This is a genomic window from Streptosporangium pseudovulgare (assembly GCF_014648055.1).
GTDB classification, from domain to species: domain Bacteria; phylum Actinomycetota; class Actinomycetes; order Streptosporangiales; family Streptosporangiaceae; genus Streptosporangium; species Streptosporangium pseudovulgare.
Window position 1 is genome coordinate 1 of the sequence record NZ_BMQJ01000012.1, and the last position, 112,748, is coordinate 112,748.

Here is a 112,748-nt window from a genome sequence, read left to right on the forward strand (position 1 = left end):
CCCGAGACCAGGCCGAAGGCCGGTCGGAACCAGACAGCAACCACAGCGCCGGCCGGAACACCCACCCACCGCAGCGCGCACAAACGACCGGCCCGGCAACCACCCACCCACCGCAGCGCGAACCACCGACCAGCCCGGCAACCACCCACCCACCGCAGCGCGCACAAACGACCGGCCCGGCAACCACCCACCCACCGCAGCGCGAACCACCGACCAGCCCGGCAACCACCGACCCACCCAAGAAGGGGAAACGCCCCAACGGGAAAAGCCCCGGCCCGCGCGACCCCAGGGGAAGCACCCACCGCGGCACGCCGGTGGATCCCCTGTGCACCGTGATTCGCCGGACGGACGTGCGTCGTCCCGGGTGGGTGCCCTACTCTGGGGTGGCGAGGGGAGTACTTCCCAAGAGCCGACCCGGTCAGTACGGACGTTCCACGACGTCCCCGGGCGGTCGCCCGCGTAAAGCGGGTGAAGGAGACCTCGAACGACCAAGCGCGTTCGAGGAGGTCCCATGCCCGTCATGTCCGCTGTACTCTCGATGCCCGCCGTTCATCCGCCACCCGTGGCGTTCCCGGCGGCCACCGTCTTCGAGACATCCACCGCACTCCCGGCTCCCGTCTTCGAGGCGTCCGCCGCGCTGCCGGCCGCCGCTCTCGGAGCATCCAGCGAGCCGTCCGGCGCCGGTGCGCTCTCGGCGGGCCTCCAGACGATCGGTTCCCCGCAGCTGTGGGGGATCAGCGTCGCCGTCCTCGTGTTGCTGCTGGCGCTGGATTTCGTGCTGACCCGGCGCCCGCACGAGGTGCGGATGCGTGAGGCCGTCGCCTGGTCCGTCTTCTACCTGGCGCTGCCGCTGCTCTTCGGGGTCTACCTCTGGATGGCTTTCGGCTCCGGACAGGCTGTGGAGTTCTTCACCGGCTACGTGGTGGAGAAGTCGCTGTCGGTGGACAACCTGTTCGTGTTCATGCTGTTGCTGGCCGCCTTCGCGGTCCCGACCGCGCTGGCCCAGCGGGTCCTGCTGTACGGCATCATCGGCGCCCTGGTGCTGCGGGCGATCTTCATCGCGCTCGGGGCCGCCGTCCTGCAGAGCGGCACGTGGGCGTTCCTGCTGTTCGGCGCGATCCTGATCTTCACCGCCGTGAAGATCATCCGGGAGGCGCTGAGCGACGAGGAGCAGCACGTCGACGTGTCGTCGATGCGGACGGTCCGCCTGGTGCGGCGCTTCATGCCGGTCACCGACGACTACCACGGCTCCCGGCTGGTCGTCCACGAGAACGGCCGCCGTGCCCTCACCCCGCTCGCGCTGGCCATCGTGGCCGTCTTCGCCACCGACATCGTCTTCGCCGTCGACTCGGTGCCGGCGGTGTACGGCGTGACCGAGGACCCCTTCATCGTCTTCGCCACGAACGCCTTCGCCCTGCTGGGCCTGCGCGCGCTCTACTTCGTGCTGCTGGGCGTCCTGGCGAAGCTGCGCCACCTCAACCACGGGCTCGGCGTCATCCTGGCCTTCATCGGGGTCAAGCTGGTCCTGCACTGGGCGCACGGCGTCTGGACGTGGGTGCCGGAGGTGCCCACCCCGCTCTCGCTGGGGGTCATCGTCGTGGTCCTGGCCGTCGTCACCCTCACCAGCGTCCACGCCAACCGCCGCGACGCCAGGGCCGCCGCCTCACAGTAGGCGCCGGACACGGAGCCGTACCGGGACCGGAACGACCGGTGCGGGACCGTACACGGGAAGGGACCGTACGGACTGCGGGACCGTACAGAGGAACGCGGCCGTACGGGGCGCGGGACCGTCAGTCGCAGACGTCGGCGAGGCGGTCGAGGACCTGGAGCGGGTCGGGCAGCGGGCGGCCGTCCGGGGAGCGCAGCCAGGAGACGGTCCGGCCGCCCGGGAGGGTGGAGGGCGGAGCGAGGACGTAGCTGTCGCGGCAGTGCCAGCGCAGTCCGGGCATCTCGTCGATCGTCGAGGGGCCGTAGTCGAGCGGGCAGGACCACCACTCGTCCTCGTCCTCGGCGACGTTGCGGGTGGCCACGAAGAAAAGGACCCGGTCGCCGCAGACGGCGACCGGGCCCGGGATGAATCCGCTGGACTCCATGGCGGTGAGGGCCGCGAGGCCCCCGGCGGCGGGTACGTCGAAGACGTCGAAGACACGCCCCGTGGGCAGGATCACGTTCGACTCGGGCTCGTTCCGCCACCAGTGGGACAGCTGGGCCGGGTCGGTGGTCGCCTGGATCTGCCAGGCCCGGGAGAGCGGGTGGGCGCCCGGGTCGGGACAGCCGACGCGGTCACAGGAACACGCGCGGGGGCCGGTGGGCATCGGCCGGGCCCCGGGACAGCTCGCCCAGCCCAGGGAGGCGTACTCCAGCACCGAACTGACCGTCTGCTTCGGATGAGCACGTCGTTTGCCGCGACGAGTCCGTGGTACCCCCACCATTGTGTCCTCCGTCTCCGCCATACTCGCACCCCCCGGATGAGGACATATCCGCATTCTGGTGAGCAAGAGAAGTCAGACAGCCAGGGTCTACACCACCTGGGACACATCCGCACCGGTTCTCGCACTCTAACGCACGCGCCCCACGACGAAGCGACAAACTCCCAGTTCTCACGATGTGCCGCTGGTCTCACCCGGCGTCACACCGGTTCCGCCGACGTCCGCGTGCCGCTCCCACCGGCCTCGCCGGGCGGGTCTCACCGGAGCTTGCGCGCCACTTCCGTCGCCCAGTAGGTGAGGATCGTGTCGGCCCCGGCCCGGCGGATCGCGGTGAGCGACTCCATGATGACGCGGTCGCGATCGATCCAGCCGTTCGCCGCGGCGGCCTCGACCATGGCGTACTCGCCGCTGACCTGATAGGCCGCCACCGGAACGTCCACCGTGTCGCGCACCTGGCGCAGGATGTCGAGGTAGGCGAGCGCGGGCTTGACCATCACGGCGTCGGCGCCCTCGGCGAGGTCGAGCCGCACCTCACGCAGCGCCTCGCCGACCGGACCGGCCGCGTCCTGCTGGTAGGCGCTGCGGTCGCCGAACTGCGGCGCGCACTCGGCCGCGTCGCGGAACGGCCCGTAGAAGGCCGAGGCGTACTTCACCGAGTAGGCCATGATCGGGACCTGCTGGAAGCCCTCGGCGTCGAGGGCCGTGCGGATCGCGGCGACCTGGCCGTCCATCATGCCGCTGGGCGCGATGAACTGCGATCCGGCGCGGGCCTGGGCCACCGCCGCGGCTGCGTAGCGCTCCAGGGTGGCGTCGTTGTCGACCTCGCCGTCGGGGGTCAGGATGCCGCAGTGGCCGTGGTCGGTGAACTCGTCCAGGCAGGTGTCGGTCATCACGACCATCGTGTCGCCGACCTCGGAGACCAGGTCGGCGACGGCCTTCTGGACGATCCCGTCGGGGTCATCGGCCGCCGAGCCCCGGGCGTCCTTCACCGCGGGGATGCCGAAGAGGATGAGGCCGCCGACGCCCGCCTCGGCCGCCTCGTGGACGGCCTTGCGCAGCGAGTCGCGGGTGTGCTGGAACACCCCCGGCATCGAGGCGATCGGGCTCGGCCGATCGATGCCCTCCTTGACGAACAGCGGCAGCACGAGCTCCGCCGGGTGCAGCCTGGTCCCCGCGACCATCCGCCGCATCGCCGGGGTACGGCGGAGCCGGCGGGGACGCGCGACCGGGAACTGGGCGGTCATGGGTCCTCCCTCTCCCCGGCCACAAGGATCGAGGAGCCGGGGGACACGTGTGGTTTCAGCCCGCTGGAAACGCGAAAGCCGCCGCGGACGCCCCGGTCTGCGGGCGGCGTTCGCGGCACGGTTTCCAGTCTATTTGGCGCGGCGCCGGGCTCCCCTCCGGGTCTGGGAGGGCCTGCGGGGGACGTCTCCGGCCCCGACGGCGGCCTGCCGCTGCTTGGCGCCGTACTCGGCCAGCGCGGCCGCCAGGGCCGACGTGGAGGGCCTGTCGGCCATGACGTCGACGCGCAGGCCGAACTCCTCGGCCGTCTTGGCGGTCTGCGGGCCGATCACCGCGATGACCGTGACGTTGTGCGGCTTGCCCGCGATGCCCACCAGGTTGCGCACGGTGCTCGACGAGGTGAACAGCACCGCGTCGAACCCGCCGCCCTTGATGGCCTCCCGGATCGGCGCGGGCGGCGGCGCCGCGCGGACGGTCCGGTAGGCGGTCACGTCGTCGCACTCCCAGCCGAGCTCGGTGAGCCCGGCCACCAGCGACTCGGTGGCGATGTCGGCGCGGGGCAGCAGCACGCGGTTGATCGGGTCGAGCATGGAGTCGTACGGCGGCCACTCGGCGAGCAGGCCCTCCGAGGACTGCTCCCCGGACGGCACCAGGTCGGGCTTGACGCCGAACGCCACGAGCGCCCTGGCGGTGGCCTCGCCGACCGCCGCGACCTTGAGCCCGGCGAACGCGCGGGCGTCCAGGCCGTACTCCTCGAACTTCTCGCGGACCGCCTTGACCGCGTTGGAGCTGGTGAACGCCACCCACTCGTAGCGGCCGGTGACCAGGCCCTTGATCGCCCGGTCCATCTGCTGCGGGGTGCGCGGCGGCTCGACGGAGATCGTGGGGACCTCCTCGGGCACGGCGCCGTAGGAGTGGAGCTGCTCGACCAGGGCGGCCGACTGCTCCTTGGTGCGCGGCACCAGCACCCGCCAGCCGAACAGCGGCTTGGTCTCGAACCACGACAGCCGGTCGCGCATGCCGACGGCCTCGCCGACCACGATCAGGGCCGGTTCGGTCACCCCGGCGTGCTTCAGGTCGGGGCCGATCCGGCCGAGGGTGCTCACCACGGTGTACTGCTCGGTGGTGGTGCCCGCGCCGCTGACGGCGACCGGGGTGGAGTCGGGGCGGCCGGCCGCGATGAGCGCCTTGGCGATCGGGACGGCCTCGGCGACGCCGTTGTAGATCACCAGGGTGCCGGCGCCGGCCGCGTGGGCGGACCAGTCCTCGACCTGGGTGGCGTCCACGACCCGGAACTCCGGCACCGACACCGCCGCGGGGATGCCCGCGTAGGTCAGCACCGCCGTGGCCGGGGGCACGCCCGGCACGATCTCGAAGTCCACCTCCGCCTTCGCGCAGGCCGTGACCTCCTCGGTGATCGAGGAGAAGAACATCGGGTCGCCGGCGCACAGGCGCACGACGCGGCGACCGTCCTTGGCCGCCGTGACGGCCCGCAGCGGGACGGCGCCCTCTTCGGCGGCGTCCACGACCTCGGTCTCCGGGCGGCAGTGACGCAGCAGCGCGCCGTAGGCCTCCCGGTCGAGCACGACGAGGTCGGCCTTCGAGAGCAGGTCGGCGCCGCGGAGCGTGAGCAGGCCCTCGTCACCGGGGCCGGCGCCCACGAAGGCGACGAAGCCCGCGGAACTCTCGAAGGCGGTACTTCCGGAGCTCAATGTGCTTGCTCCCCTATCAACGTGCCGGCCCCTTCGGCGATCATCTCGGAGGCGAGGTCGCGACCGAGGTTCGCGGACGCCGAAGGGTCTCCGGCGGTGGACTTGCGCACCGCGCGGCTGCCGTCCACGGCGACGACAGCGGCGGTAAGAATGAGTTGTTCCCCCTGGTGGGCGGAGTACGCACCGACCGGCGCGGCGCATCCCGCCTCCAGGGTGGCGAGCACGGTCCGCTCGGCGGTCACCGCGGCCCGGGTGGCGGCGTCGTCGAGCACGCCGAGGAACTCGATGAGGTCGGCCCGGTCGGACCGGCACTCCACGGCCAGCGCGCCCTGCCCGGGCGCGGGGAGCATCTCCTCGACCTCGAAGATCTGGGAGATCTCCGACTCGCGGCCCAGCCGGCCGAGCCCGGCGGCGGCCAGCACGACGCCGTGCAGCTCGCCGGAGGTCACCTTGCCGATCCGGGTCTCGGCGTTTCCCCTGATGGGGACGTATTCCAGATCGGGGCGAAGCAGCCGCAGCTGGGCGATCCTGCGGGGGGAGCCGGTGCCGATCTTCGCGCCGGGCGGGAGGTCGGCGAGCTTCGCCGTGCCGACCAGCGCGTCCCTGGGGTCGTCGCGCGGCGGGATGGCGGCGATGGTCACCCGCGGGTCCTGCGTGGTGGGCAGGTCCTTGAGCGAGTGGACCGCGAAGTCGATCTCGCCATCGATCAGCTTGTCGCGCAGCGCGCTGACGAAGACGCCTGTCCCGCCGAGCTGGGTGAGGTTGGCCTTGGACACGTCGCCGAAGGTGGTGACGCCGACGAGCTCGACGGGCCGGCCGGTCAGCGCGGTGAGCCGGTCGGCGACCAGGCCGGACTGGGTCGTCGCCATGAGGCTACGGCGCGTCCCCATCCTGAGCGGGGAGGAAACGTCGCTCACCTGCCCACCTCCTTCTCGACCTCTGCGCATCTCACTGCGGCGGGGACCTTCGGGTCCAGGTTGAACAGCTCGCGCAGCGCTTCGGCATAATGATCTCCCGCCGGGGACTGCGCGAGCTGCTTGACACGCACGGTGGGCTCGTGGAGCAGCTTGTCGACCACACGCCTGATCGTCTGGGTGACCTCGTCCCTGGCCCGCCCGTCGAGCTCCGGGAGCCGGGAGACGAGCCGTCCGAGCTCCGCCTCCACCACGTCGGCGGCCTTGCTGCGCAGCGCGACCACGGTCGGGGTGACCCGCGAGGCCCGCTCGGCCGACAGGTAGGCCGCGACCTCCTCGGCGACGATCTCCCGCACCGCGATGATCGCCTCGGCGCGCCCGCCGTCGTCGGTGTCGGCGTCGGCGGTGCCGTCCTGCATCGACTCCAGGTCGACGAGGGTGACGCCGGGAAGGTCCCGCACCGCGGGATCGACGTCCCGCGGCAGCGCGAGGTCCAGCAGGAACATCTCCCTGGCCGGGACCATGTCGGCGGTGATGACCAGGTCGGTGGCGCCGGTGCACGAGATCACCAGGTCGGCGCGGGCCAGCTCGGCCGCCAGCTCGCCGAACTCGGCGGCCCGGCCGCCGACCGCCTGCGCCAGCCGTACGGCGCGCTCGTGGGTGCGGTTGACCACCACGATGTCGGTGACGCCCGCCCGCTGCAGGGTCGCGGCCGACAGGGAGCTCATCGAGCCGGCTCCGACGACCAGCGCCGCGCGGTCCCCGATCGGGCCGAGCACCCGTCCGGCCAGGGTGAGGCCCACGCCCACCAGGGACGCGCCCGCCCGGTCGATGCCGGTCTCGGCGTGGGACCGCTTGCCCACCCGGAGCGCCTGCTGGACGAGGTCGTTGAGCGTCGTGCCGAGCGTGCCCTCCTCCTGGGCGAGCCGCAGGGCCGAGCGGACCTGCCCGAGGATCTGCCCCTCGCCCAGGACCATCGAGTCGAGCCCGGCGGCGACCGAGAACAGGTGCTCGACGGCACGGTCCTCGTAGTGCACGTACAGGTGGGCCGAGAGCTGGTCGAGCGGGACGCCGGAGTGGACGCCGAGCAGCTCCGACAGCCCGTTGACCGCGGTGTGGAACCGGTCGACGACGGCGTAGACCTCGACCCGGTTGCAGGTGGAGACCACCATCGCCTCGGCCACGGCGGGGTCGCGCTGGACGTCGTGAAGCAGCTTCACCAGCGCGTCACCCGTGACCGACACCCGTTCGAGCAGTGCCACGGGAGCCGTGCGGTGGCTCAGACCGACGACGAGAACACTCACCGGGTCTCGACCTCCCTCACCGGCCGGCGCCGGCCGGCCGCGGTGTCCGCGCCCGCCCGGGCGATGCCGTGCCTCCGGGGCCTTCCTGGTCCGCCGTTCACAAGTCCACCGCCTCGGGCCACTCCTCGGCCATCGCGGGTCCCCCACTCATCCGATCCGTCTTGCGCTGCTCGTGGAACGCGAGGATCTGAAGTTCAATTGATAGATCGACCTTACGGATATCGACGCCCTCGGGCACCGTGAGCACGACGGGGGCGAAGTTCAGGATGCTGGTGACCCCGGCGGCGATGACCCTGTCGGCCACCTGCTGGGCGGCCGCCGCCGGCGTCGCGAGCACCACGATCGACACTCCCCGCCGCCTGATGACGGCCTCCAGATCGTCGATGTGCTCCACATTCAATCCCGCGATGTGGTCGCCCACCACTTCGGGGTCGGCGTCGAAGAGGGCGGCGACCCGGAAGCCACGGGAAACGAACCCGCCGTAGTTGGCGAGCGCACGACCGAGGTTACCCACTCCGACGATGGCCACGGCCCAGTCCTGGGTGAGACCCAGCTCACGGGATATCTGGTAGATGAGGTACTCGACGTCGTATCCGACCCCGCGGGTGCCGTAGGAGCCCAGGTGCGACAGGTCCTTGCGGAGCTTGGCGGAGTTCACCCCGGCCGCCGACGCGAGGTCCTCGGAGCTCACCGTGGCCAGGCCCCTCTCGGACATGCCGTTGAGGGCTCGCAGGTAGAGCGGCAGCCGGGCGACGGTCGCCTCGGGGATGCCGCGTTCGCGAGCGTGGGACGGACGGCGGATCACGTGCCGGAGCTCCAGGGGGACAGGCGACCGGCGCGGCCGGAACGCGGCGGATGACGAGGTGAGGCCACTGTCTTTCAGGTTAGTCCCTTTGTGAAGCGATGCACAAAGTGAAACTTCACGCATCCGCGCTCGTGCGGCCCTGACGTCATCGGCGTCCCGGAAGGTCCCACGGTGTCCTTGCACGTCCTGTGGTATCCGGGTCCGGCGGACATTCCAGGCGTTTCCCCGGGGCGGCGCCTTCGGGTGTCCCGGGCGTTTCCCCGGGGCGGCCGCTCCAGGCATCCCGGGTGTTTCCCGGGAGCGGCCGCTCCAGGCATCCCGGGTGTTTCCCGGGGAGGCGTCTCCGGGCGCGCGGCGGGCGGGGGGGGGCACGCCGATCGCGGCACCGCCGTACGGCTCGGCTACGGTGGCTGCCATGGCACCGCAGGACCACCGCATCACCCTGCTCGGCAAGCCCGGCTGTCATCTGTGCGACGACGCCCGGACGGTGATCGAGCGGGTCGCCACGGAGCTGGGCGTCCCCTGGGAGGAGCGCGACATCACCGCCTCCGCCGAGGACCAGGCGAAGTACTGGGAGATGATCCCGGTCACACTGGTCGACGGCGTGCAGCACGACTTCTGGCGTGTCGACGAGACCAGGCTGCGCGCCGCGCTGACCTCCTGAGGGGCGGGCCGGCCCGCCCGGGCTAGAAGGACGTCGGCAGCGGGAGCACCTTGGCGGCGTTCACCCTGAGGTCGATCACGTTGGTGGCGAGCACCATGTTCTGTCGCTCGCTGACGAACCGTTCGACGTGCGGCTGGCGCTGGTGCTCGGCGTAGGCGACCTCGTCGCGGTAGATCTCGTAGATGATGCGCTGGAGCGGGGCCGACTTCACGGCGTGGCAGGCGTAGATCAGCGTGTCGGGCTCCGCGCCGCGGACGGCCTCGACCGTCTCCTCGGCCAGCCGGTCGAACATCTCGCCGGTGCCGTCGATCAGGGTGAAGACGGTCAGCAGCCCGAAGATGTTCGGCGAGGGCCGTCCGGCCCCGCCCGGCCGCCCTGCCGCCGCCCCGGGGTACATCGCGCCGGTCTCCGGCGGCTCGGGCGTCCGGCCGCGGCCGCCCGGGGCGCCCGGCACGCCCGGAGCACCCGGGACGCCCGGGATGCCCGGGACACCCGGGGACGGCTCGGCGGGGCGCCCGTGCCGGGTCTGCGGGGCGCCGAACGCCTGGTCCGCCGACATGGGCCGCAGCGGCGAGTCGGGGACGGCGAACTCTCCGGTGCTGGGGCCGCCGGAGTGCCTGCCGTACTCGTTCAGCGGCACGTTGTACTCGCCGGTGGAGGCGGACCGGTCGTCGGCCGGGCCGGCCTGCAGGTCGTGCCCGCCCGCGGCGGGCGGCATGCCGTACTCGCCCGCCATGAACATGCCGGTGGCCGGGCCGCCGAACGGGTCGTCCCCGGCGGGCCGGGGCGGCGTGGACCGGTTCCTGCGGCCCGCGTCCTCGAACTCCGGCTCACCCGCACGGTACTCGGCGACGAGGTCGCCGAGGCCGGAGCGGCGCGGGGACTCCTCGGCGAGGGCGCGCCGCCCCGCGACCTGGACGTCCGCGGGGGGCTGCCCGAAGGCCGCGCGGCGGCCCGCCGGCTCGCGCCCGCCGGCGGCGCCGCCCACCGGGGCCTCGTCGTACCCGCCCTCGTCCTCGTCCTCGTCGTCCTCGTACGGCGCGAGCGGGCGAAGCAGGCTGTACCAGACCGCGGCCGCGGCGACGCAGAGCAGCAGCGCGGTGAACATCCCCGGTACGGCGAAGCTCATCGCCCCCACGAGGGCCAGGCCGGTCGGGCCCAGCACGAGGAGGGCGTGCATGTTGTCGGCGTCGTACTCGTCGCCGCCCCTCCACCGCTTCACCGTCAGCGCGACGCCCGCCACCAGGACGAGCGCGGCCACGACGTGCACGGCCAGCAGCACGTAGGTCGGCGGCAGGCCCCAGTGGACGCTTCCGACCGGGAGGGAGCTGCCGAAGCTCTTCTCCTCCTCGACCCGGTCGACCGCCAGGATCACCGCGCCGACGATCGTGAACCCGGCGCCCACGAGCCAGGAGGCGAACCTGAGGCCGGCCCCGCGCACCAGCAGCTGGACGACCCCGACGGCCAGCCACAGCGGGGCCAGCAGGGAGCCGGTCAGCTGGTAGACGCGGAACGTGGCCGCTCCGAATCCCAGCAGGTGACCTGCGCCGATCACTCCGAGTGACACGCACAGCGCCGCCGTCGTGAGGCTCCAGGCGATCGCCCATCCCGTGGGCTCGCTGCGGAACCGGCCGATGAGGGCGGCGGTGGCGACGGCCGCGAGGAGCGATCCGGCGAATGCGATGACAGCGACGAGGACTTCCATGGTGCCCCCATGCTGCCGGACATCGGCCCCCTACCGGTAGCCGGGCGACCGAACGGCCCGATACGGCGGCCGGACCGGCCCCGGGACCGCGACACCGAGTGATTACCGTAAGTCATGAATTGGCGTTTGGATTGTGGAATCACCCGTTTGATTCCTAGAGTGAGCGGGCACGCCGCACCCTCTCCCCCACAGGGATACCGGATGCCAGACACGTGGCCGCTCGCCGGGCACCTCCCCACCGCCGTCGGGACGGCCCCCGCCCGCGGCGACGAGCCCGCCACGCGCACGGACGCCGTGGAGGAGCTCCGCGAGCTCGTCCTGCGGGCCAAGACCGGGGACACGGACGCGTTCGGCGCGCTCTACGACCGCTACCTCGATCTGGTGTACCGCTACGTCTACTTCCGGGTCGGCTCCCATCCGCTGGCCGAGGACCTCACCAGCGAGACCTTCCTCCGCGCGCTGCGCCGGATCGCCGACTTCACCTGGCAGGGCCGCGACTTCGGGGCCTGGCTCGTGACCATCGCCAGGAACCTGATCGCCGACCACTTCAAGTCCGGCAGGTACCGGCTGGAGGTCTCGACCGCCGAGGTCATCGACACCCCGCTCGACGGCCCGCACATCCCGGAGAACGCCGTCGTCACCGCCATGGTCAGCGACCGGGTGCTCAGCGCGGTCCGCGACCTGGGACCCGAGCAGCAGGAGTGCGTGGTCCTGCGGTTCCTGCACGGCATGTCGCTGGCGGAGACCGCACTGATCATGGGGAAGAAGAGCGGGGCCATCAAGGCGCTGCAGTTCCGCGCGATCCGGGCGCTCGCCCGCGCGCTGCCGTCGGACCTCGGCTGAACCGCGTGTGGCGGCGCGAGGCCCGGCGGAGCCCCGCGAGGCCCCCGTGAGGGCGCGCGAAGCCCGGTACGTGCGGCGCGTAACCCGCCGCGCCGGGCCGTCGTTAGGCAGGTGACACGATGCGTCACGGATCTGGGGCGGCAGGGAGCGTTCATGGGTAAGTGGCCGCCGGGCACCTCGCGCGGGTCCCGGGCACGCGCCCGGAGCCACGTCACGAGGCTCGGCACCCGGATGGGCGGGGCCCCCCGGCCGGAGTTCCGCGCGGGGCTGCGCGAGCGCCTGGCGAACGCCGCCCGGGAGGACCTCGCCGGGGCCGACGAGCCCGCGGAACCGGCCGTCCCGGCGCGCCGCGCCCGGCACCGGCGGCGCGGGCGGCGGGGCGTCCGGGTGCGGTGCCCGCGCCCGGGGCCGCTCTACCGGCTCGTGAGCGCGGGGCTGGTGGCGGTGATGCTGGCGGCGGGCCTGGCCACCTACCGGTCGATGCCCGGGGAGACGCTCTACCCGCTCAAGCGGGCCGCCGAGAGCACGCTGTTCCACCTGAGCGCCGGTGAGGCCGAGCGGGCCGACCGCTCCTTCGGCTACGCCGAGACCCGCGCCCACGAGGTCGAGGAGCTCCTCGGCTCCTCCCGGCGGGAGAAGCGCCTGATCCGGCAGACCCTCAAGGATATGGAGGACACCACCCGCTCGGCGGTCTCCTCCCTCACCCGGGTGCGCCGCCGCGACGTCCGCAACTCCCGCCAGCTCAAGCGCTTCGTCCAGAAGCAGCGGAACCAGATCGAGGGCATGCTCCCCAAACTGGACGTCGAGGATCAGCGCCGGGCCAACGGCTATCTCCACTACATCATCCAACTGGCTCCCCCCGGCTGACGGGCCGTCGCGGGACCCGTTCGGAGCCGCCGCGGGGGACGGCCACCGGGCCGCCGGAGGCCCGCCCGCCCGCCGTACGTCGCCTCACGGCCACGCGTTGTATACCGGTTTAACCCGCCTGCTCCGGTTAAGCTGAGGGCTATGAGGCGGCTACTGCGAGACCGGGGTGGGGCGGGGACGGCCGGAGAGGTGGCAGCCGGAGAGGTGGCGGCCGCCGCGGCGGTCGCGCTGCCGATGGTCGAGCCCGACCCGACCGCCGCCGCCTTCTTCGACGTGGACAACACGATGATGCGCGGCGCGTCCATTTACTACTTCGCCCGCGGCCTGGCCTCGCGCGGCCTGTTCACCACCCGCGACCTGCTGAGGTTCGCGTTCGGCCAGACGGTCTTCCGGGTCCGCGGCGGCGAGAACCCCGAGCACATCGCCGAGGCCAGGGAGGCCGCGCTGGCGTTCGTGGCGGGCAACAAGGTCGAGGACATCGTCCGGCTGGGCGAGGAGATCTACGACGAGGTGATGGCCGACCGCATCTGGGCCGGCACCCGCGCCCTGGCCCAGAGCCACCTCGACGCCGGCCAGCGGGTCTGGCTGGTCACCGCGACCCCGGTGGAGCTCGCCCGGGTGATCGCCCAGCGCCTCGGCCTGACCGGCGCCCTCGGCACCGTGGCGGAGACCAGCGACGGCGTCTACACCGGCCGCCTGGTCGGCGACCTGCTCCACGGCCCCGCCAAGGCGGAGGCCGTGCGCGCGCTGGCCCGCCGGGAGGGCCTCGACCTAAGCCGCTGCTCGGCCTACAGCGACTCGGCCAACGACCTGCCGCTGCTGTCCATCGTCGGCAACGCCACCGCGATCAACCCCGACGCCGAGCTGCGCGACCACGCCCGGCAGAACCAGTGGGCGATCAAGGACTTCCGCACCGGCCGCAAGGCCACCATGATCGGCCTGCCCATCGCCGCGGGCGTGGGGGCGCTGGCCGGGGGCGTGGCGGCCGCCATCGCGCTGCGCCGCCTCCACCGCGCCCGCTGACCTCCGTACGGCCGCGGCCCGCCCCGCCGGACGGCTCGCCGGGAGGCCGGGTCAGAAGAACGGCGGGAAGGCGTGGCCCCGCCGCAGCCGCAGCTCGTTGAGCTGCTGCTGGATGATCTCGCGGATCTGGTCGGTGAGGTGGAAGACCACCATGGGGTCGTCGGCGTCGGCGGGGTCGAACTCGTCGGTCCTGACCGGCTCGCCGAACCCGATCACCCACTTGGACGGCAGCGGCACCGCGCCGAGCGGTCCCAGCCAGGGGAACAGCGGGGTGACGGGGAGGTACGGCAGGCCGAGCGCCCTGGCCAGCAGGCGCAGATCACCGATCTTGGGGTAGATCTCCTCCGCCCCCACGATGGCGCAGGGCACGATCGGCGTCTGGGCGCGGATCGCCGAGGCGACGAACCCGCCGCGGCCGAACCGCTGCAACCGGTACCGCTCGGAGAACGGCTTGCCGACGCCCTTGAACCCCTCGGGGAAGACCCCGACCAGCTCGCCCTTGCGCAGCAGGCGGTCGGCGTCCTCCCGGCAGGCCAGGGTGTGACCGGACTTGCGGGCCAGGTGGCCCAGCAGCGGGAGCCGGTAGACCAGGTCGGCGCCGAGGAGCCGGAGCGCACGGCGCGCGGGGTGGTGGTCGTGCAGGGCCACCTGGAGCATGAGCCCGTCCAGCGGGATGGTGCCCGAGTGGTTGGCCACGACAAGGGCGCCGGAGTCGGCCGGCACGTGCTCCATGCCGGTGGTCTCGACGCGGAACCAGTCGCGGTACAGCGGGCGGACCAGCTCCAGCAGCACCTTGTCGGTGAGCTCGGGGTCGAAGCCGAACTCGTCGACCTCGTACTCGCCCGTGACGCGGCGGCGCAGGAGGGCCAGCAGCTCGGCGACACGCCGGTCGACGTCGCTCATCGGGTCACCGTCCGGGTCAGCAGGTCCATCACGGCCACGGGCAGGCCGCCGGCGATGTCCCGGGCCCGGAGGAAGTCGTCGAAGGCCGCGGCGGTCGAGAACGCCGGCCGCCGGCCGAGGGCCGCGGCCAGCGCGGTGGTGTCGACGACCCGGCCGTGGCGCATCAGGCGGAGCTGCTCGGGGGAGAAGTCGACCAGGCCGGCGCCGCGGGCGAGCTCGCCCATGAGCTGGAAGGCCGAGGAGGGCACCGGGACCGTGACCAGGCCGGCCCGGCGGGCGCACTGCGACAGCAGGAGCACACCGTCCCCGGCCACGTTGAACGTGCCGGGGTGGTCCTCGGTGGCCGTCCGTCTGAGCACCTCGACCGCGTCGTCCTCGTGGACGAACTGCAGCCGGGGATCGAAGCCGAGCACCGTCGGCAGGACGGGCTGGGTGAAGTACCGGGTCAGCGGCGAGTCGACGCCGGGCCCCATGAAGTTGGCGAACCTGAGGGTGGTGACGGTCACGTCACGGCGCCGCCGGGTGAACCCGCGGACGTAACCCTCGACCTCGCAGGCGTCCTTGGCGTAGCCGTGCGCCGGCGGCTCGGCCGGTTCGGCGTCCTCGGTGAAGACCGCCGGGTCACGCGGAGAGGAACCGTAGACGGCCGTGGTCGAGCGCACGACGAGACGGCGGACCGTGGCGGACCGCTGGCAGGCACCGAGCAACTGCATGGTGCCTATGACGTTCTGCTCTTTCATGAGCGCCCGGCCGCCGCTCCGGGGGGGAGCGCTCACCAGACTCATGTGGACCACCGTGTCGACGTCGGCGGCCGAGATCACCTTGGCGATGTCCGGGCCGCGCGGGTCCACGCGGACGAACTCCGTCCGGCCGAGGGGGACGCCGCCATCACCTGACAGCGAGGGCGGCGGCGCCGTGTCCACTCCGATGACCCGGTCGATCTCCGGGTCGGCCGCGAGAACGCTCGCCACCCGGGCGCCGATGTGGCGCGAGACCCCGGTGACGAGCACGGTGTGGGTCATCGACGCCTCGCAGATCCGCTTCGCTACTTCTTGTTACGCCGCTGGATGCGGGTCTTCTTGAGAAGCTTGCGGTGCTTCTTCTTCGCCATGCGCTTGCGGCGCTTCTTGATCACAGAGCCCACGGGACCCCCAGGTAGCTGGTAGCCGAGATTGTCAAACCGGTGCGCGAACAACACACCGGCTCAACAGACTACCGGCGATCCACGGTAGATCGGCCCTGGGGGATGCCCGGGGGATGTTTTGGGAACTCACGGCGCCGCCGCACGCGCCGCTACCTCTTCCTGCTCCGTCGTCACCGGCCGGATCCGGGGACCGGCGACCGGCCGGTCGCCCCTTCCGTACGGCCTGCGGCCGGTGTCCCCCGGCCGGTACCGGGGAGCTCACCGCCTCAACCCGCCTCGATGTAGGCGTCCCTCAGATAGTCGTGAACCGCCTGCTCCGGCACCCGGAAGGATCGGCCGACCCTGATGGCCGGCAGCTCGCCCGAATGCACGAGTCGGTAAACGGTCATCTTGGACACCCTCATGACTGTGGCCACCTCGGCCACGGTCAGGAACTTCACCTCACTGAGAGGTCTTTCGCCTGCAGCCATCGGACGCCTCTTCCGCACGTGTTTCCGGGTTATCCCCACTGGTGCCATTGCTCACGCACGTGTACTGCCGTCAGCGTAAGTCGGGACTCGGAGTGCGCAAACCCCCTACTTTTTCAGCCTCTGCAGTCCCACGTCAGCGAAATGGAGAAAATCGCTGGCCAGCAGCCGGACCGTGCCCCTCGCCTAGATCTTGGAACGGACCAACTGTCTCCTATTAGAGTCGCCCACAATCTCCAAAAAGTTGACAAACGGTCGTCGAGGCGGGCGGAATGCAGGCGCGAAAAGCCGGTATAGGGACGTCCGCAACGACGCCCCCCGCGCCTCACAGGGCCCGCACGACCCTCTCGACCAAGTACTTCGTAAGCGGATCGTAATGCCTTGGTAGCACATTGTCATCGAGCGGTACGGTGACAGCGATCTTGCCTTCCGCCTCCCCGACGAAGAGGGCGGGATCGTTGCTGTCGGCGAACCCGACCGTGAGGAGACCCGCCTCGCCGGCCGCGCCGGCCCAGCCGTGGTCGGCGATCACCAGGTCCGGCCGGCCGTCACCGGGCCCCGCGAGCTCCGCGAGCCGGCCGAGCATGGCCTGCATCGGGGCCGGGTCGTGGGTGTGCACGAAGGCGCCCCGGTCGTCCAGCATGGCCACGTCGTCCATGTACCGGATCCTGCGCTTGCGGCCGTACCCGGAGCCCCAGTAGGACCAGCCCTCGGCCGGGCTCATCATGATCGCGCCGTGCCGGCGCAGCAGCCGGGCCAGGGCGAGATGGACGGTGAGCAGGCCCGTGGGGTGGCCCGTGGCCATCAGGACCCGCGGGGCCCCGCGGCGCAGCACTCCGGCGATCGTGTCGCCCATCGCCTCCACCGCGGCGATCGTCAGGTCCGGGTCGATGGTGTCCTGGCCCTCCCGGTGCCCCGGGTCGGCCACCACCCCGGCGGACCGGGCCATCAGCTCCAGAACGTCCCGGTAGGCCCAGCGGCCCCGCAGGGTCAGCCCGAACAGGTGGTAGGGGTCGCGGTTGGCCAGCGACCGGTAGTGGTCGAGGTTGTTCTCCCGGCTGGTCGCCACGTCACCGGCGATCCGGGTGCGGACGAGGTGGTCACGGAGGGCCGTACGGTCCGGTGGAGGCGCGGAAGGACCCGGCGGGGTCGCGGAAGGGTCCGGTGCGGTCATGAGGGAGTCCGGCTGGGTCGCGGGAGAGTCGGGTGAGGTCTCGGAAGGGTCCGGCCGGGTCTCGGGAGAGCCCGGTGAGGCGGCGGACGGGCCCGGCCGGCTCACGGGAGGGGGTCCAGTCCGTGGAGGGGGAAGACGGCCTTCCTGGTCGCCATGACGGCCCGGTCGATCGGGTCCGCCGGGTCGTATCCGGCGGAGAAGTCGGCGAACTCCGGTTTCCTGCCGTCTGTCAGCGTCAGCGGCGCCGTCTGGCCCGTCCGCTCCTTGGTCATCCTGCGCCACTCCGGCGGGGTCGCGGTGGCCGGGTCGAGCGGGCGGCCCGCGACCTCGGATATCAGGTGGGTCCAGGCCCGGGGCACGACCTGCACCAGCTCGTAGCCCCCGCCCCCGGTGACGACCCAGCGCCCGCCCGCGGTCTCGTGGGCCAGCTCGTGCAGCGCGGCGTAGGCGGCGCGCTGGCCGTCCAGGCTGAGCATCAGGTGGGCCAGCGGGTCCAGCGCGTGGCTGTCGCAGCCGTGCTGGGTGACCAGGATCTCGGGGGCGAACTCCCGCAGCAGCGGCGGCACCACCGCGTGGAAGGCCCGCAGCCATCCGCCGTCACCGCATCCGGCCGGCAGCGCCACGTTGACCGCGGTGCCCTCCGCGCCGGTCTCCCCGGGGAAGCCCGTGCCGGGGAAGAGGGTCTGCGGGCTCTCGTGCAGGCTGACGGTCAGGACCCTGGGATCGTCGTAGAACGCCGCCTGGACGCCGTCGCCGTGGTGGACGTCCACGTCGACGTAGGCGACCCTCGTCGCACCCTGGGCGAGCAGCCAGGCGATCGCCACCGCCGGGTCGTTGTACACGCAGAACCCGCTCGCGGCGGAGGGCATCGCGTGGTGCAGGCCCCCCGCCACGTTCACCGCGTGCTCGGCCTCGCCGGTCCAGACCGCGCGGGCGGCGGCCAGGCTGGCGCCGGTGATCAGCGCGGACGCCTCGTGCACCCCGGTGAAGGCCGGGTTGTCCTCGGTGCCGAGCCCGTGGAACAGATCGGGCCGCCCGGTCGCGGACACCCGCCTGACGGCCTCGATGTAGTCGCGCGTGTGGACCAGTGCCAGCTCGTCGTCGGTGGCGGGCGCGCAGCCGGTCACCTCCACCGCGTCCAGCACGCCCAGCTCCCGCGCCAGGGCCATGGTCAGCTCCACCCGGACGGGCGCGAGCGGGTGACCCGGTCCGAAGTCGTAGGAGGTGAGGGCGTCGTCCCAGACGACCCGCACGGAACGGCTCACGGGTCCTCCTTCGCCGGCCTGGTGTGCGGGCCGCCGCGTTCCCCGGCCCGCCCCCCGCTCTCGCTCACGGGCTGCTCGCACACGGGCTCTCCCCCGCCGGGCGCGACGACGCCGCGCCCTCCCGGGGTCCCCCCGCTCCGGCCGACGCTACCGCACCCGGGCACGCGAGGGCCGGTGCGGGGGCTCCGGAGGAGCGAGCGCTTTTCATCTAAGCGAAATATCCATATTTATTCGCCTCAACACGCCGACCACCGCGAAGCCACGGCGAGAGCGCCCGCCGTACGGCCGGGCGGACGCCGTACGGCCGGGCGGACGCCGTACGGCCGGGCGGACGCCGTACGGCCGGGGCACCCGGGCGGGGTACGGCGGGGTTCCGGCCGACCGGCGGCTGACCGGTCGGCGGGTACGGCGGGCGCCGGTCAGCCGGCGGCGAGCTGGCGGCTGCGGTCGCGGGCGGCCTCGATCGCCGCCAGGAAGGCGGCCCGGACGCTGTGGCGCTCCAGCTCGGCGATGGCCGAGATGGTGGTGCCACCCGGGGAGGTGACCGCCTCGCGCAGGATCACCGGGTGCTCCCCGGAGTCGCGCAGCATGATGGCCGCCCCGACGACCGACTGGACGACCATGTCCAGGGCCGCGGCGCGGGGCATGCCGAGCAGGATGCCCGCGTCGACCATGGCCTCGACGAGATAGAAGAAGTAGGCCGGGCCGCTGCCGGACAGCGCGGTCGCGGCGTCCTGCTGCGACTCGGGGATGCGCAGCACCTTGCCGACCGGCCGCAGCAGGTTCTCGGTGCGCTCCAGGTGCGCCTCGGAGGCGTGGGCGCCCGCGGAGATCACGCTCATCGCCTCATCCACCAGCACCGGCGTGTTGGACATCACCCGGACCACCGGGATCTCGCCGCCCAGCCGCGACTCCACGAAGGAGGTGGTGATGCCCGCCGCCGCGGTGACCACCAGGCGGTCGCCCGGGACGTGCGGGGCGATCTCCGTCAGCAGGGAGGCCATGTCCTGGGGCTTGACCGCGAGGATCAGCGTGTCGGCCGTCTTGGCGGCCTCCGTGTTGGAGACCACCTGCACGCCGTACCGCTCCCTGAGGTCCGCGGCGCGCTCGGCGCGGCGCGCGGTGGCCAGCACCTCGCCCGGCCTCGCACCGGCCCGGAGCAGCCCGGACAGCAGGGCCTCGCCCATCTTGCCGGTTCCCAGAATCGCGATCATTTCGGCGCACCTCGCGTGAGAGGACCATCGGGAGAAGTGAATCCCCAGCCTAAGGGGTCCACCCACGTGACACCGGGCGGCGTTCGCCCTCCGGTCACCCGGCGCGGCGGGACGCGCGGTTTCCCTGAACCGGTCCGCCGTCCGGGACGTTGTAGGGGTATGCGGACGATCGCGACCTCTCTCCTGGCTGGAAGCCTGCTGCTGGCCGTGGCCTGCGGCGCCGAGCACGGTGGCACCGCGGCCTCGGTCACCACGACCGCCCCGGCGGGGCACGGCACCGGAACGGCCACCGGCCCCTCGCAGCCGGTCTCGCACACCGTGCCGCCCGTGGCGCCCCGCACCGAGCCCACGCACGGCACCCCCAAGCCGGTGAGGCCCGAGGGCCACACCGTCAACCCCCGCAAGACCAGATGGCTCACCGCCAAGCCGTCCAAGGACGGCCGGAGCCTGCGGGTCGTCTGGTGGTCGGGGGTGGAGCCCTGCACCGTCCTCGACCGGGTGAGCGTCAGGGAGACGGCCCGGCGGGTGACCGTCACCCTCTGGGAGGGCCCGAGCGGCAAGGCGCAGAACGTCGCCTGCATCGACATCGCCATCAAGAAGGTGACGACCGTCAAGCTCAAGTCCCCCCTGGGCAAGCGCAAGGTGGTCGACGGGGCGCGCTGACGCGAGGCCGCCTCCGGGAGGGCCCGCAAGGCACACCGGTCCCACCGGACCCGGGCCGCTCCCGGAGAGCCGCGCGGGCGCGCCGGCTTCACCCGACCGAGCCCTCCTTGCATCCCTCGGGCCGCTCGGGCCGCTCGCCGGTCCATCCCTGCTCGGTGTAGGCCGCGTAGCCGATCACCGTGCCGGCGGTCACGCCCTCGGCGTCCCGGACGACGGTGGAGCGCTCGCCGGTCATCTCGCCCGTGACGGGATCGAGGACGATCTGGTAGTCGATGGGGACCATGGCGTCGCCTATCTCGGTCTCGCCGGTCTCGTCGGCGTTGATCCGCACCGCGACCCCCGGGCGGCCGAGCGGGTCGGTGATCTCGCCGGCCACCCGGGTCCCGGGAAGGCCGGCGAGGACCCGCAGCGCCGCCGCCCGCAGACCGGGCGGACTCGGCAGGTTCAGCAGCGAGACCGCGGAGAAGGACCAGTTCTGCTCCTGCGACGGGCTCCGGTTCTCCCTGCTGATCGCCTTGAACCGTTCGAGCAGCGTCCCGGCGTCCCTGGGCAGCGCCTCCAGGTCGGCGAAGGTCAGCTCGGTCATCCTGCGGTCGTAGAGGATCCCCTTCGGGTCGACCTGCCAGGAGTAGGTGCACCCCACCGGTTTCGGCGTGCAGCCCGGCTCCCCGGCGCACTCCGCGATCGGGCCGCCACGCCGCAGGGCGTCCTTGGGACCTTGACTGCGCGGGGCGCCCTGCTCCCGCCAGGTGGCCACGTCTTCAGAGGCGGCAGGACGGCCCTCCATCCTGTCGAGGCGGGTGAAAGCGGGGTCGCGGGGGTCGCGGGGCGACCACGAGTCCAGCTCGGTGGTGAAGAGCACCATGTAGCGGGCGGATCCGTCCCCCCACCGGGTGAATGAACCGGCGACGGACCTGCGCCGCCAGTACGCCCCCGGGGTCTCCGCGGGCAGCGCCTCGGCCCTGACGGCGATGTCCAGCAGTGCCTGGCGGCCGTCCGGCGCGGACACCGCCGTCGCGGGGCCGTCCGCGGACCCGCCTCCGGCCCCGACCCCGGCCGTGACGGCCAGGATGACCGCGGCCGTCGCGGCGGCGGTGGCGGCGGTCCACGCCCACGGCCGGGGGCGGAGACGCGCGCGGTGCCGTGCCGGCCGGGCCGTCTCCGCGTCCTCGTGGCCCTCCGCGTGGCCGCCGTGGTGACCGGCGGTGTCGCGTACGGCGGTGCGGGCGAGCGCCTTCCAGCGGCGGATCTCATTCCGCCGGTGTTTGGCGAGCAGATTGGTGGCTATGCCGTAGAGCCAGGGGCGGATCTCCCCCCGCGCCGCGTCGAAGCGGCGGCGGTCGCGGAAGGCGCGGAGGAAGGTCTCGGCCGCGAGGTCGTCGGCGGCGTGGACGTCCAGGCGGCGGGCGACGTAGCGGTGGATCTCGGTGAAGTGGTCATCGAAGATCCGGTCGAAGTCGAGGACCGGCGGGCTCCCGTCGGCCTCGAAGCCGGTCCTGGAGCCGGGCTCGGGATCAGGCGCGTAGCCGGGCTCGGGGCCGGGCGCGGAGCGGGGAGCGATCATGCTCCGTCCCGTGGGACGGGGCGGTGGGGAGCGGACACGGGGGTTCCTTCGTTGGGAGAGGGGGATCGCCCGTTCTTCCCCGGAGGGCGGGAATGCTTTCACGCGCCGGAAGGTTGAGTGACATAGGCTCAAGTCGTTTGACAAACGTCACTCGAAGCTCCAATATGAGCCTGACCGACTCAACTTTGACTACAAGGACGTACTCATGGCACGTGCGGTAGGTATCGACCTGGGGACGACCAACTCCGTCGTCTCGATCCTCGAGGGCGGTGAGCCCACCGTCATCGCCAACGCGCAGGGCTCTCGGACCACGCCGTCCGTGGTCGCCTTCGCGAAGAACGGCGAGGTCCTCGTCGGCGAGGTCGCCAAGCGGCAGGCCGTCACCAACGTGGACCGGACGATCCGCTCGGTCAAGCGCGAGATAGGCACCGACTGGAACCAGGAGATCGACGGCAAGAAGTTCTCCCCCCAGCAGATCAGCGCCTTCGTCCTGCAGAAGCTCAAGCAGGACGCCGAGGCCTACCTGGGCGAGAAGATCACCGACGCCGTGATCACCGTTCCCGCCTACTTCAACGACGCCCAGCGCCAGGCCACCAAGGAGGCCGGGCAGATCGCGGGCCTGAACGTCCTGCGCATCATCAACGAGCCGACCGCCGCGGCGCTCGCCTACGGCCTCGACAAGGACCAGGACCAGACGATCCTGGTCTTCGACCTCGGCGGCGGCACCTTCGACGTGTCCCTGCTCGACGTCGGCCAGGAGGACGGCCACGGCTTCGTCGAGGTCAAGGCCACCAGCGGCGACAACCACCTCGGTGGTGACGACTGGGACCAGCGCGTCGTGGACGAGCTGGTCAACCGTTTCAAGAACGCCCACGGCGTCGACCTGTCCAAGGACAAGATGGCCCTCCAGCGTCTGCGTGAGGCGGCGGAGAAGGCCAAGATCGAGCTGTCCAGCCAGTCCGAGACCAGCATCAACCTGCCCTACATCACGGCCTCCGCCGAGGGCCCGCTGCACCTGGACGAGAAGCTCACCCGCGCCGAGTTCCAGCGGCTCACCGCCGACCTGCTGGAGCGCTGCAAGGGCCCGTTCCACCAGGTGATCAAGGACGCCGGCATCAAGGTCTCCGACATCGCGCACGTCGTGCTCGTCGGCGGCTCGACCCGCATGCCCGCCGTCACCGAGCTCGTCAAGGAGCTGACCGGCGGCAAGGAGCCCAACAAGGGCGTGAACCCGGACGAGGTCGTCGCCATCGGCGCCGCCCTGCAGGCCGGTGTGCTCAAGGGTGAGGTCAAGGACGTCCTGCTGCTCGACGTGACCCCGCTGTCGCTGGGCATCGAGACCAAGGGCGGCATCTTCACCAAGATCATCGAGCGCAACACCACGATCCCGACCAAGCGCTCCGAGGTCTTCACCACGGCCGAGGACAACCAGCCGTCGGTGCAGATCCAGGTGTACCAGGGCGAGCGTGAGATCGCGGCGTACAACAAGAAGCTGGCCACCTTCGAGCTGACCGGCATCGCCCCGGCGCCGCGCGGCATCCCGCAGATCGAGGTCACCTTCGACATCGACGCCAACGGCATCGTGAACGTCTCCGCCAAGGACCTCGGCACCGGCAAGGAGCAGACGATGACGATCACCGGCGGCTCCGCGCTGCCGAAGGACGACATCGCGCGCATGATGCGCGAGGCCGAGTCCTACGCCGAGGAGGACAAGCGGCGCCGCGAGGAGGCCGAGACCCGCAACAACGCGGACTCGCTCGTCTACCAGACCGAGAAGTTCCTCAGCGAGAACTCCGACAAGGTCCCGGACGACGTCAAGACCGAGGTCAACGACTCCGTCGCCGAGCTGAAGAAGGCTCTGGAGGGCACCGACACGGCCGCGATCCGGACCGCCGCCGAGAAGCTCGCCACGGTCAGCCAGAAGATGGGCTCGGCCATCTACGCCCAGTCGCAGGGCTCCGAGGCGGCCGGTGCCGCCGCCGGCGCCGGTGCGGGTGCCGAGGGCGCGGCCGGCCAGAAGGCCGACGAGGACGTGGTCGAGGCCGAGATCGTGGACGAAGAGCCCAAGCGCGACAACGGCGCCAAGTGACGAGCCGTGATCCGAGGGGAGCGTGAGCGTGAACACGCGTGAGAACGGTTCCGGGGAGGAGCCGGTGATCCGCGACAACCGGAAGATCGATCCGGAGACCGGAGAGGCGCGCAGCCAGGCCGAGCGGGAGCAGGCCGAGTGGGCGGCGCAGGAGGCTGGGCAGGCTGGGGAGGCCGGCCAGGCCGCCTCCGCCGCCGGCCTGGCCGCGGCCGAGCTGGCCGCCCAGCTCGCCGAGCGCACCGCCGACCTCCAGCGTCTCCAGGCCGAGTACGCCAACTACCGCAAGCGGGTCGATCGCGACCGGGCCATGGTCAAGGAGCAGGCGGTGGCCGGCGTGCTGTCCGAGCTGCTGCCGGTCCTCGACGACATCGGCCGGGCCCGCGACCACGGGGAGCTCACCGGCGGCTTCGCCAAGGTGAGCGAGTCGCTGGAGGCGGTTGCCGGGAAGCTGGGACTGAGTGCCTTCGGCGCCAAGGGCGAGCCGTTCGACCCGACGGTGCACGAGGCGCTGATGCACAGCTACTCCCCCGACGTCACCGAGCCGACCTGCGTGGAGATCCTGCAGCCGGGCTACCGGATCGGCGAGCGCGTGCTGCGGCCCGCCCGGGTCGCGGTGGCCGAACCCGAGGAGCCCTCCGCCGGCGACACGGCCGACGCGGGCGACAACTGAACACACCCCCATTCCATTTGATCGGAAAAGGAAAGTGATGAGCACCAAGGACTACCTGGAGAAGGACTACTACGCCGTCCTTGGTGTGCCCAAGACCGCCACCGCCGAAGAGATCAAGAAGGCGTACCGGAAGCTGGCCAGGCAGTACCACCCGGACGCCAACCAGGGCAACAAGGAGACCGAGGAGAAGTTCAAGGACGTCTCCGAGGCCTACGACATCCTGTCCGACACCAAGCGCCGCAAGGAGTACGACGAGGCGCGGACGCTGTTCGGGTCGGGTCTCGGCGGTTACCCGGGGGGCGGGGGGGCCTCCCGCGGCGGTGGCGGCTTCGCCTTCGACCTGGGCGACCTGTTCGGCGGCACCCAGCAGGGCGCCGGTGAGCGCATCGGCGACCTGTTCGGGGGCCTGTTCAACCGGGGCGGCACCGCCCCCCGGACCGGCGGGACCACCACCAGGGCGCGGCGCGGCCAGGACGTCGAGTCGGAGGTCACGCTCTCGTTCACCCAGGCCGTCCAGGGCACCACCGTCTCGCTCCGGCTGACCAGCTCCGCCGCCTGTACGGCGTGCGGCGGCACCGGCGCCAAGGCCGGCACCACCCCGCGGGTCTGCCCGACCTGCGAGGGCACCGGCGCGGCCAGCCGCAACCTCGGCAACTTCGCCTTCTCCGAGCCGTGCCGCGACTGCAAGGGCCGCGGTCTGCTGGTGGACGACCCGTGCCCGGTGTGCGAGGGCAGCGGCCGGGGCAAGAGCACCCGCACGATCCAGGCGCGCATCCCCGCCGGGGTGGCCGACGGCCAGCGCATCAAGATCAAGGGTAAGGGCGCGCCCGGCGAGAACGGCGGCCCGGCCGGTGACCTGTACGTCCAGGTCCACGTCAAGCCGCACCCGGTCTTCGGCCGGACCGGCGAGAACCTGACGGTCACCGTCCCGGTCACCTTCGCCGAGGCCGCCCTCGGCGCGGAGATCAAGGTGCCCATCCTCAAGGGGCTGCCGGTGACGCTGCGCATCCCCGAGGGCACCCCCAACGGCCGCACCTTCCGGGTGCGGGGCCGGGGCGTGACCCGCAAGGACGGCACCAAGGGCGACCTGCTCGCCACGGTCGAGGTCCTGGTGCCCCAGCACCTGGAGGACAAGGCCAGGAGCGCACTGGAGGAGTTCCGCGACGCCACCGCGGGGGGCGACCCGCGGGCCGACCTCATCCAACAGGCCAGAAGCGAGTAGCCATGGAAGCCAACTACTTCGATCTGTCGGACGACACTCCCGTCTACGTCATCTCGGTGGCCGCCCAGCTGTCGGGTCTGCACCCGCAGACCCTGCGGCAGTACGACCGTCTCGGCCTGGTCAGCCCGGGCCGTACGGCCGGCCGCGGCCGCCTGTACTCCACCCGCGACATCGTCATGCTCCGCGAGGTCCAGCGGCTCTCCCAGGAGGAGGGCATCAACCTCGCGGGCATCAAGCGGATACTGGCGCTCGAGAACGAGGCGATGCGGCTGCGCGAGGAGAACCACCGCCTGCGCGCCGAGACCGCCATGATCCGCGCGCTGATCCAGTACCAGCTGCCGCCCGCCTGACACTCCACCGACCAGGGCCGGGGGGATTTACGTCGCGCCGTGCTCCGGCGCGTATAGAACGCCTGAACGGAGTTAGGCGATAGCCATGGATTACAAGCTCACGCAGAAGAGCCAGGAGGCGGTCTCCGCCGCCATCAGGCGCGCCGCCGCCGAGGGCAACCCCGAGGTCGCCCCGGTCCACCTGTTCACCGCGCTGCTGTCCCAGACCGGCGGCACCGCCGTACCGCTGCTGGAGGCGGTCGGCGCCGACTGGAAGCAGCTCCGCACCGAGGCCGAGAAGCAGCTCGCGGCCCTGCCGAAGGCGCAGGGCGCCACGGTCAGCGCCCCGTCGAGCTCCCGGCAGCTGCTGACCGCGCTGAACACCGCGGCCCAGCGGGCCCGCCGGCTGGAGGACGAGTACGTCTCGACCGAGCACCTGCTGGTCGGCCTCGCCACCGACGGCGGGCCGGTCGCCGAGCTGCTGAAGTCCCGGGGCGCCACCCCGAACGCGCTGCTGGAGGCGTTCGAGAAGGTACGCGGGCACGCCCGGGTGACCAGCGAGACGCCCGAGGACACCTACCAGGCGCTGGAGAAGTACGGCGTCGACCTGACCGAGCGGGCCAGGGCCGGCAAGCTCGACCCGGTGATCGGCCGCGACTCGGAGATCCGCCGGGTCGTGCAGGTCCTCAGCCGCCGGACCAAGAACAACCCGGTGCTCATCGGCGAGCCCGGCGTCGGCAAGACCGCCGTGGTGGAGGGTCTGGCGCAGCGCATCGTCGCCGGCGACGTGCCCTCCAGTCTGCGCGACAAGCGCCTGGTGGCCCTCGACCTGGGCGCGATGGTCGCCGGCGCGAAGTACCGCGGCGAGTTCGAGGAGCGCCTCAAGGCCGTGCTCAGTGAGATCAAGGAGAGCAACGGCCAGATCGTCACCTTCATCGACGAGCTGCACACCATGGTCGGCGCGGGCGCGGCCGAGGGCGCCATGGACGCCGGCAACATGCTCAAGCCGATGCTGGCGCGCGGCGAGCTGCGGATGATCGGCGCCACCACGCTGGACGAGTACCGCGAGCGCATCGAGAAGGACCCCGCGCTGGAGCGGCGCTTCCAGCAGGTGTACGTCGGCGAGCCCACCGTCGAGGACACCATCGCGATCCTGCGCGGGCTCAAGGGCCGCTACGAGGCGCACCACCAGGTGCAGATCTCCGACGGCGCGCTGGTGGCCGCCGCCTCGCTGTCCGACCGCTACATCACCTCCCGGTTCCTGCCGGACAAGGCGATCGACCTCGTCGACGAGGCCGCCTCCCGGCTCCGCATGGAGATCGACTCCCGCCCGGTGGAGATCGACCAGCTCCAGCGGAACGTCGACCGGATGAAGATGGAGGAGCTGGCGCTCGCCAAGGAGACCGACGAGAGCAGCCTCCAGCGGCTGGAGCGGCTCCGCAAGGAGCTGGCCGACCGTCAGGAGGAGCTCAACGCCCTGGTCGGACGCTGGGAGCGGGAGAAGGCCGGTCTGAACCGCGTCGGCGACCTGAAGAAGCAGCTCGACGAGACCCGCGGCGCCGCCGAGCGGGCGCAGCGCGACGGTGACTTCGAGGCCGCCTCGCGGCTGATGTACGCCGAGGTGCCCAGGCTGGAGGCCGAGCTCGCCGAGGCCAGCGCGGCCGCCCAGCCGGAGAGCGCCATGGTCAAGGAGGAGGTCGGGCCGGACGACATCGCCCAGGTCATCTCCTCCTGGACCGGCATCCCCGCGGGCCGCCTGCTGGAGGGCGAGACCGCCAAGCTGCTCCGGATGGAGGACGAGCTGGGCAGGCGGCTCATCGGCCAGAGCGAGGCCGTCCAGGCCGTCTCCGACGCCGTACGGCGGGCCCGCGCGGGCATCTCCGACCCCGACCGGCCGACCGGCAGCTTCCTGTTCCTCGGCCCCACCGGCGTCGGCAAGACGGAGCTGGCCAAGTCGCTGGCCGACTTCCTGTTCGACGACGAGCGGGCGATGGTCCGCATCGACATGAGCGAGTACGGCGAGAAGCACAGCGTGGCGCGGCTCGTCGGCGCCCCGCCCGGCTACGTCGGCTACGAGGAGGGCGGCCAGCTCACCGAGGCCGTACGGCGCAGGCCGTACACCGTGGTGCTGCTGGACGAGGTGGAGAAGGCCCACCCGGAGGTCTTCGACATCCTGCTGCAGGTGCTCGACGACGGGCGGCTCACCGACGGCCAGGGCCGGACGGTCGACTTCCGCAACACGATCCTGATCCTCACCTCCAACATGGGCTCGCAGTTCCTCGTGGACCCCAAGCTGGACCGGGAGACCCAGCGCAAGGCCGTGATGGACGCGGTCCGGGGCGCGTTCAAGCCGGAGTTCCTCAACCGGCTCGACGACGTGATCATGTTCGACGCGCTCGGCATGGAGGAGCTGTCGAAGATCGTGGACCTGCAGGTCGCGCACCTGGCCAGGCGGCTCGCCGACCGGCGGATCACGCTGAACGTGACCCCCGCGGCGCGCGACTGGCTGGCGCTCACCGGCTACGACCCGCTGTACGGCGCCCGCCCGCTCCGCCGCCTGGTGCAGACCGCGATCGGCGACAAGCTCGCCAAGGAGGTGCTGGCCGGGAAGGTCCAGGACGGCGACGAGGTCACGGTGGACATGGCCGAGGGCGACGACTCCCTGACGATCTCGACGACGGTAAGGGCTTGACCACCGTTGGGTGAAGCCCGCCCCTGGGACGGCCCCCGCTGGATACGTTCGGCACTCGTCCGGCACGAGAACGAACGACAGGGGGACGTGCATGATGAACCCATCACGGAAGATCCGGGGCATCCTCGCGGTGGCGACGCTCACGGCCGGTGTGACGTGGCTGTCGACCGCTCCGGCCGGCGTGTCCTGGCTCGGGGCGGTCCCGGCCTCGGCCGCGGCCTGCCAGGGCCCGGCGGTGTCCGGGCCCGAGGCGCCGGGGGAGGCTGAGACGCCCGGGACGGGCGCCGCCGGAGCCGAGGCGCCGATGAGCGCGGAGCGGCTCGCGCGGATCGCCGGCCTGCCGGGCCTGTCGCAGGCGTCCGCCGTGGCCGGTTTCGCCGACGCCGCGGGCGTCGCGGGGGGCGCGGACCTGTCCGCGTGTCCGGCGGGAACGGAGACGGAGGCGGCGGTCGCGGGGCACGCCGTGGAGCACATGGCCGCCGGGCCGCTGCCCGCCGCGCCGGACCTGCCCGGCCTGCCGTCCACCCCGGACACCCGCTTCGACCGGGCACCGATCACGGTGCGGCCGGCGCCGCCGGTCTCCACGGGCGCTGGCACGACCGGCGTCACCGACCCGGCCGGCACCGCCGGCGCGCCGCTCGACGGCGCGGGGCTGCCCGGCGCGCAGGCGGGCACCGGCACCGGCACCGGGGAGTCGCTCCCGGCCTCGGCCGGGGACACCGGGACCCCGGTCGGCGAGCTGCCCAGCGTGGTCGAGCGGGAGGTCGCGGTCTTCGAGCGGGAGGTCACCACGACGGCGGAGACGCCCGCGACGGACGGCGGCGAGCCGCAGGTCTCCGGGGAGGACGGCGACGCCTCCACCGCGGAGGAGACCGTCCTCGGCGGAGGTTTCCGGCTCCGGTAGGGGCCATGCCCGGCCGCCGTGAGAAGGGCCGCGACCCGTGTGGGTCGCGGCCCTTCTCGCGTCAGCGGGAGGCGTCCAGCAGCGCGTCGAGGTCGTCCTCGGGCAGCCCGAGGTCCACCCGGATCCGGTAGCGGGTGCGCAGCAGCGCGGCGTGCTCCCCGCTGCCCTCCGCCGCCTGCCGGGCCCCGTCGGTGGCCCAGACGTGGGCCTCCCGCAGGTCGCCGTAGGCGACGAGGGTCTCGGCGACGGTGAGCGCGGTGGCCGGGGTGCAGCCGCCGAGCCGGATCGCCTCGATCACCTCGCGTGCCTCGTCGGGCCGTTCGAGTTCGAAGAGGGTGTCGGCGATCCCCGCCCGGGGGTCGGCGCTCACCTCGCCTCCGTCGTCCACGGCCCGCTGGAAGCAGTCGAGGGCGTGGGCGGGCTGCCCGGCCTGCCGCCATTCCTCGCCGGCGAGCACGAGGATCGCCGCCCGCGAGACGTCCCCGGACACGTCGTCCTCAGCCAGCGCCTCCAGGCGCCGGGCGAGGTTCTCGTGATCGTCGGCCAGAAGTGCCTGTTCAAGCAACCGGTGCAGTTGCCCGTGTGTCACATACGCCACATCGCGAGAGTACCGAGCGGCGCTCGACTTCGCCCGCACAACGGCAGGTATTTGTTATGCCACCCTCTGTGCATCATTAATTACAGTCTGCGTATTTCCGGAGGAAAACGGGCATATGCCAGGCGATCCCGGCCCGAGAGACGACCTCGTCCGAAGGAGCTGCGATGGGCATGGCCAAGCAGACCGCCTTCACGCTGACGTTCCTGCTCGGCCTCTCGGTGATCGTCCCGGGGTCCGCCGGATACCTCTCCGCCAGGATGGACGCGGTCGAACAGGCCCACCGCAGGCTCGTGGCGCTGGAGAACCGGCTGCGCGAGGAGCGGCTCATCACCCCGGCCCGCCAAGAGTCGTGGCTGCGGGCGCTCGCCGCGCCGGCCCCCTGCCCCGTCATGGCGCAGCCGCAGACCCGGCGGAGGGGCACGCCGATGCCCGCCGGGCTCATCCCGGCGCCGGTCGAGGCACTGGATCCGGCGGCCGTACCGCCCGGGACCGTCCCCGGCCGGGCGTTCTCCGGATCCGCGACCCGGGGGTTCGGCGGCGGGCACGCCGAGACGCGGCGCAGGCCTGCCGGACGCGAGCACGGGCGCGAGCACGGCGTCCGGCGGGACCGGGAACGCCGCTCAGGATGAGACCACCGCGAACTGGCGGTTGAGGTAGCCCCGGATCAGGCTCTTGGCCTCGGCCAGGACCCGCGGATCACCGGCGGGGTCGCGCCGGAAGGCCAGCTTGAGCACCGCGTCGCCCGCCTCGACCCCGATCAGGATGCCCAGGTCGAGCTCCTCGCTGTCGGCCATGCCGTACTCCTGCAGGAGGAGGCCGCGCAGCCGGCCGGCGATCACCGCGTTGTTGTCCGACGCCGGGTCGAGCAGGTTGAGGTCGACCACGTCGCCGAACCGCAGGGAGCGGAACCCCGGGACGGTCCGGTGCATCTCGACGTACTCGTCGATGATCGCGTCGACCGCGTCCCACCAGCAGGCGTACTCCTCCGACAGGAAGCGGCGGCCGATCCGGGAGATGAAACGCTCCACGTTGCGCCGGGTCACCGCCTGGGCGATGGCCCGCTTGTCGGGGAAGAACTGGTAGACCGAGCCGATCGCGACCCCGGCGCGCTCGGCGATGCGGGTGGTGGTCAGCGCCTCGTAGCCGACCTCGTCGAGCAGGTCGGCGCAGGCGTCGAGCATCCTCTCGACACGTCTCGCGCTCCTCCGCTGGGCGGGCCGGCGGCGCAGCGGAGCCTCGCCGGGCTCCTCGGCAGGCAGGATGGACATCCCCCCATCTTGCCCCTCCGTCACCGCCGGGTCAGGCCGTATCGGCCAATCACCGGATTTCCCCGGCCGGCCTCCCCGCGCTCCCCGGCCCCGCCGGCCTCCCGCACGGCCGGGCTCCCGGCCCTCGCGCACGGCCGGGCTCCCGGCCTCCCGCACGGGAAGCCTCCGCGGCCACCGGCTCGCCGTACGGTCAGCTCTCCGTGGCGGAGCCGGGCCGGGCGGACAGGCCCGTGCAGCCGCGCAGCGCCTTCCAGTCGGTCAGGGCCTGCTGCCGGGCGGCGCCGGCGAGCGGGACGGGGACGCCGCCCTGGATCGTGGCCGGGGTCCACTGCTCCTTCAGGACCTTGCGCCCCTGGATCGTCAGCGTGAGCACGCCGGTCCGGCCGGTCTGGGGACCCCAGTTGTAGAAGACGAAGTTGCCCATGCCGTAGTTGACGTAGGCGTTCTTGAGATATCCCCCGCCGAGCAGGATGTGCGCGTGCCCGCCCACGATCACGTCGGCCCCGGCCGCGACCAGCTTGGGCGCCAGGGCGAGCTGGGCCTCGTTCGGGCACTTCTGCAGCTCGGTGCCCCAGTGGAGGTGGACGATCACCGTGTCGGAGGTATGGCGCGCCCTGCGCACCTCCTGGATCAGCCGGTCCTCCCGCTTGGCCGAGGCCAGGCCGCCCTTGGCGCCGAGTGCGGTCCAGGGCTGGATGAACTCGGCGTCCAGCACCTGGGTGGCGCCGATGACGGCGATCCGGTTGCCGTTCACGGTCGTCCGCCAGGGCTTGTACGCCTGGGCCTCGGTCGCGCCGACGCCGACGACCGGGAACCTCGCGCGCCTGATCGCGGCCAGCGAGTCGGTGAGGCCGCTCTCCATGTAGTCCATGCCGTGGTTGTTGGCCATGGAGGCGACGTCCACCCCGGCGGCCTTCAGCGCGGTCAGCGCCGAGGCGGGGGCGCGGAAGGTGAACTGCTTGCCCGGGGCGGGGGTACCGCCGGTGGTGATCGCGGTCTCCAGGTTGATCATCGCGACGTCGGACCGGCTGAGCACCTTGGCGATCGGGCCGAGCGCGGTCCGCGGGTTCGCGTCCAGCCGGGACCGCAGCACCCCCTCGAAGTGCACGTCACCGCCGAAGGAGATGGTGTACGGCCGGCGCTCGGGCTTGGGCCGGGCCGGGGAGGTGGGCTTCTCCGCGACGTCCGGCGTCGATGTGGCGGGTTCCGGGGACGCCGACTGCGCCGCCGTACAGGCCGCGGAGAGCGCTGCGGCGACGACGAGGGCGGCGGCGGCCCCGATTCGGCGGGGGAGGTAGGTGTCCATCGGTATCCGAGGATGCCACCTCAGAGGCCGCATCCGGCACAACCCGGCCGATGGAGTGTCATCTCCTCAAAACTGGCATGGCTCAAATACTTGAATGATTCCGGTTTAGGACATAGTGTGTGCCGCGTGGACGACAGGGACCGGCTCCGCCGGGCGGGACTGCGGGTGACCGCGGCCCGCCTGGCGATCATGCAGACCGTGCGGGACGGTGACCATCTCGACGTGGACGCCATCCATCGGGGCGTGCGGCAGCGGGTCGGTCAGGTCTCCCTGCAGGCCGTCTACGACTCCCTGCACTCCATGCAGCGCGGCGGGCTCCTGCGGAGGATCGAGCCTCCCGGCAGCCCCGCCCGGTACGAGACGCGGGTGGGCGACAACCACCACCATCTCGTCTGCCGGGAGTGCGGAAGGGTCACCGACGTCGACTGCGCCGTCGGGCACGCCCCGTGCATGGCCCCCGTCTCCGACGCCGGATACCTGGTGGACGAGGCGGACGTCATCTACTGGGGCGTGTGTCCCGCCTGCCGTCCCGTTGAGGCTCGCTGAAGAAGATCCGGAGGACTGTTCATGAGCACCAGGCCCACCACCACTGACGCGGGCATCCCCGCCCCGAGCGACGAGCACTCCCTTTCGGTAGGCCCGAACGGACCCCTGCTGCTGCAGGACCACTACCTGATCCAGAAGATGGCGCACTTCAACCGGGAGCGGGTGCCGGAGCGGGTGGTGCACGCCAAGGGCGGCGGCGCCCACGGCATCCTGCAGATCACCGAGGACGTCAGCCAGTTCACCAAGGCCGGCCTGTTCGCCAAGGGCAAGGAGACCCCGCTCTTCCTGCGCTTCTCCTCCGTGGCCGGCGAGCTGGGCAGCCCCGACACCCAGCGCGACCCGCGCGGCTTCGCGATCAAGTTCTACACCGAGCAGGGCAACTACGACATCGTCGGCAACAACACGCCGATCTTCTTCATCCGCGACCCGCAGAAGTTCTCCGACTTCATCCACAGCCAGAAGCGCCGCGCCGACACCAACCTGCGCGACCACAACATGCAGTGGGACTTCTGGACGCTCTCCCCGGAGAGCGCCCACCAGGTCACCTTCCTGATGACCGACCGCGGCACCCCGGCGTCCTGGCGCCACATGCACGGCTTCGGCTCGCACACCTTCCTGTGGTACAACGCCGGCGGCGAGAAGTTCTGGGTCAAGTACCACTTCAAGACCGACCAGGGCATCAAGAACTTCACCGACGCCGAGGCGGGCGCGATCATCGCGCAGGACGCCGACTTCCACATCCGCGACCTGCACACCGCGATCAAGAACGGCGACCACCCGTCCTGGACGGTGAACGTGCAGATCATGCCGTTCGAGGACGCGGCCGACTACCGCTTCAACCCGTTCGACCTGACCAAGGTGTGGCCGCACGCCGACTACCCCGAGATCACGATCGGGCGGTTCGTCCTGAACCGCAACCCGGAGAACTACTTCGCCGAGGTGGAGCAGGTCGGGTTCGAGCCCGCCAACCTGGTGCCGGGCATCGGCCCGTCCCCGGACAAGATGCTCCAGGGGCGGCTGTTCTCCTACCCCGACGCCCACCGCTACCGCATCGGCGCCAACTACCTCCAACTGCCGATCAACCGGCCGCTGTCGCCCGTCCACAGCTACAACAAAGACGGCCAGATGGCCTTCGTCAACCCCGCCGACCCGGTCTACGCCCCCAACACCGCAGGCGGCCCCGCGGCCGACCCGTCGCTGTACGAGGGTGAGAACTACCAGGTGACCGGGGAGATCATCCGTTCCGCCTACGCCCTGCACCGCGAGGACGACGACTTCGTCCAGCCCCGCGCGCTGTGGGAGAACGTCCTGTCCGAGACCGACCGGGCCCACCTGGTGAGCAACGTGGTCGGCCACGCCTCGGCCCCCGAGGTCACCGCGGACATGAAGAAGCGCGTCGTGGAGTACTGGGCCAACGTCCACAAGGACCTCGGCCAGAGCGTCGCCCAGGGCCTCGGCGTCAGCGTCTGACCCGGCGCGCCGGGAAAACCCGGCGCGCCCGGGAAAGCCCGGGACGATCGGTCCGTGCGGCCCGCACCCTCTCGCCGGGGTGCGGGCCGCCGCCGTCTCCGGACGGGAGTGCTCATGGCGACGCTGGCGCGTCGCGGCTCGGGGGCTCAAACCCGGCGTCTTCCCTCGTCGATCACTCGCTGCGCTCGCTCCCTCCTCGGTCCAGACACCGGCGCCCCCTCGCGGCGCTCCTCAGTCCAGACGCCGGCGCCCCTCGCAGTACCCGGACGGCCGGGACGGTGTGATCCGAGCGGCCGGGGCGGCGCGATCCGATGATCGTTCGGAAAAGCGGGATCCGCGCGCATTAGGCTTACGCGCGTGACCACCCCTCCAGAACAGGACCGTCTGCACGCTCAGCTCGCCTTCGCCATGGAGATCGACAAGCTCAGACGCATCGTGCGCCGCAACACCCTGATGGACGGGTCGCGGCGAGAGAACGACGCCGAGCACTCGTGGTACGTGGGCATGCTGGCGATGGTGCTGGCCGAGCACGCCCCGCCGGGCATCGATCTGGACAGAGTCGTCGCGATGCTGCTCGTCCACGACATCGTCGAGATCGACGCCGGAGACACCTTCATCTACGACGCCTCCGCCGTGGAGGCCCAGGCCGGCCTGGAGCGCAAGGCCGCCGACCGGATATTCGGGTTGCTCCCGGACGACCAGGCCGCGCGACTGCGGGCGCTGTGGGACGAGTTCGAGGAGCGCGAGACCCCGGAGGCCAAGTTCGCCAAGGCCCTCGACCGGATCGCCCCGATCCTGGCCAACCACCACAACGAGGGCGGCACCTGGTCGCTGTACAAGGTGACCGCGGAGCAGGTGCTGGAGAAGGTGAAGATCATCGAGGAGGGCTCGCCCACGCTCGGCGCCTACGCCACGGAGATCGTCGAGCTCTCGGTCAGCCGGGGACATTTGGCGCGTGCATAACACCGTTCCCGGGTAGGTCCCTATCGCTTGGAAAGGGGACGATCGTGAAGGAAAACGTTAAAACGAATCGCCAGAGCTTCCGCAAGCTCGTTCCGCCCGTCGACCTCGTCGGCAACGTGGAGCGCTCGACGAAGCTGGACCGCCCGATCCAGGCGGTGTCCAAGGCGGTACGGCGGCGGCTCGGCCCCGGGTTCCTGCGCGACCTGCTGCACGGGGTTCCCACCGGCAAGCCCCTCCACCCGCCGCTCACCGATGTCGCCCTGGGCTGCTGGATATCGGCGTCGCTGCTCGACGTGACCGACGCCGACCCCCGGGCCTCCCGGACGCTGCTCGCGGCGGGCCTCGTGGCGTCCGTTCCCACGGCCGCGTCCGGGATCACCGACTGGTCGGCGCTCCACCGCGAGCAGCAGCGGGTCGGGTTCGTGCACGCGCTGGCCAACGTGGCCGCCCTGTCCCTCTACGCCGGCTCCCTGCTGCTGCGCGTGCGGGGCGACGAACGGCGCGGCCGGATGCTGTCGTTCGCCGGACTGGCCGTCGGCGGCGTGGGCGCCTACCTCGGCGGCCACATGTCGTACCGGCAGGCGGCCGGGGCCAACCACGCCGTGTCGGTCTCCCACCTGGTCCCGCTGGGCTGGCACGACCTGTGCGAGCTCAAGGACCTGCCGGACGGCCGCCCGGTGACCCGGCGGCTGGGCTACATCGACCTGTTCGTGCTGCGCAGGGGCGAGGACGTCACCGTGCTCGCCGACCGCTGCTCACACCTGGCCGGACCGCTGCACCAGGGGCGCGTGACGTCCGTACAGGGCGCCGACTGCGTGGTGTGCCCCTGGCACGGCAGCACGTTCCGGCTGTCCGACGGCACGGTCATGCACGGCCCCGCCACCGCCCCGCAGCCGGCCTTCGAGTCGAGGCTGCGTCGCGACGGCGTGCTGCAGGTCCGTCCCGTCCCGGCGTGACCTCTCCGTCCGGCCCCGGCTCCGCCGGGCCGGCCCGGTTCCGTCAGGCGCCGTTCCGCGGGTCCTCTTCGCGAAGAGGACCCGCGGAACGGCGCCTGCGTTTCCCTGCCCCGGCCGGGGTCTCAGGGGCTCGTCATTCCTCGTCCTCCGACCGGCCGTCGGCGGGGTGCTCGACGAGGGCGAGGACCCGGCTGGACATGAACCGCGCGGTGCGAACCGCCGTCCCGCTGCGGGTGACCTCGCTGACTTCGACCACTCCGCCCCGGCGGTTGGCTATCTCGACCCGGCGGCCCGCCTTGGTCGCGACGACGTCGTAGGTGCGCGAGCTGTCGCCCGCATCGATGACGATCTCTACACGGTCGCCTTTCATGACCGTATTGTTCCCGCAAGTGAGGGATTTTAGCCGTACACCAGTTTGACGATCGCCACGACGCCGATGCACACGATGAAACCGCGCAGCACCGGCGCCGGCAGCCTCCTGCCGACCTTCGCGCCGAGGAACCCGCCGATCGACGCCCCGACCGCGACCAGCGCGACCGCCCCCCAGTTCACCACGCTCCGCTCCGACAACAGCGAGAACCCGATGAACAGGAGCGCTGCGGTGCCGTTGACCAGCAGCGACAGGACGTTCTTGGCGGCGTTGACGCGCTGCAGGCCGTCGTCGAGGAAGCTGCCGAGCAGCCCGATGAGCAGCACGCCCTGGGCGGCGCCGAAGTAGCCGCCGTAGACGCCGGCGGCGAGGACCCCGGCCCACAGCAGGGGCCCGCCGTGCGGGCGGGCGTGCTCGCGCCGGGCGGCCAGCCACCGGTTGAGCCTCGGCTGGAACACCACGAGCACGCAGGCCAGCCCGATCAGGACCGGCACGACCACGTCGAAGGTCTCGGCGGGCAGGAACAGCAGCAGGACGCTCCCGACCAGCGCGCCCACGGTCGAGGCGACCCCCAGCCGGACCAGTCGCCCGCGCTGCCCCTCCAGCTCGGCCCGGTAGCCGAGCGCGCCGGTCAGCGACCCCGGCACCAGGCCGATGTTGTTGGAGACGTTCGCCACGATCGGCGGCAACCCGACGGCCACCATGGTCGGAAAAGTGATCAGCGATCCCGACCCGACGACGGCGTTGATGCCGCCCGCCGCGATCCCCGCCGCCAGGACGGCGACTGCCTCCCACAGTGTCATCTGGTTCCTCCTCGGTCGTACGGCTCGCGCCCGATGATCGGTGCACGGCCTCCACCGGATGCTAGGAGGGGAACGTCGATGAGCCGTCGGCGGGGTGGCCGGCCCCGCCGCGCGGGCGGAGCGGGCCGTGACCCGCGGGCCCGGCCGGAGCGGCCCGGAGACGGGCGGAGGGGCTCAGAAGCCGTACGCGCGGGCGTACCAGCGGCCGTCGCGCCCGCGCTCCAGGTTGAGCGGGATGCCGAAGGTGCGGGAGAGGTTATCGGCGGTCATCACGTGATCGATCTCACCCTGCGCGACCACCGAGCCGTGCCGCAGCAGCAGCGCGTGGGTGAACCCGGCGGGAACCTCCTCCACGTGGTGGGTGACCAGCGCCATCGTCGGGGACTTCGGATCCTGCGCGAGCGCCGACAGGCGGCGGACGAGATCCTCCCTGCCTCCCAGGTCGAGCCCGGCGGCCGGCTCGTCCAGCAGCAGCAGCTCGGGGTCCGGCATGAGCGCGCGGGCGATCTGCACCCGCTTGCGCTCGCCCTCCGACAGCGTGCCGAACCGGCGCCGGATCAGGTGGGCGCAGCCGAGCTGGTCGATCAGCTCGACGGCGCGGGTGACGTCGCCGGAGTCGTATTCCTCGTTCCAGCGGCCGATGATGGCGTAGGAGGCGGTGAGGACGAGGTCGATGACCTTCTCCTCCGGCGGCACCTTCTCGGCCAGCGCGGCGCTGGCGAGCCCGATGCGGGGCCGTAGGTCGAACACGTCGGTCTGCCCGAGGCGCTCGCCGAGGATCTCCACCACTCCCTCAGAGGGGAACAGCATCGCGCCGACGACTTGGAGCAGCGTCGTCTTGCCCGCGCCGTTGGGACCGATGACGACCCATCGCTCGTCTTCGTGGACGGTCCATTCGATGTCTCGAAGCAGCGCCGCCCCGTCCCTGCGCACGGTGACGTCCTGTAGCCGAAGCACCTGACCGCCCATGCCCCTACCCCTCCTAGAGAATCGCTGGAACAAAACCTATTGCAGGACAAGCGCATATCGTGGACCGGTGCACCCTGATTCACAGATCTCGGCCACCCTGGTCTGCTGGGGCAACGCCTGGCTGACGGGTCAGGTCGGCCTCGACGAGGCCGTCGACCGCGTCGAGCGCCGCGGCGGCCCCCAGCTCGTCGCCACCGGGACCGGCGACACCGGTCTGCGCGGCTTCCTCGCCGACCTGCGGATGGACGGCATGAAGTCGCTGCGCCTGGCCCTTCCCGTGCCGGGCGACCCGCTCGGACTCACCGGGCCGCCCCCTTTCAACTCCGCGGCCATCGAGGCCGGGCAGGCGGCGATCGCCGTGCTCCCCGACCGGTGCGTCGGGCTGGTGCCCGCGTCCGACCGCCGCGGGTCATCGTACGCCGGGGTCCGCTGGAGCGCGCTCGCGGCCAGCGCCAACGCCCCGGACGTCCCCTCCCTGGCCGAGGCGGAGCACGCCCTGACCATGGCGATGCGCACGGCCACCGACACCCTGCTCGGACTGGGCGGCCCCACCCAGGGGCACCCTCGTCCGAGGGATGCCGACGACGGCCTGGCCCCGGGTTACCCCGCTCGCGCCCACCGGGTGGCGGCCCTCGCCGCCCGGCTGGCCGCCGTGCTGCGGGTCGCCGACGACCGGGGGCTCACCTCGGGGCAGATCGCCGCCCGCAGTGCCGCGCTGCGCGACCTCGACCGCGCCGTACGGCGGGCGCGGGTGGCCGCCCACCACGCCATCACCGAGCTCGTCTGACACCGGGTACGGCCCCGTTGGGAGCCGTTGACCGGCCCCGCGAGGGGGCCCGGTGTCTGGACTGAGGAGAGAGCGAGCGGAGCGAGCGAGCGACGAGGGAAGGCACCGGGCTTGAGCCCCCGAGCCGCGACGCGCAGCGTCGCCATCAACACAGCGAGGGGGCGCCGGTGTCTGGACTGAGGAACGCAGCCGCGGAGCGGCGGAGTGACGAGGGAAGACACCGGGCTCAAGCCCCCGAGCCGCGACGCGCAGCGTCGCCATCAACACAGCGAGGGGGCGCCGGTGTCTGGACTGAGGAACGCAGCCGCGGAGCGGCGGAGTGACGAGGGAAGACACCGGGCTCAAGCCCCCGAGCCGCGACGCGCAGCGTCGCCATCAACACAGCGTCGCAATGAACACAGGTCGCCGTGAACTCAGCGGGCCTGACGGGACCGGCGCACCGCCCCGCATCCCTCCTCGGGCTCGGCGAGGGGGCCGCCGACGAGTCGCGTCAGCGCGTTGACGAACGCCTCCCCTTCCCCCTCGGGCAGCGCGGCGAGCACCTCGGCGTGAACGCGATCGACGATCTTCGCGCCCTCGGCGACGATCCGCATGCCCTCCTCGGTGACCGAGATGATCCGGGCCCGGCGGTCGGTGCTCGACGGGCGGCGTTCGGCGTATCCGGCTCTCTCCAGCTTGTCGATCGTCACGACCATCGTGGTCTTGTCGAGGTCGGCCAGCTCGGCCAGCTGGATCTGGGTGCGCTCGGCCTCGGCCGCGTGCCACAGGACGCACTGGTCGCGCGGGGTGATGCCGATCTCGGCGAGGGCCGCGGTCAACCGGGTCGTCAGGACGTGGCCGGCGTGCATGAGCATGCCGGTGAGGTCGCGAACGGTTCGCGGGGGCGCGCTCGTCGTCATACCGCTCGTCATGGTGCGAGCCTAACAAATCGTCCCGCTGCGAGATGATCCCGCAGCGAAACCAACCGGCGGGTCCGGCCGTCCGGCCGGGGCGGGAGCCGGATCGGCGGCCCCGCTCCGGGCCGCGGCGGACACGACTCGGTCGCTCAGGCCAGGCCGTGCCGGTCACGATCCGGTCGCTCAGGCCAGGCCGTGCCGGACGGCGTAGAGGGCCGCCTGCGTCCTGTCCTGCACGCCCAGCTTCATCAGCACGTTGGAGACGTGCGTCTTCACGGTCTTCTCCGCCACCGCCAGCTCGCGGGCGATCTCCCGGTTGGACCGGCCCGAGGCGATCAGCGCGAGCACCTGGCGCTCGCGGCCGGTCAGCGGCGCCACCGGGCCCGCTCCCCGCCGGGGCGGAGCGGGCGAGGCCGGGTCCGCCGGGGCGACCGGGCCGGCCGGAGCGCCCGGGGCGGCCGACAGCACCGCGCCGGCGGCCTCGGGGGCGAGCAGCACCTGGCCGCCGTGGACGGTCCGGATGGCCTGGACCAGCGTGCCGGGATCGACGTCCTTGTACAGGAACCCGGCTGCCCCCGCCCGCAGCGCCGGGGCGACGTCCTCCGGGTCGCCGACCGAGGTCAGCACGAGGACCCGCGGGCCGCCCTCCCGGCCGGCGAGGCGGGCCAGCGTGCCCGGGCCGTCGAGAACCGGCATCCTCAGGTCGAGCAGCAGCACGTCCGGGGCGAGCGACTCCACCAGGGCGAGCGCCTCGGCGCCGTCGGCGGCCTCGCCCACCACGTCGAGGTCGTCCTGCAGGTCCAGGAACGTGCGCAGGCCCTGCCGTACGACCGGGTGGTCGTCGGCGATCAGGACGCGGATCACGCGGGGACCTCCATCCGCACCAGCGTGCCGGCGCCCGGCCGCGACGTCACGCGCACGTCCCCGCCCAGGGCGCCGGCCCGCTCGCGCATCGACGCGACGCCCAGCCCCCGTCCGGTCGCGGCGGCCACGTCGAACCCCCGCCCGTCGTCGCGCACCTCCAGGACCAGCCGGTCGCCCTCGCAGCCGAGCCGTACGGTGACCGTCCGGGCCGCCGCGTGCCGGGCGGCGTTGTGCAGCGCCTCCTGGGCGACGCGCAGCACGGCCGCCCCCGCCGCCGGCTCGAACTCGCATACCGGGGCCTCCTCGAAGGAGAAGGCGGCCGGGTGCAGGCGGTCCAGCAGCCGCACGTGCTTGCGCAGCGTCTCGGCGAGGCCGTGGCGGTCGAGGTCGGCCGGGCGGAGCTCGACGATCACCTCGCGCAGCTCGGCCAGCGCCTCCCCGGCCATCCGCTCCACCCGCTCCAGCTCCCGCCGGGCCCGCCCGGGGTCGCGGTCCAGCAGGGAGCTCGCGGCCTGGGCGGTGAGGCGGAGCGAGAACAGCTTCTGGGTCACCGCGTCGTGCAGTTCCCTGGCCATCCGGGTGCGCTCCTCGGCCAGGGCCAGCTCTCGGCCGCGCTCGTACAGGCGGGCGTTGGTCAGCGCGATCGCGGCGTGCGCGGCGAACAGCGTGAGCAGCCTCTGGTCCGCCTCGGTGAAGCCGCCGGGGGTCCGCTTGTCGGACAGGAAGACGATGCCGAGCACCCGGTCGCCGTCGCGGATCGGCACCCCGAGGAAGTCCTTGAGCACCGGGTGGGCGCGCGGCCAGTACTCGAACCGGGGGTCCCTGCGGATGTCGGGCAGCCGGACGGGCGCCCCCTCGCGCAGCATCGCGCCCAGCATGCCGTGCTGGCGGGGCATCGGCCCGATCGCCTCCCACTGCTCGTCGGTGATGCCGTCGGCGACGAACTCGGCGAACGCCCCGTCGTCGTCGGGCACGCCGAGCGCGGCGTAGCGGGCGTCCAGCAGCCGGCGCGCCGACCGCACGATCACCTGCAGCACCTCCCGGACCGACAGGTGTCTGGTGACCGCGAGGACGGCGGAGCTCACCGCGTGCAGGACGTCGTCCCGATCCTCGTTTCCGGAGCCCCCGGCGCCCATCACGTTCACAGATGGAAACTCTAGACGTCCTGCCTGGTGGAACGGCTGGGGCGGCGGTCCTAGGACCATCGGCCCCCGGGGTCCTGCTGCCGGTGGCCGATGTGCGGAACGGAGCCGGTTCCTAGCGTCGGGGACATGACGAAGACAGCACTCATCACCGGCGCCTCCCGCGGGCTCGGGCTGGCGCTGGCCCGCTCCTTGGCCGCCGACGGCTGGCGCCTCATCCTCACCGCGCGGGGAGAGGAGGCGCTGCGCTCCGCCGCAGGCGGCCTCGGCGCCCTCGCCCTTGCCGGGGACGTCGCCGACCCGGCCCACCGGGACCGGCTGGTCCGGGCCGCGGAGGACCACGGCGGGCTGGACCTGCTGGTCAACAACGCCTCGGGGCTGGGCGCGGTCCCGCTGCCGCCGCTGTCCCGCTACCCGCTCGGGGAGCTGGAGGAGCTGCTGCGGACCAACGTGCTGGCCCCGCTGGCGCTGATCCAGGCGGCGCTGCCGGGGCTGCGGGAGCGCCACGGCGCGATCGTCAACGTCACCTCCGACGCGGCCGTGGAGGCGTACGAGGGCTGGGGCGGCTACGGTGGCCACCAAGGCGGCCCTGGAGCAGCTCTCCAACGTCCTGGCCGCCGAGGAGCCGGACGTCGCCGTCTGGTGGGTGGACCCGGGCGAGATGAACACGGCCATGCTCGCCGAGGCGGTCGGTGAGCAGGAGGCGGCGGCGGCCTCCCCGCCGGAGAAGGTGGTCCCCACACTGCGACGGCTGGTGGCGGAGCGCCCGCCGAGCGGGCGGGTGAGCCACTCATGAGCGGCGCGCGCGACGTCACGCTCTCCGGACTCCCCGGCGGCCTCCCTGACGGCCTCCCCGGTGGCCTCCCTGACGGCCTCTCCGGCGGCCTCTCCGGCGGCGCGGACGGTCTCCTCACCGGAAGCGCGGGCGGCTTCACCCTCCCGGACGGCCTGGAGGCCCACGAGCCGCCCGAGGCGCGGGGACTGGCCCGTGACGGCGTGCGGCTGCTGGTCTCGCGGCGCGGCACCGGGGAGATCGGCCACCACAGGTTCACCGACCTGCCCCGGCTGCTGGAACCCGGTGACCTGCTGGTGGTCAACAACTCCGCCACGCTCCCGGCGGCGGTCCGGCTCGACCGGCTCGCGGTGCACTTCTCCACCGAGTGCGAGGACGGGACCTGGCTGGTGGAGCTGCGCCGCCGTGCGGGACGGCCCACCGGGACCGCGGGCGACGGTACGGGAGCGGCGGGCGGGGGGACGGCCCGGGTGGACGGCGAAACGGGCGCGAGCGAGCCGTACCCGGGCGGCGTGCCCGGCGAGTGGCTGCCGCTGCCCGGCGGAGCCACGCTGCGTCTCCTGGAGCGGCGGACGCCGCGCCTGTGGCGGGCCCGGCTGGACCGCGAGGTCCTCGGCTACCTGCGCCGGTACGGCGTGCCGATCCGCTACTCCTACGTGGGCCGGGACTGGCCGCTGGCCGACTACCAGACGGTCTTCGCTCTGCGGCCCGGCAGCGCGGAGATGCCGAGCGCCGGACGGCCGTTCACCGCCGCCCTGGTGACCGAGCTGGTGTCGCGCGGGATCGGTGTCGCGCCGATCACCCTGCACACCGGGGTCGCCTCGCCGGAGGCGGACGAGCCGCCCTACCCGGAGAGGTTCGAGGTGCCGGAGACCACCGCACGGCAGGTGGCGTCCGCGCGCGAGGCCGGGGGCAGGGTGGTCGCGGTGGGCACGACCGTGGTGCGGGCGCTGGAGACGGCCGCCCTGCCCGGAGGCCGGATCGGGGCCGCGAGCGGCTGGACCACCCACCTCGTCACCCCGCGGTCCGGGGTGAGGGTCGTGGACGGCCTGGTGACCGGGTTGCACGAGCCGCGCTCCAGCCACCTGCTGATGCTGTCGGCACTGACCGGCGACGAACTGCTCTCCCGGTCCTACGCGCAGGCCCTCGGGGAGGGCTACCTGTGGCATGAGTTCGGCGACGTCCACCTGATCACCCGCTGACGTACGGCTCTCCCGGCCGGCTCCGAAGGGGTCGCGCACCGGCCACCGGACATCGAAGGCGCAGCCGGCCGGAAACGAATTCCAGGGGTGGGGAAATCATCGGCGCCCGATCCGTCACGGCCGCCCGCCCGGCGGTGAGGCCCGCCGGGCGGTTCCGGCCCTGGAACGGTTCAGGACCAGGCGGAAAACGGCCGGTGAATGAACCGGGGAATCGACCGCCAGGACCCGGAAGGCCCGGGGTGACAGGGGCTCCGGCGTCCCCGGCAGGGGTTCCGGCGTTCCACCGGTTCACCGCCGATACATCAATCGACTCCCCGGGGGCCCGAATTCCAGTCCCTCTTTACCGTCGAATGTGGTAAAAATCATGGACTTTCACGGGGAACGTGCGATATCCCCGTTCCCCCCTCTACTGGGAGACGTTTAATGCTCCACCCGATCTCCAAGATCGCCACCCTCGCCGTGGCCGCCCCGCTCGCGGGCGCGATGCTGTTCGCCGCCCCGGCCACCGCGGCCTCCACCTCCCCCGCCGCGGCCTCCACGGCCTCCGCGGCTTCCGCGTCCAAGAAGGCCGACGACCCGTTCTCGGTCTTCGCCGTCAAGGGCTCGGCCTCGAAGAAGGTCCGCCCCGGCGGAAAGATCACTTACTCCCTCAAGGCCACGAACACCGGCCCCTACGAGTCCAAGGCCGGGGAGTACTACATCGTGGTGGGCGCCCCCAAGGGCGTCGACATCGCCGGGAAGTGGTCCTACTACGGCCCCAAGAAGAGCGCGTGCGTCAGCGAGGACCAGTTCGCCTTCTGCGCGGTCGACAAGACCATGAAGGTCGGCGACTCGGTCTCCTTCACCTTCGAGATGAAGGTCAAGAAGAGCGCCAAGGGCACGCTGAAGACCTCCCTCGGCGTTCTGGCCTTCGACGTGCCCAACGGCGCGGAGAACCTGAGCCGCGAGGAGCTGGAGCGTCTCGGCGTCAAGAGCTGGCTCTACGGCAAGCGGTACAGCACGCACGTCGTGCGCTGACCGGGGTTCCCGGGCGGCGGTGAACCGCGCGAAGGCCCCCGCCGGAAGGCGGGGGCCTTTCCGCGTGCCGGGCACGGGTCCCACGCGCACCGGACACGGATGCCGCGCCGGACGCGAGCCCCGCACACCGGCATATGAGGGGATGCGCCGGTTGTAAGGCGGGGGCGAACTCCAGGCGTCCGTATGGTGAACCGCATCCACGGCATTTTCCGCGGCCAAGTAGCGTAGATGGCGATGAACCAGCGCACGCTCCTGATCACGTTGACCGGGCCGGACCGGCCGGGTGTCACCTCCCGGCTCTTCTCCGTCCTCGCCGGTTTCCCCGTCGTCGTCGCCGACATCGAGCAGGTCGTCATCCGCAGCCGGCTCACCCTCGGTGTCCTCGTCGCCTACTCCGGAGGTCCGCCGACCGGCACCGGCGGCACCCTCGGCGCCATGTGGACCGCCGTCGAGCGCATCGCCGAGGACATGGGCCTGCACGTCGAGCTGACCACCGGAACCGACCTGCAGGAGAAGCGGCGGCGCGGGCGGCTGCACGTCACCGTCCTGGGGTCGCCCCTGCAGCCCGCCGCGATGGCCGGCATCGCGGGCCGGATCGCCGCGGCCGGGGCCAACATCGACCGCATCGAGCGCCTGTCCAACTATCCCGTGACCAGCATCGAGCTGTCCGTCTCCGGCGCCGACCCGGACATGCTGCGGGCCAGCCTCGCCGCCGCCGCGCACGCGCACCAGGTGGACGTGGCCGTGCAGCGGAGCGGCCTGTACCGCAGGGCCAAGCGGCTGATCGTGATGGACGTCGACTCCACGCTCATCCAGGACGAGGTGATCGAGCTGCTCGCGGCGCACGCGGGCTGCCTGCCGGAGGTCGCCAAGGTCACCGAGGAGGCGATGCGCGGCGAGATCGACTTCGCCGAGTCGCTGCGCCGCAGGGTCGCCCTGCTGGCGGGCCTGCCCGAGTCGGTCTTCGACACGGTCCGCAAGGAACTGGTGCTCACCCCGGGTGCGCGGACGCTCGTACGGACGCTCAAGCGGCTCGACTACCGGTTCGCGATCGTCAGCGGCGGGTTCACCCAGCTCACCGATGCCCTCGTCGAGGACCTCGGGATCGACTACTCCGCGGCCAACACCCTGGAGGTGATGGACGGCGTGCTGACCGGCCAGGTGGTCGGCGAGATCCTCGACCGCCCCGGCAAGGCGCGGGCGCTGGAGCGCTTCGCCCGGGAGGCGGGCATCCCGATCAGCCAGACCGTGGCCATCGGCGACGGCGCCAACGACCTGGACATGATCTCGGCGGCCGGCCTGGGCGTCGCGTTCAACGCCAAGCCGGTGGTGCGCGAGGCCGCCGACGCCGCGGTCAACGTGCCCTACCTCGACTCGATCCTCTACCTGCTCGGCATCCCGCGCGCCGAGGTCGAGGCCGCCGACGCCGAGGACGGTGTCGTCTCGCCGAAGCCGTGAGCGCGGCCGATCCCGGATGGAGCGGCTCCGCGCGCCGTTCCGTCCGGGAGCCCGTGAGCCGGGGTGGAGACCCGCCCCGGCCGGTTCACGGGCCGGCCTCTCAGCGCCGCCCCGGCTGGTTCACGGGCGGCCCCTCAGTGCCGCCCCGGCTGGTTCACGGCGGTCTCTCAGCGCCTTCCCGGTGCCCAGCGGGCGACCCCGCGGCCCGCGCCGAGTCCGATCCACTCGTCCTCGGTCTCCAGGACGGTGAACGCGCCGGGCGGGAAGCCGTCGCCGCCGTCCGCGCCGGCGAGACCCATGACGAGCTCGTGGACGCCGGGGTTGTGGCCGACCAGCACCAGCGTGCGGACCTCGGGGTCGCTCCGCCTGAGCAGCTCAAGAAGCTCGTCCGGATACGCCTCATAGATGCCCGACTCGAATCTGACGTCCGTGTCGGGCAGGGCCAGCTCCGCCGTCCGCCGGGTGCGCAGCGCGGGTGAGCACAGCGCCACCTCGGGACGCAGCCCCAGACCGGCGAGTGCCTCGCCCGCCTCGCGGGCGTCTCGCTCGCCGCGCGCCGTCAGCGGACGCTCACGGTCGGCCAGGCCGGGGACGGTGGCGGCCTCGGCGTGCCTGAGGACGACCAGCGTGCGCGCCGTCACCCCGACGCCCATATGGCGAGCCCGACGATCACCGCGAACACCACGGCCATCCCCAGCAGGATGAGCAGGAGCGTCTTGCCCCCGGAGGGCTGCTGTTCCATCAGATCCGCCGTTCCGTAGGGTCCGGGGAGAAGGGCGCCGGGACGGTCCGGCGCGACCGCCTCCCCGGCGCGGTCCGCGGGTCCGGGGCGGAACGGCCGCTCGCCGCGTGAAGTGGAGAAGTCACGTGGTCCAGTTTCCCACCGCACCACCCCGCACACGTGAAAGGGGTGCGCCGCTCCGGCGCACCCCTTTCACGGACTTCACGGACCTCGCCCGGCCGTACCCGGCCCGGCCTTCGCAGGCCGTATCCGGTTCCGCCGGCCGTACCCGTCCTCCGGCTCAGCCCGCCTCCCGGGGGTGGAGCCGGAGGGCGGTCCTCAGCTCGGGATCTGCTCCGGCTCCCGGTCGGCGGGCCGGTCCTCCGCCGGGGCGATGCTCGCCGACCGGCGCTTGGAGATCACCACCACGCTGACGACGATGGCGACCGCGACCAGGCTGGCGCCGATCCGCAGTCCCGGGTTGTCGGCGTAGGCCACCACCGCCGGAGCGATGAGCAGCGCCACCAGGTTCATCACCTTGATCAGCGGGTTGATCGCCGGACCGGCGGTGTCCTTGAACGGGTCGCCGACGGTGTCGCCGATGACGGTCGCCGCGTGCGCCTCGGAGCCCTTGCCACCGTGGTGGCCGTCCTCGACGAGCTTCTTCGCGTTGTCCCAGGCGCCGCCGGAGTTGGCGAGGAAGACCGCCATCAGGGTGCCGCAGGCGATGGCCCCGGCGAGGAAGGCGCCGAGGGAGGCGTATCCGAGGGCGAAGCCGACCGCGATGGGGGTGAGAACGGCCAGCAGACCCGGCGTGGCCAGCTCCCGCAGCGAGTCACGGGTGCAGATGTCGACCACCCTGCCGTAGTCCGGCAGCTCCGTCCCGGCCATGATGCCCGGCTTGGTACGGAACTGCTCGCGCACCTCGAAGACGACCCGCCCGGCCGCGCGGCCGACTGCCATGATGGCCATGCCGGAGAACAGGAACACCACCGACGCCCCGATGATCAGGCCGACCAGGACGTTCGGGGAGTCGACGCTGAGACTGAAGGTCTTGAAGCTGCCCAGCGCCCCCTGCACGCTCGCCGACGCCTTGGCCAGCTCCGTCTCGACCGACGTCCGGAACGCGCCGAACAGCGCGGTAGCGGCGAGCACCGCCGTGGCGATCGCGATGCCCTTGGTGATGGCCTTGGTGGTGTTGCCCACGGCGTCCAGCGACGTGAGCACCTGGGCGCCCTCCCCCTCGACGTCGCCGGACATCTCGGCGATGCCCTGGGCGTTGTCGGAGACCGGCCCGAAGGTGTCCATCGACACGATCACACCGACCGTGGTCAGCAGGCCGGTCCCGGCCAGCGCCACGGCGAACAGGGCGATGGTGACGTTGCCGAAACCGAGCAGGAACGCGCCGTAGACGGCGGCGCCGATGATCAACGCCGAGTAGACCGCCGACTCCAGGCCCACGCTGATGCCGGACAGGATGACCGTGGCGGGACCGGTGCGCGAGCTCTCACCGATGTCCCGTACCGGGCGGCGGTTCGTCTCGGTGAAGTAGCCGGTGAGGATCTGGATGGCGCTGGCCAGCACCAGGCCGATGAGCACCGCGCCGATCGCGATCAGACGCGGGTCGGAGGTGACGGAGGCGATCTGCGGGCTCACTCCGGACAGCTCGGAGAAGCTGCTCGGCAGGTAGAGGAAGGCGGCCACGGCGACGAGCACCGCCGAGATGATCGCCGAGATGAAGAAGCCGCGGTTGATCGCGCTCATGCCGGAGCGGTCACCGCTCCGCGGGGCGGTGGTGAAGATGCCGATGACCGCCGTGATGACCCCGATCATCGGGACGATCAGGGGGAAGACCAGGCCCTCGGTGCCGAAGGCGACCTTGCCCAGGATGAGGCTGGCGACGAGCATGACCGCGTACGACTCGAACAGGTCGGCCGCCATGCCCGCGCAGTCGCCGACGTTGTCACCGACGTTGTCGGCGATGGTGGCGGCGTTGCGCGGGTCGTCCTCGGGGATGCCCTGCTCGACCTTTCCGACCAGGTCGGCGCCGACGTCGGCCGCCTTGGTGAAGATGCCGCCGCCGACCCGCATGAACATGGCGAGCAGCGCGGCGCCGAAGCCGAAGCCCTCCAGCACCGCGGGCGCGTCGCCCCGGTAGATCAGGACCACGATGGCCGCGCCGAGCAGGCCGAGACCGACCGTGATCATGCCCGCCACGCCGCCGGTGCGGAAGGCGATCCGCATCGCGCGCTTCTCGCCCGACTCGCGGGCCGCCGCAGCGACGCGGACGTTGCCGCGCACCGCCAGCCACATTCCGATGAAGCCGGTCAGCGCGGAGAACAGGGCTCCGACGATGAAGAAGACCGACCGGCCGATGGCCGTGCCGGTCGAGGGGGCGGGGAGGAGATAGAGCAGGAAGGGAATCAGGATCACGAAGATCGCGAGCGTCCGGAACTGCCGCGCCAAATAGGCGGAGGCTCCCTGCTGTACGGCTCGCGCGATGTTCTGCATGCGTTCGGTGCCCTGGCCGGCGGCCAGCACCTCCCGCACCAGGACACCCGCTACGGCGAGCGCCAGTAGGGCCACGACGGCCACGACGATCACAATGGTGGAGTGGGAACCGCTCAGGGATACCGCTGGCTCATCGGCAACGGCTGATCGAAGCACAGACATCCGACTCTCCTCGGCAAGACGGGTTCACGTCCTGCCCGGAGTGCGCCGCCGTGGATGGTCGACAGAAGCGGCACACATCCGGGTATTGGCAGTGCCGCTTCCGGTTGCGTCCGCAGACCTCCTCCGGGGGCCGGGCCCGCTGACGGGCCGGTCCGAAGGACAAACCTTGGCCGGTCCAGGGAGTCTACGCAGCGTCGCTGCGGATATAAAGCCTCCGCGCACGGTGAATTGACAGCGTGTTTGGCCGAACCTTGTCAAGAAGCCCGCCGACGAGGTCGATTCGTCTGACACGGTGCGCCCGGAACCAGGTTTCAAGCATTTTTCGGTCTTCAGGGGCAAAAATTATGCTTTGACCGAAAATGAGGGATCGAGAGCGCGGACGGCCGGGTGCCCCGGTGAGGCACCCGGCTACCGGAATCCATGAACGTCGGATCGGGTCCGTCCCGGCCGCGGCCGGGTCAGATCCGGGGCAGGCCGTTGGGAGCCGCGGGCCAGCTCATGCGGATGCGCATGCCCTTGGGGCTCGGATAGACCTGGACCTCGTCCGCGAGTCCCGCGATGACCGCGATGCCGAAACCGGACATCAGGGTATCGGGGAGCTGCCCGAGCGGATCATCGATCCGTAACATCCCGCGATCATGCTCCAACTCGTCGCTGGGGGCCGAGTCGGTGACGGTCACCTCGAAACGCCCCAGGTCGTCGGAGAGCTCGATGCGGATCGGCTCCCCCGGACAGTGAAGGCGGTGCGCCTCGACGGCCCGGGAGCACGCCTCCCCGACGGCGAGCCGTACCTCGTCCAGCACCGACTCCTCCACCCCGGTGCGCCTGGCGATCGCGGTGGCGACCAGGCGTGCCGTTCGGACGTGGGCGGGAAGCGCGCTGAACGTCAGCTCGACGGTGGCCATGACTACTTGTCTCGGCCGTGAGCTTCCTTGGCCTCATCGACCGAGGCGTAGATCCCGAAGACCTTGGTCAGACCGGTGATCCGGAAGATCTTCAGGATGCGCTCCTGGGTGCAGACCAGCTCCAGCGAGCCGTCGTGCGCCCGAACTCGCTTGAGCCCGCCGACCAGGACACCAAGGCCCGTGGAGTCGAGGAAGTCGACCTTCTCCATGTTGACCAGGAGGTGGAAGTTTCCCTTGTTGACCAGGTCGATCAGGAGCTCACGCAATCTGGGCGCGGTGTAGACATCGATCTCACCCTCGACCTCGACGATGGTGAGACGGTCCTCGGAATGGTGGTCCAACTTCAGATCCACAGATCCTCCAGCGCCTTGCCTGCGAAAGTACCGATTCAGGCGTGACTCCCCGGGGCCGGGCGGCCCCAGACGACAAGCCCTGACGCGCGGCATTCAACCATGCGTACGCTCAGTGTCTATACGAAATCACGATTCCCGGCGACTCTGCCCACAGATGCAAGACTGGAAACCAGTGACTCCGCTCTCATCTTCGCCGCTTCGGGCGGGCTCCGCGCTCGCCCGTCTGCTCGACGTTCCCGCACGTCGGGCGCGAGTGACCCATGTCGAGCACGTCCCGGCCCGGCCCGCTGCGCCGTTGAGCTGGCCGGATTGGGTGGACGAACGCCTGGTTACGCGCTGGGCGAACCTGGGCGTCAGCGGCCTGTGGCGGCACCAGATCGAGGTGGCCGAACTGGCCCGCGGCGGGCAAAACGTGATCATTGCCACAGGGACCGCCTCGGGCAAGACCCTCTCCTATCTCGTCCCGGCCGTCTCCGAGGTGCTCGACGGCGGCACGGTGCTCTACCTGACGCCGACCAAGGCGCTGGCCGCCGACCAGCTGCGCACGCTGACCGAGCTCGACCCGCCGGAGCTGCGCGCGGCCACCTTCGACGGCGACACCTCCTTCGAGGAACGGGCGTGGGCCCGGCGGCACGCCAACTACCTCCTCACCAACCCCGACATGCTCCACCGCACCCTGCTGCCCCGGCACGCCCAGTGGTCGGCCTTCTGGCGGCGGCTGCGGGTGGTCGTGGTCGACGAGTGCCACGGCTACCGGGGCGTGTTCGGCTCGCACGTGGCGCAGATCCTGCGCCGGCTGCGACGGGTCTGCGCCAGGTACGGCTCCCGCCCGGTCTTCCTGCTCTCCTCGGCCACCGCCAGTGAGCCCGGCGCCTTCGCGGCGCTCCTGACCGGCCTGCCCGCCGAGGAGGTGACCGTCGACGCCTCTCCCCGGGGCACGACCACCTTCGCCCTGTGGGAGCCGCCCCTGACCGAGTTGCGCGGCGAGGGCGGCGCCCCCGTGCGCCGTCCCGCGACGATGGAGAGCGCCGAGCTGCTCGCCGACCTGGTGGCCGGAGGGGTCCGCACCCTGGCCTTCGTCCGCTCGCGCCGCGCCGCCGAGTCCGTGGCCCTCACCACCCGGGCGAGGCTGGAGGACCTGGCCGCCGACGTGGGAAGGCCCGTCGGCGGCACGAGGACGGCCGCCGACGACGCGGAGACGCCCGCCGTTGGCACCGGAACACCTTCAGGTGAGGTGGAGACGCCCGCCGATGACACCAGGACGCCCACCGGCGGTATCAGGACACCCGGCGGCGGCGCCGGGATGCCCGCCGGCCTTCCGGGCAAGGTGGCCGCCTACCGGGCCGGGTATCTCGCCGACGACCGCCGGCGGCTGGAGCGGGCCTTCCGGTCCGGTGAGCTGCTGGGGCTGGCCACGACCAACGCGCTGGAACTCGGCGTCGACGTGTCCGGACTGGACGCCGTGCTCATCGCGGGCTGGCCGGGCACCCGGGCCTCCCTCTGGCAGCAGGCCGGCCGGGCGGGCCGGGAGGGGCAGGACGCCCTGGCCGTTCTCATCGCCAGGGACGACCCCCTGGACACCTATCTGGTCCACCACCCGGAGGCCCTGTTCGGCCGGCCCGTCGAGGCGATCGTGCTGGACCCCGGGAACCCCTACGTGCTGGGCCCGCACCTGTGCGCCGCCGCCTCCGAGATCCCGCTCACCCCCGACGACCTGGAGATCTTCGGCCCGTCCGCCAAGGAGGTGCTCGCCGGCCTCGTCGAGGACGGGCTGCTCCGGCAGCGCGCCACCGGATGGTTCTGGACCAAGCGGGAACGGGCCACCGACCTCGCCGACATCCGGGGAGCCGGTAGCTCGCCGGTCCAGGTCGTGGAGGCGTCCACCGGGCGGCTGCTCGGCACCGTGGACGAACCCTCGGCCCACACGACCGTGCACGCCGGGGCCGTGTACGTCCATCAGGGGGAGACGTTCCTGGTGGAGGAGCTCGACCTGGACGCCGGGGTGGCCCTCGTGGAGGCCGGGACACCGGACTACACGACGTTCGCCCGGGACGTCACCGAGATCTCCATCCTCGAATCACTGTGTTCGCGGCCCCTGGGCCCGGGTGAGCTCCACTTCGGCTCGGTGGAGGTCACCCGCCAGGTCGTGTCGTATCTCAAACGCCGCACCCAGAGCGGCGAGCTCCTCGGGGACGAGGACCTCGACCTGCCGCCACGCACCCTGCGCACCCGGGCGGTCTGGTGGACCCTGCCCGTCTCCGTGATCACCCCTCTCGCCGAGGAGGGCCTGGACCTGGGCGGGGCCGCGCACGCGGCGGAACACGCCTCCATCGGCCTGCTGCCGCTCTTCGCCACCTGCGACCGCTGGGACATCGGCGGTGTCTCCACCGAACTGCATCCCGACACCGGCCTGCTCACGGTCTTCGTCTACGACGGCCACGAGGGCGGCGCCGGCTTCGCCGAGCGCGGCTACGCCCGGGCCCTCGACTGGCTCACGGCCACCCGCGAGGCCATCGCCTCCTGCGAGTGCGACCACGGCTGCCCCTCGTGCATCCAGTCGCCCAAGTGCGGCAACGGAAACGAACCTCTGGACAAGGCCGGCGCACTCCGGCTCCTCGCCGTCCTGCTCTCCCTCGGGACACGTTCCTAGCGCGGCGCGGGGAACCCCCGGCACGGCTCATGAGCTCGCGCGCTTCGGGAAAGCCCCTGACGCGACGCGAAGCCGCGCGGCAGGGGAATCCGACGGGGAAACCCCGACACGGCTCATGAGCCCGCGCCCTTCGGGAAAGCCCTTCGGCGTAGCGCGAAACGCGCTTCCGCATGGCTGCCGAGCCGTACTCCCGCGGAACGGCTCCGCCGGACGACCGGTCAGCCGCCTCAGGGGCCCACCGACGGATCCGCCGGGGACTCGGCGATGTACACCGGCCCGGCCCGGGCGAGCGCGGTGATCGGCCGAGGACCGAGAACGGGCAGCGACAACCGTACGGTCACCTGGATGTCGGCGATGCCGTCCTGGCCGACGGCGCATCCGGTGACCTCTGCGCCGTTGGCCCGGGCCAGCGCCTCGGCCCGCGCGCATCCGCGGTCGGGAACGACGAAGGCCAGCCGGGCGGCGGCGAGCGCGCTCAGGTCGGCGGCACTCTGCGCGCGATGTCTTCCCACCCTGGCCGCGCCGACGGCCATGAGCGCCGCCGCCACGGCCCATACCGCCGCCACCACGGCAACCGCCCAGATCGTCGCCGACCCTCGCTCTCGCCGGGCTCGGCTCCGCGCCGCCGCCCCGCCTTCGTGCCCATGGTCACGAACCGTGCTCGCTTCCGTCACCGTACCCACTGCCGCTCCTCGACCATTCGCCGGCAACGCTCCCGGGCGCCGACCGCTCCTCGTCTGCCCCCCCGGTGCCGGCCGCTCGCTCCTCGTCCCTGCTGCCGGGCGTCGATTGCTCCTCATCTGCGCTCTCCCGGCGTCGGCCGCTCCTCGTCCCCATTGCCGGGCGTCGGCCGCTCCTCGCCCCCGCCTCACCCGTTCGCCGTTTCGGCCTCGGATGAAACGGTCCGTCAGGCTGTTCGTGCCTCCCCGGCTCACGGCTCCCCCATGGACCCACCGGACGCTTCCGGCGCACCGGGAACTCCGGGCTCCGGCGCGGCGACGGCGGACGCACCGACCTCGACAGCGGGAAGCGTGGAACCCCAGCGAGGCCGGACACGCGCGGCGACCTCGACCCGGACGGTCTCCGCGGTCACGTCCACCCTGACCGACGCCCCCACCGGGGAGAGGGCGAGAACGTCGGCACGCACCCGCTCTGCGGGCTCTCCCCGGGCCGCGGCCCGGGCACCGGCCCGGGCCGCGTCGACGCATTGAAGCTGCGCCCCGACCGCCGCCACCGCCCACAGAGCGGCGGCCAGCACCACCACGACGGCGGGCAGCACCACGGCTGTCTCGGCGGTCACCGACCCCCCGGAACGGCGCGGGCGGGCGAGGGCGCCAACCCGCCTCCCGAGCCGGCCAACCGGCCTCCCGAGCCGATGGAACCGGACAGACCATCGGGACCGAGCGAACCGGCGGAGCCTGGTGGACTGATGAGCTCGGGCACCCGGCCTCGGACGGATACGGACGCGAGATCTCGAATGGGGAGAGGCGAGTGCGTTCGCCGGGCTCATCCGGCCACGTTCAACGCTCGATTGATCAGTTTGGAGATCATCTCCTGGACCTCCGGACTCGTGACCACTTTGAAGAGCAGTGCGGCGAACGCGCAGGCGGCGATCGTGCCGACGGCGTACTCGGCGGTGGACATGCCACGGTCACGGTCTGGGCCGGTGAGGGCGGCCGTCCGCCGGGCCAGAGCCTCGCGCGCCCGCGAGGACAACCTCCCCGCCCAGCGCCGCGACCGTACGCGCCACCCGTCCGGCGAGAGCGTCGGCACGCTGCGCAGCGGCCCCCTGCGGACGCAGCCGGAGAACGAGCCGGCGGCGGGTGAACTCGGCGAACGAACCATGTCTCCTCCTGGATGCCGCGACCGGACCCCATGCCCGGTGCCTGCGAAGCCAGGGTCGCCGATGCGGGTAGGCGCAGAGGGAGGCGAACGGCGTTCTGGGGATAACCCGGAGACCAGGAGGCTTCCTGTGGAAAACCTTGCTCCCCGTCCGAAGCGCACGGCGAGCGGCGGCGGGGTCTGTGGGAGACGCCCGAAATCGTCATCGACGAGGTCGGGAACCTTCCCGGGCCCGCCTGACCGGCTCGGTGACGAGGCGGACCACAGCGTCCACGGTCGCCTCATGGACCCCCGGATCCTCGAACGGACTCAGGAGAATCACCCCCATGAGCCCATCGATGATCGAGAGGGTGAGCCGGACGAGCGTGTCGTGGTCGATCCCTGAACGCGGTTCGCCCACGGACTCGGCACAGCCGAAGACCCTGCCGAAGACCCTGCCGAGATCGCCGCGGGCCTCCCGGTTCGGTTTCTCGATCGACGCGGCGAACTCGGGATGGACGACGGCTCTGACGTAGAAGACGGCCCTCGCCGCACGTGTGAGAGCCGCCGCCGTACCGAACGCCATGGAAACGGAGTCAGCCGGACACGAAACCCCGCCGACGGGGCGCAGGACACGCCGCGGAGCCCCTTCCCCTGCCACGCCATGACCGGGCGTCAGGGAAGGAGCACCTCACCGGCGAGACCGGCGACGACGGGGATGATCCCGAGGAGGACGAAGGCGGGCAGGAAACAGAGTCCGAGCGGGGCGACGGCCTGAACTCCGACTCGACGGGCCGCGGCGGAGGACGCGGCTCGTGCCTCGTGACGGGAGTCGTCGGCCAACCGGGTGAGGACATCGGCCACCGGGGCACCACTGAGAGCCGTCCTGCTCATCGTCCGCGCGAGAGGAGCCAGCGGGCGGTCGGCCGAGAGGGCCCGCCAGGCGCTCTCGGGTGCCGCGCCCAGCCTCAACTGCCCGCCCACCCAGGCCAGCCGGTCCGCGATCGGCCCGCCGATCGCCTCGGCCGTGACGTCGACGGCCCCGGTGACCGGTTGCCCGGCGCGGAGGCAGGCGACCATGAGGTCCGCCGCCAGCGGCAGGTCGGCCGCCACACGGTCGTGCTCACGGTGCGGCCCGGGAGGCTCTCGCCTGCGGAGCATCACCCACGTGACAACGGCGCCGAGCGCTCCCGCGGCGACCCCCGGAGCATCCTCGACGAGGAGGAACACCGCGACGCCCACGGCGGCGCAGCACATCGTCTCTCTCCGGCCCAGCCGCCGTCTCGCGGCCTGGGCGCCGTTCGCCTCGGGTGGGCGGAACGGGGGTGCCTCACCTCCCGCCCGTGGCGCTCCCGTCCTTCCCGGGATCCCCGGGCCTGCCGGAGCCGCCGGGCCCGGGGATCCCGGTGGGCCCGGAGCCGGCCCGGCCCGGTGAATCCGGTGGACGCGCCGGGCCGGGTCGTCGGGTGGTATCCACAGCCAGCCCGCGAGCGCGGTGAGCATGACGGTGAGCAGTCCGATCATCTGTCTCTCCCCGAGTCGTTCCTCATGCTTCCCGGACCTCGCGCTTCCCGGACCTCGCGCTTCCCGGGTCTCACGCTTCTTCGGCTTCCGTTCCTCCGCGTGCTCACTGCTCCCGAACGCGCCGCCTCCGGTGCCCGCGGGCACCTGGACCCACCGCCTCCCGGCCCGGGGCCGCCCTTCCTCCGGGCTTCCGGTGCCGTCTCCCGCCCCACGGTCAGGACCGTTCCGCGCGGGCCGCCAGGCGGTGGGTCCACCACAGGCCGCAGCCGTCGAGCGCCAATCCGGCGAGCAGGCAGCCGAACCCCGCCGGACCGCCGAACAGGAAGTGCAGCGGCCGCATGCCGAGACCGGTGGCCATGACCAGGCCGAGGGCTGGCAGGACCGCCAGCAGGCGTGCGGTGGCACGCGGACCGGCGAGCTGGGCGGCGACCTCCTGGCGATGTGCCTGGGCCTCCCGCAGCGAGGCGGTCACCCGGTCGACGAGGACCGACAGCCCCGCCCCGGCGGTCGTGCTCACCCGCCAGCAGGCGGCCAGCCCGCGGAACGCCTCTCCCCCGTGCTGCGGCGCCGCGGCCAGCAGGGCGGCGGGAACGTCTCCCCCGTCTCTCGCCGCCGCCACCAGCGGCCGGACCACCACCGGGTCGGGGAACTCCACGACCGCCGCGGCCCGGGCCAGCGCCTCACCGGGTGCCCGCCCCGCGGTCAGCTCGGCCGCCAGCCCCTGGCACAGCTCCAGGGAGGCGGCCCGCCAGGCCGCGGCGCGCCTGGCGGGCCTGGAACGGCCGGTGATCCGCTCCTTCAGGGGCGGAACCCGGCGGAAAGGACGGCGGCCCATCCGGAGGAGACGCGCCGTCCCCGGATCCGGCCCGGTCCACAGCCAGGCGGCCAGGGTTGCGAGGAACACGGCCGCCGCCGTCATGACCATGCTTCCGGGGCACCGGAGTCCGGGCGGACCGCCACGGTGGTGAGGCCCGGGATCCGCTCCCTGAGGGCCGCGAACCCGGGGCCGGGAATCGCCTCGCCCCCGGCAGGGAAGGTGAGGGCCGGTTCGGCGTCCACCAGACCCGAGGGGCGTCGGACCATCATGCAGATCTCGGCCACCCTGCGGCGGCCGCCGGCGTGCCCGCGCACAAGGTGGATGACCACGTCCAGAGCGGCGGCGATCTGGCTGTGGACGGCCTCGCGGCTGAGACCCGCGGCGCACGCCAGGGCCTCCAGCCGGGGCGGCACGTCGGTCGCGGTGTTGGCGTGGAGGGTGCCGCAGCCGCCCTCGTGCCCGGTGTTCAGCGCGGCGAGGAGGTCGACGACCTCCGCGCCCCGCACCTCGCCGACGACAAGGCGGTCCGGGCGCATCCGGAGGGCCTGGCGGACGAGGTCGCGCAGGCAGACGCCGCCCACTCCCTCCAGGTTGGCCGGGCGGGACTCCAGGCGCACCACGTGCGGGTGCTCCGGCCTCAGCTCCGCGGAGTCCTCCACCAGGAGCAGCCGGTCACCGGGGTCGGCGAGGGACAGCAGGCTCGACAGCAGCGTGGTCTTGCCGAAACACCATTTGTGACACCATTAAACCATGAGCACGTACACCCCCCACAGAGTCGTGATCCTGTGCCGGATCAGCGACGCCCGCGATGAGGACACGACCGGAGTCGACGACCAGGAGAAACACTGCCGAGGGCTGGCCGACCGCCTGGGCTGGAAGGTCTGGAAGGTCGTGGTGGAGAACGACGTGTCCGCCTACAAACGGCGGAAGATCCAGCTCCCGGACGGCACCTACGGCCTGCGGACCGTCCGGCCCGGCCTGCGCGACGCGATCGCGTGGCTGTCGACGGGCGAGGCCGACGCGCTGATTGCCTACGACCTTGACCGGGCCGTGCGTGACCCCCGCGACCTTGAAGACCTGATCGACGCCGTCGAGCTGAGGAAGCCCCGGCCTCCGGTGGAGTCCGTCACCGGGTCGCTGCGGCTGGCGAACGACGCCGATATCACCATGGCGCGGGTCATGGTGGCGGTGGCCAATAAGGCCTCCCGGGATACGGCCCGCCGCGTAGCGAACGCCCGCCTGCGCAAGGCGACCAACGGCGAGTACAGCGGCGGGATCCGCCCGTTCGGCTTCCTGAAAGACGGCGTCACGGTGGAGCCGGCCGAAGCGGCCGAGATCGTCAAGGCGACGGAGGCCCTTCTCGCGGGGGCGAGCCTGCGGTCCGTCGTTCGCTCGATCAACGCGGCAGGCGTTAAGACGTCGCGCGGCAAGGAGTGGAACACGGTCGAGTTGCGGGACATGCTCCGGCGGGCCAGGAACGCTGGCCTCGCCGTCTACAAGGGCGAGGTGGTAGGCCAGGCCTCCTGGCCCGCCATCGTCCCCGAAGAGTCCTGGCGCGCGGTCGTCGCGTTGCTGAACGACCCGGCGCGCAGGACGTCACCGGGCAACCGGGCTCGCTGGCTCGGGTCCGGCCTCTACATCTGCGGAGGGTGCGGGGAGACCGTCATCTGCTCCCGTTCCGGCCCGGCCACGAGGCCCTACTACCGGTGCCGCCCACCGCGCGGAGGCGCCCAGCGGCCGGGCAACCACGTCACGCGGACGGCGGAACTGCTGGACGAGCACGTAGAGGAACTGATCATCGAGCGACTGTCCCGGCCGGATGCGGCTGATCTGTCGCTTCAGGACCAAGGGGAGGACGTGGCGCCCCTGCACGTGGAAGCCGTCACCCTGCGGGCCCGGCTCGACGAGCTGGCCACGCTGCACGCTGACGGCGAGATCGACGCCCGCCAGCTCAGCACGGGAAGTATCCGGCTCCGGAACCAGCTCAAGGACATCGAAAACCGGATCACCGCAGCGAGCCAGGGGAACGTGTTCGCCGGGGTCGTCGGCACGGAGGACACGCGGGCCACGTGGAAGCGGCAAGACCTCGGCCGGAAGCGCGCCATCCTCGACGCGTTGATGACTGTGACCATCATGCCCGCCCGGCACGGGCGAGGCCCCGACGGCAGTTACTTTGACCCGGCCTCGGTCAGGATCGAACCGAAGCGGTGACCGGCGGTCCGGGGGTCGCACACGCCCCGGCGGATGCCTGCCTGAGGGCTTTTCGCGGCCTCAGGCGGCGTCGCTGGTGCTCTCCGGCGCCTCGACCACCGCCGGAGCAGCGCCCCGCAGCAGGACGGCGATGCGGGCCTTCTGCCCGGCCGTGAGCGGAGGAAAGCCGTCGATGATTTCGCGCACGAGCGCCGCGTACTTGTACTCGCTCCTCGGGGCCCGATCATTCACCGCACGCACGGGGGAGTCATTCACCTGGTTGATCACGGGCAAGATGCTACGGAGGGGTTAGTTGGGATGTGCAAGCCCGGCGGGGAATTTAAATTCACAGCTTGCCTAGTTACCATGTTGTTTGCCAGCCGACGGCGGCACCTGATAAGGGTCCCGGAAACTCCGTCGGATATTCGCCGAGGGCTGCCGGTGGCTACCGGCGGAGGCCTCAGACGCACCCAGGGCCACTTTCCCGGCGTGGGCCGGGAACTAGGGCCGGACAGGTGCCGAAAAGGCCGGAGAATGGCCCTCAGGGCCGTGCAGGGGCAGCTAAGGCCGGAGGCCCGGGGCGGGGCCGGGAATCCCGTGCATCCGGCTGATAAACCGGCCGGAGGCCGTGTCAGGGGCCGGGGGTACCCGTCCCCCGATTTCCCGCCCGAGTATCCAGCCCTCACACCCTCCGGCCCAGGGTTTGAAACGGGGTTCGCGCCCCTCCTGTCCGTCGAGCGCGCAGCGCTTGACGGGCGATGTACGTAGTACATCGCTCTAAGTTCTCTAACCCTTCTAGAACCTCTTAGTTTAGGGAGTCTCCCAGCCCCCCACCCGGAGCCTCCCAGCCCCTGCCCTGGAGTCTCCGAGCACCCCACCCGGAGTCTCTCAGCACCCCCCTGGAGTCCCTGAGCACCCCACCCACTCCGGATTCCGGAAGCCGGGATGGCATTCCGAAGCACCGGGTGACGTGACGGCCATCTACTTTTGCAATTCCCTAAATCCCAACTGGCGAGTATTCCAATCGGCGTAAGGCCGCCATCCGACCATGCCGGGCTACGCCCGGAATCGGGCACCCTGCTAGAGTGAAATGCGGGGAAAATCCCGCAAATAAAAAGGCCCGCGAGTGGTGCAAACACTCCGGGCCGATGAGATGAAGATCGGATTCATCTGTGACTAGTGTAGCAGGCCAGAGCGCCAATAAGAGGTTCGCGCAGGCCAATATCCGCGTCGCGCTCTCGGACCACCTCAAAGATTTCGACTGCCTCCTGTTCTGGTTCTTCGAGTCGAACAGGGACTACGTCACGGGCCTCATCCGGCCGTTCAAGCGCTCCGACCTCATGGACGTTTTCGGCGTGAGCAAGGACATCGTCAAGCGGTCCCTGGCACGCCTCAGGGCCTCGGGGTGGGTCAGCTTCGAGGACCTCGGCCACGAAGGCCAGCGCCCGATCCTCCACGACTGGCCGTCCGCCGAGGACACGTTCCACGGCATCGAGGACACGAAGTTCGCCCCGTACCTGGAGGGCAAGGGATGGGCGAGGCTCCCCCGCGAGATCATGACCAGCGGGGCCAGCCCCCGGGCAATTCGGATCTGGGTCATCCTGATGATCATCAAGGGTCATGACAAGAACCGGCCGGAGAGCTACGGATGGGCCTACATCACGCGCGCCGAGTTGGCCGCGTTCATCCGCTACCCCGGAACGAAGCTGCACCCCAAGACGACCCAGCCGGACACCGATCAACTGGAGGAATTCGGCCTCGTCGAGATCGACGAGCACGCCGTCCACGGCCGGACGAACCGCTACCGGCCGACCGCCAAGATCCGCACCCCCGTGGCCGAGGTTGAGCCCCAGGCCAAGCAGGAAGCAGCCGCCAAGGTCGTTGAACCGGTGATGTCCGACCGGGACTTGGCCAGCTGGGAACACATCAGTATCTGCCTCACGCTGGCCGGCCGCTGGATCAACGGCATGCTTGGCAGGGACCAGCTGGAGTTCGTTAACGAGTTGGAGGAGCAACACGATGCGTCTTTCAACGCCGTCGAGAAGGCGCTCGAAAAGATGAACGATCCGGAGGTTATCCGCATCCGGCTCGACACCGCCTTGGAGGCCTACGGGCCCAGCCACTCGTTCGACCTCATCAGCAAGGTCTTGGACTTCGACGCCGATCCGCTCAGTGAGGAGGAGCTGGCCAAGCTCCAGGCCTGCAGCGATAGCCGAACCCACCGATAGGCCTGGAGGAGGCCAGAATGACCCGCGACATGCCTGCCTTCCCGGCCGCGCCGTACTCGGCGGTGACGTTCCCCGATGACGAGTACCTCGTCGTCCCCGCGAGCCTCGTGGAGGCCCTCGTGCCGTCCGCGGCCGTCCTGCTCTACCTCCTGCTGGCAGGACTCGCCGAGGGGCACCGGGAGGTAGAAGTGTCCACGGCTCAGCTGGAACGGCATACCGGCTGGACCGGCGCCGAGATCGGCGCGTACGTGCGGGCCCTGGCCGATGACGAGTGGGTGACGACCAGGCCGGGACGTACGTCCGGGACGCGCGTCTACCGGCTCCTGCGGATGCCGTCCGCCGACCAAGTCCGCGCCTACGCCGAGGACCTCGACGAGCCGGGCGGAGGTCAGCCGGCCGCCTCCCGTCCCAGCGAGCGGCCCGCAGGACCCGCAGGTCCGAAGCATCACGCGGCGTTCTGGCTCGGCCGGGTGGCCGACCCGGTGCCCCACAGTAAGTAGCTACGTCAGGGCCCCGGCTTCTCCCAGCTCAGGGGTTGGACTCGGGCGGGGGCTCCTCGAACGCGGCTCGGACCCGCTCGACGAAGCGGGTACTCCTTACCCAGCCTGGCCGGGCATGGGGCTTGAGAACGCCTTCCTCCTGAGCGATGCGGTGTATGGCCAAGATCTGGGAGCGGGTGTAGTGGCGGCGTGTACCGCGTTCGTCATAGCTGGTGGAGCGGTGTGCGGGAGGCAGCCAGCCCTGGCGCTCCCAGTGCCTGATGGTGTCAGGCCGACGGTCCAGGGCGGCGGCGAGCGCGCCTATGGGGAAAAGGTCGAACTCCCTGCCGTGCTCCGAGGGGATGGGCCTCCACCCTTCGAGCGGCTTTGCCGGTTCCTTCTGAGGCGGCGGCTGGGCCGCAACTGGCCCCTCGGAGCCGTTGTCGGTCTCCCGGTCCTGTCCCTGGGAATCGGGTTGGTCGAGGTGGGCGCGGCTGTTTCGCAGGGCGAAGCGGAGGACATCGCTCCGGCAGGCCCGGAGGTTGCTCCCGCCTATGTCGAAGAGGTCAAGACCATGATCGCGGGCGAAGCCGAGGACCCAGTCGTTGTCGACGTCGAGGTACCCAGCGATCTTCTCGACGCTCCACAGGGGGTCGTCTTCGGGCGGGAACATGGCCGCCAGCTTGGCGTACTCACGAACCGACCCCTGGCGCCTATCGCGGCATACCCGTCTACCGACATGCCGGGAGCTGGGAGACGCACGTCTAGCTCTGCGGCTCGTCCCCGAACACCAGACGCCACCGGTCACCCCTGAGCAGGACCCGATGCTTGCGCGGCCCCGGCTTGACGACGGCGACGGGCACCCCTTCGGGCATCTCCGTCTCCCCGGCCGCCGCGTCCTTGAGCTGCTTGCGCTCCTCCGGGGACGGCATGCGGATCTCCACGTCCGCACCGGCCGCCACACGGTAGGGCTGGCGGTCGTAAACCATGACCGTCGACCCCTCACCCTTCACCGTGCGGATCAGACCCTCGGCGCGGAGGATGGCCAGCGCTTGCCGTACGGCCACGGGGCCAAGGTCGTGCATCTGCATGAGCCGGGCCTGCGATGGGAGCATCCCGCCCGGCTTGAGACGTCCGGCGGCGATGTCGGCGCGCAGCAGGTCCGCCAGTTGGCGGTGAACTGGCCGGTCGGCACCGTGATCGATCACAGTCACCTATGTTCATAGCCTCTCCTGTCACTAACCGGTTGTGACCATAGGGTCACAGGGGTTACGCTGCTGAAACTTGGCCTGGAGAACAAAATCAGCTGAGGGGCCTCATGCGTGGCCGGTATCTGTGCGTGCCCCCTGCGGGTCGCTGTCATTCGCTTGGAGGGGCTCCCGGCAGCGGCCCGCAGGGGGCACGACGCCCCCGCCCACAGCTGGTGATCCGGTGACGGCCGAACGCCCGTGGTGGTCTCCAGCGGTACGCGCCGCCGCCCTGCGCCTGCTCTCCGAGGGGGAGACCCTCGTTTCGATCACCGGCCGTCTGGGAGTGCCGCCCAGCACGTTGTCACGCTGGAAACGGCAACAGCTCATACGGGCGGGCGGGATCGGCCGCGAGTGCCTCGGCTTCTCCCCCCACGTCGCTCCACTCTGCCCCGATGCCGTACGGCTCACCTGGTGGGCCGATCCTGGCGAGCCCGGCCGCGTCATCGCCCATACCTGCGGCTGTGTGCCCGTCAGCTACGAGCTGGTGTCCTACCGGGGCCGGTTCCGGATCCGCCGCACCCGCACCGGCCGGGAAGGGGTGGAGCGGGTTCTCAGCCGGGACTCATGGGTCCGGGCTGCCGCCGAGGAGACATGGCGCCGTCTCCTGGCTGGGGACGCTGGCTGACGTCGGATGTCCCTACGGAACGGCGCCGGAAAATCGGCCAGGCCGAGGCGCCGAGGATGCCCTAGAACCCCCTCAGAACACGTACGCCATCCCTGCGACCGTCTCCCCGCACCGGGCACCGTGGCCAGCCTCCGCCGACGGGGCGGATTTTCCCCCGTTCCGGGGCGTTTCCGCAGGTCAAAAATCTGCAGGAAATCAGCCGGCCAGCTGGCGGAAAATCGGCGGATGTCCGGGCCGTCTCCCCTCCACTCCCCCTGTCTCCCCCATATCCACACACCCCGTGTCCTCCGGTGCCCGCTGGCGTCCGTGGCGGCCGCGTCGGCCGTCTGTCGGCCTCGTGCTCCTAGCCGTCGTCGACCAGCTCCCCGCCGTCGGCAACCGCGCCAGGGCCCGCCCCCGTGCCCCCGGTCCGTCGACCGGCTCCCCGGACCCCTGCCCCGTGGCCCCCGTGCGCCTACCAACTCCGCCACAACGCCGCCCCTCGGTTTCTCGGGAGTTGGGCGCGGTCGAGCACCGTGGAGCGGGAACAGTGGCCGCTTCATGACGGCCTGAATCCATCAGTTGAGAGGCGACGCGTCACTCTGCGACCCAAAAGCTCCAGCCATCCGGCGCCTTGGGCCAGGACGGATCCGGTCGCCAGCCGGGCGGAGGCTCCCAGCCTTCAGGAGCCGGTGGCCAGCCTGGTGGTACGACGAATCTGATCCGGGTTGGTCTCGGCGGAATAGGTGCATGATCAACAACGGCCGGACCTGCGGGCGATGAGTCGCCGCCTGTGAGTGCCCCGGATCGCTGTACCGTCTGCACGTCCGGCAGGGCGTGCCCGATTGGGCCCGGCCAGTCATGCGGCAGCTCATGCGCGCGGACGCAATAGAGTGTCACCTCCGCCTTGAGGTGATTGCCTTTCAGCTTCGCCCTGGCGGCAGCCAGATATCCCATGCCGTCAAGGTGGCGTATCGCCGGGAGTAGCTCACCGCTCATCTTCGGCGTCAGTTGTCCGACACGGTTTCCGTCGAGCCGCACCTCGACGATTTGTTTCACAGCGCGCCCGCTGGAGTCGTTCACCTCATGCAGCGTCGCGTACGCGTAGCTCTCACCTTCCGCCCGCAGCAGTGGCTTGATCTCGGCCAGATGATGCTCTTCACCGCTCACCTGGATGGCCCCGCCTTGCGGGAGCACGACGTGCGGCGCTTGCGGCGCAGTGTTCACCGGCAGGCAAAGGTGTGGCTCAGCGAGCGCGAGGGTGACGCTCGCTCTGAACCGTTCGGTCATCGCGACTCGACCGGCCCGGTCGTAGTCGTGATCAGTAACCCTCCCACCCCAGACACGACAAGGCACGCGGGCGACGAAGCCGGAAGCGGCCAGATGGCTGAGCAAGGCCTGGTATCTGGCCGCATCCTTCCGCGGAAGGTATCCGACGGTCTCGTGTTGCACCAGCACTGCCACCGCGTTCGGGTCATGCCGATTGGCTGGTTCGGGGACTAGGAGTGCGGTTGTCTCAAACTCGTCGAGCCCCTTGCCACCCACGCGGAGCACTTTTTCCAACGCGGGGAGGTAATGGCTCTCCCCAGCGACCTCCTGGTTGCACCAGCCGTTGTGTCCCCACAAGTCGAAAGGGGACAAGTTCGCGGCCTGGAGGTGCGTAGCGTTGCTGCGTTTGCCTATGACCACCGGTTGGTTTCCGTTCGTTCTGTGACCGAGATTCCAAACTGAACGACAGGATAGGGAATCGGGATCGTCTCAGATAGCCGTCATGTCCTGCCACGTGAGCTGGTAGTCGCCGGAGCCGATCTGATCGTCATACGGCGTCGACATTTTCAGGCGGCAGTCCGGGTGGCAGGGCACCGGTCCCCAGACCCACGCCTTGGGCGCGCTGCGGTGCGTCACGCCCTCCACACGGACCTTGCCCCGGCGGTCGGGGGTGATGCTTTCCTTGCAGACCTCGCAGACGTGAACCATGCGGCCGAAGGTATGCGATCGGGGCATGGCGTGTCCGGGGTTCGTCTCCAGCCGACCGGCCCGGCCGAGGCGCCGACGGCATCGCGTACGTCACCCGTTCACGTATTCCCCTGTCGGCACGCCAGTCGTCGGGCAAAGTGGGCGTCATGTGGCGCTTCCCCCAGTTCATCCGGCGAAATCGCCGGCCAGCTCTTGAGGAGAAGCCGGTCAAACTGCTGCCGATCGGTTGGGCCCTGACCCTCACCCTGGCACTTGCTGTGACGGCGACAGGGCTGCTCCTGCTCGGCGCATTAGCCTGGCTCGGCCTCCCGGATGCGACCAGCAAGAGGCCAACCGTCGCTGAGTTCCTCGACACGTTGAAGATCGTGCTCGCGGTCATCGGCGGAATCGGCGGCGTGGTGGCCTTGGTCGTCGCCTACCGCAAGCAGCGCATCGGGGAGGAGGAGAACCATCGGGCCCGGGAAGCCTCTCGGCGCGAGGACGTCAAGCTGTATGTCGACCGCTTCGACAAGGCCTCAGCCAAGCTTGGAGACGCCTCCGCCGCCGTCCGCCTGGCTGCTGTTCATGCCTTGGCCTCCCTCGCCGACGATTGGCCCGGTGGCCGTCAGATGTGTATCGACGTGCTGTGCGCCTATCTCCGCATGCCACTTGGGCCCGAACCCGATGCCGACCAGGACCCCGCCGGACCGGCCACCTGGCGGGCCCTGCGAGAGGTCCGCGCCACGATCCTGCGCCTCATCGGTGCGCACCTGCGGCGTGACGCCCCTATCTCCTGGTCAGGCGCTGATCTCGACTTCACCGGTGTGGTTTTCGACCATGACGCAGATTTCACAGATGCGAAGTTCTCCGGCGGCGCGGTCAGATTCAACCGCGCAAAGTTCTCCGACGGCACGGTTAGGTTCGGCGGTGCGGTGTTCTCCGGCGGCGTGGTCACGTTTACCGACGCGAAGTTCTCCGGCGGCCAGGTTGGGTTCGGCGGGGCGAAGTTCTCCGATGGCACGGTCGCGTTCAACCGCGCAAAGTTCTCCGGCGGTGGGGTCTGGTTCAGCGGTGCGGTGTTCTCCGGCAGCCGGGTCACGTTCACCGACACGGAGTTCTCCGGCAGCCAGGTCTGGTTCAACCACGCGGTGTTCTCTGGCGGCAGGGTTGCGTTCAACGACGCGGCGTTCTCGGGCGGCCAGGTCACGTTCGCGCTCACGACGTTCTCCAGCGGCACGGTCGTATTCAACCGCCCAGAGTTCTCCGGCGGCCAGGTTGGGTTCAACGGGGCGACGTTCTCCGGCGGCGAGGTTGGGTTCAACCACGCGAAGTTCTCCGGCAGCTCGGTCGGGTTCGGCGGGGCGAAGTTCTCCGGCGGCACGGTGGGGCTCAACGACGCGGTCTTCTCCGGTGGCCGGGTTGGGTTCGACGACGCGGAGTTCTCCGGCGGCCAGGTTGGGTTCAGCGGGGCGAAGTTCTCCGGCGGCGAGGTTGGGTTCAACGGGGCGACGTTCTCCGACCGCCGGGTCGTGTTCAACGGGGCGACGTTCTCCGGCGGCCAGGTTGGGTTCAGCGGAGCGAAGTTCTCAGGTAGCGCCGTCCAGTTCAGCCACGCGGTGTTCTCCGGCGGGACGGTCAAGTTCCACGGGGCGACGTTCTCCGGCGGCCAGGTCAAGTTCATCGGGGCGAAGTTCTCAGGTGGCGCCGTCCAGTTCAGCCACGCGGTGTTCTCCGGCGGGACGGTCAAGTTCCACGAGGCGGAGTTCTCCGGCGGTGAGGTTGACCTATCCACGGTTGCCGACTGGTCCTGTCCCCCTATCGGACTTCCCGGCTTGGCCGAGGGGCTAGTACTCCCGCAGTCGCCTGCATAACCTGTGATACCTCAACCCCTGGAGCACGACGCCGATCCCGCCGAATCGCTGTGACGGCTCACGCGCTCTCCCAGGCGCCTGGGTGCTTCTTTTTCATGCCTGACTCTTGATAATGTTTCTTCTCAAGAGCCACAACCGCTTCGCCGTTGGACCCACGCCCCAGGAGCACCCCCGTGACTGACCTCCTCCCCGCCCCCGTTGCTTCGGTCCCCGCCGTGACGGCCGCCGCCCCTGTCGCCCGGCCCGCCCACTCGGCCGCCGACTTCACCCTGAGCGACGCGGCCCGGGAGGCCATCCTGGCGGGCGTCCCCGCCTCGACCCGCCGGGCGTACGCCTCCGACTGGTCGGCCTTCACCGCCTGGTGCGCTCGACACGGCCGCCTCCCACTCCCGGCGACGGCCGAGACCATCACCGAGTACGTCACGCACCTGACGGCGACCCCGTCGGCGAAGACCGGCCGCCCGCTGGCGCCGTCCAGCATCGAGCGGGCCCTGGCAGCCGTCCGCACGATGCACAACGGCGCCGACGTGGCCCCGCCTCAGACCAAGGCCGCCCGCAAGGTGCTGTCCGGCTACCGTGAGCGCCTGGCCCTGGCCAAGGACCCGGCCGCCCGCCCCCGCAAGGCCGACGCGGCCGTACCCGATGCCCTGCGCGCGATGCTGGCCACGCTGGACCGCTCGGCCCTGGCCGGGAAGCGCGACGCCGCCGCCCTGCTGCTCGGCTACTCCTGCGCGGCCCGCGTCTCCGAGCTGGTGGCCCTGGACATCGCCGACGTCCGCGAGACGCCCGAGGGCCTCCTGGTGAACATCTACCGGCGCAAGATCAAGAAGTTCACCGAGGTTGCCGTGCCCTATGGCCGCGTCCCTGCCACCTGCCCCGTGCGCGCCGTGCGGGACCTGGTGGCCGCCATGGCCGAGGCCGGGCGCACGGCTGGCCCGCTGCTGGTCCGCATCGACCGCCACGGCCGCATCGCTCCCCCGATGACCCGTGGTGGCCGCACCATTGGCGACCCGCAGGGGCGCATGACCGCCGAGGCCTGCGGGGAGATCGTCGGCAGGATCGCCTCGGCCGCCGGTCTGGACGGCCGCTGGACCGGTCATAGCCTCCGGCGCGGGTTCGCCACCGCCGCCCGCCGCAATGGGGCCGCCTTGGAGAGGATCGGCCGTCACGGTGGATGGGCCGACGGCTCCACCGCCCTGCTCGGCTACCTGGAAGAGGGCGACCGCTGGACCGACAACCCCGTCACCGGCCTGTAGCGGCCCAGCCCTGACGGCCTGACCTCGGACGCTAAGTCGATTCTGGACACCGAAGAGCGCCTGCCCGTCACACGGGGCAGGCGCTCTCTGTCATTCCCGGTCAGCGAACCGGCTTCCACCGCCACCTGATGTCGCCCCGGGTGAAGGTGCACTTGTACTTCCTCCCGGACACCTTGGCGTAGCCGTAGCGGCTGTGTGCGGCAGCCGGGCAGAACGCGCCCGGGGTGATACACCGCCAGACTCTCCCGTCCTGCCGGTACTGGCACGCCGCGTGACTACCCGCAGAAACGGCCGCCTGAGCGGTCGCGGCAGAAGTGGGGATAACGGCGGCCGGCACTGCGAGCAGGGATCCGGCCAGGAAGGCCGAAGCAGCCATGCGTTTGAACAAGGGGACGCTCCCAGGATGGGGTGATGTGGCGCATGTGAGACGGCCTCCTGGCGCGGACAGTTCACCGGTCAATCCCGTTTTGCTGGAGTCCCAGGTGAGGGTTTCACCTCATCCGGCTCTTCACGGGTCGAGCCCGTGGAACCGATTTTTCGTCCAGATTTCACCGGCCCGGGTCCCTGGCACGCCGGGCCACCCATGATGGCCGCCACTTCTTGATCGGATGCTCCTGCGTCGCGGGCTCGCCATGCCCGTCGTGCGTCGTCCGTGAGCCGGGTGAGAGCTGAGACAAGGCCATCGTCGTCCATGCCGTCATGCTCACCCGCCGGGATGATCCCTGCGACGAAACGCGTAAGAGAAGCTGTAACACCAGGCCGTGCACTGACGGTTACCTTTTGTGCTCATTCCTCCTCGGCCTGGCCCTGGCCACCGTTTCAATCCACCGCCCGGCTGGCCAACCCCAGCGGCAGGCTGGCTACCGGGACCAGGCTGGGAACCAGATCCTTCGTGGCCAGCCGCCCCTGAGGGGTGGGGGTGGTGGACGACCGACGAGGAGATCGCCGAGCCGGAACTCCCGGAGCCAACCACTACCGGCACCGTGCTGTTTGTTAGCTATGCGACAGCTGTTGTCGCCTTGGTGGTGGGATTGTTCTTGGTCCTCTCGAACATGGTCGGGGAAGGCGATTCAGCTGGCGTTGCAGCCCCAGCCCCTACGGCAACGGCAAGCCCTTCCGTGAACTCGGAGGATGAAATCGCCGAAGCCCCTGACCGGATCATCTGGCCGATATATGAGCGATTCATCGAAGGCGGCGTTATATGTGAAAATTTCATGGCGTTCCATGTTGCGCCTGAACTGGGCTATCGCCGCATCGAAAGCGGATCGTGTGTCACGCCATCAGGAATTACTGTGACATTCATGGCGTACAAGAACGCGGTGGACCGATCGGTTGAACTTCGCGGGCTCGCACAGTCATATCGTGATTTAAGAGTCGCCTCAAGGATTCTTTTTGGTGACGACTGGGCGGTCATGTGCGATAGACCAGCAGTACTGCTTGCAGCGCAACACATCCTCGGTGGAACGATCCTGACCTGATCGGGAACGGGGCCAGGTTGAGGCACGAGTGCCTGCCTACGCGTATCAGGACCGGTGGCTGAACGCCCCCATTCATCCCTGCGGCGTTGATGCCCTCGGCGACCCGTTCGGCCCCTCGTGGCCGCCCCTCCCCCCCGTGACCCTGGCCCGCGTGCGCCAGCTGGCCGACGCGGCCGCCCCCGCCGCCGCCGCCCCCCTCACCCTTAACCGGCCCGCCCCGAGGGTCCCCGGCCTGGTCTCCCGCGCGGCTGAGGCCCCTCGGCGCGGGACAGTGGCCGATTCCCGGAATGGCGCCGAGGAGCAATTCCCGGCGCTATAAATTCGGAGAATATAGCAGCTACCATAGCTATATGAATGGCGTCAAGGTATCCCCCGAGCGCTTCACAACCATGCTCGAAAAACATGACATAAACGGACACGCCCTGGCCCGCAAGATCGGCAGCACCAGTTATCAGATGTGGCGGCTCAAGAGCGGCAGCCACCTGACCAGCTTCCGGTTCCTGGACCGCCTGGTTCCGGTGTTCGGCCTGTCCGCCGTGGCCGACATCATCGCTGATGAGGAGCAGGGCGAGGCCTTCACCTTCTGGCACATCTACACCCACGAGGCCAGGCGGAAGGCCGAGCGGGAAATCCGTCTGAACAAGCGAAAGGCATCTGACAAATGAGCTTCAACGCGAACGCGCGCCCTTCTGGAAATGGCGGCTTCTGGAGCCCTGAGAACCTCGCCAGCCGGGCCGAGCAGGCGCAGCAGCGGGCCGCCGCCGAGCAGCAGGCGCAGCACCAGGACTTTCTGTCGGCCGTCGGCCCGGCCATGGTCGGCATCATCAACGGCTACATGGCGCAGAACCGCCGGGCCGAAACGGCTCAGGTGGAGCAGGACTTCCGCCAGGCCTTCCCGAACGCGGGCCCCGGCGACTTCCGGCAGACCGTGGACACGCTGACGCGGGAAGGGGTTCTGTACGAGATGCTCGGCACCCCGGGTCTCATGGGCCAGCGGACGACCAGTCTGTTCGTGCTGTCGAACCCCTGGGGATAGCTCGTGATCAACTTCGACGCCACTTCCGAGCTGACCGCTGCGCGCCGTGCGCGTGTCGAGGCGTTCGGCGATGCGCTCCAAGGCTTCACCGAGCACGTGACCACCAGGGAGGACGACTCCCACGAGATGCCCAGGGACCCCCTGGCGGCCCCCCGCCCGACGTTGGGCGCTGCGCCCCCGGTGGCCAGCCCCCGGCCGCCGGTGGGTCGAATACGCGCCTACTTCCCGGCCCACGGCATCAGCTCAAGCGGGGGGCCCACACCGCCGCCCGTGGCCACGTTTCAGCAGGCCGCCATCGGCCACACGCCCACGGCCGTCGTCAACGGCCGCACGGTGCTGATCGGATCCGTGCTGTGAGGAAGCCTCCGCCCCTGGAGCGGCTCAGCATGTGCCTGGCCAACGCGAGCGAGGCCCTCGCCCTACGCTCGTTCACCACCCGGGCCCTTGAGTCCCTGGCGCTCGTCATCGACGGCCAGGAGGACGCGGCCGAGGAGCTTGTCCGCTACCGCCTCACCTACGCCCAGGCCGAGCTGCTGATGACGTTCGCGGCGACCCTCGGCCGCATGGCGGAGGCCCGACTCCTGGACCAGCAGCTCCGGGAGTCCGAACACGCCTACGTGGCCCCCGAGGGGCCTACAGCGTGACCCGGCCGGGGCCGTTCAGGGGCATGTAGTTACTGCGTCACCTGAACGGCCCCCGACTGAAACCCGGAAAACCCCCTCCCCGAAGTTGGGACCGCCCTTCCGCACCACGGAACCGCCTCCCAACTGGCCGGCTACCTCCGCGGCCTCCCTCATCCATGCCCTGACCTGCGAAAGCACGGCTTTTGGCCCTGCAGACCCGCCGAGCACCTAGTTACTGGGTAACCCGGCACCGAGACGGAACCGGTCGTCCCCGAGCATGAGGGCGCCCCGCAGGGCGGACCCTACGGGGCGGAGAACCGGCCGGGCGGTCAGCGGGTGCTGATCTCCCCCTTCCGTCCGCACCGAGGGCACGGCCGGTAGCGCCTGGACCGGATGCCCGAGGGGAGCATGCCCGCCCCCTTGCACTTCGGGCAGACCTTGAGCGGGTTGCGCTGGTGGGAGACCGCGACGACCACCAGGGCGGCGACCAGGAAGGCGAGGAACAGCTCCATCGGGGGGTCCTTTCGGTTGCAGAGCGTGAGAATCGGGGCGGGGGTGGCTGCTGGCGAGAGGGGGGAGGGTCACGGATCGTTTCCGCAGGTGGGCCCTTCCGGCTCTCCCCCGTCCCCAGCGAGCCCGTAGAGGCCGTTTCCGGCAGGTCACGGGGTCTGCACGGGGTCTACACCGGGTCTGCACCGTGTAGACCAGCTGCAGACCTTCATGCAGACCCCCAGGCGTCACCCTGCGTGCAGCTAGGGGGAGGCGGTCAGGTCCCGGCCAACGGCCGTCAGGAGCGCCGCACGGGGCCGGACCACGCCCGTCGACCGGCGCCGCGAGGGGATCCCCGCCGCGTCCAGCAGCCCGGCCGTACGCATCTCGGCGACCCGGCCCGGCTCCCACCCCATGCGGGACGCGGCCATGGTGGCCAGCTCGGCGGCAGGCACCCACTCACCCGGCCAGGCCTGGACGTCGTCGGCGATGGCCTCCAGCAGGGCCAGGGCTTCCGCCGGAACCGGCTCCGGCTCGACCGGAACCAGGGGAACTGGAGCGGCCGCGTCCCCGTCGTCGGTGCGGACGTAGACGCTGGCCGCGTCCAGGCCTGCGGCCGTCAGGGTCTCGGCGTCCAGCAGCGGGCACCGGCCGAGGACCGCGTACCGCTCGGCGCGGGTCTGCGCCACAGCGCCCGGCATGTAGCCCACCCGCATGGGCAGGGCCATGTCCTCCCCGGCCCCGGCCACGTAGAACGTCCCGGCGTCGTTCGGGGAGTCAGCCGAGGTGGCGGGCTGGTAGCGGCCCGGGTCCCACCCGCGCGCCCTCGCGCCCGCACCGAACAACAGATCGGCCTGCCAGTCCTGCAGCCCCGGCCCGGCCGCCCGGAACGCCACCTGACCCGCGATGGAGTCACCAAGGGTGTCCTTCTTGGCGTCCTGGCTGGCGAAGATGAGGAACACGGCCGCCTTGCGGCCGATCCGCAGCAGCGACACCGCCGCCTCCCGACCGGCCGGGGTCAGGCGCGGGTACTCGTCCACGATCACCGCCAGGGCCGGACGCTCCGGCGAGGCCTGCCACGAGTCGCCCATGCCGAGCTTGCGCAGCAACCGCGTCCGCGCCACGGCGATGGCCACGGCGTCCGTCAGCGCGGTCTCGCAGTCGACCGGGTCCAGCGCCACCCGGCCCATCACGGCGGCCTGCGGTGCCTGGCCGACGCCCGAGGGGTCCAGGTCCCACAGGTGGACGTCGGCGGCCGCGCCGAGGCCGTCGGCGATGAGCCGCAGCAGGACCGACTTGCCGCCGCCGGACGCGGCCAGGATCAGGCTGTGCTTGCTGGCGAACGGCGTGCGGATCTGGGCGCCGTCGAGGCGCTGGCCGAGCCAGATCGGGTCCCGTACGGTCCAGCCCTGGCCCGCGTAGTCCGGAACCTCCGGCATGTCGGCCCACGGGTCGGACTCGACCACCCGCAGGGTCACCCGGGCCCGCCGGTCCCGGTGCGGGGTCACCAGGACCCCGGCCTCCCGGACGTCGAGCAGCGTCTCCAGGTCGGCCGCCACGCGGGTGATGTCGCCGGGCTGGCCCTTGCGCATCTGGACGACGACCTCCCAGCCCCACGGCGTAGCGGTGGCCGACAGCGGCCGGACGTTGACCCGCTCAATCGCCAGGGCCCGGCGGACGGCCTCCATGGCGGCGTTGGGGGTCGAGCAGTCGGCGATCGGGACCGCCGCGAGCAGCTCCCCGTCCTCGCGCACGCCGATATCGGCCCCGTCGCGGACGGCCAGCAGCGCCCGGCGCCGGTCATGCTCCCGGCGGATGCTCCCGCCGACGGCCGCCAGGCCAGCGAGACCAGCGGCAGGCAGAGCGGCCGGGCTGGCCAGGTGGACGACAGCGGCGGCCGCATCGACGACTAGGCCGTTGAACCCGCCGAGGACGGCGTCCAGGAGGGGGTTTGCCGGCTGAGCTGCATACACCCCCTCACCTGCGGAAACGCCCCAGGTCACGACGGCGACGGGCATCTTGCCGACCTTCGCCCGGGTCGTCCACGGCCAGGCGGCGACCTTGGCCACGGCACCGGCCCGGCGGGCCCTGCTCTGCTGCAGCGCCGTGTAGGTGGCCGCGTGCCGCTCGGCGACCGGGCCCCGGTGCGTGCCGCCCTCGCGCAGGTGCGCCACCTTGAGCCAGTCCCAGGCGCGTTCCCAGACGTGCAGCGGCGTCCGCGCGGCCCCGTGGCTGAGGATGCTCACGGCGTACCGCAGGGCCCCCGCGTCGCCCGGCGACAGCGGCCGCTCGGTGGAGGCGCGGCCCGTGGATCCGGAACCCCCGGCCGGGACGGCCTTCTCGTCGCTGATAGGGCCCGCAGAGGCCTTGTCCGCTTCGGGGGTGGTCTTGATCGTCTTGGCCGGGGAAACGGGCTGAGAGGCCCGCTCAGAGCCGCGCAGGGTGATCTCTACGGCATCGGCGCTCATCGGGTGCCTCCCTCGATGTCGGCGGAGCAAAAGGTGTGCATCGGGTCGCGGCCGCAGCCGGGGCAGGCGGTGCCGTCGGCAACGTCGGCGTCCAGCTTCCGGACCACGTCGGCGAACCGCCGCAGGTGCTCGTAGTTGCCGAAATTCGGGTCGGCGGCGAACTTGTGGGCGTAGGCGATGAGGGCCAGGGGCTCGTGATCGGCCAGCGCCTCGGAGATCCGCTTGAGCATCCGGGAGCGCAGCCAGGCCGGGGCCTGGCGGTAGTGGTCCGGCATCTGGCCGAGTACGTCACCAGCCAGCCGAGAATGATCTTCCTCGTTCGCCGGAGGCGTCTGCGCGGTCCCTCGCGCGGTACGGACCGTTCGCTCGCCTACGGCGAGAAGATGATCAGTGGTCTTCTTCTTGTTCTTCTGGTCTTCTGTTCTTCTTATAGGGGTGGATTTTCCGTCGTTGGTGCTGACCTGCGGCGATGCATCGTTTCCGCTGGTCGGGACCTGCGGCGGGTTTTCCGTCGTAGGCGCGGCCTGGGCGTCGACCCTGTTTCCGCTGGTCGGAACCTTCGACGGGTTTTCCGTCGTAGGTGCGGGGGTGGCGGCGTCACCAGGGACGGAAAATCCGTCGTTGGTGCTGACCTGCCGGTTTCCGGCCGTCCAGGGGTCGCACAGGATGTAGTCGACGCGGCCGAGCTTCCCGCTGCTGGCGCGCTGGCGCTCCCGGACAAGGTAGCCGTGCGTCTCCAGCTCCTTGATGGCGCCACGCACGGCGTCACGGCCCTCGGGCGCGGCGGCGATGAGGGTGTTCTCCGAGATCCGGAACCCGATCTTGTGGGAGGCCAGCCAGGCGAGGACGCCGCGCGCCTTCCAGGTCAGCCGCTTGTCGCGGACCCACCTGTTGCTGATCGTCGTGAAGTGATCGGCCGGGATCTCAGCCCGACGGATCCCCGGGGTACGGTTGGGCAAGGTTCGCTCCTGGTTACGCAGGGGTGGCCCTAGACCCCGGGCCGGTGCGCCAACACCGACCGGGGTCGTACTGTCTCTGTGGCTTCGTCAGCCCCGCGTGGGGGCCGGGGGTTCAGCGTTCGTCGCGGAGGGTCTTAGCGGCCTCACGGCTGCAACCGAGGGCCTTGCGGATGGCCTCCGCCGACGGCTTCGCCGGGAGAGCACCGTTCGCAATCAGGAGGGTCAGCTCCGTCCGGTGATCGGCCAGCGAGCGGCCACGCGGAGGGGTAGCCGTCCGGGTCGCCGGGACCCCCTCCGACTGCTGGTCAGCGGGGGCGGCAGGCGACGGCCGCCGGACCGCCGGAGGGGTGGAACCGGAGGCCTGCGTGCCGGTGCTCCGGCCGTGGTCCAGCGCGGTGAACGCGGCCAGGATGATCGGCAGGGCGGTCACGATGGCTACCGCGACGATGGGCCCGAGGATGTGCAGCATCAGAGCGGACAGGCTGAAGTCGGCGGCGACGCCGGGCAGGTGACGCCAGGCGTTCATGCCGAGGGTCAGGGCCAAGAACAGCCACTCGATCCGCGTGAGCGTCTTGCTCGTGATGGGCTGGCCGTGGCTGGCCATGTAGGCGCGGGCGCCGACGACGACCAGCAGGGCCATGCTCATGAACGGCTCGACCAGCCAGGCGAACACCCACGACGGCGACCAGGCCGGGGCGCCCTCGGAGGCGAACACCTGGACACCGGCCGTCGACCAGGCCAGCGCGAGGGTCAGCGACACCATGGACACGGCCACCAGGAGCCGCCGCATCCGGGAGGCCTGCCAGGCCCGCATCATCGGGTCCTGCGCCAGCTCGTGAAGCCTGGCGGCCTCGTAGGCGGCCCGGCGCCGGTTGCGCACGCGGACCGTGTCCAGCCTCAGGGGGGTGTCGTCGTCCTGCAGCTCGGCCAGCAGCCGGGCCTCGGCCACCTCGGCCCGCAGCTGGCGCACGCGCCTCGTCTCGGCCGTCGGCGGTGCGGGCGGCTCAACCGGCGCGGTCGCGGCCAGGAGCGCCTCGGCGCCACTGATCAGCGCGGAGATGTCGTTGGGCTCGGGGGGTCCGGTAACGTCGTTCATGGGTCCTCTCCTGGTCTTGCAGGTGGGGATCAAGGCCCTGAGAAGGTGTTCCAGCACCGGCTCAGGGCCGTTTGCTAGGTATGTCTTTACCGGGGTGTGGTCTTGCCCGTGCCGGTGCCGCCGGTGACGAGGAAGGCGAGCCTGGACTCGACCACCGCGGTGAGCACCGGGACGGTGCCGGCCGCGATCATGCCCGCCTCGACGAGGTCGGTGAGAGTGAAGGCACGCCGGGGCGGGAGCCGCAGGGACAGGCAGGTGCCCCCGGGCGCCACCGGCGGCAGGACGGCGTGGAGTCGGACACCCCCGGGAAGCCTGGCGTCGACGTAGGGGCAGGCGTCGTCGAGGCGCCGCCCCGCCGCCGCGGCGAGGCGCTGGGCGAGCCGCCGGACCGCGGCCTCGCCGGGGAAGACGACCGGTGTCCGGCGCAGACCGCATCCGTCGTCGACCCACACCTCGCGCGGGCCGTTCACCAGCACGTCGGTGACCTCGGCCTCGGCGAGGAGGGGCTCCAGCGGGCCCGCTCCGATCAGGTCCGCGCACAGGGCGCGGGCGACCGCCAGGATCTCGGCGTCACCGAGCACCGCGCGCTCGGCTCTGAGTGCGGCGGCGACGTGCGCGGCGCTGGGCTCGACGCCGGCCCGGGCCAGCCGTACGCGGACCGCCTCCACCAGATCGGGTGAGACGGCGGCGGCCGTGCCGGTGGAGCGGTCGCCGGCGCGGCCCGCGGCCGGCTCCCGGTTCACGCCCCGGCTCCGTTCTCGGGTCCGTACAGCGAGTCCAGGAACGAGGAGCAGAAACGGCCGAGGGAGGTGCGGCGGCCGACCGGCGGGACGTCGCCGCGGTTGAGCGCGGCGACGAGCCGGGGCTGGTCGGGCAGGGTGCCCGCGGAGGGGACGTTCAGTGAGGCGGTGACCACGCTCTCTTCGAGGACCCCGCCGCGCACGACGGCGCGCACCTCGCCCGTGTGCTCGCGCAGCCCGGTCAGGACCTGGGCGGCGGCCAGCACGCCGCGCACGTCGGCCGCGACCACGAGCAGGGTGACGGCGGCCCGGCCGAGCGCCTCCGCCGCGGCCGGGTCGAGGCGGCGGGGGAGATCGGCGATCACCAGATCGAAGCCGCGCGTGCCCGATTCGAGCACCGAGCGCATCGCCTCTGCGGGAATGGCCTGGACCTCCCCGCGGTGGAAGGAGAGCAGGGTCAGTTCGGCGAAGGAGGGCAGGGCGGCCTGGAGGGCGGTGAAGCTGATCCTTCCCTCACGGGCGACCAGGTCGGGCCAGCGGGCTCCTTCGGCCTCCTCCTGGCCGAGAAGCAGGTCGAGGCCCCCGCCGAGCGGGTCGGCGTCCACGAGGAGGGTGCGGAGGCGGCGGCGGGAGGCGCTCAGCGCCAGCGACGCGGCCAGAACACTGGCCCCCGCTCCGCCGCTCCCGCCCACGACGCAGACCACGCGCCCCGCCCGCTCGGCCGGCTCCACGACGTCGGCGAACTCGTCGACCAGCCGCCGCTCGGCCGACGGTAGTTCGAGGACGGACTGGGCGCCGACCGCGACGCATCTGCGCCAGGTGTCGGGCTCATCCGGAGCGCGCGTGACCAGCAGGACGCGGGGCCTGGGCGGCGGCCCGGTGGCGGCCAGGGCATCGGCCAGGTCACTGCCGACCACGACCAGCGGGGCGCGGTTCCAGTAGGGCCGGGCGTGTGCCGGGGCGTGCGCGACGTCGAGCTCGGCCCCGGCGGCGGCCGCGACGCGGAGCAGGTCGTCGAGCAGGTCGGGGTCTTCGGTGATGACCAGCGGGCGGTCCATGGGTGCCTCCCTGAAATGCGGAAGGCCACTTTCCGGGGAAGGCGCCCGTCCCCGAGGCACCGAACGCCATTCTGTGGAAAACCTCGCCGCCATGGCCGCCCCCTGTGGACGGCCGGGCCACCGGATCAGCGCGCCCTGTGGACGGCCGGGCCACCGAATCAGCGCGCCCTGTGGGCGGCCGGGCCACCGGATCAGCGCGCCCTGTGGGCGGAGCCGAGACCGGAACCGGGATCGGGATCGGGTCGGAGAGGGGACGGGAGCGCGCCGGGCGCGGGGAGGGACCCCGGAAAAGTGGCGACCCCCGCAGGGGGGAGAGCGGGGGTCGCCGACCGGTCCGGCTCTGGGGGGGTAGAGCCGGTCCCGTTTCAGAAGAAAGCCTTCACCGGTATCGGAGGCGGGACAAGAACGCTGTCAAACGAACTCGCCCACGGCCCCCCGGTACGGGGATACGCCCCAATGCTGCCCGATCGACTTGAGTTTCGTCGAGGAGTAAACGGCGATTTCTTATGGTTTTTCTAAGGTAACGATTCAGTCGCGAGGAACTTCTCATTCACCGCCCCCCTCGCCGGGACCCCGCGGACACGAAGGGTGACCATCCGACCACAATGCCGCTTTTATAAGCACAAGTCCCCTATGCCTGACATGCGAGGTTAGCCCACGAATGTCCCTCGGTCTGTAAAGGTCTTGGTCTCAGGGGTTCCCATCGGCCTCGATCCGGCATAGAAAGGGTTCAACGGACCACTTGTCCGGGGCATGGCCATCGGGCACCCACGTGCCGCCGAGCCGCGGGAGGCATGTCGGAGCGGGCTCCAACCCGCTCAGTGACATCAGGGTGCACGCCTGGTAACCCGGCTGGACGTGCCAGCGACGGCGCTCCACACCAGGAGCGCCGTCTGCTATGTCCGCGGGGTACGGCCAAGCCGTGCCCACGGGCAGGGCGGGCACTCCACCGGCGCCCCGGGCACCCCGCCGGCATGACAGGCGCCACACCGGAACACCGGACACCGGCATGACGAGCAGTCACCGCCGCACCGGCCCGCACCGGCATGACGGGCGTCCCACCGGCGCGCCGGGGCGCCGTACCCGCACGCCGCACGCTCCGGACGCGGGAGACCCCGCCGTGTCCGGGACGTGCACACCGCGTCCGGGACGCGGTCAGCCCCGCTGCATGGACTCGCAGATCGCCGTGGCCTCCCGTACCCCGAGGGTCACCGCCGCGGCGCAGTGCCGCACCCAGGCCGCCACCCCTTCCGGAGTGCCGAGCAGGTAGGAGCGCAGGGCCTCCGGATAGCCGGAACCGAGTTCGGCGTGGCCCACCTCGACGGCCACCAGTGACTTGGGGTCGAGACCGAACTCCACCAAGGTCAGCCGTTCCGCGGCGCGGGCGACCACGCCGTCCGCCGACCCGAACGGCCGCAGCACCGCCAGTTCCGCGTGCACGATGGCGGCGAGGACCAGGGCGGGCGCCGTGGACGTCCCCGTGAGGAGGCCCACCAGCCCGTCCACCCTGGCCACGGTCTCCTCCGGGCCGGGCGCGGGGCCCGCCCCCAGGGGATCGGGCGCCTCCGCGGCGGTCCGGGGCCGTCCGAGGTCCTCGGTCAGGCCGGCGGCGGCGAGGGTGTGCAGCCTGGCCAGCACCTGGCGCGGCGCCGCACGCCACGTGGGGCCGAGCCGGCCGAGCTCCGCCGAGACGCGCAGCGCGCCCTGGACGACCGGGTCGGTGGCCTCGGGGATGGCTTCGAGCGGGATGTCCACACCGTCCAGCGCGGCGGACGCGCGCGCCCCGTGCAGCGCCGACATGGCCGACACCTGCGGGCTCTTACGCCGCAGCACGCGATGGCGGTAGAGCCGGTCCACGGCCCCGCGCGCCTCGGCGACGGCCTCGGGCACCCCGGGGAGCTCGGCGATGGCAGCCAATGGGTCGTTCACGCCCCCGACCCTACCGGCCGGTCAACAAAGGGCCGCCTCCGCCCGCCTCCACCCGCCGAAGGCTCACCGAAGACTCGCCGAACGCCCGCCGGACCGGTCCGACCTGGGCCCCGAGGCATGACGGCCTCGCGGATGCACGTCCTCACGAGGTGGAGCCCCCGCGGGTCCGGCGTGGCGGACCCGCGGCCGCCCGTCTCCACCCGCCGGGCCTCCGCCCAATGAGCTCCCGACCGCCCATCTCCGCCCGCCGGACCTCCGCCCACTGAGCCCCCGACCGCCCGTCTCCGCCCACTGAGACCCCGGCCGCGCATCCGTGCGGCAAAACCCGGCCCTCGTCCGGCAAAGCGGCCGGCAAAGCACCCGACCCGTACTCCGGACGGCGCCGCACCGGCCTCCCCGCGGCTCTCGTCTCCACCCCCGTACGGCGCCGCCGGCTTCCGGCCGGGTCCCGATCGGCCACCGGGGCGATTTGGGCCCGTCGCCGAAACGTTCGGTACGTGCGGCGGGAAACGCGCGGCGCGCCGTTCGGCGAACGCATACCACCGCCCACCGCAAGCCCCTATAAAACCATGGGAATAACGCTTTATCCATTCTTATGGTGTCGAAAGCACAACGTTTTCCCGACGTCCGTCACCGAGCGTCAAGACCATTGTGAACCGCGCTGGTCCCCTATCACCGGTTGGTACAGACCTGTCTAGACCTCTTGTGGCGGGCACCGCTGGCCTGGTGAAGTGGGACACGACCAGTCCGACCGGCCGTACGTAAGGAGTGCGCAGTGACCCCGGAGACCCCTGGTTCCGAGTCGCGTGAGACCCAGGAGACCTTGTCGAACCTGCTGCAGGAGACCCGGCGGTTCGCGCCTCCCGCCGCCCTCGCCGCGGCCGCCAACGTGACGGCCGACGCCTACACGGAGGCGGAGGCGGACCGCCTGGCGTTCTGGGAGAAGCAGGCCGACCGGCTCGCCTGGTCCAGGCGCTGGGACACCACGCTGGAGTGGAACCCGCCCTTCGCCAAGTGGTTCGTCGGCGGAGAGCTCAACGTCGCCTACAACTGCGTCGACCGCCACGTCGAGGCGGGCCGCGGCGACAAGGTCGCCTACCACTGGGAGGGCGAGCCCGAGGGCGACAGCCGTACCCTCACCTACGCCGACCTGCAGCGCGAGGTCTCGAAGACGGCCAACGCTCTGCAGGAGCTGGGCGTGGGCAAGGGCGACCGGGTCGCCGTCTACATGCCCATGATCCCTGAGCTGCCGATCACGATGCTGGCCTGCGCCCGTATCGGCGCGATCCACTCGGTGGTGTTCGGCGGCTTCTCCGCGAGCGCGCTCAGCGGCCGGATCAAGGACGCCGACGCCAAGCTCGTGGTGACCGCCGACGGCGGCTACCGCAGGGGCGCCCCCAGCGCCCTCAAGCCGACCGTGGACGAGGCGGTCAAGGAGTGCCCGGACATCGAGCACGTCCTGGTCGTGCGGCGGACCGGCCAGGAGGTGGCCTGGACCGAGAAGGACATCTGGTGGCACGACCTGGTGGACCGCCAGCCCGAGACCCACGAGGCCCAGGCCAACGGCGCCGAGGACCCGCTGTTCATCCTCTACACCAGCGGGACGACCGGCAGGCCCAAGGGCATCCTGCACACCACCGGCGGCTACCTCACCCAGATCGCCTACACCCATGACGCGGTGTTCGACCTCAAGCCCGACACCGACGTCTACTGGTGCACCGCCGACATCGGCTGGGTGACCGGCCACTCCTACATCGTGTACGGCCCGCTGGCCAACGGCGCGACCAGCGTCATCTACGAGGGCACCCCGGACACCCCGCACCGCGGCCGGTTCTGGGAGATCGTGCAGAAGTACGGGGTCACGATCCTCTACACCGCCCCCACGGCGATCCGCACCTTCATGAAGTGGGGCGACGACATCCCCGCCAAGTACGACATGTCGTCCCTGCGCATCCTGGGCAGCGTCGGCGAGCCGATCAACCCCGAGGCGTACGTCTGGTACCGCGAGCACATCGGCGGCGAGCGCTGCCCGGTGGTGGACACCTGGTGGCAGACCGAGACCGGCGGCGTCATGATCAGTCCGCTGCCGGGCGTCACCGCGGCCAAGCCCGGCGCGGCCATGCGCCCGCTGCCCGGCATCAGCGCCGACGTGGTCGACGACCAGGGCAACTCGGTGCCCAACGGCGGTGGCGGTTACCTCGCGATCCGCGACCCGTGGCCGTCCATGCTCCGCACGATCTGGGGTGACGACCAGCGCTACATCGACACCTACTGGTCGCGCTTCGAGGGCATGTACTTCGCGGGCGACGGCGCCAAGAAGGACGAGGACGGCGACATCTGGCTGCTCGGCCGGGTCGACGACGTCATGCTCGTCTCCGGCCACAACATCTCCACCACCGAGGTGGAGTCGGCCCTGGTCTCCCACCCGAAGGTCGCCGAGGCCGCGGTGGTCGGCGCCACCGACCCGCTCACCGGCCAGGCCATCGTGGCGTTCGTGATCCTGCGCGGCAGCGCCGAGGAGAGCGATGACATCGCCGCCGAGCTGCGGAACCACGTGGCGAAGACGCTGGGTCCGATCGCCAAGCCGCGGCAGATCATGGTGGTCCCCGAGCTGCCGAAGACCCGCTCCGGCAAGATCATGCGGCGTCTCCTGCGCGACGTGGCCGAGAACCGCAGCATCGGCGACGTCACCACGCTCGCCGACAGCACGGTGATGAACCTCATCTCCGAGAAGCTGCCGAGCGCCAAGACCGACGAGTGACCGCGGGCGGGCCGGGCGCGGGGCCGCACACGCCCGGCCCCGCCGCGGGGCGGCCGGCGCGGCGGGACGAAGGAGTGCGGTGGCGGCTCTCGGCCTCGGCCGCCTGCGCGCTGGTCGCCGCGGTCCTGGCGGCCGCGCAGGTCCTCGTCGCGCACCGCCTCGGCGTCAACGACTGGACGGTCAGGGGAGGCTCGTACGCGGAGTACGTCGACTGGGACCACCCGCTGACCCGGTCCACGTGGTATCCCGCCGCCTCAACACTGATCGCCTCCATGATCACCCACCGCCTGTTCCGGCGCGCGCCGTGGTCCTGGAGGTGGCTGCCGCCGGCGGCCTGGCTCGGCTCCTGCTTGACCGCCGGCCCGCTCCTGTACGGCCTGGCGTCGGCGGCGCCGGAGGCCGGCATCGGCTCCGGCCCGTCCGCGGCGGTCCGGGCGGTGGCCGTCGGCGGCGTGATCGGCCTCGTCGCGGCGATGGTGGCACTGCGGCGCCGGGAGGCCGGAGCCGGCCTTGTGACCTACATCCTGTGGGTCTCCCTCCTGGAGTTCGCCAGGCCCTGGTGGTGGGACAGGGCGCCGGCCTTCGATCCCATGCTCACGGAGGAGGTGTGGGCCGGCGGTTCCGGTGATCGCGTGGTGCGGGCGTCGTTCCTCGAGGCCGGCGGGATCACCGCCGGGCTGATCGGGCCGGTCGTGGTCAGCGGCGTCGTCGCGGTGTGGGCGGCGGCGCGGTACGGCCGGAGGCGGAGCGGGGTGATCGCGGGCGTGGCCGGCCCGCTTCTGCTCTGCTCCGTATATCTCACGATCGATCCGGGCTGGGGCGATCAGGACAGCGTCCAGGCCGCCCTGTGCTGGTACGCCTTCCTGGCGGTGCCGATCGGGCTGTGCTCCGCCACGATCGCCGCCACCCTCGCCGGGGCCGTCGCGCGGCGGGTCGGGGCCGACGCCCGGCGGACACGGTGAGTCGGTGAGCATTTCGCGCCCTGGGTAGGCTGGCGGGCAGGTGTGCCGGGAAGTCTGGTCGGCCGGTGGGGGAACGGCCTCCGCCGCGTTGCCAGGAGGTCCCATGCGCCGTTCCACGCGCCGTCCCGTGCGCCGTCCCGCCGAGGTCTGGCCCTTCGGGCCCACCATCCGGTACAGCCGCCAGGTCGCCGAGGCGCTGCGCACCGAGACCGTCGGCGGCGTCGTCATGCTGCTGGCCGCCGTCGCCGCGCTGGTCTGGGCCAACGTCTCCCACGACTCCTACGAGGCGCTGCGCGCCGCCTCCTTCGGCCCGGGGGCCCTGCACCTGGACCTGGAGCTGTACCGGTGGGCCCAGCACGGCCTGCTCGCGATCTTCTTCTTCGTCGCCGGCGTCGAGGTCAAGGAGGAGTTCGTCCACGGCGAGCTCGCCAACCTCCGCAAGGCCGCGCTGCCCGTCATCGCGGCGATCGCCGGAATGATCGTGCCGGCCCTGGTGTACCTCGCGGTGAGCCGGGGCGCGCCGGACGCGGGCCGCGGCTGGGCCATCCCCACCGCCACCGACATCGCCTTCGCCCTCGCCGTGCTCGCCGTGACGGCGAGCGCGATGCCGGCCGCGCTCCGGGCGTTCCTGCTGACCTGCGCCGTCGTGGACGACCTCGGCGCGATCACCGTCATCGCCGTCTTCTTCAGCCACGACCTGAACCTCCTCGCCCTGCTGGCCGGGGCGTTGATCATCGCCCTGTACGGCCTGCTCCAGGCCCGCCGGGTCCGCGGCCTGTGGATCTACCTCCCGCTCGCCCTGTCCGCCTGGTACGCCGTGGAGATCAGTGGTGTTCACCCGACCGTCGCCGGGGTAGCGCTGGGACTGATGACGCGAGTGCACGCCGCACCGGGCGAGACGGGCTCCCCCGCCGAACGGGCCGACCACCGGATCCGCCCCCTCTCGGCGGGCCTCGCGGTGCCCGTGTTCGCGCTGCTGTCCGCCGGGGTCCCGCTCGACCTGGCCGGACTGGGCGACGCGGCCGGTGACCGGGTGGTGATCGGCGTGGTCGCGGGCCTGGTCGCCGGCAAGTTCCTCGGCGTCTTCGGCGGCGCCTGGCTGGCCGTACGGCTCGGCCTGGCGAGGCTCGCGGAGGAGCTGAGCTGGCGGGACATGGCGGCCGTGTCCACCCTGGCGGGAATCGGGTTCACCGTTTCCCTGCTCATCGGTGACCTGGCCTACGGCGACGACCCGGGGCGGGCGAACGCCGTGACCGTCGGCGTGCTGACGGCGAGCCTCGTCGCCTCCGTCCTGGCGGCGATCCTGCTCAGGGTGCGCGTGCGCGAACACTCCGCACGCAGGATGATGGTCGACACCGGCCCTTGATTGGAGACCCCTAGATGACACAGATCCCATCCGCGGAACCACAGGAGGAGTCGCTGGGCTCGCTGGTCGCCGCGGCCACCGACCAGATCTCCACCCTGGTCCGCGCCGAGATCGAGCTGGCCAAGTCCGAGCTCAAGTTCGACGCCAAGCGGGCCGGCGTGGCGGGCGGCCTGTTCGGCGCCGCCGCGTTCATGGCCCACCTGTGCCTGATCCTGGCCTCGTTCGCCATCGCCTACGGCCTGGTCGCCCTCGGCGTCTGGACGTGGCTGGCGTTCGCGATCGTCACGGTGTTCTACCTTCTGGTGGCGGCCCTGTTCGTCTACCTCGGCATCCGCCGACTCAAGGGCCTGACCGGGATGAAACGGACGCTGCACTCGCTGAAGACGCTCAAGGGCGGCGAGAGCGACCTTCCGGTCGCCGCCGCGCCCGCCCCTCCGACCGCGGGCCAGGTCGGATCGCACCGTGAGCCGGTGAGCCGGGACCTGTGAGCGCCCCCGACGAGTCCCTCGTACAGGTCGAAGGCCCCTGGACCCACCGGTCGGTACACGCCGGCGGGACCCGCTTCCACGTGGTGGAGGCCGGTGAGGGGCCGCTCGTGCTGCTGCTGCACGGGTTCCCGCAGTTCTGGTGGACCTGGCGCAACCAGCTCGTCTCGCTGCCCGCGGCGGGGTACCGCGCCGTCGCCGTCGACCTGCGCGGCTACGGCGGCAGCGACAAGCCGCCGCGCGGCTACGACCTGCCCACCCTGGCCGGTGACGCGGCCGGGCTGATCCGGGCGCTGGGCGAGAGTGGCGCCGTCGTGGTCGGCCACGACTGGGGCGGGCTGCTGGCCTGGACGATGGCGGTGTGCGACCCCAAGGCGGTCCTGCGGCTGGTCACGGTGTCCGCCCCGCACCCGCGCAGGCTCCGCGCGGCCCTGTTCGGCGAGCCGTTCGGCCAGCTGCGGGCGGCCTCCTACGCGCTGGGCTTCCAGCTTCCGTTCCTGCCCGAGCGCCGCCTGGTGGCCAGGGGCGGTGCGAAGGTGGGCCGGATGCTCGACGAGTGGTCGGGGCCGGGCTGGCCGGAGGAGGACGTGGCGAGGACCTACCGCGAGGTGTTCCGCATCCCCACGGTCTCCCACTGCGCGGTGGAGTACCACCGTTGGTTCGCCCGTTCCCAGCTCCGCCCCGACGGGCTGCGGTACGCCAGGATGATGCGGAAGGGGATCGACGCGCCCACGCTGCAGCTGCACGGCGCGCTGGACCCCCACGCCCTGCCGCGCACCGCCCACGGCTCCGGCCGCTACGTGACCGGACCGTACCGGTGGCGGATGATCGACGGCGCCGGGCACTTCCCGCACGAGGAGCGCCCGGAGGAGTTCGACGCCGAGGTCATCCCGTGGCTGGCCGACCCGGAGCCCGGCCGGTGACCCCGCGCGACCGCGACCCCGGGGCGTCCCCGGCCCGCCGTACGGCGAAGGGGCCGGGCCGGTGATCCCCAGAGACCGCGACCCGGAGGGGCGGCCACGCAACCGGCGGCCCCGGGACGCCTTCGGCAGGCCGCTGCCGCACGGCGCCGAGGGCGTCGAGCGGATCCCCGACGACTACGCGCCGAGCGCCGCCGAAGCCCTGTCCGAGGCGCGGCGGCTGCTCGGCGAGGGCCGGCCGTTCCACGCCCACGAGGTGTTCGAGGGCCGGTGGAAGAACTCCCCGGCCGGGGAGCGGGAGCTGTGGCAGGGGCTGGCGCAGATCTGTGTCGGTCTCACCCACCTCCAGCGCGGCAACCGGCGCGGGGCCGCGGCGCTGCTCGCCCGGGGGGCGGACCGGATCGAGGGGTACGGCGCGCCGTACGAGGACATCGCCCGGACCGCCCGGACCTTGGAGGACGCGGACGCCGGGGCGGCCGTCGCCGCGGTCCGGGACCTCCTCGAAGCACCCGGGCACTGAGGGGCCGGGGACCTCCGAAGCCCGGTGGTCCGGGGATCCTCCACGGAAGGCGCCGACGACCCGCCGGGCGGCCCGTCTTCCGGTGGCCGCCGGGAGCCGGGTTCCGGGATCAGCCGCCGCTCTGGTCGCACTCCTGGGTGCTGACCCGGTTGACCAGCCGCGAGCCGTCCTGGGCGTCCGGCGTGACCTCGGCGGCGGTGAGGACGTATCCGGTCTCACGCTGGTCGAGGGCCGCGGCGAAGACGACGCCGTAGACCTTGCCCTCGGGGGAGAGCAGCGGGCCGCCGGAGTTGCCCTGCCGTACCAGGCCGCGGATCGCGTAGACGTCGCGGAAGACGGTCTTGCGGTCGTAGATGTCGGGGCCCTTGGCCTTCTGCTGGCCCCGGATGCGGGCGACGTTGGGCGTGAAGCCGTGGCCGTGCGGGAAGCCCGCGACGATGGCGTCGTCGCCCTTCTCGGCGGTGCCGTCGAAGCGCAGGACCGGCAGGTTCAGGCCGGGGACGTAGAGGATCGCGATGTCCCGGTCGGGGTTGTAGAGCACGACCCTGGCGTCGTGGACGTTGTTGAGGTAGTCGGTGACCTGCAGGCCCTGGTCGACGCCCGCGACCACGTGGGCGTTGGTCATGATCCGGTTCTGGGAGTAGACGAAGCCGGTGCCCTCGATGTGCCTGCGGCAGCTCGTGGCGATGCCCTGGACCTTGACGATGCCCCGGCGGGCCCGCGAGAGCTGCGAGCCCTTCAGCACGCCCTGGTCGGGCGGCGGCACCTCGACGAACTGGCCCGCCCCTATGGCGTCGAAGACCTTGGGGAAGCCGGAGGTGTCGATGAAGTTCTTGAACGGCTTCTGGAAGTCCTTCGCCGCGGTCGGCAGCGCCTGGTCGACGGTGCTGATCAGCAGCGACTTGTTGACCTGCTCGCTGAGCAGCGTGAACTGCGAGGAGGTCAGCAGTGACCCGATCAGCCAGGCGGTGACCAGCACCGAGAACGCGCTGGCGAAGGTGCCGCCCACCGCGTCGACGACCTTCGCCGGCTCCCAGGTGACGTGGCTGCGGACCACCGCGCCGATCGTCGAGGAGGCGAACTGCCCGATGGTCGCGCTGAGGAACACGATGACGATGGCGAGCAGCGCCCGCTCGGTGTCCCCGTCGACCACGGCGGCCGCGATCGGCGGGGCGATGAACATGCCCAGCAGCCCTCCGCCGACGAATCCGACGAAGCTCAGCGCCCCGATGATGAACCCCTGCCGGTATCCCGACACCGCGAAGGCCACCATCAGTGCGATCAGGATAAGGTCGAGGAGATCACCACTCACCCCTTTACGGTATCCACCGACCGGCCCGCGCGTGCACTCCTTCGGTGACGTGCGGCCCGTTATCGTGGCCGTATGGCAACGATCGGGGGGTCGGCGCCCGTGGCGGCACTGATAGAGACCGCGCTGCGGGACCAGGACGACGGCGAGGTCCGCTGGCACGTGATCGGGCTGCTGGGCGAGCGGCACGACCTGGAGACCCTCGCCGCGGCGCGGCGGCTGTGCGACGGCGGGACGGTGGCCGAGCGGACGCTCGGGGCCGACATCCTAGGCCGCCTGGGCCTCACCGACCGCAGCCTGCCCATCCTGCGCGCGCTGGCCGCCCGCGAGGAGGACCGGACGGTCCTGTACTCGGTGCTGATCGCCTTCGGCCATCTCCACGACCGCCGCGCGCTGCCGTCGGTGATCCGCCTGAGCGAGCACCCCGATTCCAGGGTGCGGTACGGCGCGGCCTACGCGCTGCCGAACATCGTGGGCAGGCCGCCGGACCCCACGGGCCTGACGGCTCTGCGGCGGCTGGCCGCCGACCCCGACGACGACGTGGCCGAGTGGGCCTGCCTGGGCCTGGCGCTGTCGACGGGCGGCGCGGTCGACGACGCCCGGCCGCCGGCCGGCTGAACCGGGGACGGGCGACCGGCGACGAGCAGCGGCGAGGGCGGCGGGCGCCCACCGGCCGACGGGGTCGGCGGGCGGCCGTCAGGCGACGGCGGGGTCGGCTGCGGGCGGCCGTCAGGCGGCGGCCAGGCGGTGGACGGCGGTCAGCGGGCGGCGAGGTTGACGACGTCCGGGGGGATGTCCTCGATCCGTGAGCGGTCCCAGGGCAGCTCGAACCCCGACCCGGCGAGCACGCCGTCGAGCACTCCCGCGGTGAAGCCCCACACCAGCAGCCCGCGCACCCGGAACGCCGGGCCGCTGTAGCCGCTCGGGTGGCGCAGCCTGAGACGGTTGACCGGGTCGACCAGCTCGGCCACCGGGACCCGCTCCACCGACTCCACCTCGTCGGGCGAGGCCGCGTGGACCGCGCACGGGGTGTGCCACCAGCCCAGCACCGGGGTCACCCGGTTGTGGCTGTGCGAGACGTACAGCTCCGGCATCGTGCCGACCACGTGAACACCCGCCGGGTCCAGGCCGGTCTCCTCCCGCGCCTCGCGCAGCGCGGCGGCGACCGGGCCGCCGTCGACGGGATCGACCCCACCGCCGGGGAACGCGGGCTGGCCGGCGTGCAGACGCCCGCGCCGGCTGCGCTGGATCAGCAGCACGTCGGGGCCTAGGGGACCCTCACCGAACAGCAACAGAACCGCGGCGGCGCGCCCTCCGGAGGCGGGCGGGCGCAGCGTCGGGGGAACGGGCGCCTTGGCGGCTTTCTGGGCGAGGGTTTCCAACCATCGGGGAACTTCCACGGGTACACCTCCGATCTTCTGCAACACTTCGGCCCGGTCCGCTGCTTCCCGGGTCCCCGTGGCTTCCCGGGTTCCTGTGGCTTCCCGAAGGGTTCACCGGAGCCGGGCAGGACGGGGTCCGAGGGTGCCGGGGTTCTCGCGGGCCCGCCCGGCCTTCCGGCACTCGGACCCTGGCTCTCCCGCACTCCGGCCTTCCGGCGCTCCGGCGCTCCGGCGCTCCGGCGCTCCGGCGGGGAGAGCGGATCAGGAGAACGGCCCCGGCCGCACCAGCTTTCCGGCCTGGACGGGGTCGACCGGGCCGATGCCGTACGAGGGGCAGAGGGCCGCGAGCGGGCAGACGCCGCAGGCGGGCTTGCGCGCGTGGCACATGCGGCGGCCGTGCCAGATCAGGCGGTGGGACATCATCGTCCAGTCGCGCCTGGGGATCAGCTCCGCCACGACTTTCTCGATCTTCACCGGGTCGGTCTCCGCGGTCCAGCCGAACCGGCCGGCCAGACGCTGGAAGTGGGTGTCCACGGTGATGCCGGGCACGCCGAACGCGTTGCCCAGCAGAACGTTCGCGGTCTTGCGGCCCACGCCGGGCAACTTGACGAGGTCGGCGAGCCTGCGGGGGACCTCGCCGCCGTGGCGCTCGCAGACGGCCTGGGCCATGCCGATGATGCTGGCGGCCTTGGCGCGGAAGAAGCCGGTGGACCGGATCATCTCCTCCAGCTCGGCCCGGTCGGCGGCGGCGTAGTCCTCCGCTGTCCTATATTTCATAAAAAGAGTGGGAGTGACTAGATTGACTCTTTTGTCAGTGCACTGCGCGGACAGGATCGTCGCGACCAGCAGTTCGAGCGGGTCGCGGAAGTCGAGTTCACAGTGTGCGTCGGGGTAGGTCTCCGCCAGGATCCGGTCCATTCGCCGGGCACGACGGACCAGGGCGAGCCGGGTCTCACCAGCGGGGATGACGTTGCGGGCCACTCCGACAGCCTACGCGTACGGCCCCCTTTGGGGCCGCGCGGTGGGATACGTCACAATGACTGCGTGAGCCGTGAAACAGGAGGCACTGTGAACACCGACGACGTGCTGGGCAAGGCACCTCTGTTCGCGGCGCTCGACCGTGAGAGCGCCGCGGCGCTGCGCACGAGCATCTCCGAGGTCACCCTGTCCAAGGGGCAGACGCTCTTCAGCGAGAACGAGACGGGCGACCGCCTCTACGTGGTGCTCGAAGGCAAGATCAAGCTGTCCAGGACCGCGCCGGACGGCCGGGAGAACCTGCTGAGCGTGCTCGGCCCGGGTGAGATGTTCGGCGAGCTGTCGCTGTTCGACCCCCGTCCCCGCACCGCCTCCGCCATCGCCCTGACCGACGTCCGGCTGGCCGGCCTCGGGCACGACGACCTGCGTCCCTGGCTGACGGGCCGCCCCGAGGTCGCCCTGCACCTGCTGCGGGCCCTGGCCCAGCGGCTGCGCCGTACCAACGACGTGCTGGCCGACCTGGTCTTCACCGACGTCCCGGGACGGGTCGCCAAGGCGCTGCTCGACCTGGCCGACCGCTTCGGCCAGCGGATCGACGACGGCATCCGCGTCCACCACGACCTCACCCAGGAGGAGCTGGCCCAGCTCGTCGGCGCCTCCCGGGAGACGGTGAACAAGGCCCTCGCCGACTTCGCCCAGCGCGGCTGGCTGCGGATCGAGGCCAAGGCCGTGGTCATCCTCGACCTGGAGCGCCTGCACAACCGCTCCCGCTAGAACCCGCCGGGGCCGTTGGGACCGTTCCCGTGCCCGGCCCGGTCAGCCCTCCAGATAGCCGAGCTGGGCGCGGACCGACATCTCGGCGGCCGGCCAGAGCGACGGGTCGACGTCCGCGTAGACGATCTCGACGATCTCCCGCGGCGTCACCGCGCCCCGGGCACGGGCCGCCCGGATCTGGTCCAGCCGCCGCCTGCGGTGCGCGACGTAGCCGTCCAGCGCGCCGATCGGGTCGGCCAGCACCGGGCCGTGGCCCGGCAGCAGGGCCTCGGCCCCGACCCGCTCGGCCGTCGCCCGCAGCCGGTCGAGCGACCGCAGGTAGTCGGCCAGGTCGCCGTCCGGGGCGATCACGGTGGTGCCCCGGCCGAGCACGGTGTCGCCGGTCAGCATCGCCCGGTCCTCGGGCAGCCAGAGGCACAGCGAGTCGAACGAGTGGCCCGGCGTGCCCACGACGTGCAGCTCCAGGCCGCCGGCGGTGACCACGTCGCCGTCGGCGAGGCCCTCCTCGCCGAGGCGGTGCCGGGGGTCCAGCGCCCTGACCGGCGCGCCCACCAGCCCGGAGAGCCTCCGCGCGCCGCCGCTGTGGTCGTCGTGGCCGTGGGTCAGCAGGATCGCCGCCACCCTGCGCCCGGCCAGGCGGGCGGCGACCCGGGCGAGGTGCGCCTCGTCGTCCGGTCCGGGGTCGACGACGAGCACGTCCTCCTCCACGTCCTCGCGGCCGATCAGCCACGTGTTCGTGCCGTCCAGCGTCATCGGGGAGGGGTTGGGCGCCAGCAGCGCCAGGGTGTGGGCCGTGCCGGATCCGTCCGGCCCGCCCAGGGGTATCCGCAGCCCGCTCACCGGCGGCCCTGCCTGAAGTACTCGCCGTCGAGCACCAGGCACAGCTCCCCGTCCACCTCGGCGACCTCCGGCATGAGCGTGACGATCTCCCGCCGTACGGCGAGCACGCCGGCCACGGTCGCGTACCCGGCGAGCTCGCCGAGAGTGCGGTAGGTCGGGGGCATCAGGAAGATCCGCCCGTCCCGGGCCCCGGCGAGCGCGTCGGCGGGCCGGGCCCACGTCACCTGGTCGGCCTCGCCGCCGACGTCGCGGGTGCGCTGGCCCGCGGGGAGGGCGGCGACGAAGAACCGGGTGTCGAAGCGCCGGGGCTCGACCACCGGTGTGATCCAGTGGGCCCAGGGCCGCAGCAGGTCGGAGCGGAGGACCAGCCCGCGCCCGGCGAGGAAGTCGGCGAACGACAGGCTCCGGTCGATCAGGGCCAGCCGGTCGGCCTCCCAGTCGTCACCGGTGGTGTCGGCCACGACGGACGTCGCGGACGAGCCGGCGAGCAGGACCCCCGACTCCTCGAACGTCTCGCGCACCGCGGCGCACACCAGGCCGCGGGCGAGCTTCTCGTCCGCGCCGAAGATCTCGCCCCACTCGGCGGGCGACGGCCCGGCCCAGGCGACCGCGTGGTCGGCGTCCCGGGGGTCCACCGCCCCGCCGGGGAAGACGTAGGCGCCCGCCGCGAAGGCCATCGCGGCCTTGCGCCGGAGCAGGTAGACCTCGACGCCCCCGCCCTCGGGGCCGCCGGCGCCCCCGGCGTTCTCGCCGTCCTCAGTGCCCTCAATACCCTCGGCGCCCTCGGCGCCCTCGCGCAGGAGGACCACCGTGGCGGCGTCCCGGGCCGGAGCGGGCCGCGCCCGCCCGGCCAGGATGTCACGCGCGCGCTCGCCGTCCGCGCCGGAAAGCGGGAACCCGCCCATTCAGATCCTCCACCAGAACAACAGTCGGTCTCGGGAACCATCATGTGGCAGGTCCGCCGCCCCGGACAATCGCGGCCGGCCCCGGTGATCGGGCCGGGGCCGGCTCCGGCTCCGGTCTCCGGCGAGCCGCCGTCAGCGGACCTCGGCGATCAGCTCGACCTCCACCGGCGCGTCCAGCGGGAGGACCGCCACGCCGACCGCGCTGCGGGCGTGCCCGCCGGTCTCGGCGAACACCTTGCCGAGCAGGTCGCTCGCGCCGTTGATCACCTGCGGCTGCCCGGTGAAGTCGGGGGCGCTGGCCACGAAGCCGACGACCTTGACGATCCGCACGATGTTGTCCACGCCGCCCGCCGCCGACGCCGCGGCGGCCAGGGCGTTCAGCGCGCAGATCCCGGCGAGGCCGGCGGCCTCCTCCGCGGTCAGCTTCTCGCCCACCTTGCCCGTCGCCACGAGCTTGCCGTCCACCATCGGGAGCTGGCCCGAGGTGTAGACGTAGTCACCCGTCCGGACGGCCGGGACGTAGGACGCCAGCGGCACCGCGACCTCGGGCAGCTCGATGCCCAGCTCGTCCAACCTCTGCCGCGGCGTCACTGCTTGGGCCGCTTCAGGTAGGCGACCAGCTGCTCGGGGTTCGGCCCCGGCACGACCTGGACGAGCTCCCAGCCGTCTTCGCCCCAGTTATCGAGAATCTGCTTGGTCGCGTGGACCAGCAGTGGCACCGTCGAGTACTCCCATTTCGTCATGGGGGACACATTAGCGAGGCGGGCCCGGCCGGCGGTCGCCCTACGCCGCTCCGGCACGGCAGTGAGCGGGATCACCACGGTAGGTCCCGGAGCCGGGCGGTCCAGGCGAATCGTGAGGTGACGGTTGGGTAGCCTTCGAGACGTGAGAGCTCGCGACACCGACTGGGACGGCGTACGCCTCCACGTCGTCACCGGTAAGGGCGGCACCGGCAAGACCACGGTGGCCGCCGCGCTCGCCCTTGCCCTCGCCGCGGGCGGGCGCAAGGTCCTGCTGGTCGAGGTCGAGGGCCGGCAGGGCATCGCGCAGGTCTTCGACCTGCCGCCGCTGCCGTACGAGGAGCGGCGGATCGCCGTCGCGCCCGACGGCGGGGACGTCCACGCCCTGTCCATAGACCCCGAAGAGGCCATGCTCGACTACCTCGAGATGTTCTACGGCATGCGCCGGGCGGGTAAGGCCCTGACCAAGATGGGCGTCGTCGACTTCGCCACCACCATCGCCCCCGGCTTCCGCGACGTCCTGGTGACCGGCAAGACCACCGAGGCGGTCCGCCGCAAGAACAAGGACGGCAGGCGGGTCTACGACGCGGTCGTGCTCGACGCGCCCCCGACCGGGCGGATCACCCGTTTCCTCAACGTCACCAACGAGGTGGCGGGCCTGGCCAGGGTCGGCCCCATCAAGAACCACGCCGACCTGGTGAACGGCGTGGTGGCCTCCCCGGAGACCGCCGTGCACTTCGTCACGCTCCTGGAGGAGATGCCGGTCCAGGAGACCCTCGACGGGCTCGCCGAGCTGACCGCCGCCGGGCTCCCGCCCGGCGGGATCTTCACGAACATGGTCAGGGAGTCGCTGCTCCCCGCCTCCGTGCTGGACGCCGCGGCCGGCGGCCGGTTCGACCCGGCCGAGCTGGCGCTCGGCCTCAAGGCCGCGGGGCTCGCCGACGGCGCCTCCGACGCCGCCGCGGTGGCCGAGGCCCTCGCCGAGGAGATCGTCGAGCACGCCCGCCGTACCGCGCTGGAGCAGCGGGAGCGGGAGTCCCTCGACGCGTCCGGCCGCCCCCGCTACGAGCTGCCGCTGCTGGCCGACGGGGTCGACCTCGCCGGGCTGTACGAGCTGGCCGAATCGATCCGCAACCAGGGAGCAGCATGAGCGAGCGACCCGGCGGGCACCGGGACGTCCCGGTCCTCGACCTCGACGCGATCATCGACGACCCGGGCACCCGGATCATCGTCTGCTGCGGTTCCGGCGGCGTCGGCAAGACCACCACCGCGGCCGCTCTGGGGCTGCGCGCGGCCGAGCGCGGCCGCGCGGCCGTGGTGCTCACCGTCGATCCGGCGCGGCGGCTCGCGCAGTCGATGGGCCTCACCGAGCTGGACAACGTCCCGCGGCCGGTCGAGGACGTGACGGGCGACGGCACGCTGCACGCCATGATGCTCGACATGAAGCGGACCTTCGACGAGATCATCGAGGCCCACGCCGACCCGGAGCGGGCCCGGCAGATCCTGACGAACCCCTTCTACCAGTCGCTGTCGTCCAGCTTCTCCGGCACCCAGGAGTACATGGCGATGGAGAAGCTCGGCCAGCTGCGCCGGTCGGGCGAGTGGGACCTCATCATCGTGGACACCCCGCCCTCCCGATCCGCGCTCGACTTCCTGGACGCGCCGGAACGGCTCGGCCGCTTCCTGGACGGCCGGCTGATCCGCGTGCTGACCGCCCCCGCCAAGGCAGGCGGGCGGAGCGCGTTCAAGCTGTTCAACGCGGGCTTCGGCCTGATCGCCGGGGCCATGACCAAGCTGCTGGGCGCGCAGGTGCTCAAGGACCTGCAGACGTTCGTCTCCGCGCTGGACGCCGTCTTCGGCGGCTTCCGGGCGCGCGCCGAGCAGACCTACCGGCTGCTGCAGGCCCCCGGGACCGCGTTCGTCGTCGTGGCCGCGCCGGAGCGCGACGCGATGCGTGAGGCGTCGTACTTCGTGGAACGGCTCGCCGAGGAGCGCATGCCCCTGGCGGGCGTCGTGATCAACCGGGTGCACCGCTCGCCCGCGGAGGGCCTGTCGGCCGCGCGTAGCGCCGCCGCCGCCGAGGAGCTGGAGTCGCGGGGCGGGCACGACCTGGCCGCCGCCGTGCTCCGGCTGCACACCGGGCGGATGCAGCTCGCCGCCCGCGAGCACCGTGAGCGCGAGCACTTCGTCACCGCCCACCCCACGGTGCCCGTCGCGGAGGTGCCGGCCATGTGGGAGGACGTGCACGACCTGGAGGGCCTCCGCCAGGTCGGCAAGCTCCTGGCCGCGCAGTAGGCGACCTCCGGGAGCCCGGCACGGCCGCCCACGCGGCGGTCGTCCGGAGTCCCGCGTGGCCGACCGTATGGCGGTCGTCCGGAGTCCCGCGTGGCCGACCGTATGGCGTCGTCCGGAGTCCGACATGCCGGACTCCCCGCCGCCCGGTGGGCGACGGGGAGCACAGGGTGTCACGGGGCCGGGGTTCCCGGCCCTTCCCGGAACACGCGGGTACGGCCGGCGCCGAGGCGCCGGCCGTACGGGATCAGGGCGGACGTCAGCCGGCGATCAGCTCGTTCGTCCGCTCGTACTCCTCCTTGGCCATCTCCAGCAGATCGCGCCAGGAGTCGACGTCAGGTCGCCGGCGCAGCAACGCGCGGCGCTCGCGCTCGGTCATTCCGCCCCACACCCCGAACTCGATGCGGTTGTCCAGCGCATCGGCGAGGCATTCGGTACGGACCGGGCATCCCCGGCAGATCAGCTTCGCCCGGTTCTGGGCAGCGCCCTGAACGAACAGCGCGTCAGGATCCGCACCCTTACAGGCCGCACGGGAGGTCCAATCCGTGATCCACATTCGACCCCACTCCCCTTAGGTGGTCAGTCGTGACTTGGGGCCGACGGGCGCGGGCGTCGGGCCTCCGTATTCAGTTGCCGCAGAAAGAGAACGTACGCAATCAGACGTTCGAGCCGACAGACCCCGGCGGGACCAATTTCCCGCATGGTCATCAGCGGCCACGTGGCCGGGAATGACTAGTCACCTGACTCGGCACGCGGCCGCCGCCTGACTCGGTACAAGACCGAGTCACGTCGAATTGGCGATCCGTTACCGTTTGGGACATCCGTCCGACGTACTCTTGACGTGTGCAAGCTCAGGGCAAAGATCATGTATCGGCGATAGGCGCGGTCGGGAAGGTCCTGCGGCTGGTCGCCGCGGGCGCCGCCGCGGGTCTTCTGGCGGCCGGAGTCGCGTTCCCGGCGGTCGGCGGGGCGGGGCTCGGCGTGAACTCCGTCACAGAGGAGCTGAACCTACGCCCTGAGGAGCTCAAGGAACCCGCGCTGCCGGAGAGGACCGTCCTGCTGGACGCCGACGGCAAGCAGTTCGCGCAGTTCTACTACGAGAACCGCGAGTCGGTGAAGCTCGACGAGATCGCCGACGTCATGAAGACCGCGATCATCTCGATCGAGGACTTCCGGTTCTACGAGCACGGCGCCATCGACATCGAGGGCACCCTCCGCGCGGCCGTGCGGAACGCGGGCGGCGGCTCCACGCAGGGCGGTTCCTCGATCACCCAGCAGTACGTCAAGCAGGTGCTCTTCAACAGCGCCGAGACCCCGGAGGAGAAGCAGGCCGCGATCGCGCCGACCCTCTCCCGGAAGCTCAACGAGCTGCGCTACGCCCTGGCGGTCGAGGAGAAGTACACCAAGTCGGAGATTCTGGAGAAATATCTCAACATCTCCTACTTCGGTGCCGGCGCCCACGGCATCCAGGCGGCGGCCAAGCGGTTCTTCGACAAGCCGGCGTCCAAGCTGGACCTGTGGGAGGCCGCCACGCTGGCCGGCGCCGTACAGGACCCCAACGGCACCGACCCGGCCCGGCACAAGGGCGAGTCCTCCAAGACCTGGAAGAAGCGCCAGAAGCTCCTGCTGGACCGGCGCAACACCGTCCTGAAGCGGATGCAGGATCTCGGCAAGATCACGCCGCAGGAGGCGGCGGAGGCCAAGGCCAAGAAGCTCGGCTTCAAGGACATCTCGGCCCCGGGCGGCTGCGAGACCAGCAAGTACCCCTTCTTCTGCGTCTACGTGCGCGAGGAGATCCGCCACAACAAGGCGTTCGGCAAGACCGCCGAGGCGCGCGAGAAGCTGCTCCAGCGCGGCGGTCTGACGATCAAGACGACGCTCGACCCGCAGGCGCAGAAGGCCTCGGAGAAGGCCATCAAGCAGATGGTCAACGCGAGCGACAAGCCGGTCGCCGCGCAGGCGATGGTCGTCCCGGGCACCGGCGCCATCAGGGCGATGGCCACCAGCCGGAAGTTCGGCACGAGCAAGAAGAAGAACGAGACCAGCATCAACTTCGCCGCCGACGCCCAGCACGGCGGTGGCATCGGCTTCCAGGCGGGCTCGACGTTCAAGGCGTTCACCCTGCTCACCGCGCTCGACCAGGGGATGAAGCTCAACGACGGCAACACCACCGGCAAGACCTACCAGGCGCCGAGCCACAGCGCGTTCCGCGACTGCAAGGGCAACGCGGTCGGCGAGCCCAGCCACCAGGTCTTCAACTCCAGCGAGGGCGGCGGCGGCTTCAAGTCGCTGACCACCGGCACGCTCGGCTCGGTGAACACCTTCTTCATGAAGCTGGAGGAGAAGGTCGGTCTCTGCAAGGTCGTCGAGACGGCCAAGAAGCTCGGCATCAAGCGGTCCGACGGCGGCCCGCTGCGGGAGGTCGAGACCTTCACCCTCGGCGTCAACGAGATGGACCCGGTGACGGTCTCCGCCGCCTACGCGACCATCGCGGCCCGCGGCACCTACTGCGAGCCGATGGCCATCACCGAGGTCCGCGACCGCTACGGCAAGACCACGCCGTACAAGCCGAAGTGCGAGCAGGTCCTCGACGAGGAGGTCACCGACGCGGCCACCCACATCATGTCCGGGGTGTTCACCAAGGGCACGATGAGCGAGATCGGCGGCATCGGCCGGCCGGCGGCGGGCAAGACCGGCACCACCGACGCCTACACCGCCGCCTGGTTCGCCGGCTTCACCCCGGACCTCGCCTCCGCGGTCAGCCTCGGCGACCCGCGCGGCGCCTTCAGCCACGACCTGACGGGCGTGACGATCGGCGGCCGCTACTACGGCTACGTCTACGGTGCCACCATCTCCGGAAAGATCTGGAAGCTGTCCATGCCCGGCGCGCTCAAGGGCGTCGAGCCGACGTCCTTCCACTCGGTCGACATGGGCCGCTTCGGCGGTTGCTCGGGCAACTGCGCGCCCAAGCCGCCGCCCAGGAAGCCGGGTGACGTCGGCGGCGACCACGGCGGCGGGGACGGCGACGGCAACACGGTCGTCAACGACGGCGGCACCTTCGGGCCCGGGGTCGGCCGGGGCCACGGGCGGGGCCGGGGCAACGGCTGAGTCCCCGGTGATCCCGTAACCCCCGCCGGTCCTCCGGGACCGGCCACCGAGCCACCGGAGCCCTCCCCGCGTCGCGGGGAGGGCTCCCGGCGTTTCCGGAGCGAACTCAGGCGCTCAGGCGGGCCCGCACGATCTGCGCCACCCGGCCGCCCTCGGCCCGCCCGGCGACCTTGGGGTTCAGGACCTTCATGACCTGGCCCATCGCCTTGGGCCCGGACGCGCCGGTCTCGGCGATGGCCTCGTCCACCAGCCCGGCGATCTCGTCGTCGGAGAGCTGGGCGGGGAGGTACTCCTCCAGCACCGCCTGCTCGTCCAGCTCGGCCTGCGCCTGCTCGGCGCGGCCCGCGCCGCTGAACGCCTCCGCCGCCTCCCGGCGCTTCTTGGCCTCCTTGGTCAGCACCTTGACGATCTCGTCGTCGGAGAGCTCGCGCGCCTCCTTGCCGGCCACCTCCTCGACGTTCACGGCCGCCAGGGCCATGCGGATGGTCCGGGTGCGGACCTCGTCGCGGCCCTTCATCGCGGCCGTGAGGTCGGCCTTCAGCTTGTCCTTCAATGTGCTCATGCGGTCCATCTTGCCGTCTCACCGGTCCCGGTGTATCCAGGGTTTCTCCCCGGGCGCCGGGTGTCGGGCATGATGAGGGTGTGAGGAAAGCAGCCGCGGTGCCCCTGTCCCTGTTCGGTGTCGGCCTTACCGGCCTCGCCTACGCCTCGGTCGTCGAGCGCAACGCGTTCCGCCTGCGGCGTTTCGACGTGCCCGTGCTGCCGCCCGGCCGGCGTCCGGTGCGCATCCTGCACCTGTCCGACCTGCACCTCACCCCGGGCAGGCGGATGCTGATCAACTGGGTCCGCTCGCTGGGCGAGCTCCAGCCCGACCTGGTGGTCAACACCGGCGACTCCATCGCGCACCCCGACGCGGTCGCCCCGCTCATGCACGCCCTGGAGCCGCTGCTGACCCGCCCGGGCCTGTTCGTCTACGGCTCCAACGACATGTACGCGCCGCGCCCCAAGAACCCGGTCCGCTACCTGTGGCGCACCTCCAAGGGCGACCACGTCCAGAAGATCCCCTCGCTTCCCTGGGAGGAGCTGGGCGCCGCCATGTCGGCCGAGGGCTGGCTGGACATGAACAACACCACGGCCCGCCTCAAGGTCGGCGACCTCGACGTGGCCGTGGGCGGCATCCACGACTCCCACATCAACCGCGACCGCTACGACCTGATCGCCGGGCCCGCCCCCGAGGAGGCGGACCTCCGCCTGGGCGTGATGCACTCCCCCGAGCCGCGCAACATGACCCGCTTCGCCGCCGACGGCTACCAGCTGCTGCTGGCCGGCCACACCCACGGCGGCCAGCTCTGCATCCCGTTCTACGGCGCGCTGGTCACCAACTGCGGCATCGACCGCGCCCGGGTCAAGGGCCTGAGCCGCCACGACTCGGCGTTCCTCCACGTCTCGGCCGGCCTGGGCACCAGCCCCTACGCCCCGGCCCGGTTCGCCTGCTTCCCCGAGGCGAGCCTGCTGACCCTGGTGCCGCGACGCCGGAATGACGCAAGCACCCGCGAAGTCCGCTAGACTTTCTCAAGCACGAGCAAGACCGACGTGCGCCGGGGTGTAGCGCAGCTTGGCAGCGCGCTTCGTTCGGGACGAAGAGGTCGTGGGTTCAAATCCCGCCACCCCGACTCGCAGGTGAAGGGCCTGATCGCTGGAGACAGCGGTCAGGCCCTTCATCGTTTGACCGTCATTCGGCCGTCGGCCTGAACGCCGCCAGGGAGTGCTGACGGGCTCGGACGACTTCACCTGGGCACCTTGATCACGACAGCGTGGGCCCCGAACCTCGATGGCCGTTCAAACCGACGGCGCGGTAACCGAATCGAAGAGACGGCCACGGCGCCCTTCGACATGCCTCATCGTCAGAACGGCCGGCGAATTCCGCCCGCGGCCGAGCACTTCCAGGTCCTGCTCGAGCAGCCGGGCTGCGAGTAGTACCGGTGTCGTGCAGCAGAGCAGGTCCGGCCCGACCGGTCCTGCCGTCCACCGCAAAGGAGACGTGATCATCAGACTTGTCGGTCCCCGGACGTACGGTTCCGTCGGTGGTATCACCCCGCTGAGGGGGATTCGCGACCCGTCGACATGTGAGGACCCGACATGATGGACGATCTCCTGCTCCCTGCGGAACTCGCCCGGCTGTTTCCCGACGGCGGCACTGGCCGCAGCTTGGCGGTCCCCCTCCCGGATGGACGTCTTATGACGGCGGATCGGTCCATGCGGGGCGAGGAGAAAGCCGAAGGCCTGTCGCATGCGCCGGTCTTCTGGATGAGCGACCGCCCGGTCGACGGTGAGACCTGGGCCGTGTTCCACGCTGAGCACCCTCGGTCGGGACTGTGGCCATTGCTCCTGCTGCACGATCTGAGCCGCGGCGATGGCCGACCATGGGAACAGGGCGAGCTGACGCCGACGCCCGTGTCTGAAATCGACGAGCACGACGCCGCCGGCTTCATGGCGGAGGCATGGGCGGAATGGGCGGAGGATGACGACGAGGACCACTACGACTTCGAAGATCTCGAACCGTTCCGCCGCGACTGCCCCGGCCTCGCACCGCCCGGCGAACCCACCGCGGATCCGGCCGAGGCCGCCGACCGGTATGCCGAACTGCTCGACGACCAGCGCGGTCATCTGGGCCTGGTGCCGGCCGCCTGCGGCGCGGACGCCCTGACCGCGATCGGCTGGACAGGGCCGTGCAACCACAGCGGCACACCGCCGCTGTCGGCGATGCTGCGCAGTTGGGAGAGCCGCTTCGGCGTGCGCGTGGTCGCGGTCGGATTCGACACCCTCCACCTCAGCGTGGCCGCGCCGCCCCGCACTGTGGAGCACGCCTTGCACGTGGCTGCGGAGCATTTCGCGTTCTGCCCGGACAACATCCAGCAGGGATGCAGTCCCTACACGCTCAGGTCCTACGCAGAGGAGTTGAGCGGCATCAACACCTGGACCTTCTGGTGGGACTGACGTCCAACGGACGGCGCACCAGGCAGCACCGAGCACCGTGGAGCGGGCGTCGCGTGGGGCGTCGCCGGCAGGACGGACGAACTCGCCCCTCCCCGGCCTTGCGCGTGCGGCGCGGACGAGTGACGGAAGGCCGTCGACGAAGTGCAGTCCGGTGACATCGCCAAGCCGCAGGTCGACGAGGAGTGGATCACCGTCCCCGGCGGGCCCACGGGCAGCGTCCGCGCCCGCGTCGTCAAGCCCGCCGGCGCCACCGGCACCCTGCCCGTCATCATCTACATCCACGGCGCCGGCCGGGTGTTCGGCAACGCCCACACCCACGACCGCCTGGTCCGCGAACTCGCCGTCGGCGCGAACGCCGCCGTCGTCTTCCCCGAGTACGACCTCTCGCCCGAGGCCCGCTACCCCGTCGCGATCGAGCAGAACTACACCGTCGCCCGCTGGGTCGTCACCGAAGGCGCCACCAAGCACCTCGACGCCACCCGCATCGCGGTCGCCGGTGACTCCGTCGGCGGCAACATGAGCGCCGCCCTGACCCTGATGGCCAAGGAACGCGGCGACGTGCCGCTGGTGCAGCAGGTGCTGTTCCACCCCGTCACCGACGCGAGCTTCGACACGCCCTCCTACCACCGGTTCGCCGCGGGTGAGGCGCACAGGTCATCGACACCGTCACGTCGCAGGCGGCCATGGGGAACCGTGTCCGTGACGCCCCGATCAGGGCCGCCGCCCGGCGAGCGGATGGCTTCTCACCCGAGCACCACGGTGCGCAGCGGCTCCGCCGTACGGTCGATCACTTCCTCCCAGGACATCGTGGCCGGGGGCCGTCGGCGTCGCCATCCGCCGCTCCTCTCACCCGCGGGTGCCCTACGCACTCCGAAGTGCCCACTTCCCTTCAGGGAGCTACGCACCAAAGATGATGCAAGGCGCTGTCAGGCACCATCATCCGGCTCACCACGAAAGGCGAAGCAATGAGCACGCTCTCCACCTCCCTTCCCGGCGGCACCTGGGCCCTGGGCGACCTGGCCGTCACCCGCTTCGGCTACGGCGCCATGCAGCTCGCCGGCCCCTGGGTCATGGGCCCGCCCGCCGATCGCGACGGCGCACTCGCCGTCCTGCGCGAGGCCGCCGATCTGGGGATCACCCACATCGACACCTCCGGTGCCTACGGACCGCACATCACCAACCGGCTGATCCGGGAAGCGCTGCACCCGTACTCCGACTCGCTGCACATCGTGACCAAGGTCGGCGCGACCCGGGACCAGGAGGGAGGCTGGCCTCCTGCCCGGCGGCCCGAAGACCTGCGCCGCGCCGTCCACGAGAACCTTCGGGAGCTCGGCCTCGAGACGCTGGACGTGGTCAACCTCCGGCTCGGCGACGCCCAGGGCCCCCAGCCCGGCTCGCTCGCCGAGGCGTTCGAGACCCTCGTCGAACTCCAGCGGCAGGGCCTGATCCGGCACCTCGGCGTGAGCAACGCGACGGTGGAACAGGTCGCCGAGGCGCGCTCGATCGCGCCGATCGTGTGTGTGCAGAACATGTACAACCTCGCCCACCGCCAGGACGACGAGCTGATCGACGAGCTCGCCGGGCAGGGCATCGCCTATGTGCCCTTCTTCCCCCTCGGCGGCTTCACCCCGCTGCAGTCCTCGGCGCTCACGGCCGTGGCCTCCCGGCTGGACGCGACGCCGATGTCGGTCGCCCTGGCCTGGCTGCTGCGGCGGTCACCGAACATCCTGCTGATCCCCGGCACCTCGTCGGTGGCGCACCTGCGCGAGAACGTCGCGGGCGCGGGACTCCCGCTCTCCGCCGAGGATCTCGCCGAACTGGACGAGATCGGCCGCTGACGGCGGCGTTCGAGGGCTTTCTCCTCGCGGCAGGGGGCGGGCCCTCGGATGTCCCCGGCCGGGTGCGGGACCCGTCCGCGGGCGACATCGACGAGATCATGTACTGGGACGCCGACGTCGGCCTGGTCACGGGCCTCGGGTCAGGGCTCGAGAGGGCGCCGGTGCCGCCGGCGGGGCGTTCCGCGCCGGTTCACCCGGCGCGGGTGTCGTACGTCTCGCGGTGGGCGAGCACATCGTCCATGTGCACCTCGGCCCAGGCCTTGAGGCCGCGCATCATCTCGTACAGCGACAGGCCGAGCTCGGTCAGCTCGTAGGAGACCGTGACGGGCACGGTCGGCACCACGGTGCGGGTCACCAGGCCGTCGCGCTCCAGGGAGCGCAGCGTCTGGGTGAGCATCTTCTGGCTGATGCCGGCCAGCAGGCGGGCCAACTCCGAGTAGCGCATCGCCCGGGGCTCGCCGGCGCAGTCGGCGCCCGGCTGGTGCGCGCCGTCGCTGCCGAGCGCGGCCAGGATCAGCGTGACCCATTTGTCGGAGATCCGGTCGAGCAGCTTGCGACTGGGGCAGGCCGCCACGAAGGCGTTGTACTCCACCTTGGCCTGTGCCCTCTGCTGGGCAGCCGTCATCGTCGCCATCCGCCGCTCCTCCCACCCATGGGCGCCTTACGCACTCTGAAGTGCCTACTTCCCATTGGAAAGTTACACACCAATGTAGCGCGCCAGAGGCGCGGGCCGAAGCCCCGGCGCCAGATCCACCCCGCCCGGCCGCCGCACCCGGCCCAGCGGTTCCTCGCCGGTCGCCGGCGGGCGATCGCCGGGTTCCGTTTCGTGGATCTCCGCCGCGGCGAGGAGTCACGGAGCGGAACCTAGGCGGTCGCCTCCTCGGCGTCGGGGCCGGAGACCTCGGGCCCCTCCTGGAGATGCCGCCGGACCGGGACGTAGTGCGCCGCGATCGCGGCGGAGAGGCGGTCGGCGTCCCCTGCGGCGGCCGCCTCGACGATCGCCCGGTGCGCCTGGACGGTCTCCTGCACCGACTCGGGGGTGGTGTGCATCGTGGGCGCCACGATGGCGTGCACGTCCCAGAAGGCGGCGGTGAGCTGGGTGACCAGCTCGTTGCCGAGCGGTTCCATGAGCAGCAGGTGGAACCGGCGGTCCTGCTCGACGAAGGTCTCGCCCCTGGCGGCGAGCTCGGCCATCTGGTCGGCGATCTCGCCCAGGCCGGTCCGGAGGGAGTCGTCGAGCGCGGCGACGATGGAGGGGGCCAGGCCCTGCTCTATCGTCTGGCGGACCTCGACCAGCTCGGCGAGCACCCGGAAGTCGTCGGCCCGGCTGAGCAGGCCCCGGAAGGCGAGGCTCTCGACGAGCGCGGTGAGGGACAGCCGCCCGACGTATGTTCCGTGACCGTGGCGCACCTCGACGATGTCGAGCGCGGTGAGGGTCTTGATCGCCTCGCGGACGCTGGAGCGGCTCGCTCCCACGGCGGCGCACAGCTCCGCCTCGGTGGGCAGGGCGTCACCCGGGCGCAGGCGGTTCTGCAGGATGTACTGCTTGATGCGTTCGGCCACCTCGTGCTGACGCAACCGCGCACCGCCTGATTGTCGCGAGATGGGCTCGATCACGGCCAACATCTTGCCCTTTCGTCCGGTACCCGTCTACATTCCGAATCTTAACGGCATCAGACATCAGACGTCATACGATTGCCGACCACCCCCCAACACCGGCCACGGTCATAAGGAGAGGGACGACGTGACCCACCTCACCCCGCCCGTCAACCGCCGCGGATTCCTGCGGTTCGTCGGGGCCATGAGCGCGGCCACCGCGTTCGCCGGCTCGCTGAGCGCCTGCTCGGGCCCGGCCTCCACCGGGAGCGCCGCGCCGGCGGCCGCCGCCGACACGATCGAGGCGGGCATCTCCTACGCCCTCTCCACCGGCTTCGACCCCATGACCTCCTCGGGCGCCACACCGGTCGCGGCCAACATGCACGTCTTCGAAGGCCTCTTCGACCTCGACCCGGTGACCCGCGAGCCGTACGCCGCGCTCGCCGCGGGCGAGCCGGAGAAGACCGACGACACGACCTACAAGGTCACGCTCCGCGACGGCGCGACCTTCCACGACGGCTCCGCGGTGACGGCCGCGGACGTGGCCTTCAGCTTCCAGCGTGTGCTGGACCCGGCGAACGCCTCGCTCATGGCGCAGTTCATCCCGTTCGTGGAGAGTGTCTCCGCGAACGGCGACAAGACCGTGGAGATCAAGCTCAAGCACGCCTTCCCGCTGCTCAAGGAACGGCTCACGGTCGTCAAGATCGTGCCCAAGGCGATCGTGGAGAAGGACAAGGCCGCGTTCGACGCCCTGCCCGTCGGCTCCGGCCCGTTCCGGCTCGTCGAGGCCACCAAGGAGGACAAGCTCGTCTTCGAGAAGTGGGACAGGTACAACGGCACCCGTCCCGCCAAGGTCAAGAACATGACCTGGCGGCTGCTGGCCGACCCGTCGGCCCGCGTCACCGCGCTGGAGTCCGGCCGGGTCGCGGCGATCGAGGACGTCCCCTACATCGACGTCGACCGGGTCGGCCAGAAGCACAAGCTGGAGGCCGTGCAGTCCTTCGGCCTGCTCTTCCTCATGTTCAACTGCACCGCCAAGCCCTTCGACGACAGGCGCGTACGGCAGGCGCTGCACTACGCCATCGACAAGGACAAGCTGATCAAGACGGGCATGCTCGGCAACGCCGCCCCGGCCACCGGCTACGTCCAGGAGACGCACCCGTCCTACACCAGGGCCTCGACGGTCTACGGCTACGACCCCGAGAAGGCGAAGTCCCTGCTGAAGGACGCCGGCGCCGAGGGCCTGAAGGTCACCCTGGTCTCCACCGACGCCGGCTGGGTGAAGGACGTCCTCCCCGTCATCAAGGAGGGCTGGGACGCCGTCGGCGCGGCCACCACCCTCGACATCGGCCAGTCCGGCGGGCAGTACGCCAACAAGGTCGACCCGGGGAACTTCCAGGTCCTGGTGGCGCCGGGCGACCCCTCGGTCTTCGGCAACGACATGGATCTGCTGCTGCGCTGGTTCTACGACGGCATCTGGATGACCAAGCGGCACCGCTGGAGCGGGACCAAGGAGGCGAAGAAGGTCCTGGAGCTGCTGGACACCGCGAGCCGGAGCGGCGACGCCGCCGAGCAGCGGAAGCTGTGGGGCCAGGTCGTCGACATCGTCGCCGAGGAGGCCCCGCTGTACCCGATCCTGCACCGCAAGCTGCCCACCGCGTGGGACGACAAGGCGCTCCCCGGCTTCAGGCCCATCCCCACCACGGGCCTGTCGTTCCTCGACGTCGCTCGCGCCTGACCGTCCCGCGACGAGAAGACCACGATGTTCGCATTCCTACGGCTGGCCGCGAGACGGCTGGTGACCCTGCCGCTGATGCTGCTCGGGATCACCCTGCTCGTCTTCGTCGTCCTGCAGTTCTCACCCAACGACCCGGCGTACAACGCCCTCGGAGAGAGCGCGAGCCCCGAGGCCCGGGCCGCCTACGCGGCGGCCCACGGGCTGGACGACCCGCTGCCGGTGCGGTACGTGCGGTTCCTGGGCCGGCTCGCGCAGGGCGACCTGGGCCAGACCGCCCCGCCGGCCGCCCCGGTGATCGACCGCATCGTCACGGCCTTCCCGCTGACGATGCAGCTCACGCTGCTGGCCCTGGTGCTCGCGGTCGTGCTCGCCCTCGCCCTCGGCGTCGTCGGCGCGCTGTACCGTGACCGGTGGCCGGACCAGCTGGGCCGTCTGCTGTCCATCGCGGGCGTGGCGATCCCGTCCTTCTGGCTGGGCATCCTGCTCATCCAGGAGTTCGCGCTCGGCCTGGACCTGTTCCCGACCGGCGGCTACGTCAACCCGGCCGACTCCCCCGGCGGGTGGCTGCGCTCGCTCGCGCTCCCGGCGATCGCGACCGCCATCCCGGTGGCGGCCTCGCTGTCACGGCTGGTGCGCACGTCGATGGTCGAGGAACTGGACCGGGACTACGTCCGCACCGCCACCGGCAACGGCCTGCCCCGCGCGGTCGTCATCCGCGGCGTGCTGCGCAACGCGCTCATCACCCCGCTGACCGTGCTCGGCCTGCGGGTGGGCTACCTGCTCAGCGGCGCCGTGGTCATCGAGACGATCTTCGACCTGCCCGGCATGGGCAAGCTCATCCTCGAAGGCGTCACCAACGGCGACGTGGCCCTGGTACAGGGGGCGGTGCTGACGATCGCGCTGGCGTTCCTCGTGGTGAACCTCGTCGTGGACCTGCTCTACCTCGTCGTCAACCCGCGGATCCGGGCGGTGTGACCATGTTCCGATCCCAGCTCACCGCGCGGCTGTCCCGCCCGGGCATCCGGTTCACCCGGCTGTCCCCGGCGGCCCGCGTCTCCCTTATCGTCCTGGCGGCGGTCACGCTGCTCGCCGTACTGGCGCCGTTCCTCACGGGCGACCCGCTCGCGACCGGCGTGCCGGCCACCCCGCCCGGCACCGACCACTGGTTCGGCACTGATCGGGCCGGCCGGGACATCTTCGCCCGGATCGCCCACGGCGCGCGGTCCTCGCTGCTCATCGGCCTGGGCGCCACCGCGGTGGCGGTGCTGGCCGGCGCGGTGCTCGGCAGCCTCGCGGCCACCTCGCGCCGGGTGGTCGGCGAGGGCATCATGCGCGTCCTCGACGTGATCATGTCCTTCCCCGGCATCGCGCTCGCCGCGGTGCTGGTCGCGGTCTTCGGCCGCAGCCTGCCGATCCTGATCCTGACCATCGCCTTCCTGTACGTGCCGCAGCTCACCCGGGTGGTGCGGGCCAACGTCCTGGCGCAGTACGGCGAGGACTACGTCGCCGCCGAGCGGGTGATCGGCGCGCCCCGCCGGTACATCCTGGTCCGGCACGTCGCCGTCAACTGCGCCGCACCGATCATGGTCTTCGCCACCGTGCTGGTCGCCGACGCGATCATCTTCGAGGCCAGCCTGTCGTTCATCGGCGCGGGCATCCAGGACCCGGCGCCCAGCTGGGGCAACGTCCTCTCGTACGGCCGGCAGATCGTGCTGTCCGGCGGCTGGTGGGCCACCTTCTTCCCCGGCCTGGCGATCCTGGTCACGGTGCTCGCGCTCAACCTGCTCGCCGAGGGGCTGACCGACGCCTGGGCCGCGCCCCGCTCGGCCCGGCCGGCCCCGGCGCGGACCGCGGGTCCCCTGGCGGATCCGGCGGCGGACGCGGTGACCGCCCCGGCCTCGGACCCTGCCCCGGATCCGGCATCCGACCCGGACGTCGTACCCGCGGCCGGACGGACGGGTGAGCAGACGGGCGAGCGGGTGGACGAGACCGGGGTGCGCGAGGCGCTCGCCAGGCTCGCCGCCGTGGCGCGCGAACGCGCGCCCCGGGTGCCGCCGCTCCCGGCCGACGCCCGGCCCCTGCTGTCCGTCGAGGACCTCTCCATCCGCTTCCCCCAGCGGTACGGCGACGTCCCCGTCGTGCAGTCGCTCTCCTTCGACGTGCGCGCCGGTGAGACGCTCGGCCTGGTCGGCGAGTCCGGCTGCGGCAAGAGCCTCACCAGTCTGGCGATCATGGGGTTGCTGCCCCGCGGCGCGCGGGCCGACGGCCGGATCGTCTACGACGGGCGGGACATCCTCACGCTCCCGCCCCGTGAGCGGCGGGCGATCTCCGGCCCGGAGATCGCCATGGTCTACCAGGACGCCATGTCGTCGCTGAACCCCTCGGTCCTCGTCGGCGCCCAGCTGCGGCAGCTCACCCGCAGGGGCGGCACGCGCACCCCCACGGAGCTGCTCGAACTCGTCGGCCTGGACCCCCGTCGCACGCTGCGCAGCTACCCGCACGAGCTGTCCGGAGGCCAGCGCCAGCGGGTGCTGATCGCGATGGCGCTCTCCCGCAGCCCGCGCCTGCTCGTCGCGGACGAGCCCACCACGGCGCTCGACGTGACCGTGCAGGCCCAGGTGGTCGAGCTGCTCGGCCGGCTCCGCGACGAGCTCGGCTTCGCCATGGTGCTCGTCTCGCACGACCTCGGCCTGGTCGGCGAACTCGTGCACCGGGTCGCGGTGATGTACGCCGGCCAGCTCGCGGAGGTCGGCACGACACCGCGGCTGTTCTCCGGCGTGGAGCACCACTACGCCCGCGGCCTCCTCGGCTCCGTGCTCTCCCTGGAGACCGGCGCCGAGCGGCTGCACC

110 protein-coding genes, 1 tRNA gene and 1 pseudogene (1 of these 112 running past the window's edge) are annotated in these 112,748 nt (G+C 71.7%); 54 read left to right on the forward strand and 58 right to left on the reverse strand.

Translation table 11 applies throughout. The annotated features are described in order from the left end of the window. The first annotated feature begins 520 nt into the window (after positions 1-520). A complete protein-coding gene (locus IEZ10_RS22740; RefSeq protein ID WP_229811540.1) occupies positions 521-1,672 on the forward strand; it encodes a TerC/Alx family metal homeostasis membrane protein in 1,152 nt (383 codons plus the stop codon). Positions 1,673-1,790: 118 nt separating this feature from the next. On the opposite strand, the gene IEZ10_RS22745 is transcribed toward IEZ10_RS22740, so the two are convergent. The 6 genes from IEZ10_RS22745 to IEZ10_RS22770 form a co-directional block, all read right to left on the reverse strand. Beyond that, the gene (locus tag IEZ10_RS22745; RefSeq protein WP_189248546.1) at positions 1,791-2,432 is read right to left on the reverse strand and encodes a bifunctional DNA primase/polymerase; all 642 of its coding nucleotides are present in this window, start codon (positions 2,430-2,432) and stop codon (positions 1,791-1,793) included. A gap of 254 nt (positions 2,433-2,686) precedes the next feature. Further along, a complete protein-coding gene (gene hemB, locus IEZ10_RS22750; protein WP_189248547.1) occupies positions 2,687-3,673 on the reverse strand; it encodes a porphobilinogen synthase in 987 nt (328 codons plus the stop codon). Between the two features lie 129 nt (positions 3,674-3,802). After that, complete coding sequence (locus IEZ10_RS22755; RefSeq protein WP_189248548.1) at positions 3,803-5,383, reverse strand: bifunctional uroporphyrinogen-III C-methyltransferase/uroporphyrinogen-III synthase; 1,581 nt, start codon at positions 5,381-5,383, stop codon at positions 3,803-3,805. Beyond that, positions 5,380-6,330, reverse strand: a complete 951-nt coding sequence (gene hemC / locus IEZ10_RS22760) for a hydroxymethylbilane synthase (protein ID WP_189248549.1) — start codon at positions 6,328-6,330, stop codon at positions 5,380-5,382. Before hemC ends, IEZ10_RS22755 begins: the two co-directional genes overlap by 4 nt. After that, on the reverse strand, positions 6,297-7,601 hold the full coding sequence (locus tag IEZ10_RS22765) for a glutamyl-tRNA reductase (RefSeq protein ID WP_189248550.1): 1,305 nt from the start codon (positions 7,599-7,601) through the stop codon (positions 6,297-6,299). The genes hemC and IEZ10_RS22765 overlap by 34 nt, the downstream gene beginning before the upstream one ends. Positions 7,602-7,698: 97 nt before the next feature. Beyond that, positions 7,699-8,406, reverse strand: coding sequence for a redox-sensing transcriptional repressor Rex (locus IEZ10_RS22770; RefSeq protein ID WP_179820559.1), 708 nt, complete (start codon positions 8,404-8,406; stop codon positions 7,699-7,701). 415 nt (positions 8,407-8,821) lie between these two features. Here IEZ10_RS22770 and IEZ10_RS22775 point away from each other — a divergent pair, with 415 nt between their 5' ends. Further along, positions 8,822-9,070 carry a glutaredoxin family protein gene (locus IEZ10_RS22775; protein WP_189248551.1) on the forward strand — a complete coding sequence of 83 codons (249 nt, stop codon included), beginning with the start codon at positions 8,822-8,824 and terminating at the stop codon, positions 9,068-9,070. 22 nt (positions 9,071-9,092) lie between these two features. On the opposite strand, the gene IEZ10_RS22780 is transcribed toward IEZ10_RS22775, so the two are convergent. Then, on the reverse strand, positions 9,093-10,775 hold the full coding sequence (locus IEZ10_RS22780) for an antibiotic biosynthesis monooxygenase (RefSeq protein WP_189248552.1): 1,683 nt from the start codon (positions 10,773-10,775) through the stop codon (positions 9,093-9,095). A 201-nt stretch (positions 10,776-10,976) separates the two neighbouring features. Between IEZ10_RS22780 and IEZ10_RS22785 the strand changes: the two genes are divergently transcribed. The 3 genes from IEZ10_RS22785 to IEZ10_RS22795 all read left to right on the forward strand — a co-directional run bounded on the left by IEZ10_RS22785 (position 10,977) and on the right by IEZ10_RS22795 (position 13,508). After that, positions 10,977-11,618 carry a sigma-70 family RNA polymerase sigma factor gene (locus tag IEZ10_RS22785; protein WP_189248553.1) on the forward strand — a complete coding sequence of 214 codons (642 nt, stop codon included), beginning with the start codon at positions 10,977-10,979 and terminating at the stop codon, positions 11,616-11,618. Positions 11,619-11,771: 153 nt separating this feature from the next. Then, complete coding sequence (locus IEZ10_RS22790; RefSeq protein WP_189248554.1) at positions 11,772-12,485, forward strand: DUF5667 domain-containing protein; 714 nt, start codon at positions 11,772-11,774, stop codon at positions 12,483-12,485. A 141-nt stretch (positions 12,486-12,626) separates the two neighbouring features. Next, positions 12,627-13,508 (forward strand): HAD family hydrolase, encoded by an 882-nt coding sequence (locus tag IEZ10_RS22795; RefSeq protein ID WP_189248555.1) that lies wholly within the window; start codon positions 12,627-12,629, stop codon positions 13,506-13,508. Between the two features lie 51 nt (positions 13,509-13,559). Here the strand turns inward: IEZ10_RS22795 and IEZ10_RS22800 are convergent, their stop codons facing one another. The 7 genes from IEZ10_RS22800 to proC all read right to left on the reverse strand — a co-directional run bounded on the left by IEZ10_RS22800 (position 13,560) and on the right by proC (position 19,675). Continuing rightward, on the reverse strand, positions 13,560-14,411 hold the full coding sequence (locus IEZ10_RS22800; RefSeq protein ID WP_179820576.1) for a lysophospholipid acyltransferase family protein: 852 nt from the start codon (positions 14,409-14,411) through the stop codon (positions 13,560-13,562). Next, positions 14,408-15,433, reverse strand: coding sequence for an NAD-dependent epimerase/dehydratase family protein (locus IEZ10_RS22805; RefSeq protein ID WP_189248556.1), 1,026 nt, complete (start codon positions 15,431-15,433; stop codon positions 14,408-14,410). Before IEZ10_RS22805 ends, IEZ10_RS22800 begins: the two co-directional genes overlap by 4 nt. A 23-nt stretch (positions 15,434-15,456) precedes the next feature. Then, a complete protein-coding gene (locus IEZ10_RS22810; protein WP_018654693.1) occupies positions 15,457-15,555 on the reverse strand; it encodes a 30S ribosomal protein bS22 in 99 nt (32 codons plus the stop codon). Between the two features lie 266 nt (positions 15,556-15,821). Further along, on the reverse strand, positions 15,822-16,025 hold the full coding sequence (locus tag IEZ10_RS22815) for a helix-turn-helix domain-containing protein (protein ID WP_179820581.1): 204 nt from the start codon (positions 16,023-16,025) through the stop codon (positions 15,822-15,824). A gap of 322 nt (positions 16,026-16,347) precedes the next feature. Next, on the reverse strand, positions 16,348-17,196 hold the full coding sequence (locus IEZ10_RS22820) for a phosphatase (RefSeq protein ID WP_189248557.1): 849 nt from the start codon (positions 17,194-17,196) through the stop codon (positions 16,348-16,350). Between the two features lie 101 nt (positions 17,197-17,297). After that, positions 17,298-18,461, reverse strand: a complete 1,164-nt coding sequence (locus IEZ10_RS22825; protein WP_189248558.1) for an acetoin utilization protein AcuC — start codon at positions 18,459-18,461, stop codon at positions 17,298-17,300. A 419-nt stretch (positions 18,462-18,880) separates the two neighbouring features. After that, a complete protein-coding gene (gene proC, locus IEZ10_RS22830) occupies positions 18,881-19,675 on the reverse strand; it encodes a pyrroline-5-carboxylate reductase (protein ID WP_189248559.1) in 795 nt (264 codons plus the stop codon). A 159-nt stretch (positions 19,676-19,834) separates the two neighbouring features. Between proC and IEZ10_RS22835 the strand changes: the two genes are divergently transcribed. After that, positions 19,835-20,338: a hypothetical protein gene (locus IEZ10_RS22835; RefSeq protein WP_189248560.1), complete on the forward strand. Its 504-nt coding sequence runs from the start codon at positions 19,835-19,837 to the stop codon at positions 20,336-20,338. Between the two features lie 88 nt (positions 20,339-20,426). Here the strand turns inward: IEZ10_RS22835 and IEZ10_RS22840 are convergent, their stop codons facing one another. After that, positions 20,427-21,902: a CU044_5270 family protein gene (locus IEZ10_RS22840; protein WP_189248561.1), complete on the reverse strand. Its 1,476-nt coding sequence runs from the start codon at positions 21,900-21,902 to the stop codon at positions 20,427-20,429. A gap of 205 nt (positions 21,903-22,107) precedes the next feature. Here IEZ10_RS22840 and dnaK point away from each other — a divergent pair, with 205 nt between their 5' ends. The 6 genes from dnaK to IEZ10_RS22870 all read left to right on the forward strand — a co-directional run bounded on the left by dnaK (position 22,108) and on the right by IEZ10_RS22870 (position 29,808). Next, positions 22,108-23,991 (forward strand): molecular chaperone DnaK, encoded by a 1,884-nt coding sequence (gene dnaK, locus IEZ10_RS22845; RefSeq protein WP_189248562.1) that lies wholly within the window; start codon positions 22,108-22,110, stop codon positions 23,989-23,991. A gap of 28 nt (positions 23,992-24,019) precedes the next feature. Next, on the forward strand, positions 24,020-24,661 hold the full coding sequence (grpE, locus tag IEZ10_RS22850) for a nucleotide exchange factor GrpE (protein WP_189248563.1): 642 nt from the start codon (positions 24,020-24,022) through the stop codon (positions 24,659-24,661). 37 nt (positions 24,662-24,698) lie between these two features. Next, the gene (gene dnaJ / locus IEZ10_RS22855) at positions 24,699-25,883 is read left to right on the forward strand and encodes a molecular chaperone DnaJ (RefSeq protein WP_189248564.1); all 1,185 of its coding nucleotides are present in this window, start codon (positions 24,699-24,701) and stop codon (positions 25,881-25,883) included. 2 nt (positions 25,884-25,885) lie between these two features. Next, positions 25,886-26,233, forward strand: a complete 348-nt coding sequence (locus IEZ10_RS22860) for a heat shock protein transcriptional repressor HspR (RefSeq protein ID WP_189248565.1) — start codon at positions 25,886-25,888, stop codon at positions 26,231-26,233. 85 nt (positions 26,234-26,318) lie between these two features. Continuing rightward, on the forward strand, positions 26,319-28,904 hold the full coding sequence (clpB, locus tag IEZ10_RS22865) for an ATP-dependent chaperone ClpB (RefSeq protein WP_189248566.1): 2,586 nt from the start codon (positions 26,319-26,321) through the stop codon (positions 28,902-28,904). Positions 28,905-28,995: 91 nt separating this feature from the next. Next, positions 28,996-29,808 (forward strand): hypothetical protein, encoded by an 813-nt coding sequence (locus tag IEZ10_RS22870; RefSeq protein ID WP_189248567.1) that lies wholly within the window; start codon positions 28,996-28,998, stop codon positions 29,806-29,808. A 61-nt stretch (positions 29,809-29,869) separates the two neighbouring features. On the opposite strand, the gene IEZ10_RS22875 is transcribed toward IEZ10_RS22870, so the two are convergent. Further along, positions 29,870-30,406 (reverse strand): hypothetical protein, encoded by a 537-nt coding sequence (locus IEZ10_RS22875; protein ID WP_179820609.1) that lies wholly within the window; start codon positions 30,404-30,406, stop codon positions 29,870-29,872. 170 nt (positions 30,407-30,576) lie between these two features. Here IEZ10_RS22875 and IEZ10_RS22880 point away from each other — a divergent pair, with 170 nt between their 5' ends. Then, positions 30,577-31,035, forward strand: coding sequence for a hypothetical protein (locus IEZ10_RS22880; RefSeq protein ID WP_189248568.1), 459 nt, complete (start codon positions 30,577-30,579; stop codon positions 31,033-31,035). Here IEZ10_RS22880 and IEZ10_RS22885 read toward each other — a convergent pair. Together IEZ10_RS22885 and IEZ10_RS22890 are read right to left on the reverse strand one after the other, a co-directional pair. Beyond that, complete coding sequence (locus tag IEZ10_RS22885) at positions 31,027-31,674, reverse strand: TetR/AcrR family transcriptional regulator (protein ID WP_189248569.1); 648 nt, start codon at positions 31,672-31,674, stop codon at positions 31,027-31,029. The two genes, IEZ10_RS22880 and IEZ10_RS22885, sit on opposite strands and share 9 nt — an antisense overlap. 190 nt (positions 31,675-31,864) lie before the next feature. Continuing rightward, entirely contained in the window at positions 31,865-32,980 is a 1,116-nt protein-coding gene (locus IEZ10_RS22890; RefSeq protein WP_189248570.1) for a CapA family protein, read from the reverse strand. 126 nt (positions 32,981-33,106) lie between these two features. On the opposite strand from IEZ10_RS22890, the gene IEZ10_RS22895 reads away from it, so the two are divergent. The 4 genes from IEZ10_RS22895 to IEZ10_RS22910 all read left to right on the forward strand — a co-directional run bounded on the left by IEZ10_RS22895 (position 33,107) and on the right by IEZ10_RS22910 (position 36,915). Continuing rightward, on the forward strand, positions 33,107-33,526 hold the full coding sequence (locus tag IEZ10_RS22895) for a Fur family transcriptional regulator (protein ID WP_268246352.1): 420 nt from the start codon (positions 33,107-33,109) through the stop codon (positions 33,524-33,526). 21 nt (positions 33,527-33,547) lie between these two features. Then, positions 33,548-34,996, forward strand: coding sequence for a catalase (locus tag IEZ10_RS22900; RefSeq protein WP_189248572.1), 1,449 nt, complete (start codon positions 33,548-33,550; stop codon positions 34,994-34,996). A gap of 408 nt (positions 34,997-35,404) precedes the next feature. Next, entirely contained in the window at positions 35,405-35,959 is a 555-nt protein-coding gene (locus IEZ10_RS22905) for an HD domain-containing protein (RefSeq protein WP_229811576.1), read from the forward strand. Positions 35,960-36,003: 44 nt separating this feature from the next. Further along, the gene (locus IEZ10_RS22910) at positions 36,004-36,915 is read left to right on the forward strand and encodes a Rieske (2Fe-2S) protein (RefSeq protein WP_189248574.1); all 912 of its coding nucleotides are present in this window, start codon (positions 36,004-36,006) and stop codon (positions 36,913-36,915) included. Positions 36,916-37,048: 133 nt separating this feature from the next. On the opposite strand, the gene IEZ10_RS22915 is transcribed toward IEZ10_RS22910, so the two are convergent. The 3 genes from IEZ10_RS22915 to IEZ10_RS22925 form a co-directional block, all read right to left on the reverse strand. Further along, entirely contained in the window at positions 37,049-37,285 is a 237-nt protein-coding gene (locus IEZ10_RS22915; protein WP_179820630.1) for a DUF8836 family protein, read from the reverse strand. A gap of 29 nt (positions 37,286-37,314) precedes the next feature. Continuing rightward, positions 37,315-38,088, reverse strand: coding sequence for a sulfite exporter TauE/SafE family protein (locus tag IEZ10_RS22920; protein ID WP_189248575.1), 774 nt, complete (start codon positions 38,086-38,088; stop codon positions 37,315-37,317). A 174-nt stretch (positions 38,089-38,262) separates the two neighbouring features. Further along, entirely contained in the window at positions 38,263-39,057 is a 795-nt protein-coding gene (locus tag IEZ10_RS22925) for an ABC transporter ATP-binding protein (protein ID WP_189248576.1), read from the reverse strand. Positions 39,058-39,124: 67 nt separating this feature from the next. On the opposite strand from IEZ10_RS22925, the gene IEZ10_RS22930 reads away from it, so the two are divergent. After that, the gene (locus IEZ10_RS22930) at positions 39,125-39,844 is read left to right on the forward strand and encodes an Rv1486c family protein (protein ID WP_189248577.1); all 720 of its coding nucleotides are present in this window, start codon (positions 39,125-39,127) and stop codon (positions 39,842-39,844) included. A gap of 413 nt (positions 39,845-40,257) precedes the next feature. Here IEZ10_RS22930 and IEZ10_RS22935 read toward each other — a convergent pair whose 3' ends face one another. The 3 genes from IEZ10_RS22935 to IEZ10_RS22945 all read right to left on the reverse strand — a co-directional run bounded on the left by IEZ10_RS22935 (position 40,258) and on the right by IEZ10_RS22945 (position 42,740). After that, entirely contained in the window at positions 40,258-40,755 is a 498-nt protein-coding gene (locus IEZ10_RS22935) for a MarR family winged helix-turn-helix transcriptional regulator (RefSeq protein WP_229811541.1), read from the reverse strand. 168 nt (positions 40,756-40,923) lie between these two features. Then, complete coding sequence (locus IEZ10_RS22940) at positions 40,924-41,604, reverse strand: response regulator (protein ID WP_189248578.1); 681 nt, start codon at positions 41,602-41,604, stop codon at positions 40,924-40,926. Further along, a complete protein-coding gene (locus IEZ10_RS22945; protein ID WP_189248767.1) occupies positions 41,601-42,740 on the reverse strand; it encodes a GAF domain-containing sensor histidine kinase in 1,140 nt (379 codons plus the stop codon). The genes IEZ10_RS22940 and IEZ10_RS22945 overlap by 4 nt, the downstream gene beginning before the upstream one ends. A 135-nt stretch (positions 42,741-42,875) precedes the next feature. Between IEZ10_RS22945 and IEZ10_RS22950 the strand changes: the two genes are divergently transcribed. The 5 genes from IEZ10_RS22950 (at position 42,876) to serB (ending at position 47,216) form a co-directional block, all read left to right on the forward strand. Next, a complete protein-coding gene (locus IEZ10_RS22950; RefSeq protein WP_229811542.1) occupies positions 42,876-43,442 on the forward strand; it encodes an SDR family NAD(P)-dependent oxidoreductase in 567 nt (188 codons plus the stop codon). Continuing rightward, positions 43,420-43,542 (forward strand): hypothetical protein, encoded by a 123-nt coding sequence (locus IEZ10_RS40015; protein ID WP_268246353.1) that lies wholly within the window; start codon positions 43,420-43,422, stop codon positions 43,540-43,542. The genes IEZ10_RS22950 and IEZ10_RS40015 overlap by 23 nt, the downstream gene beginning before the upstream one ends. After that, positions 43,539-44,741 (forward strand): S-adenosylmethionine:tRNA ribosyltransferase-isomerase, encoded by a 1,203-nt coding sequence (locus IEZ10_RS22955; protein ID WP_189248579.1) that lies wholly within the window; start codon positions 43,539-43,541, stop codon positions 44,739-44,741. The genes IEZ10_RS40015 and IEZ10_RS22955 overlap by 4 nt, the downstream gene beginning before the upstream one ends. A gap of 423 nt (positions 44,742-45,164) precedes the next feature. Further along, positions 45,165-45,758 carry a hypothetical protein gene (locus IEZ10_RS22960; RefSeq protein WP_189248580.1) on the forward strand — a complete coding sequence of 198 codons (594 nt, stop codon included), beginning with the start codon at positions 45,165-45,167 and terminating at the stop codon, positions 45,756-45,758. Positions 45,759-45,992: 234 nt separating this feature from the next. Next, a complete protein-coding gene (serB, locus tag IEZ10_RS22965; protein WP_189248581.1) occupies positions 45,993-47,216 on the forward strand; it encodes a phosphoserine phosphatase SerB in 1,224 nt (407 codons plus the stop codon). Positions 47,217-47,383: 167 nt separating this feature from the next. On the opposite strand, the gene IEZ10_RS22970 is transcribed toward serB, so the two are convergent. The 4 genes from IEZ10_RS22970 to IEZ10_RS22985 all read right to left on the reverse strand — a co-directional run bounded on the left by IEZ10_RS22970 (position 47,384) and on the right by IEZ10_RS22985 (position 51,868). Next, positions 47,384-47,857 (reverse strand): SixA phosphatase family protein, encoded by a 474-nt coding sequence (locus tag IEZ10_RS22970; RefSeq protein WP_229811543.1) that lies wholly within the window; start codon positions 47,855-47,857, stop codon positions 47,384-47,386. Positions 47,858-48,276: 419 nt separating this feature from the next. Beyond that, positions 48,277-50,610, reverse strand: coding sequence for a sodium-translocating pyrophosphatase (locus IEZ10_RS22975; protein WP_189248583.1), 2,334 nt, complete (start codon positions 50,608-50,610; stop codon positions 48,277-48,279). A gap of 458 nt (positions 50,611-51,068) precedes the next feature. Continuing rightward, a complete protein-coding gene (locus IEZ10_RS22980) occupies positions 51,069-51,515 on the reverse strand; it encodes an ATP-binding protein (RefSeq protein ID WP_189248584.1) in 447 nt (148 codons plus the stop codon). 2 nt (positions 51,516-51,517) lie between these two features. Then, positions 51,518-51,868, reverse strand: a complete 351-nt coding sequence (locus tag IEZ10_RS22985) for an STAS domain-containing protein (protein WP_030916965.1) — start codon at positions 51,866-51,868, stop codon at positions 51,518-51,520. 154 nt (positions 51,869-52,022) lie between these two features. On the opposite strand from IEZ10_RS22985, the gene IEZ10_RS22990 reads away from it, so the two are divergent. Then, positions 52,023-54,518: a DEAD/DEAH box helicase gene (locus IEZ10_RS22990; RefSeq protein ID WP_189248585.1), complete on the forward strand. Its 2,496-nt coding sequence runs from the start codon at positions 52,023-52,025 to the stop codon at positions 54,516-54,518. Positions 54,519-54,745: 227 nt separating this feature from the next. On the opposite strand, the gene IEZ10_RS40020 is transcribed toward IEZ10_RS22990, so the two are convergent. From IEZ10_RS40020 to IEZ10_RS23025, 7 genes and pseudogenes are all read right to left on the reverse strand, one after another. Then, positions 54,746-55,192 carry an Rv3654c family TadE-like protein gene (locus IEZ10_RS40020; protein WP_373287413.1) on the reverse strand — a complete coding sequence of 149 codons (447 nt, stop codon included), beginning with the start codon at positions 55,190-55,192 and terminating at the stop codon, positions 54,746-54,748. A gap of 257 nt (positions 55,193-55,449) precedes the next feature. Beyond that, positions 55,450-55,818 carry a TadE family type IV pilus minor pilin gene (locus IEZ10_RS23000; RefSeq protein WP_189248587.1) on the reverse strand — a complete coding sequence of 123 codons (369 nt, stop codon included), beginning with the start codon at positions 55,816-55,818 and terminating at the stop codon, positions 55,450-55,452. A 206-nt stretch (positions 55,819-56,024) separates the two neighbouring features. After that, on the reverse strand, positions 56,025-56,363 hold the full coding sequence (locus tag IEZ10_RS40310) for a DUF4244 domain-containing protein (protein WP_308426295.1): 339 nt from the start codon (positions 56,361-56,363) through the stop codon (positions 56,025-56,027). A gap of 199 nt (positions 56,364-56,562) precedes the next feature. After that, a complete protein-coding gene (locus IEZ10_RS23010; protein ID WP_189248588.1) occupies positions 56,563-56,925 on the reverse strand; it encodes a hypothetical protein in 363 nt (120 codons plus the stop codon). Positions 56,926-57,014: 89 nt separating this feature from the next. Next, positions 57,015-57,596 carry a type II secretion system F family protein gene (locus IEZ10_RS23015; protein WP_189248589.1) on the reverse strand — a complete coding sequence of 194 codons (582 nt, stop codon included), beginning with the start codon at positions 57,594-57,596 and terminating at the stop codon, positions 57,015-57,017. Between the two features lie 481 nt (positions 57,597-58,077). Beyond that, a complete protein-coding gene (locus tag IEZ10_RS23020; RefSeq protein WP_229811545.1) occupies positions 58,078-58,767 on the reverse strand; it encodes a type II secretion system F family protein in 690 nt (229 codons plus the stop codon). A gap of 11 nt (positions 58,768-58,778) precedes the next feature. Continuing rightward, positions 58,779-59,402 (reverse strand): annotated as a pseudogene (locus tag IEZ10_RS23025) (ATPase, T2SS/T4P/T4SS family); the annotation flags it as partial. Positions 59,403-59,430: 28 nt separating this feature from the next. On the opposite strand from IEZ10_RS23025, the gene IEZ10_RS23030 reads away from it, so the two are divergent. Further along, positions 59,431-60,891, forward strand: coding sequence for a recombinase family protein (locus IEZ10_RS23030; protein ID WP_189248591.1), 1,461 nt, complete (start codon positions 59,431-59,433; stop codon positions 60,889-60,891). A gap of 60 nt (positions 60,892-60,951) precedes the next feature. Here the strand turns inward: IEZ10_RS23030 and IEZ10_RS23035 are convergent, their stop codons facing one another. Continuing rightward, positions 60,952-61,158, reverse strand: a complete 207-nt coding sequence (locus IEZ10_RS23035; RefSeq protein WP_189248592.1) for a hypothetical protein — start codon at positions 61,156-61,158, stop codon at positions 60,952-60,954. 884 nt (positions 61,159-62,042) lie between these two features. Between IEZ10_RS23035 and IEZ10_RS23040 the strand changes: the two genes are divergently transcribed. Continuing rightward, complete coding sequence (locus IEZ10_RS23040; RefSeq protein ID WP_189248593.1) at positions 62,043-63,098, forward strand: hypothetical protein; 1,056 nt, start codon at positions 62,043-62,045, stop codon at positions 63,096-63,098. Positions 63,099-63,115: 17 nt separating this feature from the next. Further along, a complete protein-coding gene (locus IEZ10_RS23045) occupies positions 63,116-63,598 on the forward strand; it encodes a hypothetical protein (protein ID WP_189248594.1) in 483 nt (160 codons plus the stop codon). 28 nt (positions 63,599-63,626) lie between these two features. On the opposite strand, the gene IEZ10_RS23050 is transcribed toward IEZ10_RS23045, so the two are convergent. Next, on the reverse strand, positions 63,627-64,250 hold the full coding sequence (locus IEZ10_RS23050; RefSeq protein ID WP_189248595.1) for a helix-turn-helix domain-containing protein: 624 nt from the start codon (positions 64,248-64,250) through the stop codon (positions 63,627-63,629). Between the two features lie 91 nt (positions 64,251-64,341). Further along, a complete protein-coding gene (locus IEZ10_RS23055; RefSeq protein WP_189248596.1) occupies positions 64,342-64,791 on the reverse strand; it encodes a winged helix-turn-helix domain-containing protein in 450 nt (149 codons plus the stop codon). A 217-nt stretch (positions 64,792-65,008) separates the two neighbouring features. Here IEZ10_RS23055 and IEZ10_RS23060 point away from each other — a divergent pair, with 217 nt between their 5' ends. After that, complete coding sequence (locus IEZ10_RS23060; RefSeq protein WP_189248597.1) at positions 65,009-65,452, forward strand: helix-turn-helix domain-containing protein; 444 nt, start codon at positions 65,009-65,011, stop codon at positions 65,450-65,452. A 576-nt stretch (positions 65,453-66,028) separates the two neighbouring features. Here IEZ10_RS23060 and IEZ10_RS23065 read toward each other — a convergent pair. Then, a complete protein-coding gene (locus tag IEZ10_RS23065; RefSeq protein WP_229811578.1) occupies positions 66,029-66,985 on the reverse strand; it encodes an HIRAN domain-containing protein in 957 nt (318 codons plus the stop codon). A gap of 204 nt (positions 66,986-67,189) precedes the next feature. Next, positions 67,190-67,408, reverse strand: a complete 219-nt coding sequence (locus IEZ10_RS23070) for a hypothetical protein (RefSeq protein WP_189248599.1) — start codon at positions 67,406-67,408, stop codon at positions 67,190-67,192. Between the two features lie 146 nt (positions 67,409-67,554). Here IEZ10_RS23070 and IEZ10_RS23075 point away from each other — a divergent pair, with 146 nt between their 5' ends. The 7 genes from IEZ10_RS23075 to IEZ10_RS23105 all read left to right on the forward strand — a co-directional run bounded on the left by IEZ10_RS23075 (position 67,555) and on the right by IEZ10_RS23105 (position 73,672). Then, entirely contained in the window at positions 67,555-69,258 is a 1,704-nt protein-coding gene (locus IEZ10_RS23075) for a pentapeptide repeat-containing protein (protein ID WP_189248600.1), read from the forward strand. A 173-nt stretch (positions 69,259-69,431) separates the two neighbouring features. Beyond that, positions 69,432-70,514, forward strand: a complete 1,083-nt coding sequence (locus IEZ10_RS23080; RefSeq protein WP_229811546.1) for a tyrosine-type recombinase/integrase — start codon at positions 69,432-69,434, stop codon at positions 70,512-70,514. Positions 70,515-71,497: 983 nt separating this feature from the next. Further along, positions 71,498-71,992, forward strand: coding sequence for a hypothetical protein (locus IEZ10_RS23085; RefSeq protein WP_189248601.1), 495 nt, complete (start codon positions 71,498-71,500; stop codon positions 71,990-71,992). Between the two features lie 350 nt (positions 71,993-72,342). Next, positions 72,343-72,657, forward strand: a complete 315-nt coding sequence (locus IEZ10_RS23090) for a hypothetical protein (protein WP_189248602.1) — start codon at positions 72,343-72,345, stop codon at positions 72,655-72,657. Further along, a complete protein-coding gene (locus IEZ10_RS23095; protein WP_189248603.1) occupies positions 72,654-73,028 on the forward strand; it encodes a hypothetical protein in 375 nt (124 codons plus the stop codon). The genes IEZ10_RS23090 and IEZ10_RS23095 overlap by 4 nt, the downstream gene beginning before the upstream one ends. 3 nt (positions 73,029-73,031) lie before the next feature. Next, positions 73,032-73,385: a hypothetical protein gene (locus IEZ10_RS23100; protein WP_189248604.1), complete on the forward strand. Its 354-nt coding sequence runs from the start codon at positions 73,032-73,034 to the stop codon at positions 73,383-73,385. Then, positions 73,382-73,672, forward strand: coding sequence for a hypothetical protein (locus IEZ10_RS23105; protein WP_189248605.1), 291 nt, complete (start codon positions 73,382-73,384; stop codon positions 73,670-73,672). The genes IEZ10_RS23100 and IEZ10_RS23105 overlap by 4 nt, the downstream gene beginning before the upstream one ends. 308 nt (positions 73,673-73,980) lie before the next feature. Here IEZ10_RS23105 and IEZ10_RS23110 read toward each other — a convergent pair whose 3' ends face one another. The 7 genes from IEZ10_RS23110 to IEZ10_RS23140 form a co-directional block, all read right to left on the reverse strand. Then, complete coding sequence (locus IEZ10_RS23110) at positions 73,981-74,163, reverse strand: hypothetical protein (RefSeq protein WP_189248606.1); 183 nt, start codon at positions 74,161-74,163, stop codon at positions 73,981-73,983. Positions 74,164-74,403: 240 nt separating this feature from the next. Further along, positions 74,404-76,608 carry an ATP-binding protein gene (locus tag IEZ10_RS23115; RefSeq protein WP_189248607.1) on the reverse strand — a complete coding sequence of 735 codons (2,205 nt, stop codon included), beginning with the start codon at positions 76,606-76,608 and terminating at the stop codon, positions 74,404-74,406. Further along, entirely contained in the window at positions 76,605-77,567 is a 963-nt protein-coding gene (locus IEZ10_RS23120; RefSeq protein ID WP_189248608.1) for a hypothetical protein, read from the reverse strand. The genes IEZ10_RS23115 and IEZ10_RS23120 overlap by 4 nt, the downstream gene beginning before the upstream one ends. A 112-nt stretch (positions 77,568-77,679) precedes the next feature. Next, positions 77,680-78,663, reverse strand: coding sequence for an MntP/YtaF family protein (locus tag IEZ10_RS23125; protein ID WP_189248609.1), 984 nt, complete (start codon positions 78,661-78,663; stop codon positions 77,680-77,682). Positions 78,664-78,749: 86 nt separating this feature from the next. Beyond that, positions 78,750-79,406, reverse strand: a complete 657-nt coding sequence (locus IEZ10_RS23130; protein ID WP_189248610.1) for an ATPase, T2SS/T4P/T4SS family — start codon at positions 79,404-79,406, stop codon at positions 78,750-78,752. Then, on the reverse strand, positions 79,403-80,461 hold the full coding sequence (gene ssd / locus IEZ10_RS23135) for a septum site-determining protein Ssd (protein WP_189248611.1): 1,059 nt from the start codon (positions 80,459-80,461) through the stop codon (positions 79,403-79,405). Before ssd ends, IEZ10_RS23130 begins: the two co-directional genes overlap by 4 nt. Before the next feature lie 1,155 nt (positions 80,462-81,616). Then, entirely contained in the window at positions 81,617-82,390 is a 774-nt protein-coding gene (locus IEZ10_RS23140) for a Fic family protein (protein ID WP_189248612.1), read from the reverse strand. A gap of 775 nt (positions 82,391-83,165) precedes the next feature. On the opposite strand from IEZ10_RS23140, the gene acs reads away from it, so the two are divergent. The 6 genes from acs (at position 83,166) to IEZ10_RS23170 (ending at position 89,404) form a co-directional block, all read left to right on the forward strand. Then, the gene (gene acs, locus IEZ10_RS23145) at positions 83,166-85,151 is read left to right on the forward strand and encodes an acetate--CoA ligase (RefSeq protein ID WP_189248613.1); all 1,986 of its coding nucleotides are present in this window, start codon (positions 83,166-83,168) and stop codon (positions 85,149-85,151) included. Between the two features lie 74 nt (positions 85,152-85,225). After that, entirely contained in the window at positions 85,226-86,113 is an 888-nt protein-coding gene (locus IEZ10_RS23150) for a hypothetical protein (protein ID WP_189248614.1), read from the forward strand. Between the two features lie 103 nt (positions 86,114-86,216). Then, on the forward strand, positions 86,217-87,479 hold the full coding sequence (gene nhaA, locus IEZ10_RS23155) for a Na+/H+ antiporter NhaA (RefSeq protein WP_229811547.1): 1,263 nt from the start codon (positions 86,217-86,219) through the stop codon (positions 87,477-87,479). 14 nt (positions 87,480-87,493) lie between these two features. Further along, a complete protein-coding gene (locus tag IEZ10_RS23160) occupies positions 87,494-87,967 on the forward strand; it encodes a phage holin family protein (protein WP_189248615.1) in 474 nt (157 codons plus the stop codon). Continuing rightward, positions 87,964-88,887, forward strand: coding sequence for an alpha/beta fold hydrolase (locus IEZ10_RS23165; RefSeq protein ID WP_189248616.1), 924 nt, complete (start codon positions 87,964-87,966; stop codon positions 88,885-88,887). The genes IEZ10_RS23160 and IEZ10_RS23165 overlap by 4 nt, the downstream gene beginning before the upstream one ends. 61 nt (positions 88,888-88,948) lie before the next feature. Then, entirely contained in the window at positions 88,949-89,404 is a 456-nt protein-coding gene (locus tag IEZ10_RS23170; protein WP_189248617.1) for a DUF309 domain-containing protein, read from the forward strand. 109 nt (positions 89,405-89,513) lie between these two features. Here the strand turns inward: IEZ10_RS23170 and IEZ10_RS23175 are convergent, their stop codons facing one another. Further along, positions 89,514-90,716: a MarP family serine protease gene (locus IEZ10_RS23175; RefSeq protein WP_189248618.1), complete on the reverse strand. Its 1,203-nt coding sequence runs from the start codon at positions 90,714-90,716 to the stop codon at positions 89,514-89,516. A gap of 72 nt (positions 90,717-90,788) precedes the next feature. Between IEZ10_RS23175 and IEZ10_RS23180 the strand changes: the two genes are divergently transcribed. Then, positions 90,789-91,331, forward strand: coding sequence for a HEAT repeat domain-containing protein (locus IEZ10_RS23180; RefSeq protein WP_189248619.1), 543 nt, complete (start codon positions 90,789-90,791; stop codon positions 91,329-91,331). A gap of 140 nt (positions 91,332-91,471) precedes the next feature. On the opposite strand, the gene IEZ10_RS23185 is transcribed toward IEZ10_RS23180, so the two are convergent. Together IEZ10_RS23185 and nth are read right to left on the reverse strand one after the other, a co-directional pair. Next, positions 91,472-92,113 (reverse strand): NUDIX hydrolase, encoded by a 642-nt coding sequence (locus IEZ10_RS23185; protein WP_189248620.1) that lies wholly within the window; start codon positions 92,111-92,113, stop codon positions 91,472-91,474. Between the two features lie 243 nt (positions 92,114-92,356). Next, positions 92,357-93,076, reverse strand: coding sequence for an endonuclease III (gene nth, locus IEZ10_RS23190; RefSeq protein ID WP_229811548.1), 720 nt, complete (start codon positions 93,074-93,076; stop codon positions 92,357-92,359). 87 nt (positions 93,077-93,163) lie between these two features. On the opposite strand from nth, the gene IEZ10_RS23195 reads away from it, so the two are divergent. Next, a complete protein-coding gene (locus tag IEZ10_RS23195) occupies positions 93,164-93,844 on the forward strand; it encodes a Crp/Fnr family transcriptional regulator (protein WP_179820706.1) in 681 nt (226 codons plus the stop codon). A gap of 42 nt (positions 93,845-93,886) precedes the next feature. Here IEZ10_RS23195 and IEZ10_RS23200 read toward each other — a convergent pair whose 3' ends face one another. The 4 genes from IEZ10_RS23200 to sp36 form a co-directional block, all read right to left on the reverse strand. Continuing rightward, complete coding sequence (locus IEZ10_RS23200) at positions 93,887-94,684, reverse strand: MBL fold metallo-hydrolase (RefSeq protein ID WP_189248621.1); 798 nt, start codon at positions 94,682-94,684, stop codon at positions 93,887-93,889. After that, on the reverse strand, positions 94,681-95,589 hold the full coding sequence (locus IEZ10_RS23205) for an NUDIX hydrolase (protein ID WP_189248622.1): 909 nt from the start codon (positions 95,587-95,589) through the stop codon (positions 94,681-94,683). Before IEZ10_RS23205 ends, IEZ10_RS23200 begins: the two co-directional genes overlap by 4 nt. A gap of 132 nt (positions 95,590-95,721) precedes the next feature. Then, positions 95,722-96,180: a RidA family protein gene (locus IEZ10_RS23210; protein ID WP_189248623.1), complete on the reverse strand. Its 459-nt coding sequence runs from the start codon at positions 96,178-96,180 to the stop codon at positions 95,722-95,724. After that, positions 96,177-96,332, reverse strand: a complete 156-nt coding sequence (gene sp36 / locus IEZ10_RS23215; protein WP_179820716.1) for a Sp36 family protein — start codon at positions 96,330-96,332, stop codon at positions 96,177-96,179. The genes IEZ10_RS23210 and sp36 overlap by 4 nt, the downstream gene beginning before the upstream one ends. Positions 96,333-96,474: 142 nt before the next feature. Here sp36 and bagA point away from each other — a divergent pair, with 142 nt between their 5' ends. Then, positions 96,475-97,479 (forward strand): ATPase BagA, encoded by a 1,005-nt coding sequence (gene bagA, locus IEZ10_RS23220; protein WP_189248624.1) that lies wholly within the window; start codon positions 96,475-96,477, stop codon positions 97,477-97,479. Then, entirely contained in the window at positions 97,476-98,624 is a 1,149-nt protein-coding gene (bagB, locus tag IEZ10_RS23225) for an ATPase BagB (RefSeq protein WP_189248625.1), read from the forward strand. Before bagA ends, bagB begins: the two co-directional genes overlap by 4 nt. 256 nt (positions 98,625-98,880) lie before the next feature. Here bagB and IEZ10_RS23230 read toward each other — a convergent pair whose 3' ends face one another. After that, entirely contained in the window at positions 98,881-99,177 is a 297-nt protein-coding gene (locus IEZ10_RS23230) for a WhiB family transcriptional regulator (protein ID WP_179820724.1), read from the reverse strand. A gap of 287 nt (positions 99,178-99,464) precedes the next feature. On the opposite strand from IEZ10_RS23230, the gene IEZ10_RS23235 reads away from it, so the two are divergent. Beyond that, positions 99,465-101,729, forward strand: coding sequence for a transglycosylase domain-containing protein (locus IEZ10_RS23235; RefSeq protein ID WP_189248626.1), 2,265 nt, complete (start codon positions 99,465-99,467; stop codon positions 101,727-101,729). 106 nt (positions 101,730-101,835) lie between these two features. On the opposite strand, the gene IEZ10_RS23240 is transcribed toward IEZ10_RS23235, so the two are convergent. Continuing rightward, positions 101,836-102,291, reverse strand: a complete 456-nt coding sequence (locus tag IEZ10_RS23240) for a GatB/YqeY domain-containing protein (RefSeq protein WP_189248627.1) — start codon at positions 102,289-102,291, stop codon at positions 101,836-101,838. A gap of 80 nt (positions 102,292-102,371) precedes the next feature. On the opposite strand from IEZ10_RS23240, the gene IEZ10_RS23245 reads away from it, so the two are divergent. The 5 genes from IEZ10_RS23245 (at position 102,372) to IEZ10_RS23265 (ending at position 106,564) form a co-directional block, all read left to right on the forward strand. After that, complete coding sequence (locus tag IEZ10_RS23245; protein WP_189248628.1) at positions 102,372-103,295, forward strand: metallophosphoesterase; 924 nt, start codon at positions 102,372-102,374, stop codon at positions 103,293-103,295. Positions 103,296-103,328: 33 nt separating this feature from the next. Further along, a tRNA-Pro gene (locus IEZ10_RS23250) sits at positions 103,329-103,402 on the forward strand. Between the two features lie 466 nt (positions 103,403-103,868). Further along, the gene (locus IEZ10_RS23255) at positions 103,869-104,726 is read left to right on the forward strand and encodes a DUF4253 domain-containing protein (protein ID WP_229811549.1); all 858 of its coding nucleotides are present in this window, start codon (positions 103,869-103,871) and stop codon (positions 104,724-104,726) included. 141 nt (positions 104,727-104,867) lie between these two features. Continuing rightward, positions 104,868-105,695, forward strand: a complete 828-nt coding sequence (locus IEZ10_RS40580; RefSeq protein WP_444545402.1) for an alpha/beta hydrolase — start codon at positions 104,868-104,870, stop codon at positions 105,693-105,695. After that, positions 105,692-106,564: an aldo/keto reductase family oxidoreductase gene (locus IEZ10_RS23265; protein WP_189248629.1), complete on the forward strand. Its 873-nt coding sequence runs from the start codon at positions 105,692-105,694 to the stop codon at positions 106,562-106,564. The genes IEZ10_RS40580 and IEZ10_RS23265 overlap by 4 nt, the downstream gene beginning before the upstream one ends. A gap of 190 nt (positions 106,565-106,754) precedes the next feature. Here IEZ10_RS23265 and IEZ10_RS23270 read toward each other — a convergent pair whose 3' ends face one another. Both IEZ10_RS23270 and IEZ10_RS23275 read right to left on the reverse strand, forming a co-directional pair. Next, entirely contained in the window at positions 106,755-107,198 is a 444-nt protein-coding gene (locus IEZ10_RS23270; RefSeq protein ID WP_189248630.1) for a winged helix-turn-helix transcriptional regulator, read from the reverse strand. Between the two features lie 230 nt (positions 107,199-107,428). Next, on the reverse strand, positions 107,429-108,181 hold the full coding sequence (locus tag IEZ10_RS23275) for a FadR/GntR family transcriptional regulator (protein ID WP_229811550.1): 753 nt from the start codon (positions 108,179-108,181) through the stop codon (positions 107,429-107,431). A gap of 127 nt (positions 108,182-108,308) precedes the next feature. Here IEZ10_RS23275 and IEZ10_RS23280 point away from each other — a divergent pair, with 127 nt between their 5' ends. The 3 genes in view from IEZ10_RS23280 to IEZ10_RS23290 are tightly spaced (at most 24 nt apart) and all read left to right on the forward strand, a layout consistent with a single transcriptional unit that may run on beyond the window. Beyond that, positions 108,309-109,898 carry an ABC transporter substrate-binding protein gene (locus tag IEZ10_RS23280; RefSeq protein ID WP_229811551.1) on the forward strand — a complete coding sequence of 530 codons (1,590 nt, stop codon included), beginning with the start codon at positions 108,309-108,311 and terminating at the stop codon, positions 109,896-109,898. Between the two features lie 24 nt (positions 109,899-109,922). Then, positions 109,923-110,873 carry an ABC transporter permease gene (locus IEZ10_RS23285; RefSeq protein ID WP_189248632.1) on the forward strand — a complete coding sequence of 317 codons (951 nt, stop codon included), beginning with the start codon at positions 109,923-109,925 and terminating at the stop codon, positions 110,871-110,873. 2 nt (positions 110,874-110,875) lie between these two features. Further along, positions 110,876-112,748, forward strand: the 5' portion of a protein-coding gene (locus IEZ10_RS23290) for a dipeptide/oligopeptide/nickel ABC transporter permease/ATP-binding protein (RefSeq protein WP_189248633.1). The gene runs 167 nt beyond the window's last position; 1,873 of the gene's 2,040 nt are visible here — the first part of the coding sequence; the start codon lies at positions 110,876-110,878; its stop codon lies beyond the right edge, outside the window.

Excerpts from the sequence above, each read along its gene's own strand:
- IEZ10_RS23125 (WP_189248609.1), bottom strand. The coding sequence starts at position 78,663 with ATGAACGACGTTACCGGACCCCCCGAGCCCAACGACATCTCCGCGCTG.
- IEZ10_RS22860 (WP_189248565.1), top strand. The coding sequence starts at position 25,886 with ATGGAAGCCAACTACTTCGATCTGTCGGACGACACTCCCGTCTACGTC.
- IEZ10_RS22775 (WP_189248551.1), top strand. The coding sequence starts at position 8,822 with ATGGCACCGCAGGACCACCGCATCACCCTGCTCGGCAAGCCCGGCTGT.
- IEZ10_RS23160 (WP_189248615.1), top strand. The coding sequence starts at position 87,494 with ATGACACAGATCCCATCCGCGGAACCACAGGAGGAGTCGCTGGGCTCG.
- IEZ10_RS23095 (WP_189248603.1), top strand. The coding sequence starts at position 72,654 with ATGAGCTTCAACGCGAACGCGCGCCCTTCTGGAAATGGCGGCTTCTGG.
- hemC (WP_189248549.1), bottom strand. The coding sequence starts at position 6,330 with ATGCGCAGAGGTCGAGAAGGAGGTGGGCAGGTGAGCGACGTTTCCTCC.
- dnaK (WP_189248562.1), top strand. The coding sequence starts at position 22,108 with ATGGCACGTGCGGTAGGTATCGACCTGGGGACGACCAACTCCGTCGTC.
- IEZ10_RS22800 (WP_179820576.1), bottom strand. The coding sequence starts at position 14,411 with ATGAGCGACGTCGACCGGCGTGTCGCCGAGCTGCTGGCCCTCCTGCGC.
- IEZ10_RS23240 (WP_189248627.1), bottom strand. The coding sequence starts at position 102,291 with ATGAGCACATTGAAGGACAAGCTGAAGGCCGACCTCACGGCCGCGATG.
- IEZ10_RS22915 (WP_179820630.1), bottom strand. The coding sequence starts at position 37,285 with ATGAAAGGCGACCGTGTAGAGATCGTCATCGATGCGGGCGACAGCTCG.
- IEZ10_RS23070 (WP_189248599.1), bottom strand. The coding sequence starts at position 67,408 with ATGGTTCACGTCTGCGAGGTCTGCAAGGAAAGCATCACCCCCGACCGC.
- IEZ10_RS22980 (WP_189248584.1), bottom strand. The coding sequence starts at position 51,515 with ATGGCCACCGTCGAGCTGACGTTCAGCGCGCTTCCCGCCCACGTCCGA.
- IEZ10_RS23115 (WP_189248607.1), bottom strand. The coding sequence starts at position 76,608 with ATGAGCGCCGATGCCGTAGAGATCACCCTGCGCGGCTCTGAGCGGGCC.
- IEZ10_RS22935 (WP_229811541.1), bottom strand. The coding sequence starts at position 40,755 with ATGACGAGCGGTATGACGACGAGCGCGCCCCCGCGAACCGTTCGCGAC.
- IEZ10_RS22880 (WP_189248568.1), top strand. The coding sequence starts at position 30,577 with ATGGCCAAGCAGACCGCCTTCACGCTGACGTTCCTGCTCGGCCTCTCG.
- IEZ10_RS22955 (WP_189248579.1), top strand. The coding sequence starts at position 43,539 with ATGAGCGGCGCGCGCGACGTCACGCTCTCCGGACTCCCCGGCGGCCTC.
- IEZ10_RS22840 (WP_189248561.1), bottom strand. The coding sequence starts at position 21,902 with ATGATCGCTCCCCGCTCCGCGCCCGGCCCCGAGCCCGGCTACGCGCCT.
- IEZ10_RS22740 (WP_229811540.1), top strand. The coding sequence starts at position 521 with ATGTCCGCTGTACTCTCGATGCCCGCCGTTCATCCGCCACCCGTGGCG.
- IEZ10_RS23230 (WP_179820724.1), bottom strand. The coding sequence starts at position 99,177 with ATGTGGATCACGGATTGGACCTCCCGTGCGGCCTGTAAGGGTGCGGAT.
- IEZ10_RS23205 (WP_189248622.1), bottom strand. The coding sequence starts at position 95,589 with ATGGGCGGGTTCCCGCTTTCCGGCGCGGACGGCGAGCGCGCGCGTGAC.
- IEZ10_RS23110 (WP_189248606.1), bottom strand. The coding sequence starts at position 74,163 with ATGGAGCTGTTCCTCGCCTTCCTGGTCGCCGCCCTGGTGGTCGTCGCG.
- IEZ10_RS23030 (WP_189248591.1), top strand. The coding sequence starts at position 59,431 with ATGAGCACGTACACCCCCCACAGAGTCGTGATCCTGTGCCGGATCAGC.
- IEZ10_RS23285 (WP_189248632.1), top strand. The coding sequence starts at position 109,923 with ATGTTCGCATTCCTACGGCTGGCCGCGAGACGGCTGGTGACCCTGCCG.
- hemB (WP_189248547.1), bottom strand. The coding sequence starts at position 3,673 with ATGACCGCCCAGTTCCCGGTCGCGCGTCCCCGCCGGCTCCGCCGTACC.
- proC (WP_189248559.1), bottom strand. The coding sequence starts at position 19,675 with ATGATCGCGATTCTGGGAACCGGCAAGATGGGCGAGGCCCTGCTGTCC.
- IEZ10_RS22795 (WP_189248555.1), top strand. The coding sequence starts at position 12,627 with ATGAGGCGGCTACTGCGAGACCGGGGTGGGGCGGGGACGGCCGGAGAG.
- IEZ10_RS22890 (WP_189248570.1), bottom strand. The coding sequence starts at position 32,980 with ATGGACACCTACCTCCCCCGCCGAATCGGGGCCGCCGCCGCCCTCGTC.
- IEZ10_RS22820 (WP_189248557.1), bottom strand. The coding sequence starts at position 17,196 with ATGACCGCACCGGACCCTTCCGCGACCCCGCCGGGTCCTTCCGCGCCT.
- IEZ10_RS22975 (WP_189248583.1), bottom strand. The coding sequence starts at position 50,610 with ATGTCTGTGCTTCGATCAGCCGTTGCCGATGAGCCAGCGGTATCCCTG.
- IEZ10_RS23180 (WP_189248619.1), top strand. The coding sequence starts at position 90,789 with ATGGCAACGATCGGGGGGTCGGCGCCCGTGGCGGCACTGATAGAGACC.
- IEZ10_RS22885 (WP_189248569.1), bottom strand. The coding sequence starts at position 31,674 with ATGTCCATCCTGCCTGCCGAGGAGCCCGGCGAGGCTCCGCTGCGCCGC.
- IEZ10_RS22960 (WP_189248580.1), top strand. The coding sequence starts at position 45,165 with ATGCTCCACCCGATCTCCAAGATCGCCACCCTCGCCGTGGCCGCCCCG.
- IEZ10_RS22780 (WP_189248552.1), bottom strand. The coding sequence starts at position 10,775 with ATGGAAGTCCTCGTCGCTGTCATCGCATTCGCCGGATCGCTCCTCGCG.
- IEZ10_RS22790 (WP_189248554.1), top strand. The coding sequence starts at position 11,772 with ATGGGTAAGTGGCCGCCGGGCACCTCGCGCGGGTCCCGGGCACGCGCC.
- serB (WP_189248581.1), top strand. The coding sequence starts at position 45,993 with ATGAACCAGCGCACGCTCCTGATCACGTTGACCGGGCCGGACCGGCCG.
- IEZ10_RS23010 (WP_189248588.1), bottom strand. The coding sequence starts at position 56,925 with ATGGCGTTCGGTACGGCGGCGGCTCTCACACGTGCGGCGAGGGCCGTC.
- IEZ10_RS22745 (WP_189248546.1), bottom strand. The coding sequence starts at position 2,432 with ATGGTGGGGGTACCACGGACTCGTCGCGGCAAACGACGTGCTCATCCG.
- IEZ10_RS23255 (WP_229811549.1), top strand. The coding sequence starts at position 103,869 with ATGATGGACGATCTCCTGCTCCCTGCGGAACTCGCCCGGCTGTTTCCC.
- IEZ10_RS23090 (WP_189248602.1), top strand. The coding sequence starts at position 72,343 with ATGAATGGCGTCAAGGTATCCCCCGAGCGCTTCACAACCATGCTCGAA.
- IEZ10_RS22785 (WP_189248553.1), top strand. The coding sequence starts at position 10,977 with ATGCCAGACACGTGGCCGCTCGCCGGGCACCTCCCCACCGCCGTCGGG.
- IEZ10_RS23045 (WP_189248594.1), top strand. The coding sequence starts at position 63,116 with ATGACCCGCGACATGCCTGCCTTCCCGGCCGCGCCGTACTCGGCGGTG.
- IEZ10_RS22815 (WP_179820581.1), bottom strand. The coding sequence starts at position 16,025 with ATGGCTGCAGGCGAAAGACCTCTCAGTGAGGTGAAGTTCCTGACCGTG.
- IEZ10_RS22945 (WP_189248767.1), bottom strand. The coding sequence starts at position 42,740 with ATGGGCGCCGGGGGCTCCGGAAACGAGGATCGGGACGACGTCCTGCAC.
- IEZ10_RS23075 (WP_189248600.1), top strand. The coding sequence starts at position 67,555 with ATGTGGCGCTTCCCCCAGTTCATCCGGCGAAATCGCCGGCCAGCTCTT.
- IEZ10_RS22990 (WP_189248585.1), top strand. The coding sequence starts at position 52,023 with ATGCAAGACTGGAAACCAGTGACTCCGCTCTCATCTTCGCCGCTTCGG.
- IEZ10_RS23050 (WP_189248595.1), bottom strand. The coding sequence starts at position 64,250 with ATGTTCCCGCCCGAAGACGACCCCCTGTGGAGCGTCGAGAAGATCGCT.
- IEZ10_RS22920 (WP_189248575.1), bottom strand. The coding sequence starts at position 38,088 with ATGACACTGTGGGAGGCAGTCGCCGTCCTGGCGGCGGGGATCGCGGCG.
- nhaA (WP_229811547.1), top strand. The coding sequence starts at position 86,217 with ATGCGCCGTTCCACGCGCCGTCCCGTGCGCCGTCCCGCCGAGGTCTGG.
- IEZ10_RS22950 (WP_229811542.1), top strand. The coding sequence starts at position 42,876 with ATGACGAAGACAGCACTCATCACCGGCGCCTCCCGCGGGCTCGGGCTG.
- IEZ10_RS22805 (WP_189248556.1), bottom strand. The coding sequence starts at position 15,433 with ATGACCCACACCGTGCTCGTCACCGGGGTCTCGCGCCACATCGGCGCC.
- ssd (WP_189248611.1), bottom strand. The coding sequence starts at position 80,461 with ATGGACCGCCCGCTGGTCATCACCGAAGACCCCGACCTGCTCGACGAC.
- IEZ10_RS23270 (WP_189248630.1), bottom strand. The coding sequence starts at position 107,198 with ATGGCGACGATGACGGCTGCCCAGCAGAGGGCACAGGCCAAGGTGGAG.
- IEZ10_RS22925 (WP_189248576.1), bottom strand. The coding sequence starts at position 39,057 with ATGGGCGGTCAGGTGCTTCGGCTACAGGACGTCACCGTGCGCAGGGAC.
- clpB (WP_189248566.1), top strand. The coding sequence starts at position 26,319 with ATGGATTACAAGCTCACGCAGAAGAGCCAGGAGGCGGTCTCCGCCGCC.
- IEZ10_RS23015 (WP_189248589.1), bottom strand. The coding sequence starts at position 57,596 with ATGTGCTGCGCCGCCGTGGGCGTCGCGGTGTTCCTCCTCGTCGAGGAT.
- IEZ10_RS22900 (WP_189248572.1), top strand. The coding sequence starts at position 33,548 with ATGAGCACCAGGCCCACCACCACTGACGCGGGCATCCCCGCCCCGAGC.
- IEZ10_RS22835 (WP_189248560.1), top strand. The coding sequence starts at position 19,835 with ATGCGGACGATCGCGACCTCTCTCCTGGCTGGAAGCCTGCTGCTGGCC.
- sp36 (WP_179820716.1), bottom strand. The coding sequence starts at position 96,332 with ATGACGAAATGGGAGTACTCGACGGTGCCACTGCTGGTCCACGCGACC.
- IEZ10_RS40015 (WP_268246353.1), top strand. The coding sequence starts at position 43,420 with ATGCTCGCCGAGGCGGTCGGTGAGCAGGAGGCGGCGGCGGCCTCCCCG.
- bagB (WP_189248625.1), top strand. The coding sequence starts at position 97,476 with ATGAGCGAGCGACCCGGCGGGCACCGGGACGTCCCGGTCCTCGACCTC.
- IEZ10_RS22870 (WP_189248567.1), top strand. The coding sequence starts at position 28,996 with ATGATGAACCCATCACGGAAGATCCGGGGCATCCTCGCGGTGGCGACG.
- IEZ10_RS40310 (WP_308426295.1), bottom strand. The coding sequence starts at position 56,363 with ATGGTTCGTTCGCCGAGTTCACCCGCCGCCGGCTCGTTCTCCGGCTGC.
- IEZ10_RS23265 (WP_189248629.1), top strand. The coding sequence starts at position 105,692 with ATGAGCACGCTCTCCACCTCCCTTCCCGGCGGCACCTGGGCCCTGGGC.
- dnaJ (WP_189248564.1), top strand. The coding sequence starts at position 24,699 with ATGAGCACCAAGGACTACCTGGAGAAGGACTACTACGCCGTCCTTGGT.
- IEZ10_RS22905 (WP_229811576.1), top strand. The coding sequence starts at position 35,405 with ATGGAGATCGACAAGCTCAGACGCATCGTGCGCCGCAACACCCTGATG.